This window comes from Rhodococcus sp. NPDC080181 (assembly GCF_040702225.1).
GTDB classification, from domain to species: Bacteria; Actinomycetota; Actinomycetes; order Mycobacteriales; family Mycobacteriaceae; genus Rhodococcoides; species Rhodococcoides fascians.
Genome location: NZ_JBFBKN010000009.1, coordinates 115,004 through 205,168 on the forward strand (window position 1 = coordinate 115,004; position 90,165 = coordinate 205,168).

At 65.6% G+C, this 90,165-nt stretch carries 80 protein-coding genes and 1 riboswitch (1 of these 81 running past the window's edge); of the genes, 30 read left to right on the forward strand and 50 right to left on the reverse strand.

Going from position 1 to position 90,165, the window contains the following annotated elements; translation table 11 throughout:
* The 6 genes from AB0O58_RS13125 to treZ form a co-directional block, all read left to right on the forward strand.
* On the forward strand, positions 1 to 336 hold the final stretch of the coding sequence (locus AB0O58_RS13125) for a MerR family transcriptional regulator (RefSeq protein WP_366238261.1). The gene continues 465 nt to the left of window position 1, outside the view; the window shows 336 of its 801 coding nt (coding positions 466-801); its start codon lies off the left edge, out of view; its stop codon occupies positions 334 to 336.
* On the forward strand, positions 333 to 932 hold the full coding sequence (locus AB0O58_RS13130) for a hypothetical protein (protein WP_052061427.1): 600 nt from the start codon (positions 333 to 335) through the stop codon (positions 930 to 932). Before AB0O58_RS13125 ends, AB0O58_RS13130 begins: the two co-directional genes overlap by 4 nt.
* Before the next feature lie 237 nt (positions 933 to 1,169).
* Entirely contained in the window at positions 1,170 to 3,296 is a 2,127-nt protein-coding gene (locus AB0O58_RS13135; protein ID WP_032399986.1) for an acyltransferase family protein, read from the forward strand.
* A gap of 56 nt (positions 3,297 to 3,352) precedes the next feature.
* Positions 3,353 to 5,644 (forward strand): glycogen debranching protein GlgX, encoded by a 2,292-nt coding sequence (gene glgX, locus AB0O58_RS13140; RefSeq protein ID WP_032374340.1) that lies wholly within the window; start codon positions 3,353 to 3,355, stop codon positions 5,642 to 5,644.
* A 3-nt stretch (positions 5,645 to 5,647) separates the two neighbouring features.
* Positions 5,648 to 8,023 carry a malto-oligosyltrehalose synthase gene (gene treY / locus AB0O58_RS13145; RefSeq protein WP_366238262.1) on the forward strand — a complete coding sequence of 792 codons (2,376 nt, stop codon included), beginning with the start codon at positions 5,648 to 5,650 and terminating at the stop codon, positions 8,021 to 8,023.
* Complete coding sequence (gene treZ, locus AB0O58_RS13150) at positions 8,020 to 9,795, forward strand: malto-oligosyltrehalose trehalohydrolase (RefSeq protein ID WP_366238263.1); 1,776 nt, start codon at positions 8,020 to 8,022, stop codon at positions 9,793 to 9,795. Before treY ends, treZ begins: the two co-directional genes overlap by 4 nt.
* Here treZ and AB0O58_RS13155 read toward each other — a convergent pair.
* A complete protein-coding gene (locus tag AB0O58_RS13155; protein ID WP_363796565.1) occupies positions 9,768 to 11,327 on the reverse strand; it encodes an MFS transporter in 1,560 nt (519 codons plus the stop codon). The two genes, treZ and AB0O58_RS13155, sit on opposite strands and share 28 nt — an antisense overlap.
* A gap of 111 nt (positions 11,328 to 11,438) precedes the next feature.
* Here AB0O58_RS13155 and AB0O58_RS13160 point away from each other — a divergent pair, with 111 nt between their 5' ends.
* On the forward strand, positions 11,439 to 11,963 hold the full coding sequence (locus AB0O58_RS13160; protein ID WP_032374344.1) for a TetR/AcrR family transcriptional regulator: 525 nt from the start codon (positions 11,439 to 11,441) through the stop codon (positions 11,961 to 11,963).
* Position 11,964: 1 nt separating this feature from the next.
* Here the strand turns inward: AB0O58_RS13160 and ilvA are convergent, their stop codons facing one another.
* Positions 11,965 to 13,320, reverse strand: a complete 1,356-nt coding sequence (ilvA, locus tag AB0O58_RS13165) for a threonine ammonia-lyase IlvA (protein ID WP_283550172.1) — start codon at positions 13,318 to 13,320, stop codon at positions 11,965 to 11,967.
* A 69-nt stretch (positions 13,321 to 13,389) separates the two neighbouring features.
* On the reverse strand, positions 13,390 to 13,824 hold the full coding sequence (locus AB0O58_RS13170; protein ID WP_027497325.1) for a nitroreductase family deazaflavin-dependent oxidoreductase: 435 nt from the start codon (positions 13,822 to 13,824) through the stop codon (positions 13,390 to 13,392).
* A gap of 164 nt (positions 13,825 to 13,988) precedes the next feature.
* Here AB0O58_RS13170 and AB0O58_RS13175 point away from each other — a divergent pair, with 164 nt between their 5' ends.
* On the forward strand, positions 13,989 to 14,258 hold the full coding sequence (locus AB0O58_RS13175; protein ID WP_052061425.1) for a hypothetical protein: 270 nt from the start codon (positions 13,989 to 13,991) through the stop codon (positions 14,256 to 14,258).
* On the opposite strand, the gene dnaE is transcribed toward AB0O58_RS13175, so the two are convergent.
* The 4 genes from dnaE to lspA form a co-directional block, all read right to left on the reverse strand.
* The gene (gene dnaE / locus AB0O58_RS13180; protein ID WP_027497326.1) at positions 14,229 to 17,765 is read right to left on the reverse strand and encodes a DNA polymerase III subunit alpha; all 3,537 of its coding nucleotides are present in this window, start codon (positions 17,763 to 17,765) and stop codon (positions 14,229 to 14,231) included. The two genes, AB0O58_RS13175 and dnaE, sit on opposite strands and share 30 nt — an antisense overlap.
* A 145-nt stretch (positions 17,766 to 17,910) precedes the next feature.
* Positions 17,911 to 18,570 (reverse strand): hypothetical protein, encoded by a 660-nt coding sequence (locus AB0O58_RS13185; RefSeq protein ID WP_032399983.1) that lies wholly within the window; start codon positions 18,568 to 18,570, stop codon positions 17,911 to 17,913.
* Positions 18,570 to 19,496, reverse strand: a complete 927-nt coding sequence (locus AB0O58_RS13190) for an RluA family pseudouridine synthase (RefSeq protein ID WP_027497328.1) — start codon at positions 19,494 to 19,496, stop codon at positions 18,570 to 18,572. Before AB0O58_RS13190 ends, AB0O58_RS13185 begins: the two co-directional genes overlap by 1 nt.
* Positions 19,493 to 20,125, reverse strand: coding sequence for a signal peptidase II (gene lspA / locus AB0O58_RS13195; RefSeq protein WP_032399982.1), 633 nt, complete (start codon positions 20,123 to 20,125; stop codon positions 19,493 to 19,495). Before lspA ends, AB0O58_RS13190 begins: the two co-directional genes overlap by 4 nt.
* Positions 20,126 to 20,217: 92 nt before the next feature.
* On the opposite strand from lspA, the gene AB0O58_RS13200 reads away from it, so the two are divergent.
* The gene (locus AB0O58_RS13200; RefSeq protein ID WP_230593425.1) at positions 20,218 to 21,180 is read left to right on the forward strand and encodes a hypothetical protein; all 963 of its coding nucleotides are present in this window, start codon (positions 20,218 to 20,220) and stop codon (positions 21,178 to 21,180) included.
* The gene (locus tag AB0O58_RS13205; RefSeq protein ID WP_366238264.1) at positions 21,177 to 21,920 is read left to right on the forward strand and encodes a hypothetical protein; all 744 of its coding nucleotides are present in this window, start codon (positions 21,177 to 21,179) and stop codon (positions 21,918 to 21,920) included. Before AB0O58_RS13200 ends, AB0O58_RS13205 begins: the two co-directional genes overlap by 4 nt.
* A 94-nt stretch (positions 21,921 to 22,014) precedes the next feature.
* Here AB0O58_RS13205 and AB0O58_RS13210 read toward each other — a convergent pair whose 3' ends face one another.
* The 25 genes from AB0O58_RS13210 to AB0O58_RS13330 all read right to left on the reverse strand — a co-directional run bounded on the left by AB0O58_RS13210 (position 22,015) and on the right by AB0O58_RS13330 (position 50,491).
* The gene (locus AB0O58_RS13210; RefSeq protein ID WP_174557287.1) at positions 22,015 to 22,500 is read right to left on the reverse strand and encodes a hypothetical protein; all 486 of its coding nucleotides are present in this window, start codon (positions 22,498 to 22,500) and stop codon (positions 22,015 to 22,017) included.
* Positions 22,501 to 22,697: 197 nt separating this feature from the next.
* On the reverse strand, positions 22,698 to 24,059 hold the full coding sequence (locus AB0O58_RS13215) for a DNA polymerase IV (RefSeq protein WP_052060551.1): 1,362 nt from the start codon (positions 24,057 to 24,059) through the stop codon (positions 22,698 to 22,700).
* 2 nt (positions 24,060 to 24,061) lie between these two features.
* Positions 24,062 to 24,754, reverse strand: coding sequence for a peptide deformylase (locus AB0O58_RS13220; RefSeq protein ID WP_363796569.1), 693 nt, complete (start codon positions 24,752 to 24,754; stop codon positions 24,062 to 24,064).
* Between the two features lie 10 nt (positions 24,755 to 24,764).
* On the reverse strand, positions 24,765 to 27,902 hold the full coding sequence (ileS, locus tag AB0O58_RS13225; RefSeq protein ID WP_366238265.1) for an isoleucine--tRNA ligase: 3,138 nt from the start codon (positions 27,900 to 27,902) through the stop codon (positions 24,765 to 24,767).
* Positions 27,903 to 28,242: 340 nt separating this feature from the next.
* Complete coding sequence (locus tag AB0O58_RS13230; protein WP_027497336.1) at positions 28,243 to 28,419, reverse strand: hypothetical protein; 177 nt, start codon at positions 28,417 to 28,419, stop codon at positions 28,243 to 28,245.
* Between the two features lie 77 nt (positions 28,420 to 28,496).
* Positions 28,497 to 29,351 (reverse strand): DivIVA domain-containing protein, encoded by an 855-nt coding sequence (locus tag AB0O58_RS13235; RefSeq protein WP_027497337.1) that lies wholly within the window; start codon positions 29,349 to 29,351, stop codon positions 28,497 to 28,499.
* 160 nt (positions 29,352 to 29,511) lie between these two features.
* Complete coding sequence (locus tag AB0O58_RS13240; protein WP_027497338.1) at positions 29,512 to 29,799, reverse strand: YggT family protein; 288 nt, start codon at positions 29,797 to 29,799, stop codon at positions 29,512 to 29,514.
* 82 nt (positions 29,800 to 29,881) lie between these two features.
* Complete coding sequence (locus AB0O58_RS13245; RefSeq protein ID WP_027497339.1) at positions 29,882 to 30,532, reverse strand: cell division protein SepF; 651 nt, start codon at positions 30,530 to 30,532, stop codon at positions 29,882 to 29,884.
* An 81-nt stretch (positions 30,533 to 30,613) separates the two neighbouring features.
* Positions 30,614 to 31,351 (reverse strand): YggS family pyridoxal phosphate-dependent enzyme, encoded by a 738-nt coding sequence (locus AB0O58_RS13250; RefSeq protein WP_283550171.1) that lies wholly within the window; start codon positions 31,349 to 31,351, stop codon positions 30,614 to 30,616.
* Positions 31,348 to 32,109, reverse strand: a complete 762-nt coding sequence (pgeF, locus tag AB0O58_RS13255) for a peptidoglycan editing factor PgeF (RefSeq protein WP_283550170.1) — start codon at positions 32,107 to 32,109, stop codon at positions 31,348 to 31,350. Before pgeF ends, AB0O58_RS13250 begins: the two co-directional genes overlap by 4 nt.
* A complete protein-coding gene (ftsZ, locus tag AB0O58_RS13260) occupies positions 32,106 to 33,380 on the reverse strand; it encodes a cell division protein FtsZ (protein ID WP_032374348.1) in 1,275 nt (424 codons plus the stop codon). Before ftsZ ends, pgeF begins: the two co-directional genes overlap by 4 nt.
* A gap of 175 nt (positions 33,381 to 33,555) precedes the next feature.
* Entirely contained in the window at positions 33,556 to 34,224 is a 669-nt protein-coding gene (locus tag AB0O58_RS13265) for an FtsQ-type POTRA domain-containing protein (RefSeq protein ID WP_283348352.1), read from the reverse strand.
* A 122-nt stretch (positions 34,225 to 34,346) separates the two neighbouring features.
* Positions 34,347 to 35,849 (reverse strand): UDP-N-acetylmuramate--L-alanine ligase, encoded by a 1,503-nt coding sequence (murC, locus tag AB0O58_RS13270; RefSeq protein WP_045841252.1) that lies wholly within the window; start codon positions 35,847 to 35,849, stop codon positions 34,347 to 34,349.
* A 65-nt stretch (positions 35,850 to 35,914) separates the two neighbouring features.
* Entirely contained in the window at positions 35,915 to 37,057 is a 1,143-nt protein-coding gene (gene murG / locus AB0O58_RS13275; protein WP_027497344.1) for an undecaprenyldiphospho-muramoylpentapeptide beta-N-acetylglucosaminyltransferase, read from the reverse strand.
* Positions 37,054 to 38,634: a putative lipid II flippase FtsW gene (gene ftsW, locus AB0O58_RS13280; protein WP_027497345.1), complete on the reverse strand. Its 1,581-nt coding sequence runs from the start codon at positions 38,632 to 38,634 to the stop codon at positions 37,054 to 37,056. The genes murG and ftsW overlap by 4 nt, the downstream gene beginning before the upstream one ends.
* Complete coding sequence (gene murD / locus AB0O58_RS13285; RefSeq protein ID WP_032374349.1) at positions 38,631 to 40,091, reverse strand: UDP-N-acetylmuramoyl-L-alanine--D-glutamate ligase; 1,461 nt, start codon at positions 40,089 to 40,091, stop codon at positions 38,631 to 38,633. Before murD ends, ftsW begins: the two co-directional genes overlap by 4 nt.
* A gap of 3 nt (positions 40,092 to 40,094) precedes the next feature.
* Positions 40,095 to 41,180 carry a phospho-N-acetylmuramoyl-pentapeptide-transferase gene (gene mraY, locus AB0O58_RS13290; protein ID WP_032374350.1) on the reverse strand — a complete coding sequence of 362 codons (1,086 nt, stop codon included), beginning with the start codon at positions 41,178 to 41,180 and terminating at the stop codon, positions 40,095 to 40,097.
* The gene (gene murF / locus AB0O58_RS13295) at positions 41,177 to 42,727 is read right to left on the reverse strand and encodes a UDP-N-acetylmuramoyl-tripeptide--D-alanyl-D-alanine ligase (RefSeq protein ID WP_045841253.1); all 1,551 of its coding nucleotides are present in this window, start codon (positions 42,725 to 42,727) and stop codon (positions 41,177 to 41,179) included. The genes mraY and murF overlap by 4 nt, the downstream gene beginning before the upstream one ends.
* Positions 42,724 to 44,325, reverse strand: coding sequence for a UDP-N-acetylmuramoyl-L-alanyl-D-glutamate--2,6-diaminopimelate ligase (locus tag AB0O58_RS13300; protein WP_027497348.1), 1,602 nt, complete (start codon positions 44,323 to 44,325; stop codon positions 42,724 to 42,726). The genes murF and AB0O58_RS13300 overlap by 4 nt, the downstream gene beginning before the upstream one ends.
* Positions 44,326 to 44,482: 157 nt before the next feature.
* Positions 44,483 to 46,288 carry a penicillin-binding protein 2 gene (locus AB0O58_RS13305; protein ID WP_155289572.1) on the reverse strand — a complete coding sequence of 602 codons (1,806 nt, stop codon included), beginning with the start codon at positions 46,286 to 46,288 and terminating at the stop codon, positions 44,483 to 44,485.
* 62 nt (positions 46,289 to 46,350) lie between these two features.
* Positions 46,351 to 47,133 (reverse strand): hypothetical protein, encoded by a 783-nt coding sequence (locus AB0O58_RS13310; protein ID WP_228139226.1) that lies wholly within the window; start codon positions 47,131 to 47,133, stop codon positions 46,351 to 46,353.
* Complete coding sequence (gene rsmH, locus AB0O58_RS13315) at positions 47,130 to 48,170, reverse strand: 16S rRNA (cytosine(1402)-N(4))-methyltransferase RsmH (protein ID WP_032374353.1); 1,041 nt, start codon at positions 48,168 to 48,170, stop codon at positions 47,130 to 47,132. The genes AB0O58_RS13310 and rsmH overlap by 4 nt, the downstream gene beginning before the upstream one ends.
* Positions 48,171 to 48,389: 219 nt before the next feature.
* Positions 48,390 to 48,821 carry a division/cell wall cluster transcriptional repressor MraZ gene (gene mraZ / locus AB0O58_RS13320; RefSeq protein ID WP_027497352.1) on the reverse strand — a complete coding sequence of 144 codons (432 nt, stop codon included), beginning with the start codon at positions 48,819 to 48,821 and terminating at the stop codon, positions 48,390 to 48,392.
* A 541-nt stretch (positions 48,822 to 49,362) separates the two neighbouring features.
* The gene (locus AB0O58_RS13325) at positions 49,363 to 49,797 is read right to left on the reverse strand and encodes a DUF3040 domain-containing protein (RefSeq protein WP_032399974.1); all 435 of its coding nucleotides are present in this window, start codon (positions 49,795 to 49,797) and stop codon (positions 49,363 to 49,365) included.
* Positions 49,798 to 50,035: 238 nt separating this feature from the next.
* A complete protein-coding gene (locus AB0O58_RS13330; protein WP_027497354.1) occupies positions 50,036 to 50,491 on the reverse strand; it encodes an SAV_6107 family HEPN domain-containing protein in 456 nt (151 codons plus the stop codon).
* Between the two features lie 196 nt (positions 50,492 to 50,687).
* Here AB0O58_RS13330 and AB0O58_RS13335 point away from each other — a divergent pair, with 196 nt between their 5' ends.
* The 5 genes from AB0O58_RS13335 to AB0O58_RS13355 are packed head-to-tail and all read left to right on the forward strand — an operon-like array spanning position 50,688 to position 55,690.
* Complete coding sequence (locus AB0O58_RS13335) at positions 50,688 to 51,305, forward strand: GNAT family N-acetyltransferase (protein WP_027497355.1); 618 nt, start codon at positions 50,688 to 50,690, stop codon at positions 51,303 to 51,305.
* A 4-nt stretch (positions 51,306 to 51,309) separates the two neighbouring features.
* On the forward strand, positions 51,310 to 52,917 hold the full coding sequence (locus AB0O58_RS13340) for an NAD(P)/FAD-dependent oxidoreductase (RefSeq protein WP_366238266.1): 1,608 nt from the start codon (positions 51,310 to 51,312) through the stop codon (positions 52,915 to 52,917).
* Positions 52,914 to 53,738 (forward strand): carotenoid biosynthesis protein, encoded by an 825-nt coding sequence (locus tag AB0O58_RS13345; protein WP_167327911.1) that lies wholly within the window; start codon positions 52,914 to 52,916, stop codon positions 53,736 to 53,738. The genes AB0O58_RS13340 and AB0O58_RS13345 overlap by 4 nt, the downstream gene beginning before the upstream one ends.
* 31 nt (positions 53,739 to 53,769) lie before the next feature.
* Positions 53,770 to 54,504, forward strand: a complete 735-nt coding sequence (locus AB0O58_RS13350; RefSeq protein ID WP_045841254.1) for a DUF3153 domain-containing protein — start codon at positions 53,770 to 53,772, stop codon at positions 54,502 to 54,504.
* 37 nt (positions 54,505 to 54,541) lie between these two features.
* Positions 54,542 to 55,690 carry a glycosyltransferase family 2 protein gene (locus tag AB0O58_RS13355; RefSeq protein WP_283550168.1) on the forward strand — a complete coding sequence of 383 codons (1,149 nt, stop codon included), beginning with the start codon at positions 54,542 to 54,544 and terminating at the stop codon, positions 55,688 to 55,690.
* A 13-nt stretch (positions 55,691 to 55,703) separates the two neighbouring features.
* On the opposite strand, the gene metF is transcribed toward AB0O58_RS13355, so the two are convergent.
* Positions 55,704 to 56,630, reverse strand: coding sequence for a methylenetetrahydrofolate reductase [NAD(P)H] (gene metF, locus AB0O58_RS13360; protein ID WP_032399971.1), 927 nt, complete (start codon positions 56,628 to 56,630; stop codon positions 55,704 to 55,706).
* A 224-nt stretch (positions 56,631 to 56,854) separates the two neighbouring features.
* Here metF and AB0O58_RS13365 point away from each other — a divergent pair, with 224 nt between their 5' ends.
* The 4 genes from AB0O58_RS13365 (at position 56,855) to AB0O58_RS13380 (ending at position 62,313) form a co-directional block, all read left to right on the forward strand.
* Complete coding sequence (locus AB0O58_RS13365; protein WP_228139229.1) at positions 56,855 to 57,928, forward strand: polyprenyl synthetase family protein; 1,074 nt, start codon at positions 56,855 to 56,857, stop codon at positions 57,926 to 57,928.
* Between the two features lie 11 nt (positions 57,929 to 57,939).
* Positions 57,940 to 59,523, forward strand: coding sequence for a phytoene desaturase family protein (gene crtI / locus AB0O58_RS13370; RefSeq protein ID WP_196249560.1), 1,584 nt, complete (start codon positions 57,940 to 57,942; stop codon positions 59,521 to 59,523).
* Between the two features lie 160 nt (positions 59,524 to 59,683).
* Positions 59,684 to 61,321, forward strand: coding sequence for an alpha-(1->6)-mannopyranosyltransferase A (locus AB0O58_RS13375; RefSeq protein ID WP_032374357.1), 1,638 nt, complete (start codon positions 59,684 to 59,686; stop codon positions 61,319 to 61,321).
* An 11-nt stretch (positions 61,322 to 61,332) separates the two neighbouring features.
* Positions 61,333 to 62,313 carry a phytoene/squalene synthase family protein gene (locus AB0O58_RS13380; protein ID WP_032374358.1) on the forward strand — a complete coding sequence of 327 codons (981 nt, stop codon included), beginning with the start codon at positions 61,333 to 61,335 and terminating at the stop codon, positions 62,311 to 62,313.
* A gap of 18 nt (positions 62,314 to 62,331) precedes the next feature.
* On the opposite strand, the gene AB0O58_RS13385 is transcribed toward AB0O58_RS13380, so the two are convergent.
* Positions 62,332 to 62,703: an Rv2175c family DNA-binding protein gene (locus AB0O58_RS13385; RefSeq protein WP_032384644.1), complete on the reverse strand. Its 372-nt coding sequence runs from the start codon at positions 62,701 to 62,703 to the stop codon at positions 62,332 to 62,334.
* 184 nt (positions 62,704 to 62,887) lie between these two features.
* On the opposite strand from AB0O58_RS13385, the gene pknB reads away from it, so the two are divergent.
* Positions 62,888 to 64,864 (forward strand): Stk1 family PASTA domain-containing Ser/Thr kinase, encoded by a 1,977-nt coding sequence (gene pknB, locus AB0O58_RS13390; RefSeq protein WP_206498153.1) that lies wholly within the window; start codon positions 62,888 to 62,890, stop codon positions 64,862 to 64,864.
* 38 nt (positions 64,865 to 64,902) lie between these two features.
* On the opposite strand, the gene AB0O58_RS13395 is transcribed toward pknB, so the two are convergent.
* Both AB0O58_RS13395 and AB0O58_RS13400 read right to left on the reverse strand, forming a co-directional pair.
* Positions 64,903 to 66,288 (reverse strand): class II 3-deoxy-7-phosphoheptulonate synthase, encoded by a 1,386-nt coding sequence (locus AB0O58_RS13395; RefSeq protein ID WP_027497364.1) that lies wholly within the window; start codon positions 66,286 to 66,288, stop codon positions 64,903 to 64,905.
* Positions 66,289 to 66,333: 45 nt separating this feature from the next.
* On the reverse strand, positions 66,334 to 66,825 hold the full coding sequence (locus AB0O58_RS13400; RefSeq protein WP_032399970.1) for a polyadenylate-specific 3'-exoribonuclease AS: 492 nt from the start codon (positions 66,823 to 66,825) through the stop codon (positions 66,334 to 66,336).
* A 164-nt stretch (positions 66,826 to 66,989) separates the two neighbouring features.
* Between AB0O58_RS13400 and AB0O58_RS13405 the strand changes: the two genes are divergently transcribed.
* Positions 66,990 to 68,198, forward strand: a complete 1,209-nt coding sequence (locus AB0O58_RS13405) for a glycosyltransferase 87 family protein (RefSeq protein ID WP_283348358.1) — start codon at positions 66,990 to 66,992, stop codon at positions 68,196 to 68,198.
* Positions 68,199 to 68,207: 9 nt separating this feature from the next.
* Here AB0O58_RS13405 and AB0O58_RS13410 read toward each other — a convergent pair whose 3' ends face one another.
* From AB0O58_RS13410 to AB0O58_RS13435, 6 genes are all read right to left on the reverse strand, one after another.
* Complete coding sequence (locus AB0O58_RS13410; protein WP_032399969.1) at positions 68,208 to 68,936, reverse strand: lysophospholipid acyltransferase family protein; 729 nt, start codon at positions 68,934 to 68,936, stop codon at positions 68,208 to 68,210.
* 177 nt (positions 68,937 to 69,113) lie between these two features.
* Positions 69,114 to 70,088 (reverse strand): ROK family protein, encoded by a 975-nt coding sequence (locus AB0O58_RS13415; RefSeq protein WP_027497367.1) that lies wholly within the window; start codon positions 70,086 to 70,088, stop codon positions 69,114 to 69,116.
* A 39-nt stretch (positions 70,089 to 70,127) separates the two neighbouring features.
* The gene (locus tag AB0O58_RS13420; RefSeq protein ID WP_032368110.1) at positions 70,128 to 70,547 is read right to left on the reverse strand and encodes a hypothetical protein; all 420 of its coding nucleotides are present in this window, start codon (positions 70,545 to 70,547) and stop codon (positions 70,128 to 70,130) included.
* Positions 70,548 to 70,590: 43 nt separating this feature from the next.
* Entirely contained in the window at positions 70,591 to 71,871 is a 1,281-nt protein-coding gene (locus tag AB0O58_RS13425; RefSeq protein ID WP_322843264.1) for an ArsA family ATPase, read from the reverse strand.
* Positions 71,847 to 72,281, reverse strand: a complete 435-nt coding sequence (locus tag AB0O58_RS13430) for an SRPBCC family protein (protein WP_027497370.1) — start codon at positions 72,279 to 72,281, stop codon at positions 71,847 to 71,849. The genes AB0O58_RS13425 and AB0O58_RS13430 overlap by 25 nt, the downstream gene beginning before the upstream one ends.
* Before the next feature lie 133 nt (positions 72,282 to 72,414).
* Positions 72,415 to 72,807 carry a polyketide cyclase / dehydrase and lipid transport gene (locus AB0O58_RS13435; protein ID WP_032370298.1) on the reverse strand — a complete coding sequence of 131 codons (393 nt, stop codon included), beginning with the start codon at positions 72,805 to 72,807 and terminating at the stop codon, positions 72,415 to 72,417.
* 133 nt (positions 72,808 to 72,940) lie between these two features.
* Between AB0O58_RS13435 and AB0O58_RS13440 the strand changes: the two genes are divergently transcribed.
* On the forward strand, positions 72,941 to 74,746 hold the full coding sequence (locus AB0O58_RS13440; RefSeq protein ID WP_366238267.1) for a long-chain fatty acid--CoA ligase: 1,806 nt from the start codon (positions 72,941 to 72,943) through the stop codon (positions 74,744 to 74,746).
* Positions 74,747 to 74,785: 39 nt separating this feature from the next.
* On the opposite strand, the gene AB0O58_RS13445 is transcribed toward AB0O58_RS13440, so the two are convergent.
* From AB0O58_RS13445 to AB0O58_RS13465, 5 genes are all read right to left on the reverse strand, one after another.
* Positions 74,786 to 75,910 carry a glycosyltransferase family 4 protein gene (locus AB0O58_RS13445; protein WP_032374362.1) on the reverse strand — a complete coding sequence of 375 codons (1,125 nt, stop codon included), beginning with the start codon at positions 75,908 to 75,910 and terminating at the stop codon, positions 74,786 to 74,788.
* Positions 75,911 to 75,968: 58 nt separating this feature from the next.
* A complete protein-coding gene (locus AB0O58_RS13450) occupies positions 75,969 to 77,351 on the reverse strand; it encodes a hypothetical protein (protein WP_366238268.1) in 1,383 nt (460 codons plus the stop codon).
* Positions 77,352 to 77,380: 29 nt separating this feature from the next.
* Positions 77,381 to 78,364, reverse strand: coding sequence for an NlpC/P60 family protein (locus AB0O58_RS13455; protein ID WP_080729233.1), 984 nt, complete (start codon positions 78,362 to 78,364; stop codon positions 77,381 to 77,383).
* A 390-nt stretch (positions 78,365 to 78,754) separates the two neighbouring features.
* Positions 78,755 to 79,309 (reverse strand): C40 family peptidase, encoded by a 555-nt coding sequence (locus AB0O58_RS13460; RefSeq protein ID WP_063216721.1) that lies wholly within the window; start codon positions 79,307 to 79,309, stop codon positions 78,755 to 78,757.
* 18 nt (positions 79,310 to 79,327) lie between these two features.
* Positions 79,328 to 79,488: riboswitch (cyclic di-AMP (ydaO/yuaA leader) on the reverse strand.
* Between the two features lie 115 nt (positions 79,489 to 79,603).
* Positions 79,604 to 79,885, reverse strand: coding sequence for a hypothetical protein (locus AB0O58_RS13465; RefSeq protein WP_027497376.1), 282 nt, complete (start codon positions 79,883 to 79,885; stop codon positions 79,604 to 79,606).
* Between the two features lie 169 nt (positions 79,886 to 80,054).
* Here AB0O58_RS13465 and AB0O58_RS13470 point away from each other — a divergent pair, with 169 nt between their 5' ends.
* On the forward strand, positions 80,055 to 81,770 hold the full coding sequence (locus AB0O58_RS13470; protein WP_032391006.1) for a DEDD exonuclease domain-containing protein: 1,716 nt from the start codon (positions 80,055 to 80,057) through the stop codon (positions 81,768 to 81,770).
* A gap of 91 nt (positions 81,771 to 81,861) precedes the next feature.
* A complete protein-coding gene (locus AB0O58_RS13475) occupies positions 81,862 to 82,137 on the forward strand; it encodes an Lrp/AsnC ligand binding domain-containing protein (protein WP_027497377.1) in 276 nt (91 codons plus the stop codon).
* 11 nt (positions 82,138 to 82,148) lie between these two features.
* On the opposite strand, the gene trpD is transcribed toward AB0O58_RS13475, so the two are convergent.
* Together trpD and AB0O58_RS13485 are read right to left on the reverse strand one after the other, a co-directional pair.
* Positions 82,149 to 83,210, reverse strand: a complete 1,062-nt coding sequence (gene trpD / locus AB0O58_RS13480; RefSeq protein WP_032368113.1) for an anthranilate phosphoribosyltransferase — start codon at positions 83,208 to 83,210, stop codon at positions 82,149 to 82,151.
* Positions 83,211 to 83,261: 51 nt separating this feature from the next.
* Positions 83,262 to 83,738 (reverse strand): hypothetical protein, encoded by a 477-nt coding sequence (locus tag AB0O58_RS13485; RefSeq protein WP_032370292.1) that lies wholly within the window; start codon positions 83,736 to 83,738, stop codon positions 83,262 to 83,264.
* Positions 83,739 to 83,889: 151 nt separating this feature from the next.
* On the opposite strand from AB0O58_RS13485, the gene AB0O58_RS13490 reads away from it, so the two are divergent.
* The 5 genes from AB0O58_RS13490 (at position 83,890) to AB0O58_RS13510 (ending at position 89,011) form a co-directional block, all read left to right on the forward strand.
* Positions 83,890 to 84,501, forward strand: coding sequence for a heme-copper oxidase subunit III (locus AB0O58_RS13490; protein WP_366238269.1), 612 nt, complete (start codon positions 83,890 to 83,892; stop codon positions 84,499 to 84,501).
* Positions 84,502 to 84,584: 83 nt separating this feature from the next.
* The gene (locus tag AB0O58_RS13495) at positions 84,585 to 85,433 is read left to right on the forward strand and encodes a cytochrome c (RefSeq protein WP_027497381.1); all 849 of its coding nucleotides are present in this window, start codon (positions 84,585 to 84,587) and stop codon (positions 85,431 to 85,433) included.
* Entirely contained in the window at positions 85,430 to 86,623 is a 1,194-nt protein-coding gene (locus AB0O58_RS13500; protein ID WP_230074373.1) for a ubiquinol-cytochrome c reductase iron-sulfur subunit, read from the forward strand. Before AB0O58_RS13495 ends, AB0O58_RS13500 begins: the two co-directional genes overlap by 4 nt.
* A complete protein-coding gene (locus AB0O58_RS13505) occupies positions 86,620 to 88,428 on the forward strand; it encodes a cytochrome bc complex cytochrome b subunit (protein ID WP_032374365.1) in 1,809 nt (602 codons plus the stop codon). Before AB0O58_RS13500 ends, AB0O58_RS13505 begins: the two co-directional genes overlap by 4 nt.
* 307 nt (positions 88,429 to 88,735) lie before the next feature.
* Entirely contained in the window at positions 88,736 to 89,011 is a 276-nt protein-coding gene (locus tag AB0O58_RS13510; RefSeq protein WP_032368116.1) for a helix-turn-helix transcriptional regulator, read from the forward strand.
* 114 nt (positions 89,012 to 89,125) lie between these two features.
* On the opposite strand, the gene AB0O58_RS13515 is transcribed toward AB0O58_RS13510, so the two are convergent.
* Complete coding sequence (locus AB0O58_RS13515; protein ID WP_032387838.1) at positions 89,126 to 89,491, reverse strand: VOC family protein; 366 nt, start codon at positions 89,489 to 89,491, stop codon at positions 89,126 to 89,128.
* 96 nt (positions 89,492 to 89,587) lie between these two features.
* On the opposite strand from AB0O58_RS13515, the gene AB0O58_RS13520 reads away from it, so the two are divergent.
* The gene (locus AB0O58_RS13520; RefSeq protein WP_366238270.1) at positions 89,588 to 90,112 is read left to right on the forward strand and encodes an HTH domain-containing protein; all 525 of its coding nucleotides are present in this window, start codon (positions 89,588 to 89,590) and stop codon (positions 90,110 to 90,112) included.
* Positions 90,113 to 90,165: the final 53 nt, after the last annotated feature.

Here is a 90,165-nt window from a genome sequence, read left to right on the forward strand (position 1 = left end):
CGCGTCCCGGCGGCATTCTTCGAGACGATGTCCGCCGCGCTCGACGATCACGACCTACGTCGGAAATACCTGGTGTTGCTACGACGCTTCGGTGCCCTCGAGGGCCGAAGCGTCGCCGAATCCGAGCACGACATCGACGCGTTGGCCGACGAGTTGGTGTCCGTACTCGATGTCGAGTCCTTCGCTCAGGCGCCCGAGTCCGCTGCGCTCGGTAGCGACTCGACCGGGTTGCTCGACATCGAGGACATCGTTCCCGACGCGGCCCAACGCGCCGTCGTCCTCCGCACCACAACTCGTCTGCTCGACGGTGCGCATCCGGCAGGAACCTCACAGTGACCCCGGATCGGGGTGCCCAGGTCGGCAGATGGCACGCACTGCTGTTGTGGGCACGCGGCCGCCACGCTCCGATCGGGGCCGACTCTGCCGAGTTCACCGCGGTGCGCGGAACGGGTTCGATGCCGTTGATGTTCGGTGTGGCCTCGGTCGTCGAGATCGTCGTCGTGCATCTCCTGGTTCCGTGGTTGTGGCTCGATATCGTGCTCGGTGCGCTCTCGGTCGTATCGATCGTTCTGCTGGTGTCGGCTTTAGCCGTCGGCCGGGTGCACCCCCATGTCCTCACGCCCGAAGCACTCGTCCTGCGCACCTCCGGCGAGGTCGTCACCACGGTGGAGAGATCGACGATCGTCTCGGCCCGACTCCATCGCCGGTTCGGCGTGGTGGCTCCCACTGTCCGCGACGACCGAGCCGTGTTACCGAACCAGGACGGCACGAACGTCGACATCACGTTGTCGACCCGCACCACAGTCGTCGTACCCGCACCCCTACGTCGGTGGCGGGTCGAGGGCACCGCGACGTCCATCGGCCTGTACGTGGACGATCCCGTGGCCCTGGTCGCCGCGTTGTCCTCGGTTCCGGCCGACGGTGGCATGTGAACCCGAACTGCTGCGGGACCGGTGAGACCACGCTGTGAGAAACCGGCGACGAGCTGGGACCGGCACCGCAGTACGGACTCCGAGGAGTGCGTCACCGCGCGTACACGTATTGTTTGCTCAGAACGTCTTCTTGTTTGCGACGAACCTCGTAGTCTGCCGAGCAGCTTCCGAGACGAACACCACCGACCGTGACCGCCCGACCAGTGGTCGATCGACAGCCGGAGCCATTCCCCTTTCATGCAGGTACACCCGAGCGGCACCGATCACGAATCGGCAACCGATTCCGCGGCCCCGAGTTCGGTGTCGGCTCCCGTCGTGCCGCGACCACCACAGCGCCAGGATCTGAACGGCCTGCGTGGTGTCGCCATCGCTCTGGTGGTCGTGTTCCACATCTGGATGGGCCGGGTGTCGGGCGGAGTGGATGTCTTCCTCACGCTGTCCGGCTTCTTCTTCACTGCGTCGTTGCTTCGATCGGCCGAGGCCGGTGCGAGCCTGAACCCGATCACCCGCATCGTTCGCGTGCTCCGCAGACTCGGACCGCCTCTGGCGCTCACCCTGTTGGCGGTAGCGGCCGCGTCGGTGTTCCTGCTACCGAGGACCCGCTGGGCCGACGTGGGCGACCAACTCGTCTCCGGCGTCTTCTTCTTCGTGAACTGGCAGTTGGCGACGACAGCCAACGACTACCTGGCGGCCGACCCTTCGGTGAGCCCGGTCCAGCACCTGTGGTCCGTCGCGGTGCAATTCCAGTTCTATCTGCTCGCGATTGCCGTCGTGTTCGGTCTGGCGTGGATTCTGCGGACGATGCGACCGGAAGGACCGCGAAGTCTGCGACCACAGACCTTCGCCGTGATCTTCGCCGTCATCGCGGTGTTGTCGTTCGTGTATGCAGCGGACGGTGCTCGACGCCATCAAGCGTGGAACTACTACGACACGGGCGCGCGACTCTGGGAGATCATGCTCGGTGCGGCGGTCGCGGCCACGTTCGCGGCATTTGCCGGCAGAAACACCGGGGCCGATGCCCGCGTGAGTCGGGTGGGATCGACCGCCCGGGGCGCGCTCGCCGCCGGTGCGATGTTCGTCATCGTCGTCTGTGGATTCGTGGTGGACGGCGTGACCGCGTTCCCCGGTCCCTTGGCGCTGATTCCGGTACTGGCCACTGTGGCGCTGATCGTCGCAGGCTCCAACACCGTGGTCGCCGCGACGTTGTCCAACCGGTTCTTCGCCTGGGTCGGCTCGATCGCGTTTCCGTTGTACCTGTGGCACTGGCCGCTGTTGATCTTCTACCTGTCGGCCACCGGCAGGTCCCACGCGGACATACCCGGCGGACTCGGCATCGTCGGTGCATCGGTCGCACTCGCGTGGCTCACCGTCCGCTTCGTGGAGCGTCCTACGCAGGCCACCACATTCACTCCCGGCCGCATTGCGGTCACGGCCGTCGCCCTCGTTGCTGCCGTGGCGGTGACAGCCGGTTCGGTCGGCTGGAACGCCTACATCGAACGATCGATCTCGGCCGTGCAGGCCGACGAATCGGTCGACGAAGCCACGCACCCGGGGGCGCTGGAATTGACCGACGGCATTCGCGTCGAACCGGCCGAGATGACGCCTCCCCTGTACTCCGCTCCCGAGGATCTTCCCGTCACCACCCTCGAGGGCTGCATCGCGGATTTCGAGACTCGCGACGCTCTGTCCTGTACCTACGGCGACGTCGATGCGGCCCGAACGATCGTGCTGGCGGGGAGCTCACACGCCGAGCACTGGGTGACGGCTCTCGACACTCTGGGGCGGCGGCACGGCTTCAAGGTGGTCACGTTCGTGAAGATGGGGTGCCCGCTCAGCCTGGACACGATGCCGATGCTCGGGCAGAACGAGTACCCGGATTGTCTGGACTGGACCCGGACCGTGCTCGACGACGTCGCATCGATGCAACCGGAATACGTGTTCACCACGGCCACCCGGCCCCGCGACGACTTCCCCGGCGACTTCACCCCGCCCTGGTACGTCTCGGTCTGGCAGCAGTTGATCGCCGACGGTGTCGGCGTCCTCGGTATCAGGGACACCCCGTGGCTCGCGTATCGCGCCATCGACTGCCTGGCCGACGGCGGCTCCGCCACCTCGTGCGGCATCCCGCGAGACGAGGCGCTCGACTCGGTCAACCCCGCTCTGGCGTCCTCGTTCCAGCTGAGCGGATTCTCCGCCCTCGACCTCTCGGACGCGGTGTGCGACGACGCCGTCTGTCGCGTCGAGCAGGGGAACGTACTGATCTATCGCGACGAGCATCATCTGACCGCCACCTACGTGCGAACCCTGACCACCGAGCTCGGCCGGCAGCTCGGATCTGCGACCGGCTGGTGGGCCGGACCGTGAGCGGAACGGCTCGCGCTCGGTAAGCCTGGTCCCACCGGTCACAGTAGGGTTGATCCATGCTGCACGACGCCTCCGACGACACGCCCGCCATCGCCGTATGGCCGGGATCCCCTTATCCACTGGGAGCGACCTACGACGGAGCAGGAACCAACTTCGCCTTGTTCTCCGAGGTCGCCGAGGCCGTGGACCTGTGCCTGATCGCCGAGGACGGTACCGAAACTCGTATTCGTTTCGAGGAGTCCGACGGCTATGTGTGGCACGCGTACCTGCCCACGGTGGTGCCGGGACAACGCTACGGCTACCGCGTCCACGGGCCGTGGGATCCGGCTGCCGGACATCGTTGTGATCCCAGCAAGTTGCTGGTCGATCCTTACGGAAAAGCATTCGAGGGGTCGTTCGACGGAGACCGATCGCTCTTCTCTTACAACATCGACATCCCGGCCGCCGAACCCGAGCCCGTGGAGTCCACGGACTCCGCAGCCGCGGATCCACTCGACGCCGACGGCGGGTTCGAGGACGCGGCGGATCTTGCCGATCCGGACGGCGAAATCGTCGACGAGGCACCGATCGCCCACGACGACGAGCCGAACAACGATTTCCCTCAGCACGATTCGCTGGGGCACACGATGACCACTGTGGTGATCAACCCCTTCTTCGACTGGCAGGCCGACCGCGCACCGAAGAGGCCGTATCACGAGACGGTGATCTACGAGGCCCACGTCAAGGGCATGACGATCACCCATCCGGACATCCCCGAGGCCGAGCGCGGCACCTATGCCGGTCTGGCACATCCGGTGATCATCGAGCATCTGCAGCACCTGGGCGTCACCGCGATCGAGCTGATGCCGGTGCACCAGTTCATGCAGGACCAGGTACTTCTGGACAAGGGACTGCGAAACTACTGGGGCTACAACACCTTCGGATTCCTCGCGCCTCATGCGGAGTATTCCTCGCATCAGTCGCCCGGTGCCGCGGTGACCGAATTCAAGGCGATGGTCCGTTCTTTCCACGCCGCCGGCATCGAGGTGATCCTCGACGTGGTCTACAACCACACCGCCGAGGGAAACCACATGGGCCCCACCATCAGCTTCCGCGGCATCGACAACGCGGCCTACTACCGACTGGTCGACGGCGATCTCGAGCACTACATGGACTACACCGGGACGGGCAACAGTCTCAATGCTCGACACCCACACACGCTGCAGCTCATCATGGACTCGCTGCGCTACTGGGTCACCGAGATGCACGTCGACGGATTCAGGTTCGACCTCGCATCCACCCTTGCCCGTGAACTGCACGACGTGGATCGACTGAGCGCGTTCTTCGATCTGGTGCAACAGGACCCGGTCGTCAGCCAGGTGAAGCTGATCGCCGAGCCGTGGGATGTCGGCGAGGGCGGATACCAGGTGGGTAATTTCCCCGGTCTGTGGACCGAGTGGAACGGCAAGTACCGCGACACCGTTCGCGACTACTGGCGCGGTGAGCCCGCGACGCTGGGCGAGTTCGCGTCCCGCCTGACCGGATCGTCGGATCTCTACGAGGCGACGGGCCGTCGCCCCGGTGCCAGCATCAACTTCGTCATCGCGCACGACGGCTTCACCCTCAACGACCTGGTCTCGTACAACGACAAGCACAACGAGGCCAACGGCGAGGACAACAACGACGGCGAGAGCCACAACCGGTCGTGGAACTGCGGCGTCGAGGGTCCGACCGACGATCCCGAGATCCTCGATCTGCGTGCCCGCCAAATTCGAAACATCATGGCCACGCTGCTGCTCAGCCAAGGCACGCCGATGATCGCGCACGGCGACGAACTCGGCCGAACTCAGCAGGGCAACAACAACGTCTACTGCCAGGATTCGGAACTGGCGTGGATGGATTGGTCCCTGGCCGAGACCAACGCCGACCTGATCGAGTTCACCCGCAACGCAATTGCGCTGCGCAACGAGCACCCGGTGTTTCGCCGTCGCCGATTCTTCGAGGGCAGGCCCATCCGATCGGGCGAACAGGCACGTGACATCGCCTGGCTCACCCCCGCAGGCGAGGAGATGACTCCCGAGGACTGGGACAGCGGTTTCGGCAAATCGCTTACCGTGTTCCTCAACGGTGAGGGCATTCCCGAGCCGAATCAGCGCGGGGAGCGGGTGGTCGACGACTCGTTCCTGTTGTGCTTCAACGCACATCACGAGACGATCGAATTCGTCACCCCGGACGGAAACTACGCCAAGGAATGGACGGTCGCCCTCGATACGGCAGCGCGCACGGGAGCGGGTGAGAAATCGATCGAAGCGGGTACACCGGTGGAGGTCACCGCTCGATCCCTACTCGTTCTACGAAAGACTGCCTGACTCATGCCGCTGCCCACCAGCACATACCGGTTACAACTGCGGGGCGATGCCTTCACCCTGGCCGACGCCTCGGACGTGGTCGACTACCTGCACGACCTCGGAGTGAGCCATCTCTATCTCTCGCCGATACTGACCGCGACCGACGGTTCGACGCACGGGTACGACGTCACCGACACCTCGACCGTCTCCGCCGCCCTCGGCGGGCGAGATGCATTGACTCGCTTGCACACTCGGGCTGCCGAGGTGGGCATGGGGATCATCGTCGACATCGTTCCCAACCACGTCGGGGTGGAGGATCCACGACAGAACGCGTGGTGGTGGGACGTTCTGCGGCGCGGTCGTGACTCGGAGTTCGCCACCTACTTCGACATCGACTTCGCAGCGGACAACGGAGTGGACGGCAAGATCGCGATCCCCGTGCTCGGCAGCGCGAGCGATGTCGCCGAGCTCACCGTCGACCGCTCCGAGGACGAGCCTCTGCTGGCGTTCTACGAGCACCGCTTCCCCATCGCCGACGGTACCGACGGCGACGACGCCCAGGCCGTGCACGACCGTCAGGCCTACCGCCTCGTCAGTTGGTCCGCCGGGCTGATCGGCTACCGGCGCTTCTTCTCGGTGAACGGCCTGGCCGGTGTCCGGCAGGAAGACCTCGACGTCTTCACCGACTCGCATCGCCAGGTGGCGAGCTGGATCGAGGACGGGCTGATCGACGGTTTGCGCGTCGATCACCCCGACGGCTTGGCCGATCCTGCCGGTTATCTGACCGAGCTACGCGGGCTGCTCGGTCCCGACCGCTGGCTGGTGATCGAGAAGATCTTGGCCGACGGCGAACCGTTGGACGAGTCGCTGCCCGTCGACGGCACGACAGGGTACGACGCGTTGGCGGCCGTGGGCGGGATATTCGTCGACCCGGAAGGGGCGCCGGCACTGACCGCACTGTCTCAGGTGCGCTCCGGCATCGCCTACGACGACGAGACGTTGCACGAGACAGAACTCGATCTCAAGACCGCTGTCGCGCGCGGCGACCTGTCCCCCGAGGTGCGACGCCTCGCCCGCGCCGTGGTTCGTGAATCGGGTACCTCCATCGAGCTCGAATCGGTGATCGACGCCATCGTCGCCGTTGTTGCCGCAGTTCCGGTGTACCGCACCGACTACGCGCCGCTGGCCGGTGTGCTTCCGGGTGTCGTCGCCGCCATCGGTGAAGAGCAGCCGGAATTGGCCGGCGGTCTCGACGCTCTGACAACCGCCTTGATCGCCGGTACCGAATCCCCCGTGCGTTTCGATCAGGTGTGCGGTGCCGTCACGGCCAAGGGCGTCGAGGACTGCCTGTTCTACCGCGCCAACCGGTTGATCTCGCTGCAGGAGGTCGGCGGCGATCCCGCTCGGTTCGGTTGCAGCCCAGCGTACTTTCATCTGAAGAACGCCGACCGCGCGAAGCGCTGGCCCGCCGCGATGACGACACTGTCCACGCACGACACCAAACGCGGTGAGGACGTGCGGGCGCGTATCGGCGTGCTCTCGCAGACGCCGGAGCTGTGGGCCCGGTCCATCGCCGATTGGGAGGAGCTGACCCCGAGCCCCGACGGCACCACCGGGATGTTCTTGTGGCAGAACGTCTTCGGTGTCTGGCCGGTCGACGGGGTGATCACGTCGACCCTGCGGGAACGGCTACACGCCTACGCCGAGAAGGCCATTCGCGAGGCCGCTCTCCGTACCACGTGGACCGATCCGGACGAAGATTTCGAGACTGCCGTTCACAACTGGCTCGACGCAATTCTCGACGGTCCGGTGGCACGTTCGATGACTATGCTCGTCGAAAAGCTCTCGCCCCATGGACACTCCGATGCACTCGGGCAGAAGTTGCTCACACTCGTCGGTCCCGGAATCCCGGATGTGTATCAGGGCACCGAGCTGTGGGAGGACTCGCTCGTCGACCCCGACAACCGCAGACCCGTCGACTACTCGGTACGCCGGTCCGTTCTGGCCGGACTGAACGGATCCGCGCCGTCGGTCGATACCGGTGCTGCGAAGCTGGCCGTGGTTCGTTCCGCGCTGACGGTACGACGCGAACGGCCTGCGAGCTTCGTCGGCGGTAGTTACACGCCGATCGTCGCGGACGGGGCCGCGGCCGAGCATGTCGTCGGATTTGCCCGAGGTCCGTTGCCCGGCAACTCCGATGTGGTCGCGCTGGCCACGAGGCTGTCCCTCGGTGTGGCCGAGGCAGGGTGGGGCGAGACATTCGTGACACTGCCCGACGGTCGGTGGCGCGACCGCATCACCGACGTCGAACACAGCGGGACCGTTGCGGTCGCCGAGCTGTTCGCCTCCCTGCCGGTTGCACTTCTGGTGCGCAACAACGAAGGAGAGTCAGCACGATGACATCCTCGACCACTACATCCCCGGCCACGACATCTTCGGCCACCACCCGTGAATTCGCAGTATGGGCACCGACCCCGGAACGAGTACGTCTGCAACTGGACGACTCGGTCCACGACATGGAGCAATCCTCGGACGGCTGGTGGCGAGCAGAGGTGGCCGCCGCCGCGGACAGTCGCTACGGATTCCTCCTCGACGACGCCGAGAAGGCGCTGCCGGATCCACGCTCGCCTCGGCAACCCGACGGTGTGCACGAATTGTCCCAGGTGTTCGAGGTCGATCCGTCGTTGTGGACCGATTCCGCATGGACCGGTCGTCAACTCCCCGGATCGTCGATCTACGAACTCCACATCGGCACCTTCACTCGCGAGGGAACGTTCGACGCGGCGATCGACAAGCTCGATCACCTCGTCGACCTCGGCGTGTCTTTCGTCGAAATCATGCCGGTCAACGGATTCAACGGCGTGCACAACTGGGGCTACGACGGCGTCCTCTGGTACACCGTGCACGAGGCCTACGGTGGCCCGGAAGGGTTGCAGCGCTTGGTCGATGCATGCCACGGCCGCGGGATCGGTGTGGTTCTCGACGTCGTCTACAACCATCTCGGCCCGTCCGGCAACTACCTGGAACGCTTCGGTCCCTACATGACCGAAGGGGCCAACAGCTGGGGCCAGGCGATCAACTATGCCGATGCAGACTCGGGCGAGGTGCGGCGCTACGCCCTGGACAACGCGTTGCGCTGGTTCTCCGAGTTCCACATCGACGCGTTGCGTCTCGACGCGGTGCACGCCATCGTCGACCACACCGCTGTGCATCTCCTCGAGCAGCTCTCGATCGAAACGCGCACCCTGTCAGCGCATCTCGGCCGTCCACTGACCCTGATCGCCGAGAGCGACCTCAACGATCCGTCGCTGATCACGGCACGGTCGGGTGGCGGCTACGGACTCGACGCACAGTGGGACGACGACATTCACCACGCGATCCATGCTGCGGTCTCCGGCGAACGGCAGGGCTACTACGGCGACTTCGGGTCCTTGCAGGGCCTGGCGAACACGGTGCGGCAAGGCTTCTTTCATGCCGGAACGTACTCCAGCTTCCGCGGCCGAATCCACGGGCGACCATTGGACACCCGCCGCATTCCCGCCAGCTCTCTGGTGGCCTACACGACCACCCATGATCAGGTCGGTAACCGTGCGATCGGAGATCGCCCCGGCTTCTACCTCTCCCCCGGACAGCTCGCGATCAAGGCAGCTCTGGTACTCACCTCGCCCTACACTCCGATGCTGTTCATGGGCGAGGAATGGGGAGCGTCGACTCCGTTCCAGTTCTTCACCTCGCACCCCGAACCCGAGCTCGGCAAGGCCACGGCGGAAGGACGCAAAGCCGAGTTCGCCGCACACGGGTGGGACAAGAGCGACATCCCCGACCCACAGGATCCCGAGACGTTCACACGATCGAAATTGAATTGGTCGGAACTGGGCGACGGCGACCATGCCCGACTGTTGGCCGTCTATCGAGACCTACTGGCCCTGCGCCGCGAGCGGACCGAACTGACCGACCCGTGGCTCGATCACGTGAAGGTCGAGTACGACGAGGACGCCCAGTGGATCGCGATTCGCCGCGGCCGCGTCAGCGTGGTGTGCAATCTGTCCGAGTCCGCGGTGACGGTGCCGGTCGGCGGCTCCACACTGCTCGAGTGGGAGCCGACGACCTCGAACGACACCGGGTCTGCCACCACGGTTCCCGGTCACTCCTTCGCGGTGCTCGAATCCTGATGAACCCGTAGGTTCACCAGCACGAACACGGCGGTGACCGCAAGGACCACCGCGGTGGCGACGGCCGCAACGTGCATGCCCGAGACGAACGCGGCATGCGCGGAGTCCAGGAGGACCGTCGCCACCGAGTCCGGTAGCTCACGGGCCACCGCGTCTGCGCCGCCGAGCGTTTCGGCTGCTCTGGCACCGAGCTCGGGTGTGAGCTGCGAGGTGTCGATCCCGCGTCGGAAGATGGCCATGACGACCGTGCCGAGGATCGCCACTCCCAGCGCGATGCCCAGCTCGTACGCGGTTTCCGAGACCGCGGACGCAGCCCCAGCTCGTTCGGGTTCGACGGCGCTGACCACGAGGTCGGACGTCAGAGTGAGCGCGAAGCCGACGCCGGCACCCACCAGGACGAATCCGGCGATGAACAACGCCGGGCTGGTGTCCGTGCCGAGACCGACCAGGATGCCCGCGCCCGCAGCGGCAGCGATCATGCCTGCGCCGAGGACCGTGCCTGCGGTGAAGTACCGAACCAGAACCGCCGCGAGCAATGAGGTCACGATGCTGGCGGCCGTGCCCGGCAGCAACAGCAGTCCGGCTTCGAGCGGGCTGTTGCCCAGGACGAGCTGCAGGTACTGCGAACCGAAGAACAGCACGCCGGCGAGTGCGAACACGGACAGGAAGTTCGTCGCCACACCCGTCGAGAAGGCACGGTTGGCGAACAGCCGGATGTCGATCATCGGGGCGTCCAGAATTCGCTGCCGCCGCACGAACACCACACCGGCGATCATGCCGACGACGGCGGAGACCACGTAGGCCGGGTGAAGGCCGTGCGCTGCGATCTCCTTGACCGCGAACACGATCGGAACGATAGCGAGCATCGACAACGCCGAGCTGGGGAGGTCGAAACGGCCCGGGTTCGGATCCTTGGACTCGGGAATGACCAACGGCCCCAGCGCGATCAGCGCAATCATGACGGGAATGTTGATGAGAAACACCGAGCCCCACCAGAAGTGCTCGAGCAACCACCCGCCCACGAGCGGACCGGCGGCCGCGCCGCCGCCAGCCATTGCGCCCCAGACGCCGATAGCGGTCACCCGTTGGCGCGGATCGAGGAAGATCGTGCGAATCAAGCCGAGAGTGGCGGGCATCAAGGTCGCGCCGGAGATACCCTGCAGAACTCGCGCCGCGATGAGCATCTCCGGGCTGGTCGAGACAGCCGCAACGAGAGAGGCGATTCCGAAGCCCGCTGCTCCGATCAGCAGTAGGCGACGCCGACCGATCCGGTCACCGAGCGTGCCCATCGTGATGAGCAAGCCGGCCAGTACGAACGAGTACACGTCGATGATCCACAGCAGCTGATTGCTCGACGGTGCCAGATCGGCGCTGACGAACGGCAGGGCGAGATCGAGCACGGTTCCATCGACCGCGATGAGAAGGACGGCAAACGCGAGCACCACCAAACCGAGCCAGTCACGCGCGGTGGCCCTGGAGGCCGATCCGCCGTCGATCTCGTGCACCGCACCGGTCCGCACGTCGCTCACCATGACTCCATTTCGCCCGCCCGGTCCGCGACCGGGCACATTCTCGATACCAACCGTCCAGCCGGTACAGCTCCGAAGACTACCTCGAACCGTCCAGCCGGTAAAGTGAGTTTCATGTCATCTGACACACGCGACCGAATTCTGGATTCGCTCGAGACATTGCTTCTCGAACACGGCATGACCAAAGTGACCCTGGACAGCGTCGCCGCCGCCGCCGGGGTATCGAAGGGCGGCTTGCTGTACCACTTCAAGACCAAGGACGCTCTGGTCGCTGCCATGGTCCGGCGGCTCGCCGTTCAGGCCGATCAGCAGCGAGCCGACGCCGGCGCAGGTGGCACCTCCGTGGCGGAGTGGTATCTGCAACCACCCGATTGCATTTCGGAGAAGGAAATCGCGCTCTACCGCTCCACGCTGGCGGCACTGCGCAGCGTCGACGGAAACTCCGGTGAGGTGCAAGACGCCGTCACGGACATGATGCAGCAGTGGGACGAGGGCTTACGGACCGAGATCGACGATCCGGTGCAGGCCGAGATCATCCGACTCGTCGGCGACGGGATATACCTCGGAGCCGTCCTCGACCTGCCCGCCGTCGACCCCGAACTGCACAAGCAGGTGGTCGACCGCCTGCTGGGTCGGTGACTCAGGTCAAGTAGCGGTAGACGGGCGAACCCGGCTCCAGCTGCTCCACCTGAAGGTGCGAGGACCGCATACGTTCGAGGAGGGCCGAAAGGCCGTGCGCCGCACCGAGTTGGATGCCGACGAGCGCGGCACCGGTCTCCCGGTTGTTTCGCTTGACGTACTCGAACAAGGTGATGTCGTCCTCGGGCCCGAGTACCTCGTCGAGAAAGCGACGCAGTGCGCCGGGCTCCTGCGGAAAGTCCACGAGGAAGTAGTGCTTGAGGCCGAGGTGGACGAGCGATCGTTCGAGAATCTCGCCGTACCGTGAGACGTCGTTGTTTCCCCCGGACACCAGGCACACGACGGTACTTCCCGGTGCGATGTCGAGGTGCTCGAGCGCGGCGACCGCCAACGCGCCTGCGGGCTCGGCGATGACCCCTTCGTTCTGGTACAGCTCGAGCATTGCGGTACAGACCGCGCCCTCGTCGATCTGGGTGATCAGGAACGCACCGGGGCCGGAACTTTCGAACACCGGCGCGGTGATCAGGGGCAACGATGCATGGGACACCACCGTCGCGCCCAACGACCGCAGCGCCGAGTACGGAACATCGCCGATGCGCCGGACCGCAGCCCCGTCGACGAACGGATCGATATCCGACAGCGTCACCGGCCCACCAGCAATCAACGCAGCGGTCATCGACGCAGCACCGGATGGTTCGACGCCGACCAACGATGTCTGCGGAGCGCGCTCACGCAGGTAGCTCGAGATACCCGCGATGCAGCCGCCCCCGCCGACGGGCATCACCACCACATCGGGTGTGCCGCCGAGCTGATCGACGATTTCCTTGGCGATCGTCCCTTGGCCCGCCACCGTTCGTGGATCGTCGAACGGCGGGACCATGGTGGCCCCGGTGCGGGCCACGTCCGCGGCGGCCGCCGCAGCTGCGGCGTCGAACGTGTCGCCGATGACGATGAGCTCCACGAAATCGCCTCCGTGGACCCTGATCCGGTCACGCTTCTGCTTGGGGGTGTTGGCCGGCACGTAGATCCGACCTCGCACCTGCATGGACCGACAGGCGAATGCCACACCCTGCGCGTGGTTACCGGCACTCGCCGTGACCACGCCGACGCTGCGCTCGGCATCGGTCAGCTGATCCATCAGGTTGTAGGCACCGCGGATCTTGTACGAGCGGACGATCTGCAGGTCTTCGCGTTTGAGGTAGACCGTCGCTCCGGTCTCTGCCGACAGGCGCTCGCACAACTGCAGGGGTGTCGCGGCGACCACCGAGGAAATTCGCATCGCAGCTGCATCGATGTCGGCCGCGGTGACGGCTACCGACGAAGGGTGCTGGGAGGCGAGCTCAGGTGATGAAGACACCAGCACATGCTGCCACCAGCGTGGAACGGTCACCCACTCGGGACCGTTCCACGGGCAGGCCGATCGTGCTCAGGCGCGCGCGAGGACGAACACCGGGATCTCCCGGTCGGTCTTCTTCTGGTAATCCGCGTAATCGGGGTAGACCGCGACCGAGCGCTCCCACCACACGGCTTTCTCGTCGCCGGTTACCTCCCGAGCGACGTAATCATGCTTTTCGGGTCCGTCCTGCAGCTCCACCAGCGGCTCGGCTTTGACGTTGAAGTACCAGACGGGATGCTTCGGCGCACCGCCGAGGGAGGCCACGATGGCGTACTCCCCATCGTGTTCCACCCGCATCAACGGCGACTTGCGCAGCTTTCCGCTCTTGTTTCCCTTGGTGGTCAGCAGCACGACCGGCATCCCGTTCATCGTCGTGCCTTCGGTTCCGCCCGAGTTCTCGTACAGCTCGGCCTGCTTTCGGGCCCAGTCGGATGAACTCGGTTCGTATTCTCCTGTCAATGGCATGGTTTCAGTCAACACCCACGACCGCCGAGACGCCACCGAATCTCGATCGTCGCAGGTCGGAACCGCGAGTTCGGTGGACCGAATCTTTGCGTGGGTATAGTCTGAACTTCACCCGCCGGACACCCGAATCATCGAACCGGACGGGCGTACCCGAGGAGGACGCGATGACCTACACGAGCAACCAGGTGAGCCGTCGAACTGTCCCCGTTCTGCGCACGGTCGATGTCGCCGGAGTCGAATGGCCTCTGTACAAGCTCGAGTCATCGGCGATCGGGCTCGTCGTGTTCGTCGCCACCCTCGCGCTGGTCGGATCACTGCAGGCAGCCGTCCTCGGCGGCGCAGCAGTCGCAACCGCCGCGTGGTGGACTCTCCGATTGACCGAGGTCCACCCCGCCCGGACCGGCTCACCCCGTCAGGCAGCCGGGCCCCAGTAGCGCCTTCAGGTCTCCCATCAACGCCGACGTCGGCGTCACCCGCAGACTGTCGTCGAGCTTCATCGTGGTGATCTTGTCGCCACTGACCAGACGTAGATGCACGTCCGAGGTCCCAGGGTGGCTGATCAACACCCGCTTGAGCGCGCCGACCTTGTCGGCCGTGCACAGTCTCGTCGGCAAACTCACCGCGAGCGGCTTGTCGATACCGATCGCCGAAAGATCCGGCACCGCAAGATCGTTCGCAATCAACGACACCCGGTCGTCACGCACCGACACGCGACCCTTGACGAGCACCACCGAGTCCTCGGTGACGTCGGCACCGAACACCGAGTAGGCCTGCGGGAAGAACAGCACCTCGATGCCGCCGGCAAGGTCCTCGAGCTGAGCCGACGCCCACGTCAGACCGTTCTTGTTGATCCGCCGGTTCACCGAGGCCAGAATTCCGCCGACGGTGACCTGGGTGCCGTCCTTGATGTCCCCTTCGAGAATGGTCGGGATGTTGCAGTCGGACTTCGCGGCCAACATGTGCTCGACACCGAGCAGCGGGTGACCCGACACGTAGAGACCGAGCATCTCGCGTTCGAGGGCCAGACGGTGCTTGGACTCCCACTCCTCGTCCGGCACGCGGACGTTGAACACCGAGGAAATGGACTCGTCGGCGTCCTCACCGCCGAACAGATCGAACTGTCCGATCGCCTCGGCCTTCTTGGTGCCCATCACCGCATCGATCGCGTCGGCATGGATCAACATCAGACCCTTGCGCGGATGATCGAGAGAGTCGAAAGCGCCTGCCTTGATCAGAGATTCGGTGACCTTCTTACTGCACGCGATCGCGTCGATCTTGCCCAGGTAGTCCGAGAAATCCGTGTATTTGGACTTCTCCGACCGCGCTCTGATGATCGATGCGACCACGTTCGTGCCGACGTTGCGCACCGCGCCGAGACCGAATCGGATGTCCTTGCCCACCGATGCGAAGTTGAGCTCGGATTCGTTGACGTCCGGTGGCAGCACCGTGATGCCGAGCTTGCGGCAGTCGGCCAGGTAGATCGCGGCCTTGTCCTTGTCGTCACCGACACTGGTGAGCAGGCCGGCCATGTACTCGGCCGGGTAGTTGGCCTTGAGGTACGCAGTCCAGTACGAGACCAGGCCGTAGCCGGCCGAGTGCGATTTGTTGAACGCGTAGCCGGCGAACGGCAGCACGGTGTCCCACAGCGCCTTGATCGCGGCCTCGGAGAAGCCGTTGTCCAACATGCCCTGCCGGAATCCGGCGTAGGCCTTCTCGAGCTCGGAGAGCTTCTTCTTTCCCATGGCACGACGCAGCAGGTCGGCTTGGCCCAGGGTGTACCCGGCGACCTTCTGCGCGAGCTGCATGATCTGCTCCTGGTAGACCACCAGGCCGTACGTCTCGCCGAGAATCACCTTGAGCGGCTCTTCGAGCTCGGGGTGAATCGGCTTGACCTCCTGCCGCCCGTTCTTGCGGTCGGCGTAGTCGTTGTGCGAGTTCATGCCCATCGGACCCGGGCGGTACAGCGCGAGCACGGCGACGATGTCCTCGAAACCGGTGGGCTGCATGCGGCGCAGCAGGTCTCGCATCGCGCTGCCGTCGAGCTGGAAAACACCGAGAGTGTCTCCGCGAGAAAGCAATTCGAAGGTCGCCGGATCGTCGAGCGGCAACGCGTCGAGATCGATGTCGATGCCGCGGTTGGCCTTGATGTTGTCGATCGCGTCGCCGATGACCGTGAGGTTTCGCAGACCGAGGAAGTCCATCTTCAGCAGGCCGATGGCCTCGCACGACGGGTAGTCCCAGCCGGTGATGATCGCGCCGTCCTGGGCCCGCTTCCACACCGGGATGGCGTCGGTGAGCGGCTCCGAGGACATGATGACCGCGCAGGCGTGCACGCCCGCGTTGCGGATCAGGCCTTCGAGGCCCTTGGCCGTCTTGTAGATCGTGGCCACGTCGGGGTTGGAGTCGATGAGCGCTCGGACCTCGACGGCCTCCTTGTAGCGCTCGTGCGACGGATCGGTGATGCCGGCCACCGAGATGTCCTTGGCCATGATGGGCGGCGGCAGAGCCTTGGTGATCTGATCGGCGATGCCGAAACCGGGCTGGCCGAACTGCACACGTGCGGAGTCCTTGATGGCAGCCTTGGTCTTGATGGTGCCGAAGGTGATGACCTGCGCAACCCGGTCGCTACCCCACTTCTCCGTGGCGTAGCGCACCATCTCACCGCGACGACGATCGTCGAAGTCGATATCGATATCGGGCATCGAGACGCGCTCGGGGTTGAGGAATCGCTCGAAGAGCAATCCGTGCGGGAGCGGATCGATATTGGTGATGCCCATGGCGTAGGCAACCAGGGATCCGGCGGCGGAACCACGGCCCGGTCCGACGCGGATGCCGACCGCTTTCGCGTGGTTGATGAGGTCGCCGACCACGAGGAAGTAGGCCGGGAAGCCCATCTCCAGGATCACCTTGATCTCGTACTCCGCTCGCGCGAGGTAATCCTCGGCCGGACCGTCGGGGAACCGACGTTCGAGTCCGGTCATGACCTCGTGCCGCAGCCACGTTCCCTGCGTGTATCCCTCGGGAACCGGGAAGATCGGCATCCGGTCGCGGTGCGCCCACACCTCGTCGTAGGGCTGGACTCGCTCGGCGATGAGGAGCGTGCTGTCGCAGGCACCGGGTACCTCGTCGTCCCAGAGGGCACGCATCTCGGCAGCGGACTTGAGGTAGTAGCCGTCGCCGTCGAACTTGAAGCGCGTGGGATCGCTGAGCGTCTTACCGGTCTGGATGCACAGCAGAGCCTCGTGGTTCTCGGCGGCGTCCTTCGTGACGTAATGGCAGTCGTTGGTGGCCAACGGCGGAATGGACAGCTTCTTGCCGATGTCGAGCAGGCCTTCGCGGACTCGTCGCTCGATGGACAGACCGTGGTCCATCAACTCGAGGAAGAAGTTGTCCGGTCCCCAGATCTCCTGCCACTTGGCCGCGGCCTCGAGTGCTTCGCGGTCCTGGCCCAGACGGAGGCGCGTCTGAACCTCACCGGACGGGCATCCGGTGGTGGCGATGATGCCCTCGGCGTGCTGAGCGATGATCTCCTCGTCCATGCGGGCCCACTTGCCGAGCTGACCCTCGATGGACGCCAGCGAAGACAGCTTGAACAGATTGCGCACGCCGGTCGCGTTCTCCGCCACCATCGTCATGTGCGTGTACGCACCGCTACCGGAGACGTCGTCGGACTTCTGGCTTCGGTCGCCCCACAGCACGCGCTTCTTGTTGAACCGGGATTCGGGAGCGATGTAGGCCTCGATGCCGATGATCGGCTTGATGCCGGCCTTCTTGGCCTCGTTGTAGAACTCGCTGGCTCCGTACATGTTGCCGTGGTCGGTCATGCCGACCGCCGTCATCTCCAACCGCGCCGCCTCGGCGAACATGGCCCCGATCTTGGCGGCACCGTCGAGCATCGAATATTCGGTGTGGTTGTGCAGATGAACGAACGAATCGGCCACGAAGGTTCTCTCCTGAAGGTCGTGCGTTTTCGAAAATACGAGCCGCGAATGCACCCACTCTAGGCGGTGGAACCGACAGATTTTTCAGGCCGACGGTGTGTCCTGGGAGGACGTGACGGGTGTGACGAACGAGACTGAAGTTGCCTCATTCGGCGGGAACCGGCCCGTCGTCCGGCAGCGGCCCGACGACGTCGATGTGCTCCGGAAGCAACGGCTCGACGGCGAACTTCCCGGACACCGCGTCGGGCGGAAGTGCCTCCACCGCCCGCACCCCGTCGCGGCCTGCCACCTCGCTCAACTCGGCCGCGGTGCCCCGCACGACCACCGTCACCACGCATGCGCATCCGCTCAGCAACCGGCGCTGCGACACAGCGTCTATCTGAGCCTGCCGGTCCTCCACGCCGAACGATTCCTGGATCTGGCCGGCAGCGCGCGCGGTCGCATTCAGTATCGACCGTTCACTGCCGGGAACACCGACCGTGAGGATCGGAGTTTGCACGCGATCGAGCGGTACTCGAAAGAGCACCATCGAGATGCGCACGCCGTTCGCGGCGGCGTAGGCCTGTTCGGCGGTGAGTTCGCGATCGAACGACACCGATCCCCAGCGAGGTTCGGCATCGTTGCCGAGCAGACTCGCCTCGGCGCGAGCCAGGTAGTCGGTCACCTGCTCGCCGCTCTCCGGGCCGAGCCGGTCGGTGCCCACGCGCAGCTGCCGTTGCGGGTTCAGATGGCCGACGACGGCCAGGCCACCGACCACCAGAGCGATCGTGACGACGACACCGACCACACCCGAGACTCCGCGCATCACGCCTTCCGGAGCACCTCGAGAGCGTGTTCGAGGTCTGCCGGGTACTTGCTCTCGATCTCGACCCAGCGGCCGTCGGACGGGTGCGCGAAGCCGAGCGAACGCGCGTGCAGCCACTGACGTTCCAGGCCCAACCGTTCGGCCAACCGCGGGTCGGCCCCGTAGGTCAGGTCGCCGCAACACGGGTGCCGCAGCGCCGAGAAGTGCACGCGGATCTGGTGCGTGCGACCGGTTTCCAGGTGGACGTCCAGCAGGCTCGCGGCCTGAAAGGCCTCGACCGTGTCGTAGTGGGTGACGCTGGGCTTGCCGTCCGCGCGGACGGCGAACTTCCAGTCGTTGCTGCCGTGCCGTCCGATCGGAGCATCGATGGTTCCACTGCTCGGATCCGGATGTCCCTGCACCAGGGCGTGATAACGCTTGTCGATCGTACGAGCCTTGAACGCCCGCTTGAGCACGGTGTATGCCCGTTCGGACGTCGCGACCACCATCACCCCGGACGTTCCCACATCGAGTCGGTGCACGATGCCCTGACGCTCGTGCGCGCCGGACGTGGAGATTCGGAAACCGGCGGCCGCGAGGCCGCCGATGACGGTCGGCCCGGTCCAGCCCACACTGGCGTGCGCGGCGACGCCCACGGGCTTGTCCACGGCCACGACGTCGTCGTCGGCGTAGAGAATCTCCATCCCTTCCACCGGCTCGGCCTCGATCGTCAGCTCACGTGCAGGTTCGGGCAGAGTCACTTCGAGCCACGACCCACCCGAGAGGCGATCGGACTTCCCGACGGCACTGTGATCGACCAGCACCGAGCCCTCTTCGGCCAAGGCTGCGGCGACCGTGCGCGAGAGCCCGAGAAGTCGCGCCAGGCCGGCGTCGACGCGCATGCCGTCCAAACCGTCGGGCACCGGCATGGAACGCGATTCCCTCACGAGTCGGCCTTCTGCGGGGCATCGGACGTGGACTTCGTCACCCGTTCGCCGTTGGGCTCGAAACCGAACAGGCTGAGCGCGACGAGCAGGATGGCCCCGCACACGATGGACGAATCGGCGACATTGAACACCGGCCACCATCCCACCGATACGAAATCGACCACGTGACCCTGGAACGGGCCCGGTGCGCGGAAGAACCGGTCGATCAGGTTCCCCAGAGCGCCGCCGAGAACCAGCCCCAGACCCAGCGCCCACCACGGCGAACGCAGCGTTCGACCGATCTTCACGACCCCGATCACCACGGCCACGGCGACCAGCGTCAACAACCACGTCATTCCGGTGGCCATGGAGAACGCCGCTCCGGGATTGCGCACCAGCCGCAGTGTCACGACGTCGCCGATGATCTCGATCGGGTTTCCAGGCTTCACGTAGTGCACCACCACGATCTTCGTGATCAGGTCGAACAGCAGAATCACTGCCGCGATCGCCACCAGGAGTCGGGTACGCAGAGGTGCGGCGGGCCGAACCGCAGCACTGTCGGCACCGGACACCTGCTCGTCTGCAGCCTCGTGGAGGTCGGGGGTTGCACTGGTCTCGGTGGTCGGATCGTCGGGTCGGTCGTCACTCACCCGTCCATCATGGCGCATCGACAACCGTCGGTCCGCATCCGAGCCGCGTGGTAGCGGTCTGCGCACCCGGTGTCATCAGTAGCCTGGTGCCCGTGAAGTCGACCGATCGCACCCGCACCGTCCGCTCCGGCTTCGTGGCCGCCTCCTGCGCAGTGGCTCTACTGGCCGGATGCTCGAGCGGTGATTCGGATCCCGCACCCGAACAGACCCCGTCTTCGAACGAGGTCACGATCGCGGTGACGCCCACAACCACCACCGTCGTCGATCCCGGTAGCGAGCCACGGCGCGCGCTCACCTTCGACAGCTCCGACACGGACGCGCAGAACCAGAGCGTCGACCTCACCACCACCTCGACCGTGCAACAACAGATCAATGCTGCTGCGCCGCAAGACTTCTCCAGTCCGGAACTGACCGTGCCACTGACTGCCTCGGCGTCCGACACCGTCCCGGACGAGGACGCGTCGAGCGGGGCCACCACCTCCGTCGAGCTGACCATCGGAGCCGCGACGTCACCGGACGCGGGACTGACCGACGCACTCTCCGCATCCGAGGGATCGACTGCGCGATTGGCCAGGACCGATTCCGGAGCGATCACCGCCCTACACATCACGCCGGCCGACGATGCCCTCGATACCGCCCGCGCCGCGATCGAACGCTCCTTGAACGCGGCGGTGTACCGATCCATCGACTTTCCCGACGAGGAAGTGGGGGTCGGCGCGGTCTGGACCGTCGATCAGCAAGTGCTCAGCGGCATCACACTGAACCAGCGCACCACGGTCACCTTGCGTGCACTCGACGGCGACCGCGCGACCCTCGACGTGGCCATCACCCAGACGCCCGAATCGTCGGTGTGGAATCTGCCCGACAATGCGGGCACGCTCAACATCGCGTCCTACACCTTCACGGGCGCGGGAACACTCGATGTCGATCTCTCCCGACCACTTCCGGTCGGAGGTTCGATCACCGCAGGCGGCGAGCAGATGTACACCGACCCCGACAGCACCACGGTGCTCCGGCAAACCGTCGGCGATTCGATCACCTGGACCGCCCGATGACGCGCGCTGCCACCCGGGTACTGGCGACGTTGTCGATTCTCGGGATCGCTGCTGCCGCCGGATGCAGCACGGACGAGCCTGCCGAAACGGCCGCGCCTGCCGTCACCACCGTCGCGGCTCCCGACCCGCTGCGCGGTCCGCCCATCACCGATCCGGCCGCGCTGACTGCCGCGATGCTGGGACTCGCAGACCTGCCGGACGGCTTCTCCTCGATTCCCGATCCGGTTCGTGATCTGGGATTGGATCCGGCACCGGAGTACGACTCGCCTGATCGCTCGAGCACCGACCCGGCCGAGTGCGCCGCCGTCCTCGCGCCGGTATCGCAACAGCAGGCCGGAGCCGCGTCGAGCGCGGTGGTTCGCTTCTCCGGGCCGAATTTCTCGTCGATCGACGAGGACGCGGCGAGCTATCCCGTGCCGGGAGCCGCCGAGGCTTTCGCGAACATTCAGCGAGCGTGGGCCGAGTGCTCGACGTTCACCGGAACCGACGCGGACGGTATCGGCGTCGACTACTCGGTGGCGGGGCGTGACCAGACGACCATCGGCGACGCGTCCGCATCGATTCGACTGACCACCACGAGCGAGGGCTTCACGCTGGTCTCCGACGTCGTGGTGGCGGTGGTCGACTCGACCGTGGTGCAGATCGTCGTCTCCGACCAGAGCGGACTCGAACCGGAGACCGTCACCGCCGTCGCGGGGTCTGCAGCGGATCGCATTCGATCGGCCGTGCCCAGCGCCTGACCGCCGTCCCTCCACAAGACGAACTGCCGGTGACGCCCTCTCGAAAAAGGGTGTCACCGGCAGTTCGCGGTTGGTCAGAGACGATCGGCAGGACTCAGGGTGCGGGGCACGCCGGGCTGGTCAGCTGCGCGAGAGAAACGATGCCGCAGGCGTTCTCCTTGGAGAGCTTCCACACACCGTCCTCGGGGACGAACTTGAACGTGCCGGGGTTGGCCTGGCCGTTGAGGGTGATGGTGATACCGGCGTTGAGCTCACCGGTGCCCAGATCGTCGATGCTGGTGATCTCGATCTGTGCGTTGTTGGCCACAGCAGCGGCGGCAACCTGGTTGATCAGACCCGGATCCTCGGACGCACCCTGGATCAGAGCAGCCTTCTCCTCGACCGGAACGTTGGGATCGAGTCCGCGGTTGAGCTCGGTGTTGAGCTGCTCGACGGTGGGCACCGGCGGGTAGTCCCCGCCCGCGGGTGGCGCGGCGGTGGTGGTGGCAGCCGTCGTCGTCGTGGCCGTCGGCTCGTCGCCGCCACCGGAGCTGCAGGCAGACATCGTCAGTGCACCGGCGATGGCGATACCGGCAACCATGGCCCGTCGGGTGTTGCGAAGCTTCAAGTGCTTGTCCTTTTCACTCTGAGTCACGTATCGATCGTTCTGTGACTCGTCGGTCGTCTGTATTGGGGTCGTCTCGGACCGAGTCCACTATGTCAGCTCGACTCGCCCGAGTCACAACGCGAAGGGCATACCTGTGAAACCTCACAGAGTTTCCTCAGCCGCGCCACAACTCACGCCAAGCTGTCCAGAACATCGGCCACGACCAGGTCGGTGTCCGATTCTGCAAAGGTGCGGGCCGTTCCCGGACCGGTGGTCCGTGTCTCGAAACGGACCGTCACCACCGAGTGTCCCGCGCCCTGCACCCACCCGTGACCGTACCGAACATGCCGAACGTCCATACCCGGTTGCCACCGCGGACCGTCCTCGACGACGGCGAGATTCGCGGCCTCCTCCGTCGCGGGTAACGGCTCGTCCGGGACCGGAGCAACCGGCTCGTACTCGAGTTCGGGGAACAACGATCCTTGCCGAACCGCGGACAAACCGGCGAGCCCTACACCGACGAGCCGGATCGGTCCGACATCCACCGGATCGACCGCCAACCGCTGAGCAGTGGCCACGATCGTCTGCTTGTCCACCGTCGCGTAGGGCAATGTCGCCGATCTGGTGATGATGCTCATGTCGGACTTACGCAACTTGAGCACGACCGTGCGGGCCCCCCGGCCGTCCTTCAGCAACCGGCGATGAGTCGACTCGACGATGGACTCGATCGCCGGGCGTAGTTGAGCGAGAGTCGTCAGGTCGTTCGCGAACGTCGTCTCGGCACTGACCTGCTTGGCCTCGGCCCGCTCGGCCACCATCCGGTTGTCGATGCCGCGCGCCAGCTGATGCAGGCTCGGGCCCATGGTCGCACCGAGAATCGACGCCACTTCCGACTCGGGCGTAGCCACGAACTTGCCGATGGTGTCGATCCCCAAGCGGTGCAACCGTTCTCCGGCAACAGGGCCGATCCCCCACAACTTGCGCACCGGCAGATCGGCCATCAACTCGGCCTGGATGCCGGGCGCTACCACCGTGATTCCATCGGGTTTGGCCAGACCCGACGCGATCTTGGCGATCTGTTTCCCGGACCCGGCACCGATGGAGGCGACGAGCCCGGTCTCTGCCAGTACCAGCGCCCGCAGATCGGCACAGAAGCGCTCGACCTCGGCCACCGTCGCGCCCGCCAGCTCGAGCGGCTCGCCGAAGGCCTCGTCGATCGAGAGCTGTTCCAGCACGGGCATGCGCACCCGAAGCGCCTCGAAGGCACGTCTGCTCAGCTCCGAGTACAGCGGGAACCGCGGCGGCAGGACCACTGCGCTCGCACCGACGAGTCGACGGGCCTGATGCATCGGCATCGCCGAACGAGCCCCGAACGCCCGGGCCTGGTAGCTGCACCCGGCCACCACGCCTCTGCCGCCTGCACCGCCGACCAACACCGGCCGACCCCGCAGCGTCGGCCGAGTCAGCTGCTCGGCAGACGCGAAGAACGCGTCCATGTCCAGATGCAACACCCAACGCCGGCTCCGCAGAGTCCGATCGACACTGTCGGGCATGGTCAACGACGGCCGTCGGGCGGCTCGGACGGGGCGTCGGCACCGAAGCCGAGCACACGTGCGGCCCGCTCCGGTCCGGGATCGGACCACCGTGCGGAGTACTGCTCCGTCGTGGTCAGCGACCGTGTGTGCGCACGATCGATGTACAGCGTGCCGGCGAGGTGATCGCTCTCGTGGGCCACGATCCGTGCGGGCCAGCCACGCACCACCTCGTCGATCTCTCGGCCGGTCTCGTCGGTGCACAGAAGCCGGACTTCCGCGGCGCGGGTGACGACGGCCTGATACCCCGGCACACTGAGGCAGCCCTCGTAGAACGAGGCCGTGCGTCGCCCTACCGGGGTGTACCGAGGATTGATCAACGCTCGGAACGACAACGGGGTGCGCTCCCGGACCCGGGCGACGCCCTCCGCGACATCGAAGAGATCCTCGATCACCGCGATCTGCAACGGAATTCCGATCTGCGGTGCAGCAAGGCCGACACCGGGCGCATCGTGCATCGTCGCACGCATCACCTCGATCAACTCCATCAACACATCACGCTCGAGCTGGCCGGTGTAGCGCAGCGCCGGGGCACGCAGCACCGGATGGCCGGCGGCGACGATGGGAACGACGCCGCCGCGAGCCTCGGAGAGACGCTCGTGGACGGCATCGACCACCTCCTCCTCGGTCACGACGACCCGGTGCCCCTCGCTCATATGCCCTCGGTCACGACGACTTCGTGATCGCTGCCCGAACTCCCTCACCGAGATCGCTGCCGTCGTCGCCGACCGAGCCGTCGACCAGCGACAACGCGAGTACCTCGCGCGCGATCAGATCCCGATGAGCGTCCAGCCACGCCCGTCGATGTTCGGGTACCTCGATGACGATGTCGATACGGTCGGACACATCGAGTCCGTGGCTACGACGCGCATCCTGCAGCTCACGGATGCGGTCCTTGGCCCACCCCTCGGCCTCCAGCTCTTCGGTGACCGCCGAATCGAGCACCACGAGTCCTGCGTTCCCGGGCAGCGGTGCCGTCGATTCCGGCTCCGCGGCAACGAGTCTGCGGGTGTACTCCTCGGGCAGCAACGCGATGCCTGCGGCGCTCACGACACCGTCTTCGTCCTCGGACCAGTCACCGGCCTTGACTGCCTTGATGACCTTCTGGACATCCTTGCCGATTCGCGGCCCGGCAGCGCGTGCGTTCACGACGAGCTCGAATTTGCCGTGCACGGCAACGTCTTCGGTCAGATCCACCTTCTTGACGTTGACCTCGTCGGCGATGATGTCGAGGAACGGACGCAGCCGCTCGGCGTCGGCGGCCGCGACGGTCACCTCGGGCAGCGGCAGCCGCACGCGCAGATTCTGTGCCTTACGCAGACCGAGCACCGTGGAGCACACGGTACGAACCTCGTCCATGCTGTCGACCAGCTCCGGGTCGGACGGCAACTCGTCGGCCGTCGGCCAATCCGTCAGGTGCACCGATCGGCCACCGGTCAACCCGCGCCAGACCACCTCACTGATCAACGGCAACAACGGAGCGGCGATGCGGGTGAGCACTTCGAGCACCGTGTGCAGGGTGTCGATCGCGTCGGCGTCCTCGCCCCAGAAGCGTGAACGTGACCGTCGCACATACCAATTGGTCAGTGCGTCACAGAACGTACGCAGTTCGTCGCACGCCCCGGCGATGTCGTTCCCTTCGAGCGCGTCGGTGATCGCATCCCGCGTGGCGGACAGTTTGGCCAGCACGTATCGATCGAGCACATGCGGAGAATCGGTCCGCCACTGCCCCGGCGTCGACGCGTAGAGCTGCAGAAAGCTCCACGCGTTCCAGATCGGCAACAGCGCCTGCCGTACTCCCTCGCGGATGCCCTGCTCGGTGACGATCAGGTTGCCACCGCGCAGGATCGGCGACGACATCAGGAACCACCGCATGGCATCCGAGCCGTCGCGGTCGAAGACCTCCTTGACGTCCGGGTAGTTCCCCTTCGACTTACTCATCTTCAGACCGTCGTCACCGAGCACGATGCCATGGGCAGCAACGGTTTTGAAGGCAGGCCGGTCGAACAAAGCAGTCGCGAGCACGTGCAGGGTGTAGAACCAGCCGCGCGTCTGACCGTTGTATTCGACGATGAAGTCGCCCGGGTTGTGCGTCTGGAACCACTCCTCGTTCTCGAACGGGAAGTGCACCTGCGCATACGGCATCGAGCCCGATTCGAACCAGCAGTCCAACACCTCGGGAACGCGACGCATGGTCGACTTGCCGGTCGGGTCGTCCGGGTTGGGACGCGTCAGGTCGTCGATGTACGGCCGATGCAGATCGGTGGGACGCACTCCGAAGTCACGCTCTAGTTCGTCCAGGCTGCCGTACACGTCGAGACGAGGGTAGGCGGGGTCGTCGGACGTCCAGGCCGGGATCGGGCTGCCCCAGTACCGGTTTCGGCTGATGTTCCAGTCGCGGGCACCTTCGAGCCACTTGCCGAACTGACCGTCCTTGATGTGCTCGGGCACCCAGGTGATCTCCTGGTTGAGCTCGACCATCCGATCGCGGAACTTGGTGACCGCGACGAACCACGACGGAACCGCCATGTAGATCAGCGGCTGACCACTACGCCAACTGTGCGGGTACGAGTGCTCGATGGTCTCGTGCCGCAGCAAGCGGCCCGAGGCCTTGAGATCCTTGATGATCACCGGATTGGCGTCGAACACCATCAGGCCCTCGTAGGGCGGCACCAACGACGTGAATTTGCCGCCCGCATCGAGCGGTTGCACGACCTCGATCCCGTTCGCGGTGGCGACGTCCATGTCCTCCTCACCGAATGCCGGTGCGAGATGAACGATTCCGGTGCCGGAGTCGGTGGTGACGTAATCGGCCTCCAGAACGCGATGCGCATTCTCGTGGCCGAGGAAGAAGTCGTAGGGCGGTGCGTAGGCGAGGCCGACCAACTCCGCGCCGGTGTGCTCCGAGAGCACCTCCGGCTCCTCCCCCAGTTCCTTCGCATAGTGCGCGAGTCGGGCAGAGGCGAGCACGTAACGCTCACCGTCGGCACCGCGGACCTGAACGTAGTGCACCTCCGGATGCACCGCGATCGCGAGGTTCGACGGCAGAGTCCACGGAGTGGTGGTCCAGATCAGTGCGTTCGCGCCGTCCAGGGGTGTGCCCGGTGCCGTCAGGGGCATGGTGACGGTGACCGCGGGATCCTGACGCATCTTGTAGGCGTCGTCGAGCCGGGTCTCCTGGTTGGACAGCGGCGTCTGCTCGTACCAGCTGTACGGCAGCACTCGGTAGCCCTGGTAGATCAGGCCCTTGTCGTGGAGCGTCTTGAACGCCCACATGACGGACTCCATGAATTCGACGTCGAGGGTCTTGTAGTCGTTGTCGAAGTCGACCCACCGCGCCTGCCGAGTGACGTAATCCCGCCACTCGTCGGTGTACTGCAACACCGATTTCTTGCAGTAGGCGTTGAACTTCGCCAGGCCCATCTCGTCGATCTCGGACTTGTCCTTGATGCCGAGTTGCTTCTCCGCTTCCAATTCGGCGGGAAGGCCGTGGCAGTCCCACCCGAAACGACGCTCGACCTTCTTGCCGCGCATGGTCTGGAACCGGGGCACGAGATCCTTGACGTACCCGGTGAGCAGATGGCCGTAGTGCGGCAAGCCGTTGGCGAACGGGGGTCCGTCGTAGAAAACGAATTCCTCGGCATCGGCGCGGTTGTCGATGCTGGCGCGGAACGTGCCGTCCTCGGCCCATTCGTGCAGCACGATGCGCTCGAGATCGGGAAACGGAACGCTTCCCGATCGACCTTCGGCCAGATCCACCAGCGGGTACGACGCGTTCTCGGGGCGTGCGCTCGAATCTGTCATATCTGTCTCCTCCGTGCCGGACGCGTACAGGACGCGACATCGATTGGCACGGGGACGACATTCGGCGATGGGGACGCCGAGTACCGCGGTACCACCCCGCTTGCTCGGACCGATGGAACCCGTCGGACCGAGCCTCTCCACACGAGCTGTGACGGGCTCACCCGTTCGGTTCTACTGAACAGCCCATTTCGGTCGTTGCAGACCGAATCGTCACTGTCGTTCTTCCGAAGGCTCCCCGGTGATGGCCGGATCGATGCCTGATTGTTCTTTCGTCTGACAACCGTCGAACTGATGCACTACCGCCTGGTGTACTGCTGCCTGATGCACTACCGCGTAGATGCTACCTGTCGATCTCGGGCGGTGGCCGTCGCCCGAGCAGGGCCCCGACCAGGAGCAGCACCGCCCCGACTATGCAGATCACGATGCAGGCCCAGGCCCAGACGACCGATCCGGTCATCAGGGCCAACACCAGGAACCCGAACCCGACAGCCGCCGCGCCGAGAGTCAGAATCAGCACAGGATTCCTCGCTCACCACTCGACGCTACAACCGAGCCCGACGCTGCCCCGAGAGGCAGCGTCGGAGAACGATCGCGTCAGTTGTTGCCCTTGGCGTACGACTGGCTGTAGCCGGACGTCTGGTTGTCCTGGTTGAAGTTGTCCTGGCCGTTGTCCACCGGCAGCGCCGAGGAACGGTTCTCGAGCTCTTCGAGCTGCGATTCGAGGTACGACTTGAGGCGCACCCGGTATTCGCGCTCGAACGTCTTGAGCTGCTCGATGCGACCTTCCAGCACGGACCGCTGCTGGTTGATCGTCGCCATGATCTCGGTGTGCTTGCGCTCGGCGTCGGCCTGCAATGCGTCGGCCTTCTCCTTGGCCTGGCGAAGCTGGGTCTCGGAGCGAGTCTGTGCATCGGTGAGCAGCGACTCGGACTTCTGCCGTGCTTCGGACATCATCGACTCCGAGCGAGCGCGGGCATCCGACACCAGCCGTTCGGCGTTGGTGCGCGCATTGCCGAGCAGCTGCTCGGACTCGGTCTTCGCATCGCCGGTGAGGCGATCCGCCATCTCCTGCGCGAGACCGAGAATCTTCGCGGCCTGCATGTTGGAGTCGCCGCTCTGCTGCGGTGCTGCGGCCACGGGAGCGACCGGCGCGGGCTGCTGAACCACTGGTGGCGGCTTGGGGGGATCGACCGGCCGCTGCGGCTCGGCTTTCGGTGCGGCGACCGGAGCCGACTGTGGGCTCTGGCGCGCAGAGTTCTTGGCGTCCGCAAGCTCCTGGTCGAGCTCACCGACGCGCTGGCGCAGGTCGGCGTTCTCTTCGATCAGTCGGGACAACTCTTGCTCGACGAGGTCGAGAAATGCGTCGACCTCGTCTTCGTTGTAACCGCGCTTACCGATGGGCGGCTTGCTGAACGCAACGTTGTGCACATCAGCTGGAGTCAGCGGCATGGAAGGATCCCTTCACGCGTCTTGGGGCGGTAGAGCAAGCATTCAGTTATATGCCATTCCGCGCGAGTGCAGAACAATCAAACTGTAACTGGCGTCCATTCTGTCACACGGGACACGCAGCTTGCGCTGGGTCCCGAGTTCTAACATTCCATCTTCGGCCTCAGGCCGCGAGGCTGCTGGTCACATTCCACAGGATGAACACGACGAACAGCAAGACCATGATCGACAGGTCCAGTCGCACACCACCGAGGTTGAGCGGCGGAATTATCCTGCGCAGGAACTTCACGGGCGGGTCGGTGACCGTGAAGATCGCCTCCAGAAGGATGACGACCAGCCCGGTCGGTTGCCAATCTCTCGCGAAAGTCCTGATGAACTCGACGATGATTCGACCGATGAGAAGGAGCCAAAAAAGAAACAATACGATGTTGATCACCGTGAACACGATCACGGCTATACTCTGCCTGACTTCGCCGGGCTGAGCAAAGTGCGCTGGTCACAGCTCCGACTTGCCGCCCCAAGGGGAGAAACGATCACTGCTGGCTGTAGAAGCCGGTTTCCGCGATTCGCCTGCGCTCCTGCGGGGATACATCGACATCGGCCGGCGAAAGCAGGAACACCTTCGTGGCCACCTTGTCGAACGATCCACGGAGCGCGAAGGCCAATCCGGCAGCGAAGTCGACGAGTCGCTTGGCGTCGGCGTTGCTCATTTCGACGAGATCCATGATGACCGGAGTGCCGTCACGGAAACGCTCACCGATGGTGCGCGCCTCGCTGTAGTCCCTCGGGCGCAGGGTGGTGATCTTCGAGAGTGGGCCACCGTCGTCGACGATCGGGCTGCGTCGCGTCTCGGCCCGCACGTCCATGCGGGTGTCCATCGCCAGCGCGCCACGGGTGGCAGCGCCTCGGGTCGACGGTCCTGCTGTGCCGCGTGCGCGTCCACCGATCGGAGCGAGCGTCGCAGCGGGGCGAGGGGCCTCGTAATCGTCGTAGTCGTCGTCGGCCTGCGCGTGCCGCGAGCCACCGAACGACGGCTTGACGAAGTCACGATCGTCGATGTCGTCGTAACCGTCACGGCCACCACGGGGACTGCGGCGGGTGTCCGGATCGTCGAGGTAGTCGTCCTCGTAGTCCGCGAGCGGAACCATGCCGAAGTACGCCTTGAACTTGTGCAGGGTGCTCATCGTTCTGCCTTCCGTGGCCGTGTCTACTGTCCATCTCCAGGTTCGCAAGTGTCTGTTGTGACTGATGTGATCCGTGGACTGTTATTGGGAGGCTATCGGCCGCGCACCGAGTATTGCGGTACCGACACGCACGCACGTCGATCCGTGTCGCACAGCAGCTTCCAGGTCCCCCGTCATGCCGGCCGACAACTCGCGGGCATTGGGATGATCACGCAGAAGTCGCTGATGCAGCACCTCGAGATCACCGAACGCAGCGTCCGCATCGGCGTCCAACGGAGGTACGGCCATGAGTCCGGCCAGACGCAAGCCGGGTGCGGTCGACACCGCGTCGGCCAACTCGTACAGGTCCCCGCGTTCGACGCCGCCGCGGTGGACATCGCCGTCGAGACTGACCTGAACGAGGACGTCGAGCGGCGTCGTCCGAGCGCCGTCGTCGAGTGCTGTCTCGGTGGCCTTGGACAGCGCGGTGACCAATCGAGCACTGTCCACCGAGTGAATGGAGTGCGCCCACGCAGCGATGGACTTCGCCTTGTTTCGCTGGAGATGCCCGATCATGTGCCATCGCGGCGGATCACCGCGGAAGTCCTCGGCGGTCTCGGCCACTTTGGGCGACGCATCCTGCTCTCTGGACTCGCCGAACTCACGGCAGCCCAGCTCGTACAGGATCCGAACGTCGGACGCGGGGAAGAACTTCGTCACCGGCAGCAGAGTCACGGTCGAGTCTTCACGACCTGCGTCCGCACATGCTCGCGCCAGTCGTTCGCGTACCGACGCCAACGCGGCGGCGATCTCGGCAGCTCGGTCGGTGGACTCGCTCACGACATCCTCTCCTGGCCGGAGTCGGGAACCTCGTCTGCGGATGCGGAATCCATCCACACGACGCTCGCGATACGGCCGGTCGAACCTTCCCGGCGATGGCTGAACAGGGTGCGATCCTCGATGGTGCACCGGGGATCCTGAGCCACTCCGTGCAGTCCTGCGGCGATCAGCTGCGCGCGCACACCGGCCGGGATATCGAGACCGGGGGTGTTCCGAACCGTCGTCGTCGCGCTTCCGGGAAGGTGCTTGTCGACGTCGGCACGCATGTGTGCGGGTACCTCGTACTGACGCCCACTGGCCGCCGGGCCGAGGAAGGCCCCGATCCTCTCCGGGACCGCGCCCAGCTCGACCATCGACGCAAGTACCCGAGGAATGATGCCGATGCGGGCACCGACGCGGCCGGCGTGTACCGCGGCGATCACGCCCGCCTCTTCGTCGGACAGCAATACCGGGACACAGTCGGCGGTCAACACCACGAGCGCGAGATTGCGCTGCGTCGTCACCAACGCATCGGTCATGGGAACGGGCTCGGACACCGGCCCGTCCACCACCGTGACGGTGCGGCCGTGGACCTGTTCCATGAACACCATACGTGCGATGCCCATACCCAACCGGTCACCGAGGCGCCGACGGTTGGCCTCGACAGCAGCCGGGTCGTCGCCTACGTGGTCACCGAGATTGAAGGTGTCGAACGGCGGGGCCGACACGCCGCCTGCTCGCGTCGTCGACACCCGCCTGACCCGAAAGGAGTCACTCACCGCCGCATGAAGGACGGCACGTCGACCTCGTCTTCGCCGTCGTCCTCGGCGACGGGAACGCGGCGTCCGGATCCGACCGACTCACGGCCCTGACCGCCGGAATCCCGGCCGTGACCGGCTGCGGACTCGCGGCTGGACGATTCGCGGTTCGACGAACTGGACGAGTTCAGCGGGGGCAGGCTCGATCCGCTGGGTGCGCCGACCGGGTCGCGGAACACAGCGCCTTCGGTGCTGTCGTTGGAGCGTGAGGAGACCTCACCCGAGCGTGCCGATCCGATCGGGCCGCGGGTGGATGCCGCTGCCTCGACCGGACGACGCGTGGGCGTTCCTCCGTCGAACCCGGCGGCGATGACGGTGACACGAACCTCGTCGCCGAGAGAGTCGTCGATGACGGTTCCGAAGATGATGTTGGCGTCGATGTGCGCAGCTTCCTGGACCAGCGAGGCGGCCTCGTTGATCTCGAACAGGCCGAGATCCGAGCCACCCGCGATGGAGAGCAGCACTCCGCGGGCACCTTCCATGGATGCTTCCAGCAGCGGCGAGTTGATCGCGGATTCCGCGGCCTTGATCGCGCGGCCTTCACCGCGGGAGGAACCGATGCCCATCAGCGCACTGCCTGCGCCGGACATGACGCCCTTGACGTCGGCGAAGTCGACGTTGATCAGCCCGGGGGTGGTGATCAGATCGGTGATGCCCTGCACACCGTTGAGCAAGACCTCGTCGGCACTGCGGAACGCATCCATGAGGCTGACGGCCGCGTCGCCGAGCTGAAGCAGACGATCGTTGGGAATGACGATGAGCGTGTCGCAGGATTCACGCAGCTGCTGGATACCGGTGTCGGCCTGGCCACCACGGCGCTTGCCCTCGAAGGAGAACGGACGCGTCACGACGCCGACGGTCAGCGCGCCGAGCTTGCGCGCGATGTTGGCGACGACGGGAGCGCCACCGGTGCCGGTTCCGCCGCCCTCACCTGCGGTGACGAAGACCATGTCGGCACCCTTGAGGACCTCTTCGATCTCGTCCTTGTGGTCGTCCGCTGCGCGGCGACCCACCTCGGGGTCGGCCCCGGCACCGAGTCCGCGAGTCAGCTCACGGCCGACGTCGAGCTTGACGTCGGCGTCACTCATCAGCAAGGCCTGAGCGTCGGTGTTGACGGCGATGAACTCGACTCCCTTGAGTCCCTGTTCGATCATCCGGTTGACCGCGTTCACGCCGCCGCCGCCGATGCCGACGACCTTGATTACGGCGAGGTAGTTGTGCGGGGGCGTCATGGGCTCTCGCCTTCCGTGGATTGTTGCTCGAAAAATGTGGAAAACCCTCAACCTAAACCACAGGCTTAGAGTTATGTCAAGTACTCGACTGATCGGAACGCTATTCACCGACGGCCACGATCGCCATTAGGCGCGCCGATGCCGCGCCGAAAATATGAGCCTTTCGGGCCCGTTGCTATTTCGTGGTCGGAAGATCGGGACTGGACACGTCGAAAATCTGACCCGGTTGCGACAGCAACGCGATCGCCACCGCCCCCTTGCGCTCGGAGTTGTCCTTGTTCCCCCACACGACGGTCCGCCCGTCCAACAGGAGGATCGAGATGTCGGACAGCGTGCTCGCGCGCACTTCGCCGACCTGACCTCGGATCAGCGGCGGCAGCGAATCGAGCACAGTCAGTGCATCTTTCGTCACCGGATCGCCGAAGACAGGATTGTCGGTCACCAGTCGGACCACCCCGGGCGGAGGCGGTGCGACGGCGAAGTCCACGCCCGTTGCATCGAGCAAGTGAGCGCCGTCGGGGGAATCGACGAACGCCACCGGGACACGTTCTTCGACGGTGACCTGCACGGTGGACGGGTATTTCCGTTGCACCCGAACCGATGCCAGCTCCGGTATCGACGCAACACGCTGGGCCGCGGCCGCGGCGTCGACACGGACCAGCGGCAGGCCGGTCGGCACCTCGAGTCGGTCGAGGATCTCCTGTTCGGACACCGACGAGCCTCCCACGACCGAGATCGTCCGAACCGACAGCAGCGGCGTGAAGTAGACCAGTACTGCCGACCCGACGATCACTGCGACAACCGCCACGACGGCAAGCACCGCGCGACGGCGTGACCGTTTCACGCGAGCGCGCTCTTCTTCCCTGGCCTGCGCGCGAGCTTGCCTGTCTGTGACCGACGACGTCGAATCACCCTGCCCGGCAACGGGTTCCGATCTGGAAGCGCGGTCTCGATCGGACCGACGAGTCACGTCGACGGCCGATCCTTCGGTACCGCGCGGCCGGTCGTGGCACCGAAATCGGTTTTGGAACGAAGGGCGTCGAGAATGGGACCGCCGAGCATGGTCACGTCGCCCGCACCCATCGTGATCACCACGTCGCCGGGACGGCTGAGATTGGCCACCTGCTTGGCGACCAACGACAGATCCGGTTGGTAGTTCACCGGTTTGGTCACCGACGCTGCGACCAAGGCCCCGGTCACACCGGGCAGGGGTTCCTCGCGAGCGCCGTAGACGTCGAGCACCACGATCTCGTCGGCCAACGACAGTGCGGTACCGAATTCCTCGGCGAACGTCGCAGTACGTGAGTACAGATGCGGTTGGAACACCACCACGACCCGCCCCCGCTCGCCCGGAAGTGCTTGACCCGCGACCAACGCCTGCGCAGCGGTCAGCACGGCCCGCACCTCGGTGGGGTGATGGGCGTAGTCGTCGAACACTCGTACTCCGTGCTCGCGTCCGGTGAACTGGAACCGCCGGTGCACTCCCCCGAATCCGGTCAGCCCGGCCAGCAACTCCTCGACCCCCGCGCCCACCTGGCGGGCAGCCACGAACGCCGCCAGGGCGTTGAGGGCGGTGTGCCGTCCCGGTACTCCCAGCCGAACCGTGCGGGCAGAGTCCTCACCGGCGATCTGCAACTGCGCGACGCCGCCGATGTCCTCGGGCTCCCAGGCCAACAGGCGAACGGCCATCTCGACGGGTCCGGCGTCGACGTCGGACGACCCGTAGCCGAGCACCGTCACTCCGGGGAGATTCTTCTCGACCACGCGGCGGGCCAGAGCTGCCGAACCCGGATCGTCCATGCATGCAACCAGCACACCGCCCGGGTGCAGCAGCGCGGCGAAATCGTCGAACACCTTCACGTAGGCCTCGGTCGTACCGAAGAAATCGAGATGATCGGCCTCGATGTTCGTCACGATGATCACGTTCGCGGAGTACTGCAACAGCGAACCGTCACTCTCGTCCGCCTCGGCGACGAAGACGTCGCCACTGCCGTGATGCGCGTTGGTTCCGGCCTCGTTGAGCTCACCGCCGACGGCGAACGACGGGTCGAACCCACAGTGCTGCAGTGCGACGACCAACATCGATGTGGTCGACGTCTTGCCGTGCGTGCCCGACACCAGCAAGGTGCGGTATCCCTCCATCAACGACGCGAGGACGGCCGGCCGCAACACCACCGGAATCCCGCGATCGCGAGCCTCGACGAGTTCGGGGTTGGTCTTGGGTATGGCCGCGTGGGTCGTCACGACCACGGTGGGGCCGCCGTCGATCATGTCCAGCGCGCTTGCATCGTGCCCGATTCGTACCAGCGCACCGCGGGCTCGCAGCGCCAACACCCCGCGTGATTCCTTGGCATCCGATCCGGACACCTGACCACCGCGCGCCAGCAGAATGCGTGCGATCCCGGACATCCCGGCACCGCCGATTCCCACCATGTGCACCCGTTCGAGCTCTGCCGGCAACTCCGACATCGCCGCACCCTCAGTTGTCACGCGGACGTCTCCCTCGTTCTGTGGCATTCTCGCCGCCGCCCGGTTCAGCGCCGCGCCGCGTGCGCGGTATCGAGCACGATTTGCGCAACGGCAGCCGCAGCACCCTTGTGACCGGCTCCTGCCGCAGCACGGGACATCGCGGCGATGCGCTCGGTGTCGGCCACCAAAGCGACAACCGTGTCGGTCACGTACTGCGCGCTCAGCGTCGCGTCGGCTACCAGGATGCCACCTCCGGCGTCGACGACGGGACGGGCATTGAGCTCCTGCTCACCGTTGCCGTGCGGTAGAGGCACGTACACGGCAGGAAGCCCGGTCGCGGAGACTTCGGCGACCGTCATGGCACCGGACCGGCAGATCGCGAGATCGGCCGCCGCGTAGGCCAGGTCCATCCGGTCGATGTAGGGCACTGCGACGTACGGAGCATCCGGATTGCTCTGCTCCACGTCCAGTGTGTTCTTGGGACCGTGTGCGTGCAGAACCGAGATGCCGGCGGCGGCAAGGGCGGCCGAGGCACCGGACACTGCGTCGTTGAGTGAACGCGCGCCCTGTGAACCGCCGAACACCAGCAGCACCGGCCCGTGTTCGGGCAGACCGAAATGAGCGCGAGCCTGCGACCGCATCGCTGCGCGATCGAGACCGGTGATGGTGGGCCGCACCGGAATTCCGATCACTTCTGCATCCTCGGACCCCGGTGCAGAGATACCAGATCCGGCGACGGCGGCAAGGACTCGTTCGGCGCTGCGTGCACCGACCTTGTTCGCGATGCCGGCGCGGGCATTGGCCTCGTGAATGATCACCGGAATACGGCCGCCGCGACCGAGAAGTCGACCGCGGGCAGCGAGATACGCAGGCAGCGCGACGTAGCCGCCGAAGCCGACCAGCACATCGGCCTCGACCGCAGCGAAGATCTCCCGGGTTCGACGCACCGACCGTGCGACCCGAACCGGTAACTTCACCAGGTCGAGAGTGGGCTTGCGCGGCAGCGGCACGGGCGGTATCAGTTCCAGCGCGTAGCCGCGGGCGGGTACCAGTGTCGTTTCGAGCCCCCGGCTGCTGCCGAGGGCGGTGACGGTGACGGTGGGGTCGAGCTCGCGTAGGGCGTCGGCCACGGCGAGCGCGGGCTCGATGTGTCCGGCGGTTCCGCCTCCGGCCACCACCACGGATATCGGCCTCGATGTCTGCTTCACCGTCGATATCCTCGCTCACCCGAGCGGACCGGCGGACGACCGGGTTGCGGTTCCGGACGCGGCCGATACGGCGACCGTGGTCCGGCGGCGTACCCGCTGCCGGTGTCTCGGCGTTGGGGCTCGGCACGGCGGGCGTGGCCACGGGGTGCGTTCCTGGCCGACCCGTTGGGGCCGGCCGTGTCCACCCGTGAACTCGACACCCGGGTACGTCCGGGCTCGGGTGACCGTGCCCCGCGGCCGTCCTTGTTCTTGCGGGACTCGAGACGTGTGCGATCCTGCGCCGCCAACGTGGGCCGAGTCGATTTGGAGCGTGCCATCGCGGCCCGCTTCGGTGAGAAGACAGCAGGCAGCGGCAATCTCAGAGCTCGGGCGATACGACCCTCTTGCCCGGCGTGCAGTGCAGCGATGGCTTCCGGTTCGTGTCGGGCCGCACTGGCGATGATCCCGAACATCAACAGCGTGATGGCCGTGGACGTACCGCCGTAGGACACCAGCGGCAGCTGCAGACCGGTCACCGGCAGCAGCCCGACCACATAACCGATGTTGATCATGGCCTGACCGAACACCCAGCACGTTGCGCCTGCAGTCAACAGACGCAGGAACGGATCGACCGACCGCATCGCGATGCGTAGGCCGGTGTAGACGAAGAGACCGAACAATCCGATGACGGCGAGGCAGCCGATCATCCCGAGCTCCTCGCCGATGATCGCGAAGATGAAGTCGTTGTGCGCGTTGGGGAGGTAGCTCCATTTAGCGCGACTCTGTCCCAATCCGCGACCGAACAGTCCGCCGTCGGCCAAGGAGTACTTGGCCTGGGTGGACTGATACGACAGACCCTGGGTGTCCTCCCCCGGGTTGAGCCAGGCCTTGACGCGGTTCGAGCGGTAGCCGGCGGTGAACGCGAGCACGGTCGCCAGTGCCAAGCCGGTCACCAGGACTGCTCCGAACAGCCGGGCGTTGAGGCCGGCGAACCACAGCAGTGCAACGAGAATGATGCCCAGGGCGATCGCGGTACTGAGGTTGGGCTGGAGCACGACGAGCAGACACATGAGCAGGCCCGCAGGCAGCAACGGCACCAGCAGCGACTTGATGTTGCCGTGCTCGCTGCGGCGGGAGGCCAGCAGGTGCGCTCCCCACAGAACCAACGCGACCTTCGCCAGCTCGGACGGCTGGAACGAGACGACACCGAAGTCGAACCAACGCCGTGCGCCCTGACGCTCGGCACCGATACCGGGGATCAACACCAGCATCAACATCGTGATCGAGACCAGGAAGAGCGGGAACGACAATTTGCGCAGGTATCGCACCGGCAGTCGAAGCGCCGCATAGAACGCGACCACACCCAGTGCGACACCGATCAGCTGTTGCGTGAACAGCGCGTAGCCGGACTCGTCGGCTGCGAACGATTCGGCCGACGACGCGGACAGCACCATCACCAGTCCGAGCACGGTGAGCAGCACCGCGATCGTGACGATGAGGTGGAACGACGCCAGCGGCCGACCGAACCACAGTCCGATTCGGGTGCGCGGCGTGGTGGTGCGACGAGGTGGACGCGCCGGTCGAGCTGCGGTGGTCACGATCGCGGCGATCCGAGGGCGGCGATGTCGAGGCGCTCGACGGACTCGGCGAAGCTTCGGCCGCGGTGACCGTAATCGACGAACATGTCCAACGACGCAGCCGCGGGGGCCAGCAGGACGGTATCGCCGGAGGCGGCGAACCCCGCAGCGTGGTCGACGGCCGCTCGCATCACCGCATCTGCATCTTCAGCCTCATGAGTCACACCAGCATCGTCTCCCGAAGGGAGCCTGACGACCGGAACATCGGGGGCGTGTCGCGCCAAAGCCTCTGCGATCTGCATCCCATCGCGGCCCAACACCACCGCAGCCACGAGCCGATCGGCGATCTCGACGACCAGATCGTCGATCACCGCACCCTTCAACAACCCGCCCGCGATCCACACGACCCGATCGTGCGCGAGGATCGACGAGCGCGCGGCATGCGGATTCGTCGCCTTGGAATCGTCGACGAACGTCACCCCACCGAGTTCACGCACCACTGCGGCCCGATGCGGTCCCACCCGGTACGTCCGCAAACCGTTTCGGACGGCCTCGGCGTCGACACCGATCGATCGCGCCAACGCAGCCGCGGCCAACGCGTCGAGCACACCGGACGGGCCACTCGGTTCCACCTCGTCGGCCCGGAGCAGCTCGACATCGTCCCCGAACGCACGGTCGACGAGCATTCCCGCCCGCACTCCCAACTCGCCCGCGGCGGGTTCGTCCAGCCGGAAACCGACGACCGTCTCAGCAGGTGCCCCCGCCCGCAGACCGGCCGCCACCGCGTCGTCGAGTCCGACGACCCCGACGTCGCCGCTCAACGCGCGCGCCTTGGCCTCGACGTAACCGTCCATGCCCCCGTGCCAGTCCAGATGATCCTCGGCGATGTTGAGCACCACCCCAGCCGCGGGACGAACCGACGGTGCCCAGAACAGCTGGAAGGACGACAGCTCGACCGCGAGGACACGGGGATGCGGGGTACCGCGCAACGCGTCGGCGATGGGGAGGCCGATGTTTCCGCAGGCGACGGAGTCGATTCCGGCAGTGTCGAGGATCGAGGCGAGCATCGAGGTGGTGGTCGTCTTACCGTTCGTACCGGTGACCACCAGCCAACGAGCGCGCGGGCCGTACACCTCGGCGCGGTCGAGATGCCAGGAGAACTCCACGTCGCCCCACACCGGGACGTCGTGGTCGGCGGCCGCAGCCAGCACCGGGGAGTCCGGCCGGAATCCGGGGCTGGTGACGACGAGCGCAAAGGCCGCGATCGCGTCCGGATCGGCGAGCAGATCGTCCTGAACCACCATGGCAGCACCGAGCGCCGACGCCTCGTCGAGCGCAGCTCGGTTCGAGTCGGTGACGGTCACGAGTGCGCCGAGGTCCAGCAGTGGGCGTACGACGGCCAGCCCGGAGATGCGCGCACCGGTGACCAGCACCGAACTACCGCGCAACCAGGACAGATCGGTTGAGGCTTCGGTCATCGCCTAGCCGCCCACAGCCGCGAGGTATTCGCTGTAGAACAGTGCCAAGCCGACGGCCGAGGCGATCGCGGCGAGCAACCAGAACCTGATGATGACCGTGGTCTCGGCCCAACCGGCCAACTCGAAGTGGTGATGGAACGGGGCCATTCGGAACACGCGTCGCCGACTCGACCGGAACACTGCGACCTGGATGACGACCGACGCCGCTTCGGCGACGAACAACGCGCCGATGACCACCATGATCAGTTCGGTCTTGGTGACCACGGACAGTCCTGCGATCAGGCCGCCCAGAGCGAGGGATCCGGTATCGCCCATGAAGATCTTGGCGGGCGCGGCGTTCCACCACAGGAAACCGATGCAGGCACCGGCCGCCGATGCGCACACCAGGGCCAGGTCGAGAGGGTCGCGTACGTCGTAGCAACCCGGCGCAGGACCGGCCGGTCCTGCACACGCCTGCCGGTACTGCCAGAAGGTGATGACGGTGTACGCCCCGAGGACCAATGTCATGGACCCGGCCGCCAGGCCGTCGAGGCCGTCGGTGAGATTGACCGAGTTGGACCACGCGATCACCAGCAGACAGACAAAAAACACGAAGACAGCAGCCGACATCGACCACGTTGCGATGTCGCGCACATACGACAGTTGAGTGCTGCCCGGAGTCAATCCGTCGTCGCTGCGAAATTGCAGGACCAGGATGGCGAACAGCACCGCCGCGGTGATCTGGCCGACGTACTTGCCGGTGGCGTTCAGACCGAGGTTCCGCTGCTTACGAATCTTGATGAAGTCGTCGAGAAAGCCGACGAGGCCGAGCACGGTGGTCAGGCCGAGTACGAGTAGAGCCGACGCCGACGGCCCCTCGGCGTCGTATCCGATGCCGATCAGGTGCGAGCCCCAGTAGCCGGCCCAGATCCCGACCAGGATCGCCACGCCGCCCATGGTGGGAGTACCGCGCTTGGACTGATGGCTCGCCGGGCCCTCGACCCGGATCTCCTGGCCGAAGCCCTGTTTCGAGAAGGTCTTGATGAGCACGGGAGTCAGCAGAATTGCGACTGCAAGTGCGATCCCTCCGGCGAACAGGATCTGTCTCACTGCTCGCCCTCCGACGGTTCGGCCAACAAGGCGTCGGCCGACGGTTCGGCCAACAGGGCGTCGGCCGACGGTTCGGCCAACAAGGCCTCAGCAACAATCCACATCGCGCCCGACTGCGAGGCCTTGACCAGAACGATGTCGCCGGCGCGAACCTCGTCCTCGAGCACGGCGATGGCTGTCTCGCGATCGGGTACGAGCATCGATTCCTCGCCCCAGGACCCTTCCATGACGGCGCCCTGATGCAGCGCACGCGTGGGCCGACCCGAATCGACGATGATCAACCGATCGACGTCCAGGCGGACGGCGAGCCGACCGATCGCATCGTGCTCCACCACCGATTCGCCGCCTAGCTCGCCCATCTCCCCCAGCACCGCCCAACTGCGCCGCTTCGGCCCGTCATCACGCCGCGACATCGACACCAGCGCCTTGAGGGCGGCCCGCATCGAATCGGGATTCGCGTTGTACGAGTCGTTGATGACGGTGACCCCGTCCGCGCGGGTGCGTACGTCCATCCGGCGGATCGAGGTGGGTACCGCGGTCGAGAGCGCTTCGGCAACCTGGGCCACGCCGGCCCCGCACTCGAGCGCGACGGCCGCGGCAGCCAGGGCGTTGCCCACCTGATGTTCACCGTGCACCGCCAGGGTGATGTGCGCCGTGCCTGCCGCACATATGAGCGTGAACGACGCCCGCGCATCGGTGTCGACCACGACGTCGACAGCCCGGACGTCGGCGTCCGCGTTGAGTCCGACCGTGACGACGGCCGCCTTCGTGCGTGTCGCCATCTCGGCGACGAGCCGATCGTCGATGTTGAGGATCGCCACGCCGCCGTCCGCGGCAGCGGGCAGTGCCTCGACCAATTCGCCCTTGGCCAACGCGATGGCGGCACGTGAACCGAACTCGCCGAGGTGCGCGGTTCCGACGTTGAGGACCACCCCGATCCGCGGCGGCGCAAGCCTGGCGAGCTCGGCGATGTGGCCGATTCCCCGGGCGGACAGCTCGAGGGCGAGGAAGTCGGTATCGGCGTCGGCCCGCAGAGCAGTCCATGGATGCCCGAGTTCGTTGTTGAACGATCCGGGTGGGGCCACCACGGATCCGAGCGGACGCAGCACCGCCGAGATGAGATCCTTCGTCGACGTCTTGCCCGACGACCCCGTCACGCCCACCACGGTCAGGTCGTGGCGCGCGGTCAGTTCGAGCACCGATTCCCGGGCCAACGCACCGAGCGCGGTCAGCACCGCAGCGCCGGCCCCCTCCGGGTCGTGTTCGAGTGCCATCGCACGGCTCGAGTGCGGTGCCGGCCGAACGACGACAGCCGGGACGCCTACCGGACGCGCCGCGAGAACGACAGCAGCGCCTGCGGCCACGGCGTCGGCCGCGTGCTCGTGGCCGTCCACCTTGGCACCGGGCAGGGCGAGAAAGACACTGCCGGGTGTGACCTTGCGTGAGTCGAACTCCACCGGCCCGGCGACCAGCACCGTCGGGTCCGCCACGTCGTGCAGTTCGCCGCCGACGATCTCGGCGATGCGAGCGATCGAGAGCGGTATCACCGTGCGCCTGCGCTCGTGGTGACCAGTCGTGCGTCGATGGCCGATGCGAGTACCACTCGGTCGTCGAACGGATACTTCACCCCCGCCACCTCCTGGCCCGTCTCGTGTCCTTTACCTGCGATCAACACAACGTCCCCCTCACGTGCCCACGCCACGGCTTGTTCTATCGCCGCTGCGCGGCCTTCGACATTTCGTACTTCGCCACGAGCGTCGTCGGGCACCGACAGTGCACCGTCTTCGACGGCATGCCGTATCGCTGCCGGATCCTCACTGCGCGGATTGTCGTCGGTCACCACGAGCAGATCGGCACCGCGCGCTCCGGCCGCGCCCATCAGAGGGCGCTTGGCGGTGTCTCGATCCCCGCCGGCACCCAACACGACGGCGATACGTCCACGGGACGACTCTCGCAGAGTCGCCAGCACCGCTTCGACCGCAGCGGGCTTGTGGGCGTAGTCGACCACCGCGAGGAAGTCCTGGCCGCGATCGATTCGTTGCACTCGACCGGGCACGTCGACGGTCGCGATTCCGGGCGCCGCCGTCGCGGCATCCACGCCTGCCGCTTCGCAGGTCGCGAGCGCGAGCACGGCGTTGGCGACGTTGTAGCGACCCGGCAGACGCACCGACACCGGCAACGACGTTCCGTTCGGATCGGCAACGGTGAACGACTGCGTTCCGTCGTCGTGCTTGGCCCACTCGGAGACGGTCCACTGCGAGTCGGCACCGGTGGACACCGTGACGACCGTGGATCCTGCCGACCGGGCGATATCGGCCATCCGCACGCCCCAGGCATCGTCGACGCACACGACCGCTGTGTCTGCCCGTACCGGCGAATCGACCCCGAACAGCCGGCTCTTGGCCAGAAAGTAGTCCTCGAGCGAGTCGTGGAAGTCGAGATGATCCTGGGACAGGTTGGTGAACGCGCCGACCGCGAAGTCGGTGCCGTCGACTCGGCCGAGGGACAACGCATGGGAGGACACTTCCATCACCACGGTGTCGACTCCGGCCTCGACCATGACGGCGAAGAGCGCGTGCAACTGCGGAGCCTCGGGGGTGGTGAGAGCGCTCGGTACGTGCCGGCCCACTACGCGGGTCTCGATCGTGCCGATCAGTCCGCAGCGGCGGCCTGCGGTTGTCAGGCCGGCCTCCACGAGGTACGCGGTCGTCGTCTTGCCCGACGTGCCGGTGATTCCGACGACCGTCATCTTCGACGACGGATTGCCGTACACGAGGGCGGACACGGTTCCGAGCACCTGGCGTGGTCGGTCGTGCACGAGGACAGGAACCTGGCGATCGGCGGTGGCGAGGACGCGGCGGACGATGTCGGCACCGGATGGGTCGGTGAAGACCGCCGCTGCACCCCGCTCGATCGCGTCGGCGGTGAACTCGGCTCCGTGCCGAGCGGATCCGGGTAGCGCGGCGAAGAGATCGCCGGGACGAACGGACTGCGCTCGCAGATCGATTCCGGTGACCTGCACTCCGTCGAGGTGTCCCCACTCGATCGTTGCACCGACAGCGGACGCCACGTCGGATACGTCGGTGTGCGGCGGATTCGCCGGCCGAGACCCCGGAGCGGGTTGTGAATCCGATGACACAGTCACTCCTGCTCCCTTCCTCTGTACTGCCACCGCACACTGCGTCAGCTCGAACACGCTGCGGTGGCTGATCGACGAACACGCCTCGAGCCGATGTGTCAGATTACCGGCGACCGCGATCGGCATGCTGCCGCCCCGATTCCCGGACCGACAGATTCGAGCCTCAGTCGGCCTGAAGAACCAACTTGGGGCCCGGGTCTGCGGACATCGGAACACTGTCGCGCTGCAACAGCCAGCTGGCGATGTTGTGGAACAGCGGTGCGGCCGATTGCCCTCCCGAGCCGTCGGCACTGCGGGACGGCGCGTCCAGCATGATCCCGATCACGTAGCGAGGATCGTCGGCCGGAGCGATACCCGCGAACGTGATCCAGTACTTCGAGTTCGAGTAGCACTTGCACTCGGGATCGACCTGCTGGGCCGTACCGGTCTTACCACTGATCTGGTAGCCCTCGACACCCGCGGCGACTCCGGTACCGCGCTGATTTCCAGTGTCGTCCTGGGTGACCGACCGGAACATGTTGCGGACCGTCTTCGCCGTATCGGAACTGACCACGTACACCCCGTCGGGTCGCGGCGTCTCGGATCGTTCGCCGTTGGCGTCCACCGTTGCCGCGACGATCCGAGGCGGGATGCGCACACCGTCGTTGGCGATCGCCTGGTACATCCCGGTCATCTGCAGGAGCGTCATCGACAGACCCTGCCCGATCGGCAGGTTGGCGAAGGTACCGCCCGACCACTGATCGCGGCTGGGCACGCTGCCTGCGCTCTCGTTGGGGAGGCCGACGTCGCTGCGCTGGCCCAGGCCGAACTTGTTCAGCATGTCGGCATACCGATCCTCGCCGACACGTTGAGCCAGCATCAGAGTCCCCACGTTGGAGGACTTACCGAACACTCCGGTGGAGGTGTACGGCGCAACTCCGTGTTCCCAGGCGTCCCGGACCGAGACACCGGACATGAAGATGTTGCCCGGTACCTGCAGCACCTCGTCGGGTGTGGTGAGCCCGTACTCGATAGCGGCTGCAGCAGTGATGATCTTGTTGACCGAACCGGGCTCGAACGGCGTCGTGACGGGCAGATTGCCCATCTCCTTGGTCCGTTCGTTGTTTCCGACGCCGATTCCGGGGTTGAACGTGTTGTCGTTCGACATGGCCAGCACTTCGCCGGTGTGCGAATCCTGAACGTAGGCAGACGCATTCTTGGCCCCGGACAGATCTTTCGCCAGCTGCACTTGCTGCTGTACGTAGTACTGCAGGTCCGCGTCGATGGTCAGTTCCACGTTCGAGCCGTTGACCGCGGGCTGCTTGTCGCGCCAGCTGCCGGGAATGACGGCCCCGTCGGAGCCGCGATCGTAGGTCTGCGATCCGTCGGTACCGGCGAGCGTGGCGTCGAGCGAATCCTCGAGCCCGAGCAGGCCGTGTCCGTCCCACCCGGTGGCCCCGACGATGTTCGCGGCGAGCGAGCCACCCGGGTACTCGCGGATGTCCTGACGTTCGAGCCCGACCTGCTTGAATTCCTTGCTGATGTTCGACGCCACGGTGGCGTCCACACCCCGTGCCAGATAGGTGAATTCGTCGTTGCTCTTCAGTTTCGCGAGCAGATCCTTCTTGCTGACGACGTCACCGAGATCGCTGTGGATCCGCTCGGCGATGTCGTCGAGGTACTTGTCGGTTTCCGGCTTCGTCGGATCCTTCGCGCGTGCCTCGTCGAGTTCTCTACGAACCCGGACCGGCTGGAACGTCAGCGCTTTCGCTTCCATGGTGAAAGCGATCGGGTTTCCGTTGCGATCGAGGATCGAGCCGCGCATCGCCGGATCGACGAGGGTGGTGGTGCGCTGCGAGGCGGACTCGGCCGACAGTGTCGGCGCATCGAATCCTTGTATCCAGAGCAACTGTGCCGCGACGACCGCCAAGGCCACGTACATCAAGATGCGGCCCGTACCGTGCCGAAAACGAAATGTGGACGAGTCCAAACGCTTTCGTCCCGGCCGCGCTCGATCTGCGGGCCGGGGACGTGACGCAGGCGACGGCCTGGTCACTGCTCGTCACCGGAGGATTCGCCGGGGGCGGGAGCCGAGGGGGTGCTCATGGGAACCAATTGTTCAGCAAGCGCGGCAGTTCCGGCACCATTGGGCGCACTCGGCGTGGCGGCACGGGTGTCACCTGTGCCCGTCGGCCTGGTGGGCTGCGACGCACTTCTCGGAGTCTGCGACTGCGCCGACTGTTGTGCGGGATTCTGTGTCGACGCACTCGGAACCGAGCCCTCCCCCGAGCCGGTGGCGGGAGGCGGATCGAGGGGTGCAACCGGCGCACCGTCGGCGGGAGCGGGCGTGCCGACGACCTGCACACCGCCCTCGGGGGCTACGACGAGGCGGGCGGGGTTCTTGGCGGGGACCATTCCGATCGCGGCGGCTTTGCGCGCGAGCTCGGGCGCAGATTCCGCGAGCTCGACGTCACGCTGCAAGGAGGCACGCTGTTGTGCGAGCTCGGCGTTGACGGCCTTGGCGGCACTGAGGTCGTAGGAGTCGCCCGCCGAGCGCGTCGTCAACAACAACGTCAAGCCGAGCCCGAGGGCAAGCAGACCGATGACCAGGGCTACGAACGGGATTCGAGCCGCAATGGCGCTGCCGTTGAGCGTCGGGCGAAGTGAGGCCGCTGAACCGCGAGCAGAATCCGACGTATGTATCGAGGCACGCTGCTGCCTGCGCTCGTAGGCGCGCAATGCGGCTCCGGACCGACCACCGCGGCCGGCCCGCTCGGGTCGAGTAGCCGGAACCCGATTGCGTTGTGTTCCAACAGTTGTGCCTGGAACCGTCATTCCGCTCTCCTTGCAATCCGTTCGGCGGCGCGCAACCTCACCGGGGCCGAGCGTGGGTTGACTTCGATTTCCTCGTCCGAGGCGCGTTCCGCACCTCTGGTCAACAGCCGAAATTCCGGACCCATCCCGGGAAGTTCGACCGGCAATCCCTCGGGACTTCGAGACTTGATCCGAGGGGCCAACTCCTGCTTGACAACTCGATCTTCGAGCGACTGATACGACATGAAGACGACGCGGCCGCCGACGGCCAAGGCGTCGAGTCCGGCCGGCACCGCGGCTTTGAGCGAATCGAGCTCCCCGTTGACCTCGATACGCAGCGCCTGGAAAGTTCGCTTTGCCGGATGCCCACCGGTGCGGCGAGTCGCGGCCGGTATTGCGGCATACAGCAATTCGACCAACGGGCCGCTCGTCGTGAACGGCGTGTGCTCACGTCGCCGCAGAATTGCGGACGCGATCTTGCCTGCGAACCGCTCTTCTCCGTAGGTGCTGAGCACGCGAGCGATATCGCCGTGCGAGTACGTATTGAGCACGTCGGCTGCCGTGATGCCCTGCGTCGGATTCATCCGCATGTCCAGCGGTGCATCGACGGAATACGCGAAGCCGCGGTCCGACTCGTCCAGCTGCATCGACGACACTCCGAGGTCGAACAGGATGGCGTGAACGGAATAGGTCGCGGGAAGTCCGGCCTCGTCTAGGGCGGCGGCAATGCCCTCGTATGTGGTGTGCACCAGAGTCGTTCGATCCGAGAACGCGGCCAGTCTGGCACCCGCCTTGTCGAGCGCGTCAGGATCGCGATCGAGTCCGATGAGGTGCAGACCGGGATACTTCCGTAGAAAGTGTTCGGCGTGACCGCCGAGTCCGAGCGTGGCGTCGATCATGACCCGAGTCGTGTCGGGGTCGTCCGCCGATTCCACTGCGGGCCCGAGAAGCTCGTCGGCACGCTCGAGTCGAACGGGGACGTGGATCGGGCCGCCGGAGCGACGGTGAGTGCGGTCGGCGGACGCGTCGTTCTCGTCCGGCCCGGCTCCCTCCGTCATGGTCCCTCCCGGTTGCGTATACGTACTTCTCGCCCGGGTCCGGGCCCTGCGGGTCGTCCATTGCGGCCGGTGCGAATGCTTCGAGGTCCCTGTCCGATAGGGAACCTGGCGTTGGGGAAGAACGTCAGGGTCCTGATCTGCGAAACCTGGCGTTGGGGAAGAACGTCAGGGTTCTGATCGGGCAGAGGCCTCGCTGCACTCGCAGCCGGCCTCGGTGGTCTACAAGATCCCTCCGAGGGATTCGTCGAACGCGTCGGAGAAATCCTGCTCGTTCTCGGCGGAGTAGCGGGCCCAGGCTTCGTCGTTCCAGATCTCGATGAAGTCCATCGATCCGATCACCACGCAGTTGCGTTCGAGTCCCGCATACCGACGGTGCTCGGGACTGATGGTGATACGGCCCTGTCCGTCCGGCCGCTGTTCGTCGGTTCCCGAAAAGAACTGGCGCACATAGGCACGGGCTTTGGGGTTGGCACGAGAGGCCGCCGTCAACTTTCGAGAACGCTCTGCGAAGTCTGCCGCGGTGTAGACAGCAAGGCTGAAATCCTGCCCCTTGCTCACCATGACACCTCCCGCAAGCGCGTCCCGAAACTTGGCCGGCAACGTGAGTCGACCCTTGTCGTCGAGCTTCGGCGTGTAGGTACCGAGAAACACTCGCCACCTCCAGCCTCGACTCTCCGCTGCGGACCACTTTACCCCACTCTCCCCCACTTCGAACCATTCACAGCCCGAAAACTTTGTGGACAACCACATATCCGCAGCTCAGACGCAAGAAGATTGCCCGTTCAGGTTGCCGCGTTCGACGTCGGCCCTGATCTGGCCGACGCAATCCCCCGGGGCGCGCGGCGTCGCGAGCAGGCACTTTGTGCGACAACCCGCCTGACAAGCGCAGCTGGACCCTGAAAGTGGGGACTGGGTGGGGTGAAGTGGGGACAATGGCGGCTGTGGGGGGAAGTGGGGAGTTCGCCCCGGAACCACCACCCGGGAACCACCGCACGGGAACGATCGCCCCGCGTCGTCGCTGGGGCGCACTTGATCGAGCACGCCGCGCGACAGGGGCTACGGAATGCTCGCCGTATCGAAGAGCCGTGGAACGACAGCAGCACCTCACCCGAGGGTGAGGTGCTGCTGTCGAATCGGTGAAGTTGTGGTGGGTGACCGTCAGGCCCAGGAAGATCCGGACGGCGGAGTCATATCACTCCTGATCGAACCGCTTACGAAAACGGTCTTCCATTCGAGAGGTGAAGCTGCCGCCCTTGCGGCCACCACTCGATTTCGGCTGAGCACTACGACCTTGCGTGCCGGCTCGGTCGCTTGCGCTACCTTCTTCGCCGGTCGCGGCAGCTCCCTTCTTGGAGCCGCCGAACAAGAACAGTGCCCCGGCACCGAACATGAAGAGAAAGCCGATGAGGCTGACGACGAGATAACCCAGACTGTTCGTCGACAGTGCTACACCGGCGACGAGCAACACGAGTCCCACGACGAACAACGCGGCAGCCTGAAAACGCCTCTTGCTCGACGCCGCGCGAACGCGACCGCCCCTCACATGGGACGCGAATTTGGGATCCTCGGCGTAGAGAGCGCTCTCGATTTGATCGAGCATGCGCTGCTCGTGCTCGGAGAGTGGCACGGTACCTCCCCCTGCACAGATAATGAGAGTCGTTTCGGTTCAGAAGCGACGGGAAGCTGACCTTGGCGGCTACCTACTGACGATGATACGAGCTGAATCGGCCGCTTACCACCTACTCGCACTATGTGTTCCTGAGAAACGACCAAGTTTTCGAGACGGACGTCTCGGAAACACTTGTCGAACACCGTGTGACGTGGCCGTTCACGTCCGTTCGAACTCGAGGAATCGACGCGGCGGGCTATGCGGACAGCGGTGCCGCCATCGGATCGACGGGCTGGAACCTCGACTGACCGCCCAACCGGTCCTCGACCGCGTTCAGAAAACGACTGACGTGTCGATAGAAGTCGTCGGCGTCGACGTCTCCGACAGCGGACGAGGCACCCGCCTCGACTGCCGCGCGGGTTGCGGAGAAGGACGAGAAGTACTCGGACCAGATCGCCAGATCCGGCGCAGCCTTCGCCATCAGAACCCAGGCGTTGCGTGAACGTGGCCGCGAGCCGATCGAATTGGGCAGCGATGCCAGGACTGCGGCAGCACCCTTGAGTGCGGCGATGTAGCTTCCGAGGAAGCGGTCCCCCGCATCGCGCTCACCGATGGATTCGGACAGCAACGCATCGGCTCGACCGAGCAGGACCTGCGCCTGACGCGACACCGGCGACCGCACGCCGACATCGAATGTCTTCGTCATCGTCATACTCGAACACCTCCAGTTCGAATCTCCGGGCGCGCTACCGACACGCCTGGAACCGTGATGAAGCCTTACAGTCGAACTCCGGGAGAATCCGCCTCGTTCGTCGAGGTGATCCACCGGCGCGCTCGGCCCCGATCATCGAACACCCGTTCGACACATTCAATATAGCTGTGCCCACCGACAAGTTGCCGAAGAAAGGGTGAGAACCGTCGTCACCGATGCGCAGACAACCCCCTACGTGGTCGATCTGACGCCCCAGGAATTCCGTCGGCGCTTGTTCGAAGCTCTGGCGATCTACGTCGAGGCCATGGGATATCCCCGCGGAACCGAGCACAGCCGCGCACCGATGTGGACGGAGCATCTGCACCGGCCGGGCTGGCGAGCGGTGGGAGCCATGGTGCCCAATCCCGACAAGACGCAGCCGGACACGCTGGTCGCCGTTGCGTACGGGTATCACGGCGCGCACCATCAGTGGTGGCATCAGCAGGTCCGCGACGGATTGCGCCGCGCCGGACACTCGACACAGCACGTCGACGCCACCCTCGGCGACTACTTCGAACTGACCGAATTGCACGTACTACCGAGCGCGCAAGGACACGGACTCGGCGGGCGTCTCTGTCGCAGGCTGCTCGACGGTGTTCGAGCGCACTCTGTGATGTTGTCCACACCCGAGGTCGCGCAGGAGGACAACCGCGCCTGGCGGTTGTATCGACGGCTCGGCTTCGAGGACGTACTGCGGCACTTCACGTTCGCCGGCGACCGGCGCCCCTTCGCGGTGCTGGGCCGCCGGTTGCCGCTCGACGGGCCCGTAGCCTGAAGGTGTGATCGATGCTGTGGTGGTGGGCTCCGGCCACAATGCCCTGACTTCTGCCTGCTACCTGACCGATGCCGGAATGTCGGTGGAGATCGTCGAACGCGACACCGTCGCGGGCGGTGCGGTGTCGACGGTGGAGCGCTTCCCCGGCCATCGAGTCGACCGCGGCTCGTCCGCGCACATCATGATCAGGCACACCGGGATCGTCGAAGAGCTCGGACTCGAGGAGTTCGGGCTGCGCTACATCGACTGCGATCCGTGGGCATTCGCCCCGGGCGACGTCGACACCGCCGAACGCGCCATCGTCTTCCATCGCAGCCTCGATCGAACGTGCGAGTCCATCGCTGCCGCCTGCGGGCCCGCCGATGCGCGCGCCTACCGTTCCTTCGTCTCGGTGTGGGGTCCGCGCAGCGAACGCACCATGCGCGCATTCGGTGGGCCGCCCACCGGGTCCAAACTGCTCCGATCCTTCTGGGGACTCGGTGCGCCCGACGGCGGCAGCGCGCTCTCGCGCGAGTTTCTTGCCACCGGCGATTCCCTGCTGGACGAAATGTTCACGAGCGAGCGACTCAAGGCTGCGCTGGCATGGTTCGGAGCGCAGTCCGGCCCGCCGATGTCCGAGCCCGGCACCGCCCCGATGGTCGGGTTCGCGGCTCTGATGCACACGCTCCCACCGGGCCGCGCCGTCGGCGGTAGCGGCGCACTGACCGAGGCGATGATCGCCCGGCTGCACCGGGACGGGGCAGCGCTGACGCTCGGCGATGCCGTCGTATCGCTGACGCGTCGCGCGCACGGCTGGACGACGAGGACCGCGTCGGGACGGGAGATCGACAGCACGATCGTCGTGGCCGGATGTCACATCCTGACCACGCTCGACCTGCTGGCGGAGGGCGGACACGACGCGGCGCAGCTGGCCCGATGGCGCTCCACCATTCGGGTGGGTCCGGGGATCGGTACCGCGGTTCGGTTGGCCACCGACGCGCTGCCGCAGTACCCGAGCGCCGACTGCATCGAGGACGGTACCCACGGTCTCGCGCTGCTCGTCCGCGACCGCGCGCAATTGCGGTTGGCTCACGGGCACGCTCTCGCCGGGGAGCTGCCGCCGACACCCGCTGTTCTCGGCATGTCGTTCAGCGCCCTCGATCCGACGATCGCGCCGCCGGGTCAGCATCAGATCTCCCTGTGGTCGCAGTGGCATCCGCACACTCTCGCCGATGGCCGCCGGTGGCGCTCGAACGTGCCGGGGCAGCGTTCTTTGGCCGAGGTCGAGGGTGATCGAATCGTCGCCGAGCTCGATCGCTACGCCCCTGGATTCGCCGCGTCGGTCCTCGATCGGTACGTACAGTCGCCGCCGGACATCGAGCAGGAACTCGGAATGATCGGAGGCAACATCATGCACCTGGACATGTCACTGGACCAGATGATGATGTGGCGTCCTCATCCCCAACTGGCCGGCCACCGCGTTCCCGGAGCAGACGGTCTCTATCTCACCGGCGCGTCGACTCACCCGGGAGGCGGCGTCACAGCGGCCAGCGGCCGTTCGGCGGCGAGAATCGCACTCGCGGACGCACGCGCGGGGCGTCGTCGCGCATTCTTCAGCAGGAGACGAGCATGAAGATTGCCCCGACGGTCTTCGCGATCGGTGCCGTCGCAGCCCAGATCTGCTATCCGCTCGTATCGGGTTCGACTCGGGACGCGGTGACCATCGCGGTGGTCGCGCTACTCGCGCTGGCGTCGATCGCGCACGCCGTGCTGTACCGCGGAAAGCTGTGGGCGGCGGCTCTCGTGATCCTGACTGCAGGAACGGGATTCGTGTCCGAACTCGTCGGCACAGCCACCGGGTTTCCCTTCGGCGAGTACTTCTACGCGCAGAATCGACTCGGACCCAGCCTGTTCGAGGTCCCCGTGGTGGTTCCACTCGCCTGGACGGCGGGGTTCTATCCGATCTGGTGCGCGGTCACGTTCATCGTCGGCCATCTCGGCGCGACACGGCTCCGAGCGTCTGCATTCCGAATCGCCGCGGTCGCCGTCGGGATGGTGGGCTGGGACCTGTATCTCGATCCTCAGATGGTCACCGACGGCCAGTGGACCTGGACGTCCGGTGCCGTCGGACTGCCGGGTGTGTCGTCGATCCCGTTGACCAACTACGCGGGTTGGCTGTTGGTGGCGACATTGATGGCCGCAGTCATGGAAGCGGTGAACCGCGTGGTGGCCCCGCGCGCGTCCGACGACGTCGTTCCCATCGGGCTGTTCCTGTGGACGTGGCTGGGTTCGGCGCTCGCGCACGCGGTGTTCCTCGACGGCCCCGAACTACGATTCTCGGCCGTCTACGGATTCGTCGTCATGGGTAGTGTCGGAATCCCGTTGCTGTGGATCGCACGTCGTCGCGGATCTCTACGTAGCCGACACGCACCGATGGCAACCCCTGCCGACTGACACCGACGCGACGCCCTGGCACGATGTCGCTGTGCAGTCGACATCACGAACATCCGCTCGAACCCGCCGACGCCGAGTTCTCTCGGTGCTCGCCCTGACGCTGCTGGTCGCGCCGATGCTGGCCGGCTGCTTGCGGGTCCAGGTCACGATGGGTGTGTCGGCCAACGACCGGGTGGCGGGTCAGATCGTCGCGGCGACGGTCCCCACCTCCGACACCGACACCGGCCCCGAACTCGTGGTGCCCTCCTCGATCGAGGACAAGGTCCGCGTCGAGCCGTACAACCAGGACGGGTACGTCGGGTCGCAGGCCATCTTCGACGACCTCTCGTTCGGTGATGTTCAGACACTCGGTTCGATCTTCCAGAACGCGGCCGGATCGTTTCAGCTGACCCTGCAGCGTTCGGGCGACACCGTGACGCTCGCCGGTAACGCCGACCTGTCGTCGGTACCGGTCCAGGGGTCCGACGTGCAATTCACTATTGCATTTCCCGCCCGTATCGGGACCACCAACGGCACTCGCGAGAGCGACAACTCGATCTCGTGGAAGCTGCCGGCAGGCGAAGTCACCTCGGTGCGTGCCGAGGTCAACTACCCGGACCCCAACACTCGTAGCTTCGCCGGCTGGGCGGGCATCGTGGGCGGCGTGACCGTCGGAGTGGCCGCTATCGTCGGTGCCATGGCCTGGGTGTCGCGGAACCCACCGTTGGGCAACCGTCGTAAGCGCGCTGCCGAGACGGGCGAGTCGAACGACCGAACGTCGGTGTGATCGCCCCCATCTCGTCCCGCACGACAGATCTCGCCGAATGACGGTCCTGACCCGGGCGACTCGGGCGACTGCCGTTCTCGCCTCCACCTCCGCTGCCGTCGCGGTGTTCAATGCGCTGTTCGTGCCGGGTTTGCGTCGACCGAGCCGTGACGTCACCGAACGGGTCGCAGTGTGCATCCCCGCGCGCAACGAAGTCGACACGCTGCCTGCGTTGATCGGCGATCTCACGCGTCAACGATTCTGCACCGACCTGCAGGTCGTCGTCCTCGACGACGATTCGACCGACGGAACGGCAGCCGCTGCCGTCACCGCGGCGAACGGCGATCCGCGATTCCGCGTCGTGACCTCCCACGCGTCGCCGCCGCCCGGATGGACGGGTAAAGCCGCCGCGTGCGCCGAACTGGCTGACTCGGTCGACGTGGATACGACGATCGTCATGTTCGTCGACGCGGATGTCCGGCTCGAACCCGAGGCCGTCGCCGCCGCGGCGAGGAGGTTGCGCCGCCGCGGCGACGCTCTGATGTGCCCCTGGCCCGAGCAGGTGGCGGGTGGTCTCGCCGAACGCCTCGTTCAACCGCTGCTCGCGTGGTCGTGGATGTCGACGCTGCCCGTGCCGGTCGGCAATGCGACGCTGCTGCCGTCGATGGCCGTCGCCTGTGGGCAGTTCATGGCGTTCGATGCCGCCGCGTATCGCGTCGTCGGCGGCCACAGCTGCGTCGCGTCGAGTGCCACCGAGGATCTGGACATCGCGCGTGTCCTGCGTCGACGCGGGTTCTCGACGTCGGTTGCCTCCGGTGCCGGGTTCGTACGGTGCCGGATGTACCGCTCGGCCGCCAGTGTTCGGGCGGGTTACAGCCGGTGGCTGTGGAACGAGTTCGGTGGGCCCGTCGGTTCGGCCACGGCTGCCCTTGCGCTGAGTACGGTCTACCTGTTGCCGCCGGTCGCGGCGGTCTTCGGTTCCGGTTCGACGCGGCGACTGGGTGTCGTCGGTTACCTCGCCGGGACCATCTCGCGCGTGGCATCTCGTCGGCGCGAGTCGGGACCCCGATTCGGCGCTCGCGACGTCGTCGACGCCGCGGTGCACCCGCTGTCGATTCTCGCCTTCGTGGGGCTCGTTGCGGAATCCCACGTGCGACGACGCCGCGGCGCGCTGAGCTGGAAGTCGCGTCCGATGCCGACGTCGTAACGCCGATCGCAAGTCAGACGCGCGCGGCTGCCAGCCCCAGGTTGCTCAGGACCTCACGTGTCGCGCGCGCGAAATTCAACGTGATGAAGTGCAGCCCGGGCGCACCTTCCGCGATGAGCCGCTCGCCGATGTTCGTGGCGAGCTCGATACCCACCTCTCGAACCGCGGCCTTGTCTTCCTCGGCTCCGGATCCTGCTGCGCGAGTGAACTTCTCGTCCAGATGCGACGGCAATGTCGTGCCCGAGAGCTCGAGCATCCGGCGCACCGAACGCAGCGAGGTGATGGGCATGATCTCGGGGATGATCGGCTTGGCACCCTGCTCGGGGTCGTATGCGCTGACGCGATCACGCAGCCGCAGGTAGTCGTCCACGTCGAAGAACATCTGCGTGATCGAATACTCCGCTCCCGCACGCAGCTTCCCGACGAGGCACCTGGTGTCCTGCTCGAGATCGTCGGCGCGGTGATGGCCTTCCGGGAACGACGCCACTCCGACGTGAAAGTCGCCCAGTTCGCGGACCATACGCACCAGCTCTTCCGCGTACTCGACTCCCTCGGGATGCTTCTCCCACTCGCCGAGTGGATCTCCCGGGGGGTCACCGCGAAGAACGAGGATGTTGGTGATGCCGCGGTCGGCGTACGACCCGACCATCGAGCGCAACTCGGCGACACTGTGCGACACGGCAGTGAGATGCGCCACTGGCAGCAGAGTCGTCTCCTCGGCGATCTGACCGGTGACGCGCACCGTTCGATCGCGGGTGGAACCACCTGCGCCGTACGTCATCGACACGAACGCGGGCTGGAGTTGCTCGAACTCTCGCACTGCTTGCCACAACCTGGCCTCGGCAGCCTCGTCGCGCGGGGGCGAGAACTCCACCGAGAACGGGATCCTCGCTTCGGGTTCGGTCCGCAATCGGTCGACGATCGACGGCGTCCTCGTCACGAATCCTCGGCTCGACCGCCCCCTGACGGAATCTTCGCTCACCCGAAGATCATAGGTTGCGCTGCGCCGCCGGCCCGCTGGGCATCCCCCGACGGCGTAGTTCACTGCTCGTCGGTGCCGGGTTCGGGTGCCTATTACTGTGGGACTGTAACGCGTCTTTCCCACGAAGACCTTGGAGGATCGTCCTGTCCGGAGACCTGTCCGCGCCCACCAACTCTGTGTCCGTGAATGCGACGTCGCTACGGGATTCCGTCGATGCGAAGCTCGCGGAGTTCTTCGCCTCGCGTCGTGCGGTCGTCGACAGCGTCGGCGGTGGCTACCCGGCCGCAGTGGCCGACCTCGAGGCGTTCGTACTACGCGGCGGCAAGCGCATGCGCCCAGCCTTCGCGTGGACCGCGTGGCTCGGCGCGGGCGGTGAGCCCACCGGGGACCGCGCCGACGCAGTACTGCGTGCGTGCTCGGCACTCGAGTTGATCCAGGCCTGCGCATTGATCCACGACGACATCATCGACTCGTCCCGCACCCGCCGAGGCTTTCCGACCGTGCATGTCGGCTTCGCTCAGCGACATCGCGATGCGGGGTGGTCGGGCTCGGCAGATCACTTCGGGGTCTCCGCTGCCGTTCTCGTCGGCGACCTGGCGCTGTGCTGGGCCGACGACATGCTGCGCGAGTCGGGTATCGACACGGACGCGGCGCGGCGGGCGCAGCCCGTGTGGTCCGCGATGCGTACCGAGGTGCTCGGCGGTCAACTCCTCGACATCGAGGCCGAAGCCGGGACGGACGAGAGCGTCGCGGCAGCCATGCGCGTCAACCGGTACAAGACCGCCGCCTACACAGTCGAACGCCCGCTGCACCTCGGGGCCGTTCTTGCCGGGGCCGGCGAACCGCTGACTGCGGCGTACCGCAGCTTCGGTGCCGACATCGGCATTGCCTTCCAGCTGCGCGACGACCTGCTCGGCGTGTTCGGCGACCCGGAGATCACCGGCAAGCCGTCGGGTGACGACATCACCGAGGGCAAGCGCACGGTGCTCATCGCCGTGGCCTTGCAACAAGCGGACGCGAGCCGTCCCGATCACGCGGCGAAGATTCGAGCCAGTCTCGGTACCGAGCTCAGCGAGAGCGAGGTCGCCGACATCCGATCGATACTCACCGAACTGGGCGCCGTCGACGCCGTCGAACGACAGATCGACGAACTGGGCACCCGGGCCGTTGCCGCGCTGGACGACAGTTCCATCGATCCGATCGCCGCCGAACACCTTCGTGCCATGGCCACCGCCGCCATCCAACGGCAGTACTGAAAGAGAGCGTCATGTCTACGATCCGAACCGTTCCCGGCCGCACCGACTCGGTCGTCGTCGTGGGAGCTGGATTGGCCGGCCTGGCCGCGGGGCTCCACCTACTGGGCGCAGGCAAGAAGGTCACGATCGTCGAGCGCGACGACACCGTGGGCGGCCGCGTGGGGGTGTATCCGGTGACCGACTCCGACGGAACGCATCTCTACGACATCGACAACGGTGCGAGCGTACTCACGATGCCGAACCTGGTGCTCGAAGCGTTGGCCGCCGTGGGTGCCGACTTCGAGTCCACGACGCCGCCGATCCGGCTGACGTCCCTGTCGCCGTCGTACCACACGCGGTACGCCGACGGCACGTCCATCGACGTCTACTCGGACCCGGCGGCAATGGCCGCCGAGGTCGAGCGGACCTGCGGTACGGCCGAGGCGCAGGGCTACCGCGATCTCCGGCGCTGGCTCGCCGACATCTTCGATGCCGAATTCGACCGCTTCATCGACTCGAACTTCGATTCGCCGCTGGACCTCGTGGGATCCAAGGCCGCGATCACCGATACCGCAACGCTGACGAAGCTGGGCGGCTTCGGTCGCCTCGGGCCACGGGTCGATCGTTTCCTGAAGGACACCCGTCTGCGCCGAGTGTTCACGTTCCAGGCCCTCTACGCCGGCATGGCACCGCAGAAGGCGCTGGCCGTCTACGGTGCGATCGCACACATGGACACCTCCCTCGGGGTGTTCTTCCCCGAGGGAGGCATGGCGGCTATCGGGCGGGCCATGGCCGACGCGTTCGTGACGGCGGGCGGCACGCTCGAACTGGGCACCGACATCGTCGACATCACCGTCGACCGCGGCCGTGCCGATGCCGTCCTCACTGCCGATGGACGTCGAATCGCTTGCGACGCATTGATTCTCACCGCCGACTTGCCCGTCGTCGATCGCCTGCTCGATCGCGCCTCGGTGTCGAAGAAAGGCAGGCGCAACGGGTACGGCGTCGTGTCGCCGTCCGCCGTCGTGGCCCACGGAACGGTTCCGGTCGAACTCACGGCGTCGTGGCCTGCGCGGGCGCACCACACCATCGACTTCGGTGACGAATGGGCCGAGACCTTCCGCCGGATCACCGCCCGCTCCGGCAAAGGATCTCTGATGGCCGATCCGTCACTGCTGATCACGCGGCCGTCGGTGAGCGATTCGGGCCTCGAGGTCGTGCGCGACGGGGTCCGCAGCGAGCCGGTCTCGATCCTCGCCCCGTGCCCCAACCTCGACAGCGCTCCCCTCGCCTGGACCGAACTGGCTCAGCCCTACCTCCGAGAGATTCTGGCGACGCTGGAGGGCCGCGGATACACCGGACTCGCCGACGCTTTCGTGCTCGATCACATCGACACACCGCAGACGTGGGCGGACAAAGGCATGTTGTCGGGCTCGCCGTTCTCGTCCGCGCACGTCTTCCGGCAGACCGGGCCTTTCCGGAGAAAGAACATGGTCGCCGGCCTCGACAACGTGGTTCTCGCCGGCTCCGGAACCACTCCCGGTGTGGGCGTGCCGACCGTCTTGGTCTCGGGCAAGCTGGCGGCAGAACGAGTGACAGGGCCGCGAGGGCGGTAGGTTCGTCCGATCGACTGCGTCGACCAACTAAGCTGAGCGCGATCGTTTGCCGGTCGCGATCTTTGCTGCGACCATGATCCTTCGGCCGACAGCGAGAACGCGTCGGCGCGGAGCCACATCTCGACACACACGACTCGCAGCAGAGGAGGAGCAGGCGGCAATGTCTTCGGTTTCGTCGCACTCCACCTCCGAAGGGCGCTCGTCGGACGGGTCTGCACCGGTGCCTGCGCGGCATCCGTCGAGACTGACGACCACCGGAAACTTCCTGCGAAGTCCCGAGGGCAAAGCAGCGATCCTCGGGGTTCTCGGTGCGGTCTGCATCATGTTCGGTGGATTCGGCGCGGGCAGCGTGCGCCGTCGTGACCCTCTGCTCGAAGAGATGCATCTGTCGTGGCTGCGATTCGGCCACGGCTTCGTGCTGTCGACCGTCATCGTCTGGGCCGGTGTGCTGTTGATGATCACCGCCTGGGTCAGGCTCGGCAGAGCCACGCTGCACGGCCGCACCACGGTGGGCGAGCTCCGGTGGATCGTGCCCGCGTGGACGGCACCGCTGCTGCTGTCGGTGCCGATGTTCAGCCGCGACGCTTACTCGTACCTCGCTCAAGGTGCGTTGCTACGGGACGGCTTCGACCCGTATGCCGTTGGGCCCGTCGCCAATCCGGGAATCCTGCTCGACAACGTCAGCAACGTGTGGACCACGACCACTGCCCCGTACGGGCCGCTGTTCCTTCTCCTCGGTCGCGGCATCACGAGCCTGACCGGCGACAATGTGATCGCCGGAACCATGCTGCTTCGCCTGACCATGCTTCCCGGGCTCGCTCTGATGATGTGGGCCGTCCCGCGACTGGCCACCCATCTGGGCGGGCGCGCCACAACGGCGGTGTGGCTCGCCGTGCTCAATCCCCTGGTGCTGATCCACCTCATCGGCGGAGTGCACAACGAGTTGCTCATGGTCGGCCTGATGACCGCGGGCATCGTGCTTGCGCTCGAGCGTCGCCACGTGGCCGGCATCGCGCTGGTGGCGATCGCCGTGGCCATCAAGGCAACTGCCGGTCTCGCTCTGCCGTTCCTCGTGTGGATCTGGATGCTGCACCTCCGCGACAAGGCGCGCGAAGAAGGCCGCACACCGCCTGCACCGATTCTGGCGTTCACGAAGACCGCGGGCATCGGAGCGGCCGTCTTCGTCGCGGTGTTCGCCGTCGCGTCCGTGATCGCCGGAGTCGGCATCGGCTGGCTCACGGCGTTGTCCGGCTCGGCGAAGATCATCAACTGGCTGTCACTGCCGACGATCCTCGCGCATCTGGTGACCGTCAGCACCTCGTGGTTCCTCGATCTGCGTCTCGGACCGGTTCTCGACGTCACCAGGTTGCTGTGCGCGATCGCCTTGGTGGTCATCCTGGCCGGGGCGTGGTGGTTGGGCCGCCGATCCGAGCGGGACGCGGTCAAGGGCATCCTGATCGCTCTTGTCGCCACTGTCGTTCTCTCCCCCGCCGCGCTGCCCTGGTACTACTCGTGGCCGTTGGCGATCGCGGCCGGCTTTGCGTTGTCCCGCCGAACTCTGATGGTTCTCACCGGCCTGTCGACCTGGCTGATGCTGGTGTTCCAACCCGACGGATCCATCGGCCTGTACACGTTCGTGCACGTGGCCCTCGCAGTTTTCGCTGCAGTCGTTGCCGCGCTGGCGCTGACCCGAGTCGACCCGTTGCGTTTGCGATCGGACCGCTCCCGGGAACACCGTGCCGTACCCAACGCCCCCAAGACCGCGCCCGTCTCCACCGAAGACGACGCCACACCGTGAGGTCCCGCGCCATGAGTGCCCGCGTATCGAGAGAACTGACCGACATCGATCCTGCTCTGCACGAGGCGTATCGCATCTGCCGCGAACTGAACGCCCAGCACGGCAAGACCTATTTTCTGGCAACCAGACTGTTGCCCGTCGACAAGCGCGCAGCCGTGCACGCTCTGTACGGTTTCGCTCGGATGGTCGACGACATCGTCGACCTCGAGGGCACCGACATCGCGGTCGGTTCGGACGAACTGAACGCCCGCAGAATCGTCGAACTCGACATCATCGAATCCCGGGTGCGCGACGCCTTGGCCGGAAAACCGCTGTCCGACAGCACATCCGATCAGGTGTTGAGCGCATTGTGCGACACGGTCGCTCGGTACGAGATTCCCCACGATTACTTTTTCGCGTTCATGCATTCGATGCGCATGGACATCCCGGGCAGCGCGATGTTCGTCTCGCGGTACCGAACGATGGAGCAGTTGAACGAGTACATGTACGGATCGGCCGCAGTCATCGGACTGCAGATGTTGCCGATTCTCGGAACGGTGGTTCCGCGAGCCGAGGCGGAGCCGTCGGCTGCGGCGTTGGGCGAGGCGTTTCAGCTGACCAACTTCATCCGCGACATAGGTGAGGACCTCGACCGCGACCGCATCTATCTCCCGACCGACGAACTGGCGGCCTTCGGGGTCGACGAGGATCTGTTGCGGTGGTGCCGGACCACCGGCTCGGTCGATGCCAGAGTCACCCGCGCCCTCGCCCACTCGATCGCCGTCACCCGGTCGATCTACCGGACGTCGGACGCCGGGATCGACATGTTGGATCCGCGAGTGCGTCCGTCCATGCGAACGGCGTCCATTCTGTACGGCCGCATTCTCGACGAGGTCGAAGCGCAGGGCTACCGGGTGCTTTCCCAGCGCGCGACCGTGCCGCAGTGGACTCGCGCACGCGTCGCGCTACCGCAGTTCGCCGTCACCGGCTGGAAGCGCGCCACGGTCCGCTGACGACCGCTGTTCCAGCTGCTAGAAGGCCATTGCCTGAGCGCGTCTGATCACTTCGCGCATCAGGTCACCGTGCAACGCTGCGACCGGGGTACCGGGCAGACTGTCATCCTCGGTGAACAACCACCGCAGAATTTCTTCGTCCTCGTAGCCGCCGTCGTGCAGCACCGCCAGCAGGCCGGGCAGGCCCTTGACGATTTCGCCCTTGGTTGTGTCGAAGAACTGCTCGGGCACGCCGGGGACGCGGGAACGCTTGAGAGCCAACAGCTGACGATCCCGCACGAGCTGCTCGACGCGCGTCTTGGGGACGTCGAGGATCTTGGCGACATCGGCGAACTGCAGCAGAGAAACCGACGGATCGAGCACGTCGTCGGCGTAGGGAATGGCACTCACGCGGGTAACGTTAACGGGTCCGGCGTCCAGACTTCAAAAGTGACGCGGCCCGCCACGGAGACCGAAGACACGAACCACGATCGTCGGTGAGCACCCACGGCGCCGATACCATCGTCGTCAGGCGTCCGGATTTCGAGCGGACACATCGAGGACGACGAGGGGAGGTTCGGTGATACCGGGTTCGATGCTCGATCGTCGATATCGAATAGACGCACCGATCGCACGGGGCGGAATGTCGACGGTCTACCGCGGACTCGACACCAGACTCGATCGACCTGTCGCGGTGAAGATCATGGATCCGAAGTTCGCCGAGGACCCGCAGTTCGTTCAGCGATTCGAGTTCGAGGCACGCGCGGTGGCCAGGCTGAGCCACCCCGGTCTGGTGGCCGTGTACGACCACGGGCGGGACGGCGATCACGCATTCCTGGTCATGGAGCTCGTCGAGGGCGGAACGTTGCGCGAGCTGCTGCGGGAGCGCGGGCCCATGCCGCCGCACGCCGCAGTCGCCGTGGTTCGCCCCGTGCTCGAGGCTCTCGCCGTCGCACACCGCGCCGGTCTGGTGCACCGAGACATCAAACCGGAGAACATCCTGATCAGCGACGACGGAGACGTCAAGATCGCCGACTTCGGGCTGGTCCGAGCCGTCGCCGCCTCCACCGTCACCTCGAGCAGTGTGATTCTGGGCACGGCCGCGTATCTGTCTCCCGAACAGGTCACCACCGGCTCCGCGTCCGCGAGCAGCGACGTCTACGGCGTCGGAATCGTACTGTTCGAGCTGCTCACCGGACGCACCCCGTTCACCGGCGACACATCCCTGTCCATCGCCTACCAGCGCATCGACAACGACGTTCCGCTCCCGTCGACCCTCATCGCAGGCGTGCCACCACAGTTCGACGACGTGGTCCAACACGCCACCGTCCGCGACCCGGAACACCGATACCGCAACGCCGACGACATGGCCCGCGCGCTGCGCACTGCCGCGTCGGCGCTGGCACTTCCCGCGTACCGGGTGCCCGCTCCCCAGCGTTCGGCACAGCACCTGAGCTCCGCGGCTGCGGGCGCACCGACGACAGTCGCCGGCGATCGACAACCGCCCACCCGCACCCAGGTAGTGCAGAGTGCTCCCCCGGTACCGCCGCCCGACGGCGTGCACCACACCCGAGTGGTCACGTCACCGACATCCCGCGAAATCGAGTACGAACCGCAACCGGACGACCCGCAGCCGGCGGCACCCCTGGGCCGGCGACACTACGAATTTCCCGACTTCGCCGCCGATCGCCAACGGTCCCGGCGGGCCATCGTCGTCTGGTTGGTGGTCGTTGCATTGCTGGCGGTGTTGGTCGGTTTCGGCGGCTGGTGGATGGGCTCGGGCCGATACACCGCAGTTCCGATGGTCGACGGTCTCGACACCACCGGTGCCACGAGCGCGATCGAAGCGTCGGGCTTGGAAGCAACGGTTCGGGGAACGTACTCCGACACCGTCTCGACCGATCTGCTCATCGGCACCGACCCCGTCGGTGGTTCCCGAATCGCCAAGGGCGACACCGTGTTCCTGCTCGTCTCACTGGGCAGCCCGATCGTCCCCTCCATCGACTCCGACGCCTCCGTCGAAGACATGCAGCAGCAATTGCGCGACAGAACCTTCACCCCGGTCGACGGCGGCGAGGCATTCAGCACCACCGCACCGATCGGCGGCGTCGCGGCGCTCGATCCCCCGCCGGGAACGGTGTTGAACACCGGTGCCGCAGTCACCGTGCTGCGCAGCAAAGGTGCACCGCCGGTGCAGGTTCCCGACGTCCGCGGACAGAGCGTCGATCAGGCACGGACGACTCTCGAATCGGTCGGCATCACCGTCGACGAGGTCCGCGAGACGTTCGACGAGGACACCGACGGCGGAAAAGCGATCGGCACGAATCCGAAGGCCGGCCAGACCGTCAAGTCCGGCACCACCGCCGTCCTCGACGTGTCGACCGCAGTCACCGTGCCGTCGCTCCTCGGCCGTTCGGTGGGATCCGCACGCACGACTCTGGACTCGCTGGGACTGACGATCGATGTTCGTCAGGTGGTCGACACGGACGGCTCGTTGGTCATCTCCCAGAGCCCCGGAGCCGGTTCACGGGTGGAACCGGACTCCGAGGTCATGGTCGTCTCACTGCCCTGACCCCCGGCTGCCCTCACCCGCCAGGGCGGTGCCGGCGATCAGCCGCGAAGCATCTCGGCGACGAGGAATGCCAGCTCGATGCTCTGCTGAGTGTTCAGTCTCGGGTCGCAGGCAGTTTCGTAGCGCCCGGCGAGGTCGAGATCAGAGATGTCCTGGGCTCCGCCGAGGCATTCGGTGACGTCGTCACCGGTCAGTTCGACGTGGATTCCGCCCGGATGGGTGCCGAGGCCGTTGTGCACCTCGAAGAAGCCCTGCACCTCGTCGACGATGCGGTCGAAATGCCGGGTCTTGTATCCGGTGGACGCCTCGTGCGTGTTGCCGTGCATCGGGTCGCACTGCCAGATCACCTGGTGTCCGGTGGCCTGCACCTTCTCGATGATGGCGGGCAAGATGTCGCGAACCTTGCCGTTGCCCATGCGCGAGATCAGCGTCAGGCGGCCCGGCTTGTTGGTCGGGTCGAGGCGCTCGACGTATTCGACGGCCATCTCGGGGGTCGTGGTGGGTCCGATCTTCAGCCCGATCGGGTTCGAGATCAGTTCGGCGAGCGCGATGTGCGCGCCGTCGAGCTGGCGAGTGCGGTCGCCGATCCACAGGAAGTGAGCCGACAGATCGTAGAGCTTGGGGTGATCGTCGGTGTTGTCGAGCCGCAGCATCGCGCGCTCGTAGTCGAGGACGAGTGCTTCGTGGCTCGCGAAGATCTGGGCGGTGTGCAGATTGGGGTCGGAGACGCCACAGGCATCCATGAACCGCAGGCCGCGGTCGATCTCCCCGGCCAGCGCCTCGTAGCGGGCTCCGGCGGGTGACTGCGCGACGAATTCACGGTTCCAGTCGTGTACCTTGTGCAGGTCGGCCATCCCGGCTCCGGTCAGTGCCCGAACCAGGTTCATGGCCGCACTCGCGTTGGCGTAAGCGCGCACCAGCCGTGACGGATCGTGGCCGCGCACGCTCTCGTCGGCCACCAGCGAGTTGATCATGTCGCCGCGGTAGGACTGCAGGCCGAGCGCATCGATGTTCGACGAGCGAGGCTTGGCGTACTGGCCGGCGATGCGCGCGACCTTGACCACCGGCATGCTCGCCCCGTACGTGAGTACGACGGCCATCTGCAGCAGCGTGCGAATGTTGCCCTTGATGTGCGGTTCGGTGTTGTCGACGAACGTCTCGGCGCAGTCGCCACCCTGAAGCAGAAACGCCTCGCCGCGGGCGACGGCAGCGAGCTTGTCCGACAGCGCCTCGACCTCACCTGCGACGGTGATCGGCGGAACGCTCTCGAGCACCTTGCGCATCTCGCCGGCCTGCTCGGGATCCCACTGCGGCTGCTGCGCAGCCGGCTTGGCCAACGCGTCGTCCAATCGAGTGCGCAGTGTCGGAGACAGCGGCGGCAGGTCGGGCAAGCGATCGATGGGTACGTCGACAGTCCAGTTCACCGCTACAGGATATTCGTACCGCCGTCACCGCAGGACAACGGGTGTTCAACCGCGGTACGAGTACTCCTCGATCGCCTGGAACTTGGCCAGATTGTGGCGCGCGTCGGCCAGGGCATCGTGGGCGTCGTCGGGCACCGCGGGAAGCGCGGGACTGCCGCGATCCTCCCAGTGCTGACGGAGCTCACGGGTGAATCGAGGCAGGGAACGCGGCAATTCGGTCATCGATCCCCACAGCTGGCAGAGCGCCACGTGGTCGTACGCCGCCACCCATGCCCATAATTCGACCTCGGCACCGTAGTGCGGAACGAGGAATTCGAGCAGTTCGTCGCGAATTCGGGATCGGCTCATCCACAACGGCGACGAGTACGGTGGCAGCTTGGGTAAGACGTTGCGCCGGACCCACCGGCCCGCCCGCTCGGGGTCGAACTCGGAGGACACCGCATAGAACTCGCGACCGTCCTCCGACACCACACCGATCGACACCAACTCGATTGTGCGACCATCCTCGATGAACTCTGTGTCGTAGAAGTAGCGCACGCGGCTCACCCTAGCGCGTGCCCCGGCACGTCCCCCACACACCGCAGAACCGAGCCGAACAAGCCCTGAAAGGGAACGTTGTGACTTCGTCCGACACCAACCGTCCGGTCGCCGAAGCGTCGGAGCCTGCCGGCCCGACGCGACGCCGGTGGCCGCGTTGGGCGGTGGCGTCGAGCAGGGTCGTCGTTGTCGTCGCGGCGGCGGTCGGTGTGCTCTTCCATCTCAACGGGTTTCCCGGGCTGCGAACGTTGGGTGAGCATTATCGACTGGATCTCGACGTCTACCGGCTCGGCGGAGAGGTGTTCGCTCGGGGCGGGGATCTGTACGGCCAGCTTCCTCCCATCGCGACCGGTACCACGTTGCCGTTCACGTATCCCCCGATTGCTGCCGCTCTGTTCAGCCCGCTCTCGAAGGTCTCGCTCTACGCCGCATCGATGACGGTGACGTCGTTGTCCATGCTCGCGTTGCTGGCGACCGTTGTGCTCACGCTGATCTCGTTGGGGGTTCGCCCTCGCACGCTCGTGTGGTGGAGTGCAGGCGCGGTGTTCGCGGTGTCCGTCCTCGTACTGGAGCCGGTCACGTCCACGTTGAACTACGGGCAGATCAACATTGTTCTGATGATGTTCGTCGCGCTCGACTGCTTGCCGAAGAAGACTCGGTGGCCTCGGGGTGTGCTGATCGGTCTGGTCGCCGCCGTCAAACTCACTCCCGCAGTTTTCGTCTTGTTCTTCTTGCTGCGCAAGGACTTTCGCGCTGCGGTGGTATCGGCACTGAGCTTCGCGATGTTCACGGCGATCGGGTTTGCGCTCACGTGGTCGGACTCGGTGAAGTACTGGACCGAGACGATCATCGATTCCGATCGGATCGGCGGACCGGGGTACCCGGCGAATCAGTCCATCACAGGTGTACTGGCCCGCCTCGGAATGGACGAGTTCCCCCGTTCCATTCTGTGGATCGCACTGTCGGTAGGGGTACTGCTCGTGGCGGGAATCGCGATGCGCAAAGCATTCGCCGCCGGTGAGATCGCCCTGGCGCTGACCGTGAACGCGATGTTCGGCCTGTTGGTCTCGCCGGTCTCCTGGTCACACCACTGGGTGTGGGCAATACCGTTCGCGATGGTGCTGGCCGCCGTCGGATACCGCCGTCGAAGCGCACTGCTACTCGCTCTGGTTGCCGTCGGACTGGCGATCATGGTGTACGCACCGCACTGGAAACTCGGTGAAGGTCGATGGAGTGGACTCGACTGGCCGCTGGTCGATCAGTTCGCCGCATCCGCCTACGTGTGGTGGGCGCTGGCCTCTGTGGTCGCCGTCGCGGCCGTGAACCTCTCGCCTCGGGTCACCCCGAAGGAAAGCGACACCGCGGTTCACTGACCGCAGTCGTCAGCTGGCCTTCGAGTCGGGGATACGGCGCGCGGACGGAGCCGAATCTTCGGGTGTCGCAACCTTCTTCAGCGAGGCCGCGTACACGTCGACGTACTCCTGACCCGAGAGCAGCATCAGGTCGTACATCACCTCGTCGGTGACGGCGCGCTCGACGAATCGGTTTCCTGCCATTCCCTCGAACCGGGAGAAGTCGATGGGCTTGCCGACGCGAATGGTGACCTTTGCCGGACGCCACAGGCGCGAACCGATCGGGTTCATCTTCTCGGTGCCGATCATGGCGACCGGCACCACCTGAACGCCGGTCTGCAATGCCAGGCGCGCCATTCCGGTCTTGCCCTTGTAGAGCCGGCCGTCGGGCGACCGGGTGCCTTCGGGGTAGATACCGAGCACCTTGCCGGCTTCGATCACGCGGGCACCGGCGTTCAGTGCGTCCTGCGCCGCGTCGGCTCCGGTGCGGTCGATGGGCACCTGACCCACCGCGGTGAAGAACCACTTCTGGAACGCACCCTTGAGACCCGAGCCGGTGAAGTACTCACTCTTGGCGAGGAAGGTGATGCGCCGCGGGGTCTTGAGCGGAAGATAGAACGAGTCGAGAACCGCTTTGTGGTTGCTGGCCAGGATCACCGGGCCGTGCGTCGGAATGTTCTCCGCACCCTCGATCGTGGGCCGACCCAGGGCAATGAGCAGGGGCCCCACGATGACGAATTTGAACAGCCAGTACCACATTGACGTGCTCCCTGATCATGGTCGGCAATCGATGGTGTGCCGGCTCGCGCGGAGCGAACCGACTGCGGCCGTGCGTTCTCGAACCGTGCCGCGTAGTGAACTGTACCCAGGGTTTATGACACCAGCCACATCGACGAGGAGGAGACGTGCGACATCACACGGGGTGGGTCCGAACCGTCATCGTGCGGTGGTGACGAACTGTGCTCGCGCGAGCTCGGCCGCACCGATCATCCCCGCGGCCTCGCCCAGTTCGGTGCTGCGAATCCGTGCCAGCGGGCGATGGCCCGCGCCGGTGACGAGCTCGGCGTACTTGTCCGTGGCACGAGCAAGGAACTGACTCGATGAAGTGGCCACACCGCCGGCCAACACGATCAGGTCGGGGTCGTACACATCGCTGACCATCGAGAGTCCGACGCCGAGCCAGTGTGCGAAATCCTCCATGGTGCGTCGGCCGATCGAGTCGCCGTCGTGCGCGGCGCTCGCGATCCGACGCCCGGTCAACGAGCCGGGATCGAGGAAGACCTCGCGTGCCAACCTCGTCGAGGACGACGGGTCTGCGGCCAACAACTCCACCGCCGTATCCACCAGTGCGGTACCGCTGCAATACCGTTCCCAGCACCCGCGTTTGCCGCAGGGACACGCTCGTCCGTCGGGCACCACCTGAATGTGACCGAGTTCGGGAGCCACCCCGTGGCTCCCTCGATAGATTCGGCCGTCGATCAGCAGCGCCGCACCGATTCCCGTTCCGATCGCCACCATCACCACGTTGCGGCCACCCGAAGCCGCTCCGAAACGGTATTCCGCCCACGCCGCGGAGTTGGCGTCGTGTTCGAGCAACACCGGTAGTCCGATGCGTTCGCTCATCTCGGTTGCGACCGGCGTGTCGACCCACGGCAGGTGCGGGGCGAACCGGACCGTCGTGCGGTCGGAATCGATGAAACCCGCCACGGCCAGACCGACGGCAGCGATGTCGTGTCGGCCGGCCAGCTCCTGCACGGCGCGGTCGAGACCACGCTCGAGTGCACGAGCAGTGTGGGGCGTGGGTGCTGCGGTCGAGTCGAGCACCTGACCGTCCGCGTCGACAACCGAGGCGCGCAGGCTCGTGCCGCCCACGTCGATCCCGACCGTCAATCGCTGATGATGACGCTTCATTCGTTCATGCCTTCCTCGGCCGTCCCCCCACGGCGATGGTCACTCCTTGACCCGAACGGTAATCGGTACGAACGCCGGTCGACGAACGGACGGCGCAGAGGTGTCCTCCGACACGTCCGCGGCGGCGTCGACCCGGTCGGCAGCGGACGCGGTCGACTCGGTGCCGGGCTCGCTGCTACCCCCAGCGGCGTGTTCGGTGCCCGGCGCGGTGTGGTCGATCAACAACTGACGCAGCAGTGCGACGACGACGGCCCCTTCCGAGGCAACGAGTTCGACGAGATCGTGCCGTTCACCGCGCACCAACGCCGCGAGCGCACACACCGGGCACCAGCTGCAGCCCTGCTGATCGCGGTCCTGCTGTGTCTCGGCAACTCGGCGCAGGATGGGCTCGAGACGTGTCAGGACGGTGTCGGCCAACGCCAGCAGGTCCGCGCCCAACTCCGAATGCCCGGCCGTCACAGCGTCTCTCCGCTCACAGCTCTTACGGTCATGGCTCGGCCGCTCACAGCGGCCACACATCGGGGTCGGGTCGGAAACGCACCACCAGGAACGGGCCGTCGAGTTCCGCAGAATCGGCGATACACCGACGCAACACCGACGCCAACGTGACGCGTCGCCGCCTACCGTCGGCACTCACTATCAAGTCGTCCTCCACTCGCCCCAGACCCAAGGTGGTCGAATCGACTACCGGCAGAAGCATTCTCATCGCGTACACGGATTCGAGTCCGCTCCCCGACTCGAGTTCGACCGACGGTCGACCGGCCGGGCTCGACGCACGTCGTTCGAGGGAGTGCGGTGCCAGGTGCTCGGCCACATCCTGCAAGGGGCCCAACCCTACCGGTTCCACTTCACAGTGCTCCACCTCCACGATCGGAACCGAGCCGACGCGTCGTCGGAGTTCGGCCACGGCGTCGAGCTGCGCGGCCCGCCATCGCTCGAACCAGAACACCGCAGGATGAGCTCCGACCAGACCGATCGACGAGGAATTGAGGGCCGGGAGCATCCGGTTCACCAGCAGTCGGTCGACGCGAACGCCGAACAGAGCCGCTGCGGAGAGCGTGCGTTCGGCGTCGACGATGGACAGGTGCTCGGGGGTCAGGACCACGGTTGCCCCGGTCCGGTCGGGATCGGTGATCAGCGCCCGGACCGATTCGATCTGTCCGAGGATCCGCTCGATCATGGCCACCACGAGCGTGAGCCGCACGTCGGTTCCGGTGCCGGCGACCATGCGATCGTGGCGCGGCCACACGCGCTCGAAATAGGACGAGACGGTGTCGGGCAGCTGCAGTGTTCGCAGCGCATCCCCCGATGCCGGAAGATCGACTATCACTGTGTCCCAACGACCTTCGTCGACGAGCCGGGACACCTCGTGCAATCCCAACAGCTCCTCGATACCCGGGAACCCCATCAGCTCCTCCGGCTCGATCGCGCCGAAACTCACGCCGTGTTCGTGGCCTGCCGAGGCCACCGACAGCATCGATCCCAGACCGCGGTACCGCTCTTCGAGCAGCCGCGAGGTATCGATCTCGACGACGTCCAGGTTCGGAGCAACCGCTCCGATGCCCGCGTCCTCGTCGGTGTCACCTTGTGCGCCGACGGCGTCGCGGAGCGAGTGCGCCTGGTCGAGGGAGGCGATCAGCACCTCTTGGCCCGAGGCCGCGAGCGCAAGACCCGACGCAGACGCCAGGGTGGTCTTCCCCGCGCCACCTTTGCCGATGAACAGCGATACCGTGGTGCGGGGTTCGGGGCGAGCGTCGGTCAGCCTTCGACCCGCTTCTTCAATTCCTTGAGCGCAGTGTCGGTGATGACCTTCTCTGCTTTGCGCTTGAACAGGCCGATCATCGGAATGTTCAGATCGACAGTGAGCTCGTACGTCACGTCGGTGCCGTTGCCGGTCTCACGCAGCGAGTACGACCCGTTCTGAGATTTCTGCATTTCGCCCGAGACGAGATTCCACGACACCGAATTGCCGTCCGCCGCCCAGTCGTACTCGAGTTCGTACGTGTCTTTCACCATTCCGGCGTCGAGCACGAACTTGACCCGCTTTCCCCGTCCGTCCGCACCGACTTCGAGGACCTCGACGGACTTCGCGGCGGACACCCACGTGGGATACGCGTCGAAATCGGCGATGACGTCCATGACCCGACTCGGTGGGGCTTCGACGACGATCGACCTCTGGGTTTTCTCCGCCATGACTACTGGTCCGCTTCCTCTCGGGTACTTCGATCCGCTTCGTTCGCTGCCTGCTGTGTAACCCGCGGCAGGCCTATCTCACACGATCGAACCGCCGACGCACAACGCGAACCGGCCGACCGTACCGCGCGGTTCATTCGGGAGCTGAACTCGACGCTACGTGGTGGGGTGCCTCGCCCGCTGACCTCCCGGCCTCGAGCTCCCGCTTCAGCTCGAAGGTCATGGCGCGGCCGGCCACCCGACGCGCATGCTGCTCGGTGGCCGACTCACTTGCTGAGGCCGGCTCGGCGTGCAGGAAGTAGTGGACGATCACGCCGTCGAGTACGGGCTCGAGCCACAGCTCCATCGTTCCGACGACGCCGCCGCGGACCGACCACCGAATGCCCTTCTCGCCGCGATCCTCGGTCACGGTCAGCGACAGGTCCGGCCACCACCGCCGCCACCGCTCCGGCGAGACGAACGCCTGCGCCACCGCCGCACCGGGCGCTGCCACGAATGTCTGATCCGCAACTTGAATACTGCTCATCGTCAGAGCTTCACATATCGGGTCCGAGACCAGGACCGCCGAGGCACATTCGGGACCGCGCGCCCTGGGTCTAGAGTATCTGTGAAGCCGAGCTATCGGCTTTCTCCAACCCGTTCGATCCGGAGGTAATCCCGTGCGCGAGTTCACTGTTTCCGCCGAGTACGACATCGCGGACACCGACTCCGCTGTCGACAGCGTCTTCGCCCGCGCTCGGACGTCGCCGGATGCCGTGGTGTTCCGTCGGCTCGACGACGGCCGATGGACCGATGTCGGTGCCGCAGAATTCGAGCGACTGGTCGTCGACGTGGCCAGGGGCCTCGTCGCGGCAGGTATCGAGCAGGGCGATCGCGTCGCGCTCATGTCGTCCACGCGATTCGAGTGGTCGGTCATCGACTACGCGATCTGGGCCGCGGGCGGAGTGACCGTGCCGATCTACGAGACGTCGTCGGCGGGCCAGGTCGAGTGGATTCTCGAAGACGCCGAGCCGGTTCTGTTGGTCCTCGAGAACGACGCGCACGTACGGGAGACAGAAGCCGTCGTAGCTGCGGCGCCGTCGGTACGTCGAACGTTCGTGATCGACAACGCTCCCGGCACGGGCGCAGTGCAGGCTCTGATCGACAACGGCGCGGACGTCTCCGAAGACGTTGTGCACGAACGAGTCTCGACACTTCGCTCGTCCGATCCGGCCACGTTGATCTACACCTCGGGCACTACCGGCCGCCCCAAAGGTGTGCAATTGACGCATGCGAACCTCCTTGCGGAATCTCGCGGCATTCGCCAGACGTCGTTGAAAGCTCTTCTGACACAGGGCCGCAGTACGTTGATGTTCCTTCCGATGGCGCACGTCCTCGCTCGCGCGGTGAGTATCGCGTCGTTCGATGCCGGAGTCACCCTCGGCCACACCAACGACATTCCCAACCTGGTCGCGACCTTCGGGACATTTCGACCGGACTTCATTCTGTCCGTGCCGCGCGTGTTCGAGAAGGTCTTCAACACTGCGAAGCAGAAGGCACACAGCGACGGCAAGGGCAAGATCTTCGATCTCGCGACCGAGTGCGCAGTGGCGTGGAGCCAGGCGCAGGATTCCGGTGGCCCGTCGATCGTGTTGCGCGCCAAGCATTTCGTGTTCGACAAGCTGGTCTATGCGAAGCTGCGGACCGCTCTCGGCGGCAAGTGCGAACTTGCCATCTCGGGCGGCGCACCACTGGGAGCGCGACTCGGCCACTTCTACCGCGGCATCGGCGTGACCATCTACGAGGGCTACGGCCTGACCGAAACCACTGCGGCGTTCGCGGTGAACACCATCGGATTCCAACGTGTGGGCAGCGTCGGACGCCCGCTACCCGGGAACACCGTCCGCATCGCCGGCGACGGTGAGATCCAACTACGCGGACCCGTTGTGTTCGACGGATATTGGCGAAACGAGAAGGCGACCGCGGAATCCCTCGACGACGGGTGGTTCCGCACCGGCGATCTCGGATCCGTCGACGAGGAGGGATACATCACGATCTCCGGCCGCAAGAAGGAACTGATCGTCACCGCCGGCGGCAAGAACGTCTCCCCCGCGGGCCTCGAAGATCACCTTCGTGCCGGAGCACTGATCAGTCAGGCCGTGGTGGTCGGTGACCAGAAGCCCTTCATCGGTGCCCTCATCACCCTCGATCCGGATGCGTTCGACAAGTGGAAGTCCGCACACGGCAAGGACTCCGACGCCACCGCAGCGGATCTGCAGGCCGACCCCGATCTCGTCGCCGAGATCGACGCCGCCGTCGCCGACGCCAACAAGTCGGTCTCGCACGCGGAATCCATCAAGAAGTACCGCCTGCTCCCCCACGACTTCTCGGAGGAGAGCGGCGAATTGACGCCGACGATGAAGCTCAAGCGCAATGTCATCACCAAGGCGTACGCCGACGAGATCGAGGCGATCTACGCGAGGTGACACGCGTGGCGTGAGCCGTGGTGCGAGCGGCCCGCCCGGTCAGATCAGTGACCGCAGTTTCTCCGTCAGCACGTCCCAGCGCCATTCCGCGTCGACCCATGCCCGACCGGCGTTGCCCATCTGCGTCGCCAGTGTTCGATCGGACAGGAGCGTCACGATCGCGTCGGCGATGGACGACACCGAAGTCCCGTCGACGACGAGCCCGGTCTTGTTGTGCTGCACAGCTTCCGGAGCGCCTCCCGACATCCCGGCAACCACCGGAACGCCACAGGCCGACGCCTCGAGGTAGACGATTCCGAGCCCCTCGACGTCGAGGCCCGCGCCTCGGGTGCGGCTCGGCATCGCGAACACGTCGGCGATCGTGTGATGGGCAGCCAGTTCCGCCGACGGCACCGTCCCGGTGAACACCACGTGCTGCTCCATCCCGGTGGAGCGAACGAGTTCGCGCAACGTGTTCTCGTACGGACCGCCGCCGACGATCACCAGAACCGCCCCGTCCACCGCGCGCCGGATCTCCGGTAGCGCCCGGATCAGGAAGTCCTGGCCCTTGCGCGGCACCAGCCGCGACAGACACAGAACCGTCGGTCGGTCACCGAGGCCGTACCGAGCACGTAGCTCCGTCCTCGCGGCATCGTCGGGCACGAAGCGATCGGTGTCGACCCCCGGCGGCAGATGCTCGAGTGCCGCCGACGCCCCGAACGCCGAGCTGAATCGGCTCCGCGTGTACTTGCTCACGTAGGTCACCACATCGGTGTTCTCTCCGATGGTGCGCAGCGTCGCGCGACCACCGGGCACCATCGACCACCCCACCTCGTGGCCGTGCGTGCTCGCCACGATGCGATCCGCCCCGGCTCTGCGCAGGTGTGACGACATCACCGCCAACGGGGCCGCGGCACCGAACCACACCGAGTCGCACCCTCGGGTCTTCACGATGCGCGCTGCGCGGCGAGCCACCAACGGAGTCGGCAGCATCAACGTGGTCGGATGCCTGATGACCTCGAAGGGTTGTTTCGCATCGAACTTCACGTGCGAATCACCACGCCACCGCGGCGCGTAGACCACGAGCTCGTCGGCGGGCAACTGCGAGGCGAAGCTGTGCAAATAGGACTGGATTCCGCCCGGCCGGGGCGGAAAGTCGTTCGTCACCAGAAGAGTACGACGCATGACGACAACCGTAGCGCTCCCGATCGGACAGCTCGTGTCGACGACGCGCACGTCCGGGTCAGCGTGACCGGGCGGCCACCCAGTTGCCCCACTCCGCGACGAACCGGGTTCGGCTCAGACTCAGGACCGAGGTGATCGCTGCGTCGACGACTCCGTCCGACCCGGGTCCGGACGCCAGCGCCTCGTAGAACCTGCGCAACGTGGACTCGCCGTACCGGTCGGCCACGAACGCGAAGACCGACCAGGCGGACTCGTAGGCTACGTTGGAGCGGGTGCCGCCTGCACCGAAATCCTCGTCTTTCGGCAACACGGTCGGCGGGCCACCGGCAGCCACGATCGATGCCAGAGTAGGTGCCAGCTGCCGGAAGTCGGCACCGGAACTGCGATACCCGGAGTAGTCGGCGAAACCCTCCGCCACCCACAACGCGGTGCCTTCCGCCGTCTTCGCCCGCGCCGCCACATGCGTCAACTCGTGCCGAAGCACCGAACGAAGAGTGAACGGAGTCAGCCGCGACGCGGCATCGGGACCGAACACCACGCGCTGACCCGTCGGACGCGACCCGCCGGCCACGGCGTCGGACACGGTCACTGCGGCCACGTCCGTCGAGGGCGAGGACCCCGTCGATTCGTCGAACTCCTCGGCCGTCGAACTGACGAACACCAGTCCGTCCCGGGCCCAGTCGGCTCCCCAGAAGTCGGTGACCGCAGCGGTCGCCGCGGGCAGCTCGGCGGCCACATCTGCCACGAACTGCTCACGGTCGGGATGTCCCAACACCACCGACGTGCCGGATGCAGTGGCGACCGAGCGCACCGTCACGGGCCCGAAATCCCACGGACCACGCCAGGTGTGGCGACGGTAGGTCGGCAAGTCGGCGTCGTCGACCAGTCGCCACTGGCCGTCGCGTTCGGCGACCACCAGCGAAACCGGCCGGCGGGTCGGCGAGGCATCCGGGCCCTGCACGGCATACCGCAGGTACACCGGTGGAGCCCACACATCGGTGGCATCCAGCTGCTCGGCAATCGACGACGGCACGGGGGTCTCGGGTTCGTCACCGATCTCGTAGTCGAAGTCCGAGAAAGGAACCGTCGGAACGACAGTCGCCCGGCGAACCTGCGCATCCACGAACGTCGGATCCGCGAGGGGGTCGAGCAACCCACGCAGCGCCGATTCGTCGCCGGAACGGAGGGCAGCCGCCCAGCGCTCGAGCAGCTCGGTCACTTCGGCGCGGCGCTGCTCGTCGTAGGTCGGCGGATTCTGCGAGGCCGACGGATCGGACGAAGTCGATGCGCTCGATGTCGCCAATCCCGATGCAGGACCGTCGTGACGATGAACCAACAGCAGCGTCGACGCCACTGCCAGAACGACCAGGACTGCCGCCCATCGCGCCCGCCCCGACGCGGTGAGCGCGTGGACAACGGACGGCCGTTCCGTACCGCTCATTCAGGCGTCAGTCGTCGTTCGCGGCACAGTCAGTATCGACGGGCCCCGTAGAACGGGAACGACGCCATCGACTGGACCTTCACCGGTACCCCGAAGGTGGAGGCATGCAGAACGTTGCCGTTACCGGCGTAGATACCGACGTGTGATGCGTCCGGGTAGAACAGAACGACGTCTCCCGGCTGCAGATCCTTCTGATCGACGGGAGTTCCGCCGGCAGCTTGAGCCTGACTCGACCGCGGCAACGTCTTTCCGACCTGCTTGTAGGCCCAGACGACCAACCCGGAGCAGTCGAAACCGTCGGGGCCGGTCGCTCCCCAGACGTACGGCTTGCCGATCTGTGTGAGACCGGCTTGCAATGCGCTGGAACCGGAGCCCGGCGTCAGGTTCTTCAGAATCGTGGAGGGGTCGAAACCTTCAGGGAGCGCCGATCCCGCGAGGGCCAGCTGCTCGGACGAGGAAAGCGCGCTGTACGCGGCCATGACTTCGGCGATCTGGCCCTGAAGTTCACTTTGCTTCGCCTGCAGATCGTCGCTGACCGCTTTGGCCTGCTCGGCGGCGACTCTGGCCTGTTCTGCGGCGGTCGCGGCGGCCTGCTCTGCCGCGGATGCATCCGCGCTGGCCTGCTGGAACCGAGCTACCTGGCCGGCTGTCTCGGCGGAGATGACATCGAGGGCCGACATTTGGTCGAGCAACTGTTGCGGGGAGTCGCTGACCATGACCGCGAACAACCGGTTGGTGCGAGCGCCCTGGTAGTTGACATTGGCCACCTTGTCCATGGCGGGTTTGAGCTGCGCCAGCTGCGACTGGGCGGCGTCGAGCGCCGCCCGACTGGCATCGACGGCGGTCTGCGCATCGAGCTGCTCGCGAGCCCGAGCGTCGAGATCGATCTGCGCGTTGTGCAGCGACTCGTTGGTCTGTTCCGACTCCCGGGACAGCTCCGCCAGCTTCGCCTGCGCGTCGGAAGCCGAGCCGAACCCCGGATCGGCACTCGCCGTCGTGATCGGCACCACCATGATGCACGCGGCCGCAACGGCTGTGGTCACCGAGCTACCTACTAGTCGTAGAACTCGGGTGGTTCTCGATATCGCCACGGAAAGCGACTCTCCGTCCTGACATATGCCATTCCAGCTGGAGTGGCGGTTGGAAAAAGTGACCGGAACCGAACGATACCCATGCTCAGCTGGGCGCGGACGTGAACACGGTCCGAAATCGACGCAGTCTGCACGTGACAGATCACAAACCAAACGTCGGAGAGGTCTCGATCAGATTACGAACTGGACGCTCTGCTGTCCACCGTACCGGCGTGTCGCCCGGAAACCGTCCTTGGAAACGACAACAGGGCCGAACCGTCGAAACGGATCGACCCTGTCGGTCGGTACACAACTCCGGTCGGAGCGCTCGGCTCAGTAGCGTCGAGCACCGTCGAACGGCATGGAGTCCACGGGAGCAACCTTGACCGGCACGCCGGACGTGGATGCGTGCACGACGTTGCCGTCGCCGATGTACATACCCGAGTGCGAGCCGCCGTAGAACGAGACGACGTCGCCGGGCATCAGGCTGTCACGCGAGACCGGGGTGCCCGCGGCTGCCTGGTCGTAGCTCGTACGGGGCAGGCTGACGCCGGCCTGCTTGTAGGCCCACTGGATCAGGCCCGAGCAGTCGAACGAATCCGGACCCGATGCGCCGTACACGTACGGAGCGCCGATCTTGGACTCCGCCGCCTGGACGGCCTTGGCAGCCGGGGTGACCTGCGGGGCAAGAAGCGCACCCGGAGCGGGCATGCCCGGAATGTTGAGGGGAGGGAGACCCGGGATGTCAGGAATCTCGAAGGTTCCGACGCCGGGGATGGTGACTGGGGCCGCCATTGCCGGTGCAGCGGGGAGAATCACCACGCCTGCCGTGAGCGCTCCGGCTACGAGAGCTCGCCGCAATGTTCGGTTGGAAAGTTGTGACGCCACGAAAGATGGTGCTCCGTTTCTTCCACTCGTCCGCCGACCGAGTTAGCTGACGGGTTCGGGCTGGGAAGAGCAGCCCTACCCACCGGCCACCATCGGTGACTCGGCGGGATTCACCCCAGTAAATATCGGGTTCCCGGTACGAACACTCTCGCGAGTGATCGATTAGGCGGTGACCTGCGACGCCACTCCGGTTTGGACTGGCAAGACTCCGCAAGGTCTCAGGAAGGTTACGAAATGGCATACCCCTGTGTCGACCCCAACGCGCCGAACGGACCGAATTCGGCCGTGTTCTCGCTACCCGGCGCGTTGATCGCCCGGTGTGTCACGAGTCGATAACAGGGGAACATCCGCGGTGCCGTCGTCGTTCACGACGAGCTTGAGTGCGGGCACCATACCGACCTCGGCGAGCACTCCCATGGCACCGAGTTCTTCCTGCTCGAGGGTGATACGAGACGGTGAACCGACCCATTGCCCATCCGATCTCGCGGGCATCCCGGGAGCCCCCAGAAGCACCGTCACAACGCAGTCGGCGCAGGCGATGTCACGAACCAGGCAGTCACTGCAGTCGATGATCATTGTGATCCTTGTCTCTTTGTCGCGTCGGACGGTGTAATCGGCCGATCGAACGAAAGGTAGCGCCAGCCACCGACAGGTTCCGCGACTCGACAATCGGCACCGACCGACACGATGCCCTCCGACGCCGTGTTCGGCGTTCTTGTCGGAGGTCGGCCCTAACGTCGTCGCAGTGAGCCTGCCGATCCAGCTGACGTTCGACGAACTCGACACCCCGCTTCACGCCACCACGTTCGTCGTCGTCGACCTCGAAACCACTGGTGGCAGCGCTGACACGGAGGCGATCACCGAAATCGGGGCAGTCAAGGTCAGAGGCGGCGAGATCATCGGCGAATTCGCTACCCTCGTCGACCCGGGCAGATCGATCCCGCCCTACATCGTCGAGTTGACCGGCATCACGACGGCGATGCTTATCGGGGCTCCCCGCATCGAACGCGTTCTCCCCGGCTTTCTCGAGTTCGCTCGCGGATCGGTACTGGTGGCACACAACGCCGGGTTCGACACGGGATTTCTCAAGGCCGCAGCGAGTCGACTCGACATCGCCTGGCCCCGCTTCCAGGTGCTCTGCACGGTCAAACTCGCCCGGCGAGTGCTCACGCGCGACGAGGCACCCTCGGTGAAACTGTCCGCCCTGTCGACGTTGTTCAGATCCAGCACTCGGCCGACTCACCGAGCATTGGACGACGCGCGTGCCACGGTGGACGTGTTGCACGGCCTGATCGAACGAGTGGGCAACCAAGGCGTACACAGTTACGCGGAACTGGTCGACTACCTCCCTGCGGTGTCGGCGGGGCAACGAGCCAAACGCGGCCTGGCCGCACACCTGCCCGATACACCCGGCGTCTACCTCTTCCGAGGACCGTCGGACGAGGTCCTGTACGTAGGGACCTCGAACAACCTCAAGCGTCGGGTGCGCAACTACTTCACCGGTTCCGAGACACGTGGGCGAATGAAGGAGATGGTCTCGCTCGCCACTCGCGTGGACCACGTCGAATGTGCGCACGCACTCGAGGCAGGAGTCCGCGAATTACGGCTGCTCTCGGCTCACGTCCCGCCTTACAACCGCCGATCGAAGTTTCCCCGCAAAGGGTGGTGGGTCACCCTCACCGACGAAGCGTTTCCGCGTCTGTCGATCGTGCGCACTCCCGCACCCAACAGCCTCGGACCGTTCGCTGTTCGGGCGGACGCGGCGGAGGCCTCCGCACTCGCCGCAGAATTCTGTCGACTTCGTACATGCACCCGCCGGTTGGGCCGCGCGGTTCGACACGGTGACGAGTGCACCGCGACGGACGTCGGTGGCTGCCCAGCGGCGTTCTCCGGGCCCCTGACGGCCGAGGAGTACTCGGGTGCCCCGGCGAAATTTCTGGCGTTCGTGTGTGGACACGACGACGAGCTGCTGTTCGCGATGCGACGCCGCGTCGCCGAACTCGCGGACCGTGAACTGTTCGAGACAGCCGCGCGTCTCCGCGATCGAATCGCGGTGACGGTGAACGTGCTCCGCAGGATGCACCGGGCGGCCGCCGTTGCGGCCATCGCCGAGCTCGTGGCGGCCAGGCGGACGGCCGACGGTGGTTGGGAGCTGATGGTGGTGCGCTTCGGCCGCTTGGCCGGGGCGGCCGTCGCACCGCGAGGGGTGCACCCGATGCCCGTCGTCGATGCGATCACGGCGTCGGCCGAGACGGTGATGCCCGATGCGACGCCACTTCGCGGTGCGCCGCCGGAAGAGGTGGGCCTGATCGCGTCGTGGCTCCACACGGACGGAGTGCGCATCGTTCGCACCACCGGTGGCTACTGCAGCCCTGCTCGGTCTGCGGGTTCGTGGGAGGAGTGGTGTCGAACGGCCCGAGAAGCAACGAGGCAGGAGTGGAGCCCGCGGAACGACCGATGAAGCGAGAGTGGAGTCGGTTGAGCAACTAGTGTTGTCTCGGTTGGGTCGAGCTCGCGTCGTGTGTGAGCCCGGAGATGCGTGAGGAGCACAGATGATCAATGCCATCGTCTTGATCGACGCCGAGGCCGATCTGATTCCGGAGGCGGCGCAGGCCGTTGCCGATGTGGACGGTGTGTCGGAGGTGTATTCGTGCGCCGGCGACGTCGATCTGATTGCCATCGTCAAGGTGCGTGATCATGCGTCGATAGCCGAGGTCATCACGAAGCACATCAATCGTGTTCGTGGTGTTCGCAGTACGACGACTCACATTGCGTTTCAGTCGTATTCGAGTGCCGACGTCGATGCAGGATTCTCGATCGGCGAGTAGTTCGGTGTGATTCAGTCGGCCAGCGCTGTGGTGCAGCGTGCCCAGTCGGCAAGCAGGCGGGCCGCGGAACCGTTGTCGACAACCGTTGCCGCAGTTGCCAATCCGGCTTCGATTTGCTCGTGCAGGTTTCCCGAGACTCCACGATGCGCGGCCATGGCCGCGGCGGCGTTGAGTAGCACGGCGTCACGGACGGGTCCGTGTTCGCCTGCGAACACGCGATGTGCCACTGCTGCATTGAATTTCGCGTCCCCGCCTCGGAGGGCCTCGATGGGCGCCCGAGCGATTCCGTAATCGGCCGGGTCGATCGAGTCGACGGTGACGGTCCCGTCGGACACCACGTGCACGGTGGTCGTGGTGGACAGGGTGATTTCGTCGAGCCCGTCGTCACCACGGACGACGAGAACCGAACTACCGCGTCGAGCGAACACGCCGGCGACGACGGGCACCAGATTCTCGAATGCGCAGCCGATCAGTCCGGCGCGTGGGCGGCCCGGGTTGGTCAAGGGGCCCAGCACATTGAAGATCGTCGGAATGCCGATCTCCTTGCGCGCCGGACCGGAGAACCGAAGTGCGGGGTGGTGGATCGGCGCGAAGCAGAACCCGATCCCAACCTGCTCGACGCTCGACGCCACCCCGGCGGGACCCAGGGTGACCCGCACGCCCAGCGCCTCGAGCACATCGGTCGTACCACTCTTGGACGACGCTGCACGGTTACCGTGTTTGACGACGCGTATTCCGCTGGCAGCGACGACGATCGCGGCCATCGTGGAGATGTTCACCGTGTCCGCACCGTCGCCGCCGGTTCCGACGACGTCCACCGCGTCACGGTCGGTCTCGACCAGAAATGCGTGCGAGAGCATGGAGTCGGCGAGACCCTCCAGTTCCGCGGGAGTGGGGCCCTTCATCTTCAGTGCCACCCCGAAGGCAGCGATCTGAGCGGCTGTGGCGTTGTCGGACATGATCTCGTCCATCACCCAGCCGGTATCGGCGCTCGACAGGTCGGCGTGCGTGGTCAACGCTCCGAGGATTCGACGCCACGTTCGCGGCTGCTCGTCACTGGTCCCTGCGGTCATGGTGGATGTGCCGTGCCCTTCTGCTGTCGATGCGCGCGGTGCGGTGGAAGCTTAGTCAGACGTGTCGGCGGGTGAGGCGGGCTGCAGCGCATCCCACCCCAGTACCGCTCCCCCACGCCGTTGCGCGAGACCCGCCATGCGAGACCTCTCCTGCGAACAGTGCAACGCGTCGAGCACCTGTACCCGCTGCAGGACCAGAGCGACACCGTCATCGACTTGCGGCCGATACCCGGTGTCGTCCGGTAGTTCGACCTGCGGACCGACCTCGTACGCATCCTGCGCCGCGACGGCTGCCGCATCGTCGACTTCGTGCGCGGGCAGCACGAGGTGATGCCGCAACAGCACCTCGGAGGACTCGATCCACGTGGGTTCTGTGTTCGCCGCCTCGTCGAGAACGGCGGAGCACGCCCGCGCGTCGTCGAAGCAGCTCGCCACTACCACCAGATCTTCGCGCGTGGGGTCCAGACGTTCCGCGGTCGACCGCGAGAACAACCGCCGAAACCACCCACCTGCACTGCTCTTTGCCATGAGGCCAGCCTTGCACGACTGGACCCTACCGGCCCGTACAGGCCCCTCCACCAGCGCGGGAACAACGGCGCGCTCGGAATCGTCCCTCCGCGACGCGCCAAGACCGGACCCGGATATGCCTTCCGTACTACGACGGGTCATACTTCTTTCTGTGACGAGCGCTGTAGGGACTCAAGGATCGGCAATCACCCAACGCGTGCACTCGCTGAACCGTCCCAATATGGTCAGCGTCGGCACGATCGTGTGGCTGTCGAGTGAACTCATGTTCTTCGCCGGGCTGTTTGCGATGTACTTCGTCGCACGCGCGCAGGCGAATGGAAACTGGCCGCCGGAGCCGACCGAGCTGAACCTCGGGCTGGCTGTTCCGGTGACGGCCGTGCTGATCGCTTCTTCGTTCACCTGCCAGCTGGGCGTGTTCGCTGCCGAGCGTGGCGACGTGTTCGGGCTTCGTCGGTGGTACATCGTCACCCTGGCAATGGGCGCGTTCTTCGTCGCCGGTCAGGGATACGAGTACTACCACCTGGTCCACGAGGGCACGACGCTCTCGAGCAGCGTGTACGGCTCGGTCTTCTACGTCACGACCGGCTTCCACGGTTTGCACGTGATCGGCGGACTCATCGCCTTCGTCTTCCTGATCACCAGAACCCTGGTCAGCAAGTTCACGCCCGCGCAGGCCACCGCCGCCATCGTCGTTTCGTATTACTGGCACTTCGTCGACATCGTCTGGATTGCCCTCTTCGCGACGATCTACTTCATCCGCTAGTGACAGTCAGCAAGCCACAGATATCGAGCGAACGGATTCAGCCCCCGACGTTCGGCCCGTCCCGACACGACAAGGGATAGAAGATGAGTACATCTCCCCCAGCAGCAACCGACGACACTTCGGCCTCGAAGGCGCGACGCAAGCGTAAGACGCGTCGACGCGTCACCGGTGCACTCGTTCTGATGATGGGCCTTCTGAGCGCGGGTTTCCTCGCGTCGGCCCTGACGCCTACACCCCAGGTTGCAACAGCCGACACCGATTCGGCGGCGCTGATCCGCGAAGGCAAGCAGCTCTACGACACGTCGTGCGTGACATGCCACGGTGCCAATTTGCAGGGTGTTCAGGATCGCGGACCGAGTCTCATCGGTGTCGGTGAAGCTGCCGTCTACTTCCAGGTGTCGAGTGGCCGTATGCCGGCTGTTCGCAACGAGGCACAGGCACTGCGCAAGCCGCCGAAGTTCGACGACAAGCAGATCGACGCGCTCGGTGCTTACATCCAGGCCAACGGCGGCGGCCCGACGGTCATTCTCGACGAGAACGGTGAGGTGGCGCAGGAGTCGCTTCGCGGCGACGACATCGCCCGAGGCAGCGAGCTGTTCCGCTTGAACTGCGCGTCCTGCCACAACTTCACCGGCCAGGGCGGCGCACTGTCGTCGGGCAAGTTCGCGCCGGACCTCGGGCCTGCCAACGAGCAGGAGATCTACACCGCGATGGTCACCGGTCCGCAGAACATGCCAAAGTTCTCCGACCGTCAGCTGACGATCGAGGAGAAGTCGGACATCATCGCCTACGTCAAGTCGGCCCAGGAAACCAAGGCTGCAGGCGGCTGGGGTCTCGGTGGCTTCGGTCCCGGTACCGAGATGATCGCCCTGTGGGTTGTCGGAATCGCCGCTGTCGTCGGCGCAACATTGTGGATCGGAGCTAGATCATGAGCGACGGCGATTCCGGCCGTAAGGACGCCGACAACACCGACGGCACCAATGCCGAGGGTGTGAATCCCGACAAGAAGTACACCGACGAGGAGTTGGCAGCGCTCAGCCGGGACGAGTTGGTCGAACTCGGCACCAATCTCGACGGTGTGGATGTCGCATTCCGTCGCAATCGCTGGGCTGTGGAAGGTACTCGCGCCGAGAAGCGCGCAGAGCGCAGCGTGGCGATCTGGTTTGCCATCGCCGGCCTGTCGGCAGTCGCGTTCATCGGCGTCTACCTCTTCTGGCCTTGGCAGTACGCAGGCATCGGTGACGACAACTACAACCTGTACTCGCTGTACACGCCGCTGATCGGCGGAACGATGGGTCTTGCGATCCTCGCCGTCGGCGTCGGTGCCGTGCAGTTCACCAAGAAGTTCATCCCCGAAGAGGTCTCCATCCAGGACCGCCACGACGGAAGTTCGTCGGAAACGGACCGCAAGACGCTGGTCGCCGAGCTGGGCGATTCGCTCGACACGTCGACCATCGGACGACGCAAGGTCATCAAGCGTTCGCTTCTGTTCGGCGGCGGCGCTCTCGGCGTGATGGCACTGCTCCCCCTCGGCGGCCTCATCAAGAATCCGTGGGCCAAGGGCGAAGATTCTCCGTTGTGGGTATCCGGCTGGACGCCTCGCTACGATGGAGAGACGATCTACCTCCGACGAGACACCGGGCGACCGGAAGATGTTGTTCTCGTACGGCCCGAGGACTTGGACGCTGGTGCCATGGAAACTGTCTTCCCGTTCCGCGAGGCGGACCGCGAGAGCGAGCACGACCTGCTCATGTCACTCCGCGGTATCCGTAACGCAGTCATGCTCATCCGTTTGCGTCCCGACGACGCAAGCACGGTCATCAAGCGCAAGGGCCAGGAGAGCTACAACTACGGCGATTACTACGCCTACTCCAAGATCTGCACGCACCTGGGTTGCCCGACATCGTTGTTCGAGCAGCAGACCAACCGCATTCTCTGCCCTTGCCATCAGTCGCAGTTCAACGCGCTCGAGTACGGCAAGCCGATCTTCGGACCGGCTGCGCGCGCGCTGCCTCAGCTTCCCATCACAGTCAACGAGGAGGGTTACCTAGTGGCACAGCACGACTTCCACGAAGCACTGGGTCCCGCCTTCTGGGAACGTCGACCGGAGCGTGATTCATGAGTCCTTCACTGCAAACCCTCGCCGCCAAGCAGGCGGACGACGTAGACAGTCGTTACCACTTGGCACCAGGTTTGCGCCGCCAGATCAACAAGGTGTTCCCCACCCACTGGTCGTTCCTGCTCGGTGAGATCGCGCTGTACAGCTTCGTGATCCTGCTGATCTCCGGCGTCTTCCTCACCCTGTTCTTCGATCCTTCGCTCAGCGAGGTCGTCTACCAGGGCGCGTACACCCCGCTGAACGGCGTGACCATGTCACGTGCCTACGCGACAGCACTCGACATCTCGTTCGAGGTGCGCGGCGGTCTGTTCATGCGCCAGATCCACCACTGGGCAGCACTGATGTTCGCCGCGTCGATCATCGTGCACATGATGCGCATCTTCTTCACCGGTGCGTTCCGTCGTCCCCGTGAGGCCAACTGGGTCATCGGCTGCCTGCTGCTGATCCTGGCGATGTTCGAGGGCTTCTTCGGATACTCGCTCCCCGACGATCTGCTCTCGGGCACCGGCCTCCGCGCCGCGTTCTCCGGAATCACGATGAGCATCCCGATCGTCGGCACCTGGATGCACTGGTTGATCTTCGACGGGGACTTCCCCGGCACGATCATCATTCCTCGCCTGTACGTGGCGCACGTGCTGCTGCTACCGGCCATCATCCTGGCGCTGATCGCAGCTCACCTGGCTTTGGTCTGGTACCAGAAGCACACGCAGTTCCCCGGACCCGGTCGTACGGAAACCAACGTCGTCGGCGTTCGTATCCTCCCGGTCTTCGCCGTCAAGTCCGGCGCGTTCTTCGCCGTGACGTTCGGCGTGATCGCCGCCATGGGCGGACTGCTGCAGATCAACCCGATCTGGGCGCTCGGTCCGTACAACCCGTCTCAGGTGTCCGCAGGTTCGCAGCCCGACTTCTACATGATGTGGACCGACGGCCTGGCGCGTCTGTGGCCGGCATGGGACATCTACATCGCTGGTCGCTACACGATTCCTGCAGTCTTCTGGGTGGCCGTGATCATGGGCCTCGTCTTCACCGTGATGATTGCCTACCCATGGATCGAGAAGCGTCTCACCGGAGACAACGCACACCACAACCTGCTGCAGCGTCCCCGCGACGTGCCGGTCCGTACTGCGATCGGCGCAATGTCCATCGCCTTCTACGTCGTTCTGACGCTCTCGTGCGTCAACGACCTGATCGCGTACAAGTTCGACATCTCGCTCAATGCGATGACGTGGATCGGTCGAATCGGAGTGCTCATTGCTCCGCCGATCGCATACTTCGTCGCGTACCGGTTCTGCATCGGCCTACAGCGCAGCGACCGGGCAGTTCTCGAGCACGGCATCGAAACCGGAATCATCAAGCGACTCCCGCACGGCCAGTACGTGGAAATCCACCAGCCGCTCGGACCGGTCGATGATCACGGTCACCCGATCCCGCTCGATTACCAGGGTGCAGCGGTCCCCAAGAAGATGAACAAGCTCGGTTCTGCCGGCAAGCCCGGCTCGGGTTCACTGTTCACCCCGGACCCCGTTGCGCAGAGCAAGGCCCTCGAGGATGCACTCCACAAGGGCGAGCACGAGCAGCTGGCAATGCTTCGCAACTACCAGGCGGGCATTCTGGGCAATGGCCACTCGAACGGCAACGGCCATACCAACGGCAACGGCCATACGAACGGCAACGGCCATACGAACGGCAACGGTCACGCCAACGGCAACGGTCATTCCAATGGCCACGCCAACGGCAACGGCCATGCCAACGGGCACGAAGACACCTCGATTTCTTCGGGTCGTCAGGACAGCGATCGCGATCACTGAGTCCTGACAACGCATTCCGCTGAAGGGCGGCACCGGCAACGGTGCCGCCCTTCTTCGTGTGGTGGCGGTACTACCCGATCGACACATGTCCGGAGACGATCCGGCTGGATCTCCATCGGTCCGCGGGAGTCCTGTGAACGGAGGCCGCAACTCTCACAGGCTCCACTCCCCTCCCCCGCCCGAGGACTGCCGATTCAGAGCGCGGTAAATGCTCGACTCGGAGCCGGCACTCACCTGCTGGTAGCCCGCAGACCCATCGGTGACGAGCATCGGCCCGGTCGGTCTCGACCGGTATTAGTATCGGTGTATGGTCCGTATCCCACTCAGTCCCGGTGAACTCGCGCGTGGTGCTCGCTTGGGCACAGCTTTGCGCCGTTTCCGGGGTAGCCGGACCATGACCGAGGTTTCCGACGCCGCCGGCATCTCCGTCGAAACGCTCAGAAAAATCGAGACCGGGCGTATCGCAACCCCGGCATTCTTTACCGTCGCCGCACTGTGCACTGCGTTGGAGATCTCACTCGATGCACTGCTCGAATCCACGGCGGATGCGTCGTCGACCCTGCGGGAGGCAGACGCGTCCTGACTGGTTCGGATCCGCGCCGTGGTCTTCCGGGACGTTCATGCGTTCCAGTCCATGACGAAAGACCGGGGTGCGGCCGGTCTCTCACCGACCCGCAGTAGGTAGGCGTGGTGCTTCTCAGTCGATCGGCGAGACCCTGATGAGGTTGCCGTCGGGGTCCGCGATCACGAAAGTGCGGCCGAAGACGGCGTCGTGTGGCTTCTGCACTACGGCAACTCCTTTCGCGACCCAATCGGTGAATATGTCGTCGACTGCTTCCGAGGGGCCGGGCACCATGAGTCCGATCTCGCTCATGCGGGGTGTGCTCGGTACAGAGTGCTCGGCGTAGCCCGTCCACAACGCGAGCAGTACACCGGGGGCAACGTCGAAAGCAACATAGTGGGGACTGGTGAAAGTCGGTTCGATCTCGAACAGGTCGCTGTAGAAGGCGGTGGCGGCCTGGGTCTCCCGGACGCCGATCAAGAACAGGTTCGGTGCAGGCATGGAGGGCTCCTCGAGTGGATGTCGTATCGATACCGAACCATCCAATCGCCTCATCGCGACAGAACCTGTCACCTTTTTCTGCCAACATCGGTCCGCATGAAGGCTTCGAGGCTGCTGCATATCTTGCTGCTCCTACAGACCCGTCAGCGCATGACAACTACCGAGCTCTCCGACCGTCTGGAAGTGTCTCGGCGCACTGTGCCGCGAGACGTCGAGGCGCTCTCGGCGGCTGGTGTGCCCGTCTATGCCGAACGCGGACGGAACGGCGGGATTGTCTTGCTCCCCAATGCACGACTCAACGCATCCCATCTGGATCCACCAGAACTCGAGGCCCTCTCCATAGCCGGTTTGGACAGCGCGCAGCTCGAACGTTTGGGGCTGTCTGCGGTATGGGAGTCGGCCGCGCGCAAGATCGCCGCCCGGCAGGCTGCGGCACCGGATATACCGGGCATGCTGGGTCTGGCGGACCTGGTACTGGTCGACAGCACCGCATGGTTCGCCGACTCGGAAACAGCGATCGACGTATCGGACCTGGCCTCGACACTTCGACGCCGACGACGACTGCAAATCCAGTACCGGTATCGGTGGACGACCTCACGTGTCGGTCTGTGTACGACCTGACGTGTCGGTGTCCGGCAGGTTCATGATGCCGGTGCCTCCACTGGTGTGACAAG

What these genes read in the sequence shown, in the direction of transcription:
- AB0O58_RS13135 (WP_032399986.1), top strand. Translation starts at nt 1,170, where the DNA reads ATGCAGGTACACCCGAGCGGCACCGATCACGAATCGGCAACCGATTCC.
- glgX (WP_032374340.1), top strand. Translation starts at nt 3,353, where the DNA reads ATGCTGCACGACGCCTCCGACGACACGCCCGCCATCGCCGTATGGCCG.
- treY (WP_366238262.1), top strand. Translation starts at nt 5,648, where the DNA reads ATGCCGCTGCCCACCAGCACATACCGGTTACAACTGCGGGGCGATGCC.
- treZ (WP_366238263.1), top strand. Translation starts at nt 8,020, where the DNA reads ATGACATCCTCGACCACTACATCCCCGGCCACGACATCTTCGGCCACC.
- AB0O58_RS13155 (WP_363796565.1), bottom strand. Translation starts at nt 11,327, where the DNA reads ATGGTGAGCGACGTGCGGACCGGTGCGGTGCACGAGATCGACGGCGGA.
- AB0O58_RS13160 (WP_032374344.1), top strand. Translation starts at nt 11,439, where the DNA reads ATGTCATCTGACACACGCGACCGAATTCTGGATTCGCTCGAGACATTG.
- AB0O58_RS13170 (WP_027497325.1), bottom strand. Translation starts at nt 13,824, where the DNA reads ATGCCATTGACAGGAGAATACGAACCGAGTTCATCCGACTGGGCCCGA.
- AB0O58_RS13175 (WP_052061425.1), top strand. Translation starts at nt 13,989, where the DNA reads ATGACCTACACGAGCAACCAGGTGAGCCGTCGAACTGTCCCCGTTCTG.
- AB0O58_RS13185 (WP_032399983.1), bottom strand. Translation starts at nt 18,570, where the DNA reads ATGCGCGGAGTCTCGGGTGTGGTCGGTGTCGTCGTCACGATCGCTCTG.
- AB0O58_RS13205 (WP_366238264.1), top strand. Translation starts at nt 21,177, where the DNA reads ATGACGCGCGCTGCCACCCGGGTACTGGCGACGTTGTCGATTCTCGGG.
- AB0O58_RS13210 (WP_174557287.1), bottom strand. Translation starts at nt 22,500, where the DNA reads ATGGTTGCCGGTATCGCCATCGCCGGTGCACTGACGATGTCTGCCTGC.
- AB0O58_RS13215 (WP_052060551.1), bottom strand. Translation starts at nt 24,059, where the DNA reads ATGCCCGACAGTGTCGATCGGACTCTGCGGAGCCGGCGTTGGGTGTTG.
- AB0O58_RS13220 (WP_363796569.1), bottom strand. Translation starts at nt 24,754, where the DNA reads ATGAGCGAGGGGCACCGGGTCGTCGTGACCGAGGAGGAGGTGGTCGAT.
- ileS (WP_366238265.1), bottom strand. Translation starts at nt 27,902, where the DNA reads ATGACAGATTCGAGCGCACGCCCCGAGAACGCGTCGTACCCGCTGGTG.
- AB0O58_RS13235 (WP_027497337.1), bottom strand. Translation starts at nt 29,351, where the DNA reads ATGCCGCTGACTCCAGCTGATGTGCACAACGTTGCGTTCAGCAAGCCG.
- AB0O58_RS13245 (WP_027497339.1), bottom strand. Translation starts at nt 30,532, where the DNA reads ATGAGCACCCTGCACAAGTTCAAGGCGTACTTCGGCATGGTTCCGCTC.
- ftsZ (WP_032374348.1), bottom strand. Translation starts at nt 33,380, where the DNA reads ATGACGCCCCCGCACAACTACCTCGCCGTAATCAAGGTCGTCGGCATC.
- murC (WP_045841252.1), bottom strand. Translation starts at nt 35,849, where the DNA reads ATGTCGGAGTTGCCGGCAGAGCTCGAACGGGTGCACATGGTGGGAATC.
- murD (WP_032374349.1), bottom strand. Translation starts at nt 40,091, where the DNA reads ATGACCGAAGCCTCAACCGATCTGTCCTGGTTGCGCGGTAGTTCGGTG.
- AB0O58_RS13310 (WP_228139226.1), bottom strand. Translation starts at nt 47,133, where the DNA reads ATGACGGTTCCAGGCACAACTGTTGGAACACAACGCAATCGGGTTCCG.
- rsmH (WP_032374353.1), bottom strand. Translation starts at nt 48,170, where the DNA reads ATGACGGAGGGAGCCGGGCCGGACGAGAACGACGCGTCCGCCGACCGC.
- AB0O58_RS13330 (WP_027497354.1), bottom strand. Translation starts at nt 50,491, where the DNA reads ATGACGATGACGAAGACATTCGATGTCGGCGTGCGGTCGCCGGTGTCG.
- AB0O58_RS13345 (WP_167327911.1), top strand. Translation starts at nt 52,914, where the DNA reads ATGAAGATTGCCCCGACGGTCTTCGCGATCGGTGCCGTCGCAGCCCAG.
- AB0O58_RS13355 (WP_283550168.1), top strand. Translation starts at nt 54,542, where the DNA reads ATGACGGTCCTGACCCGGGCGACTCGGGCGACTGCCGTTCTCGCCTCC.
- crtI (WP_196249560.1), top strand. Translation starts at nt 57,940, where the DNA reads ATGTCTACGATCCGAACCGTTCCCGGCCGCACCGACTCGGTCGTCGTC.
- AB0O58_RS13375 (WP_032374357.1), top strand. Translation starts at nt 59,684, where the DNA reads ATGTCTTCGGTTTCGTCGCACTCCACCTCCGAAGGGCGCTCGTCGGAC.
- AB0O58_RS13380 (WP_032374358.1), top strand. Translation starts at nt 61,333, where the DNA reads ATGAGTGCCCGCGTATCGAGAGAACTGACCGACATCGATCCTGCTCTG.
- pknB (WP_206498153.1), top strand. Translation starts at nt 62,888, where the DNA reads ATGCTCGATCGTCGATATCGAATAGACGCACCGATCGCACGGGGCGGA.
- AB0O58_RS13410 (WP_032399969.1), bottom strand. Translation starts at nt 68,936, where the DNA reads ATGTGGTACTGGCTGTTCAAATTCGTCATCGTGGGGCCCCTGCTCATT.
- AB0O58_RS13415 (WP_027497367.1), bottom strand. Translation starts at nt 70,088, where the DNA reads ATGAAGCGTCATCATCAGCGATTGACGGTCGGGATCGACGTGGGCGGC.
- AB0O58_RS13430 (WP_027497370.1), bottom strand. Translation starts at nt 72,281, where the DNA reads ATGGCGGAGAAAACCCAGAGGTCGATCGTCGTCGAAGCCCCACCGAGT.
- AB0O58_RS13435 (WP_032370298.1), bottom strand. Translation starts at nt 72,807, where the DNA reads ATGAGCAGTATTCAAGTTGCGGATCAGACATTCGTGGCAGCGCCCGGT.
- AB0O58_RS13445 (WP_032374362.1), bottom strand. Translation starts at nt 75,910, where the DNA reads ATGCGTCGTACTCTTCTGGTGACGAACGACTTTCCGCCCCGGCCGGGC.
- AB0O58_RS13450 (WP_366238268.1), bottom strand. Translation starts at nt 77,351, where the DNA reads ATGAGCGGTACGGAACGGCCGTCCGTTGTCCACGCGCTCACCGCGTCG.
- AB0O58_RS13455 (WP_080729233.1), bottom strand. Translation starts at nt 78,364, where the DNA reads ATGGTGGTGCCGATCACGACGGCGAGTGCCGATCCGGGGTTCGGCTCG.
- AB0O58_RS13465 (WP_027497376.1), bottom strand. Translation starts at nt 79,885, where the DNA reads ATGATCATCGACTGCAGTGACTGCCTGGTTCGTGACATCGCCTGCGCC.
- AB0O58_RS13475 (WP_027497377.1), top strand. Translation starts at nt 81,862, where the DNA reads ATGATCAATGCCATCGTCTTGATCGACGCCGAGGCCGATCTGATTCCG.
- trpD (WP_032368113.1), bottom strand. Translation starts at nt 83,210, where the DNA reads ATGACCGCAGGGACCAGTGACGAGCAGCCGCGAACGTGGCGTCGAATC.
- AB0O58_RS13485 (WP_032370292.1), bottom strand. Translation starts at nt 83,738, where the DNA reads ATGGCAAAGAGCAGTGCAGGTGGGTGGTTTCGGCGGTTGTTCTCGCGG.
- AB0O58_RS13495 (WP_027497381.1), top strand. Translation starts at nt 84,585, where the DNA reads ATGAGTACATCTCCCCCAGCAGCAACCGACGACACTTCGGCCTCGAAG.
- AB0O58_RS13500 (WP_230074373.1), top strand. Translation starts at nt 85,430, where the DNA reads ATGAGCGACGGCGATTCCGGCCGTAAGGACGCCGACAACACCGACGGC.
- AB0O58_RS13505 (WP_032374365.1), top strand. Translation starts at nt 86,620, where the DNA reads ATGAGTCCTTCACTGCAAACCCTCGCCGCCAAGCAGGCGGACGACGTA.
- AB0O58_RS13510 (WP_032368116.1), top strand. Translation starts at nt 88,736, where the DNA reads ATGGTCCGTATCCCACTCAGTCCCGGTGAACTCGCGCGTGGTGCTCGC.
- AB0O58_RS13515 (WP_032387838.1), bottom strand. Translation starts at nt 89,491, where the DNA reads ATGCCTGCACCGAACCTGTTCTTGATCGGCGTCCGGGAGACCCAGGCC.
- AB0O58_RS13520 (WP_366238270.1), top strand. Translation starts at nt 89,588, where the DNA reads ATGAAGGCTTCGAGGCTGCTGCATATCTTGCTGCTCCTACAGACCCGT.